The organism is Algoriphagus marinus (assembly GCF_001936475.1).
In the GTDB taxonomy this organism is placed as follows: domain Bacteria; phylum Bacteroidota; class Bacteroidia; order Cytophagales; family Cyclobacteriaceae; genus Algoriphagus; species Algoriphagus marinus.
On the sequence record NZ_MSPQ01000006.1, the window covers coordinates 57,672 to 173,014 of the forward strand.

The 115,343-nt window shown below is 38.5% G+C and carries 95 protein-coding genes, 1 tRNA gene and 1 riboswitch (2 of these 97 cut by a window edge); of the genes, 51 read left to right on the plus strand and 45 right to left on the minus strand.

The window, feature by feature from the left end; translation table 11 throughout:
- From metF to BVC88_RS10800, 5 genes are all read right to left on the minus strand, one after another.
- Positions 1-611 carry the 5' portion of a methylenetetrahydrofolate reductase [NAD(P)H] gene (metF, locus tag BVC88_RS10780; protein WP_075350703.1) on the minus strand. 343 nt of this gene lie to the left of the window's left edge, so 611 of the gene's 954 nt are visible here — the first part of the coding sequence; the start codon lies at positions 609-611; its stop codon lies off the left edge, out of view.
- Between the two features lie 86 nt (positions 612-697).
- Positions 698-3,400, minus strand: a complete 2,703-nt coding sequence (gene metH, locus BVC88_RS10785; RefSeq protein WP_075350704.1) for a methionine synthase — start codon at positions 3,398-3,400, stop codon at positions 698-700.
- Positions 3,401-3,404: 4 nt separating this feature from the next.
- Entirely contained in the window at positions 3,405-4,457 is a 1,053-nt protein-coding gene (locus BVC88_RS10790; protein ID WP_075350937.1) for a homocysteine S-methyltransferase family protein, read from the minus strand.
- A gap of 58 nt (positions 4,458-4,515) precedes the next feature.
- A riboswitch (SAM riboswitch) is annotated at positions 4,516-4,616 on the minus strand.
- Between the two features lie 88 nt (positions 4,617-4,704).
- A complete protein-coding gene (locus BVC88_RS10795; RefSeq protein ID WP_075350705.1) occupies positions 4,705-6,021 on the minus strand; it encodes a hypothetical protein in 1,317 nt (438 codons plus the stop codon).
- Positions 6,022-6,092: 71 nt separating this feature from the next.
- Complete coding sequence (locus tag BVC88_RS10800) at positions 6,093-10,364, minus strand: PAS domain S-box protein (protein WP_075350706.1); 4,272 nt, start codon at positions 10,362-10,364, stop codon at positions 6,093-6,095.
- Between the two features lie 202 nt (positions 10,365-10,566).
- Here BVC88_RS10800 and BVC88_RS10805 point away from each other — a divergent pair, with 202 nt between their 5' ends.
- Positions 10,567-10,887 (plus strand): YbjQ family protein, encoded by a 321-nt coding sequence (locus tag BVC88_RS10805; RefSeq protein WP_075350707.1) that lies wholly within the window; start codon positions 10,567-10,569, stop codon positions 10,885-10,887.
- A 21-nt stretch (positions 10,888-10,908) separates the two neighbouring features.
- Here BVC88_RS10805 and BVC88_RS10810 read toward each other — a convergent pair whose 3' ends face one another.
- The 4 genes from BVC88_RS10810 to BVC88_RS10825 are packed head-to-tail and all read right to left on the minus strand — an operon-like array spanning position 10,909 to position 13,738.
- Complete coding sequence (locus BVC88_RS10810; RefSeq protein ID WP_075350708.1) at positions 10,909-11,151, minus strand: (2Fe-2S) ferredoxin domain-containing protein; 243 nt, start codon at positions 11,149-11,151, stop codon at positions 10,909-10,911.
- Positions 11,151-12,401, minus strand: coding sequence for a DUF819 family protein (locus tag BVC88_RS10815; protein WP_075350709.1), 1,251 nt, complete (start codon positions 12,399-12,401; stop codon positions 11,151-11,153). Before BVC88_RS10815 ends, BVC88_RS10810 begins: the two co-directional genes overlap by 1 nt.
- Before the next feature lie 57 nt (positions 12,402-12,458).
- Positions 12,459-13,097: an NUDIX hydrolase gene (locus tag BVC88_RS10820; RefSeq protein WP_075350710.1), complete on the minus strand. Its 639-nt coding sequence runs from the start codon at positions 13,095-13,097 to the stop codon at positions 12,459-12,461.
- A 2-nt stretch (positions 13,098-13,099) separates the two neighbouring features.
- Complete coding sequence (locus tag BVC88_RS10825; RefSeq protein ID WP_075350711.1) at positions 13,100-13,738, minus strand: hypothetical protein; 639 nt, start codon at positions 13,736-13,738, stop codon at positions 13,100-13,102.
- 357 nt (positions 13,739-14,095) lie between these two features.
- On the opposite strand from BVC88_RS10825, the gene aceK reads away from it, so the two are divergent.
- From aceK to BVC88_RS10845, 4 genes are all read left to right on the plus strand, one after another.
- Positions 14,096-15,823, plus strand: coding sequence for a bifunctional isocitrate dehydrogenase kinase/phosphatase (aceK, locus tag BVC88_RS10830; RefSeq protein WP_075350712.1), 1,728 nt, complete (start codon positions 14,096-14,098; stop codon positions 15,821-15,823).
- 76 nt (positions 15,824-15,899) lie between these two features.
- Entirely contained in the window at positions 15,900-17,030 is a 1,131-nt protein-coding gene (locus BVC88_RS10835; RefSeq protein WP_075350713.1) for an alpha/beta hydrolase, read from the plus strand.
- Positions 17,031-17,038: 8 nt separating this feature from the next.
- Positions 17,039-18,463 carry a leucyl aminopeptidase family protein gene (locus BVC88_RS10840; protein WP_075350714.1) on the plus strand — a complete coding sequence of 475 codons (1,425 nt, stop codon included), beginning with the start codon at positions 17,039-17,041 and terminating at the stop codon, positions 18,461-18,463.
- A 2-nt stretch (positions 18,464-18,465) separates the two neighbouring features.
- Positions 18,466-19,683, plus strand: coding sequence for an ATP-grasp domain-containing protein (locus tag BVC88_RS10845; RefSeq protein WP_075350715.1), 1,218 nt, complete (start codon positions 18,466-18,468; stop codon positions 19,681-19,683).
- On the opposite strand, the gene BVC88_RS10850 is transcribed toward BVC88_RS10845, so the two are convergent.
- The 3 genes from BVC88_RS10850 to BVC88_RS10860 all read right to left on the minus strand — a co-directional run bounded on the left by BVC88_RS10850 (position 19,680) and on the right by BVC88_RS10860 (position 22,354).
- Positions 19,680-20,447 carry a TIGR02757 family protein gene (locus tag BVC88_RS10850; protein ID WP_075350938.1) on the minus strand — a complete coding sequence of 256 codons (768 nt, stop codon included), beginning with the start codon at positions 20,445-20,447 and terminating at the stop codon, positions 19,680-19,682. The two genes, BVC88_RS10845 and BVC88_RS10850, sit on opposite strands and share 4 nt — an antisense overlap.
- The gene (locus BVC88_RS10855; protein ID WP_075350716.1) at positions 20,447-21,001 is read right to left on the minus strand and encodes a hypothetical protein; all 555 of its coding nucleotides are present in this window, start codon (positions 20,999-21,001) and stop codon (positions 20,447-20,449) included. Before BVC88_RS10855 ends, BVC88_RS10850 begins: the two co-directional genes overlap by 1 nt.
- A 138-nt stretch (positions 21,002-21,139) precedes the next feature.
- Positions 21,140-22,354: a LysM peptidoglycan-binding domain-containing protein gene (locus tag BVC88_RS10860; RefSeq protein WP_245803632.1), complete on the minus strand. Its 1,215-nt coding sequence runs from the start codon at positions 22,352-22,354 to the stop codon at positions 21,140-21,142.
- A 157-nt stretch (positions 22,355-22,511) separates the two neighbouring features.
- Between BVC88_RS10860 and BVC88_RS10865 the strand changes: the two genes are divergently transcribed.
- The 8 genes from BVC88_RS10865 to BVC88_RS10900 all read left to right on the plus strand — a co-directional run bounded on the left by BVC88_RS10865 (position 22,512) and on the right by BVC88_RS10900 (position 30,572).
- A complete protein-coding gene (locus BVC88_RS10865; protein WP_075350940.1) occupies positions 22,512-23,867 on the plus strand; it encodes an NfeD family protein in 1,356 nt (451 codons plus the stop codon).
- Positions 23,868-23,889: 22 nt separating this feature from the next.
- On the plus strand, positions 23,890-24,264 hold the full coding sequence (locus BVC88_RS10870) for a globin domain-containing protein (RefSeq protein ID WP_075350717.1): 375 nt from the start codon (positions 23,890-23,892) through the stop codon (positions 24,262-24,264).
- The gene (locus BVC88_RS10875; protein WP_075350718.1) at positions 24,257-24,988 is read left to right on the plus strand and encodes a lysophospholipid acyltransferase family protein; all 732 of its coding nucleotides are present in this window, start codon (positions 24,257-24,259) and stop codon (positions 24,986-24,988) included. The genes BVC88_RS10870 and BVC88_RS10875 overlap by 8 nt, the downstream gene beginning before the upstream one ends.
- On the plus strand, positions 24,985-25,272 hold the full coding sequence (gene gatC, locus BVC88_RS10880) for an Asp-tRNA(Asn)/Glu-tRNA(Gln) amidotransferase subunit GatC (RefSeq protein WP_075350719.1): 288 nt from the start codon (positions 24,985-24,987) through the stop codon (positions 25,270-25,272). Before BVC88_RS10875 ends, gatC begins: the two co-directional genes overlap by 4 nt.
- The gene (locus BVC88_RS10885) at positions 25,272-28,061 is read left to right on the plus strand and encodes a tetratricopeptide repeat protein (protein WP_075350720.1); all 2,790 of its coding nucleotides are present in this window, start codon (positions 25,272-25,274) and stop codon (positions 28,059-28,061) included. The genes gatC and BVC88_RS10885 overlap by 1 nt, the downstream gene beginning before the upstream one ends.
- A gap of 79 nt (positions 28,062-28,140) precedes the next feature.
- A complete protein-coding gene (locus tag BVC88_RS10890) occupies positions 28,141-28,857 on the plus strand; it encodes an ABC transporter ATP-binding protein (protein ID WP_075350721.1) in 717 nt (238 codons plus the stop codon).
- Between the two features lie 58 nt (positions 28,858-28,915).
- On the plus strand, positions 28,916-29,464 hold the full coding sequence (locus tag BVC88_RS10895; protein WP_075350722.1) for a cob(I)yrinic acid a,c-diamide adenosyltransferase: 549 nt from the start codon (positions 28,916-28,918) through the stop codon (positions 29,462-29,464).
- Between the two features lie 40 nt (positions 29,465-29,504).
- Positions 29,505-30,572: a branched-chain amino acid aminotransferase gene (locus BVC88_RS10900; protein ID WP_075350723.1), complete on the plus strand. Its 1,068-nt coding sequence runs from the start codon at positions 29,505-29,507 to the stop codon at positions 30,570-30,572.
- Between the two features lie 33 nt (positions 30,573-30,605).
- Here BVC88_RS10900 and BVC88_RS10905 read toward each other — a convergent pair whose 3' ends face one another.
- Positions 30,606-31,184 (minus strand): hypothetical protein, encoded by a 579-nt coding sequence (locus tag BVC88_RS10905; RefSeq protein WP_139316557.1) that lies wholly within the window; start codon positions 31,182-31,184, stop codon positions 30,606-30,608.
- A gap of 62 nt (positions 31,185-31,246) precedes the next feature.
- On the opposite strand from BVC88_RS10905, the gene BVC88_RS10910 reads away from it, so the two are divergent.
- From BVC88_RS10910 to BVC88_RS10920, 3 genes are all read left to right on the plus strand, one after another.
- Positions 31,247-31,810 carry a hypothetical protein gene (locus tag BVC88_RS10910; protein ID WP_083639074.1) on the plus strand — a complete coding sequence of 188 codons (564 nt, stop codon included), beginning with the start codon at positions 31,247-31,249 and terminating at the stop codon, positions 31,808-31,810.
- Between the two features lie 61 nt (positions 31,811-31,871).
- Positions 31,872-32,973, plus strand: a protein-coding gene (gene prfB, locus BVC88_RS10915; protein WP_139316558.1) for a peptide chain release factor 2 whose coding sequence is annotated in 2 segments (ribosomal slippage) — positions 31,872-31,931 and positions 31,933-32,973 — 1,101 coding nt in all. Because the reading frame shifts where the segments join, the coding sequence is not laid out codon by codon here.
- A gap of 55 nt (positions 32,974-33,028) precedes the next feature.
- Positions 33,029-34,210, plus strand: coding sequence for an MFS transporter (locus BVC88_RS10920; protein WP_075350726.1), 1,182 nt, complete (start codon positions 33,029-33,031; stop codon positions 34,208-34,210).
- On the opposite strand, the gene BVC88_RS10925 is transcribed toward BVC88_RS10920, so the two are convergent.
- The 5 genes from BVC88_RS10925 to BVC88_RS10945 all read right to left on the minus strand — a co-directional run bounded on the left by BVC88_RS10925 (position 34,207) and on the right by BVC88_RS10945 (position 39,478).
- Entirely contained in the window at positions 34,207-35,556 is a 1,350-nt protein-coding gene (locus BVC88_RS10925; RefSeq protein WP_075350727.1) for a M24 family metallopeptidase, read from the minus strand. The genes BVC88_RS10920 and BVC88_RS10925 overlap by 4 nt on opposite strands.
- Positions 35,557-35,619: 63 nt before the next feature.
- The gene (locus BVC88_RS10930; RefSeq protein ID WP_075350728.1) at positions 35,620-36,987 is read right to left on the minus strand and encodes an MATE family efflux transporter; all 1,368 of its coding nucleotides are present in this window, start codon (positions 36,985-36,987) and stop codon (positions 35,620-35,622) included.
- A gap of 1 nt (position 36,988) precedes the next feature.
- Positions 36,989-37,531, minus strand: a complete 543-nt coding sequence (locus tag BVC88_RS10935) for an NUDIX domain-containing protein (RefSeq protein ID WP_075350729.1) — start codon at positions 37,529-37,531, stop codon at positions 36,989-36,991.
- A gap of 55 nt (positions 37,532-37,586) precedes the next feature.
- Positions 37,587-38,069 carry an Lrp/AsnC family transcriptional regulator gene (locus BVC88_RS10940; protein ID WP_075350942.1) on the minus strand — a complete coding sequence of 161 codons (483 nt, stop codon included), beginning with the start codon at positions 38,067-38,069 and terminating at the stop codon, positions 37,587-37,589.
- A gap of 209 nt (positions 38,070-38,278) precedes the next feature.
- Entirely contained in the window at positions 38,279-39,478 is a 1,200-nt protein-coding gene (locus tag BVC88_RS10945) for a tetratricopeptide repeat protein (RefSeq protein WP_075350730.1), read from the minus strand.
- Between the two features lie 78 nt (positions 39,479-39,556).
- On the opposite strand from BVC88_RS10945, the gene BVC88_RS10950 reads away from it, so the two are divergent.
- Positions 39,557-40,207, plus strand: a complete 651-nt coding sequence (locus BVC88_RS10950; protein ID WP_075350731.1) for a sulfate ABC transporter permease — start codon at positions 39,557-39,559, stop codon at positions 40,205-40,207.
- Positions 40,208-40,209: 2 nt separating this feature from the next.
- Here the strand turns inward: BVC88_RS10950 and BVC88_RS21755 are convergent, their stop codons facing one another.
- Positions 40,210-40,437: a DUF2256 domain-containing protein gene (locus BVC88_RS21755; protein WP_394332878.1), complete on the minus strand. Its 228-nt coding sequence runs from the start codon at positions 40,435-40,437 to the stop codon at positions 40,210-40,212.
- Positions 40,353-41,822, minus strand: a complete 1,470-nt coding sequence (locus BVC88_RS10960) for a cryptochrome/deoxyribodipyrimidine photo-lyase family protein (RefSeq protein ID WP_075350733.1) — start codon at positions 41,820-41,822, stop codon at positions 40,353-40,355. The genes BVC88_RS21755 and BVC88_RS10960 overlap by 85 nt, the downstream gene beginning before the upstream one ends.
- A 39-nt stretch (positions 41,823-41,861) precedes the next feature.
- Between BVC88_RS10960 and BVC88_RS10965 the strand changes: the two genes are divergently transcribed.
- Positions 41,862-42,146: a TIGR03643 family protein gene (locus tag BVC88_RS10965; protein WP_075350734.1), complete on the plus strand. Its 285-nt coding sequence runs from the start codon at positions 41,862-41,864 to the stop codon at positions 42,144-42,146.
- A 48-nt stretch (positions 42,147-42,194) separates the two neighbouring features.
- On the opposite strand, the gene BVC88_RS10970 is transcribed toward BVC88_RS10965, so the two are convergent.
- From BVC88_RS10970 to BVC88_RS10985, 4 genes are all read right to left on the minus strand, one after another.
- Positions 42,195-42,530, minus strand: coding sequence for a rhodanese-like domain-containing protein (locus BVC88_RS10970; protein WP_075350735.1), 336 nt, complete (start codon positions 42,528-42,530; stop codon positions 42,195-42,197).
- A 69-nt stretch (positions 42,531-42,599) separates the two neighbouring features.
- Entirely contained in the window at positions 42,600-42,854 is a 255-nt protein-coding gene (locus BVC88_RS10975; protein WP_075350736.1) for a hypothetical protein, read from the minus strand.
- Positions 42,830-43,708, minus strand: coding sequence for a sterol desaturase family protein (locus tag BVC88_RS10980; RefSeq protein WP_075350737.1), 879 nt, complete (start codon positions 43,706-43,708; stop codon positions 42,830-42,832). The genes BVC88_RS10975 and BVC88_RS10980 overlap by 25 nt, the downstream gene beginning before the upstream one ends.
- 12 nt (positions 43,709-43,720) lie before the next feature.
- A complete protein-coding gene (locus BVC88_RS10985) occupies positions 43,721-44,527 on the minus strand; it encodes a sulfite exporter TauE/SafE family protein (RefSeq protein ID WP_075350943.1) in 807 nt (268 codons plus the stop codon).
- Positions 44,528-44,748: 221 nt separating this feature from the next.
- Here BVC88_RS10985 and BVC88_RS10990 point away from each other — a divergent pair, with 221 nt between their 5' ends.
- Positions 44,749-45,552, plus strand: coding sequence for a universal stress protein (locus BVC88_RS10990; protein ID WP_075350738.1), 804 nt, complete (start codon positions 44,749-44,751; stop codon positions 45,550-45,552).
- On the opposite strand, the gene BVC88_RS10995 is transcribed toward BVC88_RS10990, so the two are convergent.
- Entirely contained in the window at positions 45,553-46,209 is a 657-nt protein-coding gene (locus BVC88_RS10995) for a Crp/Fnr family transcriptional regulator (protein ID WP_075350739.1), read from the minus strand.
- A gap of 192 nt (positions 46,210-46,401) precedes the next feature.
- Between BVC88_RS10995 and BVC88_RS11000 the strand changes: the two genes are divergently transcribed.
- Entirely contained in the window at positions 46,402-47,664 is a 1,263-nt protein-coding gene (locus BVC88_RS11000) for an NAD(P)/FAD-dependent oxidoreductase (RefSeq protein WP_075350740.1), read from the plus strand.
- 34 nt (positions 47,665-47,698) lie between these two features.
- Here the strand turns inward: BVC88_RS11000 and BVC88_RS11005 are convergent, their stop codons facing one another.
- Positions 47,699-51,823: a hypothetical protein gene (locus tag BVC88_RS11005; protein ID WP_075350741.1), complete on the minus strand. Its 4,125-nt coding sequence runs from the start codon at positions 51,821-51,823 to the stop codon at positions 47,699-47,701.
- Positions 51,824-51,852: 29 nt separating this feature from the next.
- Entirely contained in the window at positions 51,853-57,117 is a 5,265-nt protein-coding gene (locus BVC88_RS11010; protein WP_075350742.1) for a hypothetical protein, read from the minus strand.
- Between the two features lie 329 nt (positions 57,118-57,446).
- Between BVC88_RS11010 and BVC88_RS11015 the strand changes: the two genes are divergently transcribed.
- From BVC88_RS11015 to BVC88_RS11060, 10 genes are all read left to right on the plus strand, one after another.
- Positions 57,447-59,852, plus strand: a complete 2,406-nt coding sequence (locus BVC88_RS11015) for a TonB-dependent receptor plug domain-containing protein (RefSeq protein WP_075350743.1) — start codon at positions 57,447-57,449, stop codon at positions 59,850-59,852.
- A 46-nt stretch (positions 59,853-59,898) separates the two neighbouring features.
- The gene (locus BVC88_RS11020; protein ID WP_075350744.1) at positions 59,899-60,537 is read left to right on the plus strand and encodes a hypothetical protein; all 639 of its coding nucleotides are present in this window, start codon (positions 59,899-59,901) and stop codon (positions 60,535-60,537) included.
- A gap of 95 nt (positions 60,538-60,632) precedes the next feature.
- Positions 60,633-60,860, plus strand: a complete 228-nt coding sequence (locus BVC88_RS11025) for a FeoA family protein (protein ID WP_075350745.1) — start codon at positions 60,633-60,635, stop codon at positions 60,858-60,860.
- A 3-nt stretch (positions 60,861-60,863) separates the two neighbouring features.
- Positions 60,864-62,993 (plus strand): ferrous iron transport protein B, encoded by a 2,130-nt coding sequence (gene feoB, locus BVC88_RS11030; protein WP_075350746.1) that lies wholly within the window; start codon positions 60,864-60,866, stop codon positions 62,991-62,993.
- A gap of 3 nt (positions 62,994-62,996) precedes the next feature.
- Positions 62,997-63,113, plus strand: a complete 117-nt coding sequence (locus BVC88_RS21760) for a FeoB-associated Cys-rich membrane protein (RefSeq protein ID WP_075350747.1) — start codon at positions 62,997-62,999, stop codon at positions 63,111-63,113.
- A gap of 52 nt (positions 63,114-63,165) precedes the next feature.
- Positions 63,166-64,641 carry a lipopolysaccharide biosynthesis protein gene (locus BVC88_RS11040; protein WP_075350748.1) on the plus strand — a complete coding sequence of 492 codons (1,476 nt, stop codon included), beginning with the start codon at positions 63,166-63,168 and terminating at the stop codon, positions 64,639-64,641.
- A gap of 444 nt (positions 64,642-65,085) precedes the next feature.
- Positions 65,086-66,006 carry a universal stress protein gene (locus BVC88_RS11045; protein ID WP_075350749.1) on the plus strand — a complete coding sequence of 307 codons (921 nt, stop codon included), beginning with the start codon at positions 65,086-65,088 and terminating at the stop codon, positions 66,004-66,006.
- An 88-nt stretch (positions 66,007-66,094) separates the two neighbouring features.
- Positions 66,095-66,643 (plus strand): RNA polymerase sigma factor, encoded by a 549-nt coding sequence (locus BVC88_RS11050; RefSeq protein ID WP_075350750.1) that lies wholly within the window; start codon positions 66,095-66,097, stop codon positions 66,641-66,643.
- A 33-nt stretch (positions 66,644-66,676) separates the two neighbouring features.
- Complete coding sequence (locus BVC88_RS11055; protein ID WP_075350751.1) at positions 66,677-67,030, plus strand: hypothetical protein; 354 nt, start codon at positions 66,677-66,679, stop codon at positions 67,028-67,030.
- A gap of 2 nt (positions 67,031-67,032) precedes the next feature.
- The gene (locus BVC88_RS11060; RefSeq protein WP_075350752.1) at positions 67,033-67,467 is read left to right on the plus strand and encodes a Spy/CpxP family protein refolding chaperone; all 435 of its coding nucleotides are present in this window, start codon (positions 67,033-67,035) and stop codon (positions 67,465-67,467) included.
- A 53-nt stretch (positions 67,468-67,520) separates the two neighbouring features.
- Here BVC88_RS11060 and mscL read toward each other — a convergent pair whose 3' ends face one another.
- The gene (gene mscL, locus BVC88_RS11065; RefSeq protein ID WP_075350753.1) at positions 67,521-67,934 is read right to left on the minus strand and encodes a large-conductance mechanosensitive channel protein MscL; all 414 of its coding nucleotides are present in this window, start codon (positions 67,932-67,934) and stop codon (positions 67,521-67,523) included.
- Between the two features lie 328 nt (positions 67,935-68,262).
- Between mscL and BVC88_RS11070 the strand changes: the two genes are divergently transcribed.
- From BVC88_RS11070 to pfkA, 3 genes are all read left to right on the plus strand, one after another.
- On the plus strand, positions 68,263-70,308 hold the full coding sequence (locus BVC88_RS11070; protein ID WP_075350754.1) for a S9 family peptidase: 2,046 nt from the start codon (positions 68,263-68,265) through the stop codon (positions 70,306-70,308).
- 88 nt (positions 70,309-70,396) lie between these two features.
- Positions 70,397-70,768, plus strand: a complete 372-nt coding sequence (locus BVC88_RS11075) for a methylglyoxal synthase (RefSeq protein ID WP_075350755.1) — start codon at positions 70,397-70,399, stop codon at positions 70,766-70,768.
- A 3-nt stretch (positions 70,769-70,771) separates the two neighbouring features.
- Positions 70,772-71,758: a 6-phosphofructokinase gene (pfkA, locus tag BVC88_RS11080; protein WP_075350756.1), complete on the plus strand. Its 987-nt coding sequence runs from the start codon at positions 70,772-70,774 to the stop codon at positions 71,756-71,758.
- Between the two features lie 74 nt (positions 71,759-71,832).
- Here pfkA and BVC88_RS11085 read toward each other — a convergent pair whose 3' ends face one another.
- The 4 genes from BVC88_RS11085 to BVC88_RS11100 all read right to left on the minus strand — a co-directional run bounded on the left by BVC88_RS11085 (position 71,833) and on the right by BVC88_RS11100 (position 78,454).
- A complete protein-coding gene (locus BVC88_RS11085) occupies positions 71,833-73,380 on the minus strand; it encodes an alpha-amylase family glycosyl hydrolase (RefSeq protein WP_075350757.1) in 1,548 nt (515 codons plus the stop codon).
- A gap of 65 nt (positions 73,381-73,445) precedes the next feature.
- Positions 73,446-74,507 (minus strand): class II fructose-bisphosphate aldolase, encoded by a 1,062-nt coding sequence (fbaA, locus tag BVC88_RS11090; protein WP_075350758.1) that lies wholly within the window; start codon positions 74,505-74,507, stop codon positions 73,446-73,448.
- A 17-nt stretch (positions 74,508-74,524) separates the two neighbouring features.
- Positions 74,525-77,323: an alpha-amylase family glycosyl hydrolase gene (locus BVC88_RS11095; protein ID WP_075350759.1), complete on the minus strand. Its 2,799-nt coding sequence runs from the start codon at positions 77,321-77,323 to the stop codon at positions 74,525-74,527.
- A gap of 87 nt (positions 77,324-77,410) precedes the next feature.
- Positions 77,411-78,454 carry a SusE domain-containing protein gene (locus BVC88_RS11100; protein WP_075350760.1) on the minus strand — a complete coding sequence of 348 codons (1,044 nt, stop codon included), beginning with the start codon at positions 78,452-78,454 and terminating at the stop codon, positions 77,411-77,413.
- Positions 78,455-78,794: 340 nt separating this feature from the next.
- Here BVC88_RS11100 and BVC88_RS11105 point away from each other — a divergent pair, with 340 nt between their 5' ends.
- The 4 genes from BVC88_RS11105 to BVC88_RS11120 all read left to right on the plus strand — a co-directional run bounded on the left by BVC88_RS11105 (position 78,795) and on the right by BVC88_RS11120 (position 84,951).
- Entirely contained in the window at positions 78,795-79,823 is a 1,029-nt protein-coding gene (locus BVC88_RS11105; protein ID WP_075350761.1) for a LacI family DNA-binding transcriptional regulator, read from the plus strand.
- Positions 79,824-80,019: 196 nt separating this feature from the next.
- Complete coding sequence (locus BVC88_RS11110; RefSeq protein WP_075350762.1) at positions 80,020-82,458, plus strand: glycoside hydrolase family 31 protein; 2,439 nt, start codon at positions 80,020-80,022, stop codon at positions 82,456-82,458.
- A 25-nt stretch (positions 82,459-82,483) separates the two neighbouring features.
- Positions 82,484-83,806: an MFS transporter gene (locus BVC88_RS11115; RefSeq protein WP_075350763.1), complete on the plus strand. Its 1,323-nt coding sequence runs from the start codon at positions 82,484-82,486 to the stop codon at positions 83,804-83,806.
- Between the two features lie 272 nt (positions 83,807-84,078).
- Positions 84,079-84,951, plus strand: coding sequence for a type 2 periplasmic-binding domain-containing protein (locus BVC88_RS11120; RefSeq protein ID WP_075350764.1), 873 nt, complete (start codon positions 84,079-84,081; stop codon positions 84,949-84,951).
- Here BVC88_RS11120 and BVC88_RS11125 read toward each other — a convergent pair.
- From BVC88_RS11125 to dnaG, 5 genes are all read right to left on the minus strand, one after another.
- Complete coding sequence (locus tag BVC88_RS11125; RefSeq protein WP_075350765.1) at positions 84,948-86,834, minus strand: tetratricopeptide repeat-containing sensor histidine kinase; 1,887 nt, start codon at positions 86,832-86,834, stop codon at positions 84,948-84,950. The two genes, BVC88_RS11120 and BVC88_RS11125, sit on opposite strands and share 4 nt — an antisense overlap.
- Before the next feature lie 103 nt (positions 86,835-86,937).
- Complete coding sequence (gene surE / locus BVC88_RS11130) at positions 86,938-87,723, minus strand: 5'/3'-nucleotidase SurE (RefSeq protein WP_075350766.1); 786 nt, start codon at positions 87,721-87,723, stop codon at positions 86,938-86,940.
- Positions 87,723-88,328 carry a hypothetical protein gene (locus BVC88_RS11135; protein ID WP_089153079.1) on the minus strand — a complete coding sequence of 202 codons (606 nt, stop codon included), beginning with the start codon at positions 88,326-88,328 and terminating at the stop codon, positions 87,723-87,725. The genes surE and BVC88_RS11135 overlap by 1 nt, the downstream gene beginning before the upstream one ends.
- A 128-nt stretch (positions 88,329-88,456) precedes the next feature.
- Complete coding sequence (locus tag BVC88_RS11140; RefSeq protein WP_075350945.1) at positions 88,457-89,668, minus strand: bifunctional 3,4-dihydroxy-2-butanone-4-phosphate synthase/GTP cyclohydrolase II; 1,212 nt, start codon at positions 89,666-89,668, stop codon at positions 88,457-88,459.
- 86 nt (positions 89,669-89,754) lie between these two features.
- Positions 89,755-91,692 carry a DNA primase gene (gene dnaG / locus BVC88_RS11145; protein ID WP_075350767.1) on the minus strand — a complete coding sequence of 646 codons (1,938 nt, stop codon included), beginning with the start codon at positions 91,690-91,692 and terminating at the stop codon, positions 89,755-89,757.
- 161 nt (positions 91,693-91,853) lie between these two features.
- Between dnaG and BVC88_RS11150 the strand changes: the two genes are divergently transcribed.
- The 6 genes from BVC88_RS11150 (at position 91,854) to BVC88_RS11175 (ending at position 99,321) form a co-directional block, all read left to right on the plus strand.
- A complete protein-coding gene (locus tag BVC88_RS11150; RefSeq protein ID WP_075350946.1) occupies positions 91,854-92,948 on the plus strand; it encodes an Mrp/NBP35 family ATP-binding protein in 1,095 nt (364 codons plus the stop codon).
- 8 nt (positions 92,949-92,956) lie between these two features.
- The gene (locus tag BVC88_RS11155; RefSeq protein WP_075350768.1) at positions 92,957-93,205 is read left to right on the plus strand and encodes a NifU family protein; all 249 of its coding nucleotides are present in this window, start codon (positions 92,957-92,959) and stop codon (positions 93,203-93,205) included.
- A gap of 12 nt (positions 93,206-93,217) precedes the next feature.
- Positions 93,218-96,292, plus strand: coding sequence for a M43 family zinc metalloprotease (locus BVC88_RS11160; protein ID WP_075350769.1), 3,075 nt, complete (start codon positions 93,218-93,220; stop codon positions 96,290-96,292).
- 146 nt (positions 96,293-96,438) lie between these two features.
- Positions 96,439-97,179 carry a PASTA domain-containing protein gene (locus tag BVC88_RS11165; RefSeq protein WP_075350947.1) on the plus strand — a complete coding sequence of 247 codons (741 nt, stop codon included), beginning with the start codon at positions 96,439-96,441 and terminating at the stop codon, positions 97,177-97,179.
- Positions 97,180-97,183: 4 nt separating this feature from the next.
- A complete protein-coding gene (locus BVC88_RS11170) occupies positions 97,184-99,019 on the plus strand; it encodes a T9SS type A sorting domain-containing protein (protein ID WP_075350770.1) in 1,836 nt (611 codons plus the stop codon).
- A gap of 5 nt (positions 99,020-99,024) precedes the next feature.
- Positions 99,025-99,321, plus strand: a complete 297-nt coding sequence (locus BVC88_RS11175) for a rhodanese-like domain-containing protein (protein ID WP_075350771.1) — start codon at positions 99,025-99,027, stop codon at positions 99,319-99,321.
- A gap of 16 nt (positions 99,322-99,337) precedes the next feature.
- On the opposite strand, the gene BVC88_RS11180 is transcribed toward BVC88_RS11175, so the two are convergent.
- On the minus strand, positions 99,338-100,447 hold the full coding sequence (locus tag BVC88_RS11180; protein ID WP_075350772.1) for a site-2 protease family protein: 1,110 nt from the start codon (positions 100,445-100,447) through the stop codon (positions 99,338-99,340).
- Complete coding sequence (locus BVC88_RS11185) at positions 100,440-101,069, minus strand: HAD family hydrolase (protein ID WP_075350773.1); 630 nt, start codon at positions 101,067-101,069, stop codon at positions 100,440-100,442. Before BVC88_RS11185 ends, BVC88_RS11180 begins: the two co-directional genes overlap by 8 nt.
- A gap of 102 nt (positions 101,070-101,171) precedes the next feature.
- On the opposite strand from BVC88_RS11185, the gene BVC88_RS11190 reads away from it, so the two are divergent.
- The 4 genes from BVC88_RS11190 (at position 101,172) to BVC88_RS11205 (ending at position 102,417) form a co-directional block, all read left to right on the plus strand.
- Positions 101,172-101,245, plus strand: a tRNA-Ile gene (locus BVC88_RS11190).
- A gap of 42 nt (positions 101,246-101,287) precedes the next feature.
- Complete coding sequence (locus BVC88_RS11195) at positions 101,288-101,590, plus strand: GIY-YIG nuclease family protein (RefSeq protein WP_075350774.1); 303 nt, start codon at positions 101,288-101,290, stop codon at positions 101,588-101,590.
- Positions 101,591-101,701: 111 nt separating this feature from the next.
- Positions 101,702-102,004, plus strand: a complete 303-nt coding sequence (locus BVC88_RS11200; RefSeq protein ID WP_075350775.1) for a GIY-YIG nuclease family protein — start codon at positions 101,702-101,704, stop codon at positions 102,002-102,004.
- A gap of 110 nt (positions 102,005-102,114) precedes the next feature.
- Positions 102,115-102,417: a GIY-YIG nuclease family protein gene (locus BVC88_RS11205; protein ID WP_075350776.1), complete on the plus strand. Its 303-nt coding sequence runs from the start codon at positions 102,115-102,117 to the stop codon at positions 102,415-102,417.
- 73 nt (positions 102,418-102,490) lie between these two features.
- Here BVC88_RS11205 and BVC88_RS11210 read toward each other — a convergent pair whose 3' ends face one another.
- From BVC88_RS11210 to BVC88_RS11220, 3 genes are all read right to left on the minus strand, one after another.
- A complete protein-coding gene (locus BVC88_RS11210) occupies positions 102,491-105,097 on the minus strand; it encodes an FtsX-like permease family protein (RefSeq protein ID WP_075350777.1) in 2,607 nt (868 codons plus the stop codon).
- Positions 105,087-105,428 carry a PadR family transcriptional regulator gene (locus BVC88_RS11215; RefSeq protein ID WP_075350778.1) on the minus strand — a complete coding sequence of 114 codons (342 nt, stop codon included), beginning with the start codon at positions 105,426-105,428 and terminating at the stop codon, positions 105,087-105,089. The genes BVC88_RS11210 and BVC88_RS11215 overlap by 11 nt, the downstream gene beginning before the upstream one ends.
- A gap of 252 nt (positions 105,429-105,680) precedes the next feature.
- Positions 105,681-107,318 carry an FAD-dependent oxidoreductase gene (locus BVC88_RS11220; protein WP_075350779.1) on the minus strand — a complete coding sequence of 546 codons (1,638 nt, stop codon included), beginning with the start codon at positions 107,316-107,318 and terminating at the stop codon, positions 105,681-105,683.
- Between the two features lie 105 nt (positions 107,319-107,423).
- On the opposite strand from BVC88_RS11220, the gene BVC88_RS11225 reads away from it, so the two are divergent.
- The 4 genes from BVC88_RS11225 (at position 107,424) to BVC88_RS11240 (ending at position 111,166) form a co-directional block, all read left to right on the plus strand.
- Positions 107,424-108,341, plus strand: a complete 918-nt coding sequence (locus tag BVC88_RS11225; RefSeq protein ID WP_075350780.1) for an NAD-dependent epimerase/dehydratase family protein — start codon at positions 107,424-107,426, stop codon at positions 108,339-108,341.
- 80 nt (positions 108,342-108,421) lie between these two features.
- Complete coding sequence (locus tag BVC88_RS11230; RefSeq protein WP_075350781.1) at positions 108,422-109,300, plus strand: cation diffusion facilitator family transporter; 879 nt, start codon at positions 108,422-108,424, stop codon at positions 109,298-109,300.
- A 223-nt stretch (positions 109,301-109,523) separates the two neighbouring features.
- On the plus strand, positions 109,524-110,117 hold the full coding sequence (locus tag BVC88_RS11235; RefSeq protein ID WP_075350782.1) for a DUF4136 domain-containing protein: 594 nt from the start codon (positions 109,524-109,526) through the stop codon (positions 110,115-110,117).
- Between the two features lie 203 nt (positions 110,118-110,320).
- Positions 110,321-111,166, plus strand: coding sequence for an OmpA/MotB family protein (locus tag BVC88_RS11240; protein ID WP_075350948.1), 846 nt, complete (start codon positions 110,321-110,323; stop codon positions 111,164-111,166).
- A 192-nt stretch (positions 111,167-111,358) separates the two neighbouring features.
- On the opposite strand, the gene BVC88_RS11245 is transcribed toward BVC88_RS11240, so the two are convergent.
- The 3 genes from BVC88_RS11245 to BVC88_RS11255 form a co-directional block, all read right to left on the minus strand.
- Positions 111,359-112,708: a TolC family protein gene (locus tag BVC88_RS11245; RefSeq protein ID WP_075350949.1), complete on the minus strand. Its 1,350-nt coding sequence runs from the start codon at positions 112,706-112,708 to the stop codon at positions 111,359-111,361.
- Positions 112,695-113,369, minus strand: a complete 675-nt coding sequence (locus BVC88_RS11250; protein ID WP_075350783.1) for an ABC transporter ATP-binding protein — start codon at positions 113,367-113,369, stop codon at positions 112,695-112,697. The genes BVC88_RS11245 and BVC88_RS11250 overlap by 14 nt, the downstream gene beginning before the upstream one ends.
- Positions 113,370-113,502: 133 nt before the next feature.
- Positions 113,503-115,343, minus strand: the 3' portion of a protein-coding gene (locus tag BVC88_RS11255; RefSeq protein WP_075350784.1) for an ABC transporter permease. Its footprint extends 559 nt past the window's final position; 1,841 of the gene's 2,400 nt are visible here — the last part of the coding sequence; its start codon lies off the right edge, out of view; its stop codon occupies positions 113,503-113,505.

The window sequence follows — 115,343 nt, forward strand, 5'->3', positions numbered from 1 at the left end:
GCACCATTATCAACTTTTTCTTTCAAGTATTTGAGGTCAAACTTCATGGATGGAGCTTCAAAATGCTTCTCTGGATAGCCTGCTACTCCCACACAAAAATCAGTTTGGAAGCCAATCTCTGTTTCTTCGTGTAGATACTTTCCTGCATTCATCCCAATAATCTGCTGAACCAATTCGCTTGCAAAATGATGCCCATTTGGTTCTGGAATGAATCTACCCTCCGCCTTTGGAGCATCGCCACGAAGTGCCAACACATTTTCCACTCCAATAAAATTCAAATCAATCAATGCATTTTCAGTTTCCTCTTTGGTAAATCCACCACAAAGCAGATGAGGTACCGCATCAATATGAAAACGATTCATAATTGCAGCACATATTCCTACAGTACCAGGACGCTTTTTTGTACTGATTTTTTCCAACAAACCATTCGGATGCTTCTTATAAATAAATTCTTCCCGATGGTAAGTCACATCGACGAAAGGAGGCTTAAAATCCATCAATGGGGAAATTCCCTCCAAGAGTTCTTTTAGACTTTGACCTTTTAAAGGAGGAAGTATTTCGAAAGAGAAAAGCGTGCTTTTTGCTTCTTTCAGATGTTCGGTGATTTTCATCTGTTTATAATTTGTTTTTTAAAGGCCATATGGAATCTCGCAGAATATAATCATCCTAGTGTTTGACTTTTTAGCCATGCTCGATTTCATAAAACTGATTCTGAAATCGATAATGTTGGTGTATATGCAAGGTTTGGAGACAGTAATCGTTCAGCTTCTCGAATACTGATTCCCTTTCGCTCAGCATAACTTGCCACTTGGTCTGCTCCGATTTTACCTAATCCAAAGTATTTACTTTCTGGATTCCCAAAATAAAATCCGGAAACTGAAGAAGTGGGATACATGGCATAACTGGAAGTCAGTGAGATTCCAATAGAATTTTCAACCTCCAACAAATTGAAAATAGTTTCTTTTTCCGAATGCTCAGGACAGGCGGGATATCCTGGAGCAGGTCGAATTCCTAAGTATTCTTCTCTAACCAAACTTTCATTGTCTAAAGATTCATTTTTTGCATACCCCCAATATTCCTTACGTACTAATTCATGAACATATTCCGCAGCCGCCTCTGCCAATCGGTCAGCAAGGGCCTTGAATAAAATATCATTGTAATCATCTCCATCAGCCTGGAATTCAGCCAACTTCGTCTCCATACCTAAGCCTGATGTCACTGCAAAACATCCCAGGTAATCTTCCTGATTTGGATGAATGTAGTCTGCAAGTGATCGATTGGGAACTCCTTTCCCTTTCTTTCCTTGCTGGCGCAAAAAGTGAAACTTGCCAATCGAATTAGTTGAGTCATTAGATTCAAATACAAGGGCATCATCATTAATTCTTTTCACAGGAAAAATTCCAAACACTGCTTTGGCAGAAATCCACCTTTCCTCAATCAATTGATCCAACATTTCATTCGCATCCGAAAATAGCTTCTTCGCTTCCAAACCTATAATAGGATCTTCTAGGATTTTGGGATATTTCCCACTCAGCATCCAAGTACTAAAGAACGGAGTCCAATCTATGTATTTTCTTAAAACAGATAAGTCCAAATCTTCCAGAATGGTTTTTCCAAGTTGAGTTGGTTTTACAGGTGTATTTGTTGACCAGTCAATGTCCACAGGATTCGATTTTGCTTCCTCATAAGAAATCAATTGCTTCACCGATTGTTTGGCCTCATGCTCAATTCTAAGTTGGCGATACGTCTCTTTGAGTTTTACTTTGTATGGCTCCTTTGTTTCCTCAGAAATTGTTTCCCCTGCAATTGGAACAGATTTACTGGCATCAGTCACATGGATCACAATCCCAGAATAGACTGGATCAATTTTCACAGCAGTATGGATTCTTGACGTTGTAGCTCCACCAATCAAAAGCGGAATAGTCAATCCTTGTCGCTCCATCTCCGAAGCCACATTAACCATCTCATCCAGCGAAGGAGTAATTAATCCACTCAATCCAATGATATCCACTTTACTTTTAATCGCTTCATCTATAATCTTCTGCGCATCCACCATAACACCCAAATCGATGATTTGATAACTGTTGCAAGACAAAACTACTCCTACGATATTTTTACCGATATCATGCACATCACCTTTTACTGTTGCGAGTAAAATTTTCTTTAATGATGAAGCTTCCTGACCTTCTTCTGGTAAAGGCATAAAAGGCTCTAAATAGGCTACTGCCTTTTTCATCACCCTAGCAGATTTCACCACTTGAGGTAAAAACATTTTACCCTCCCCAAAAAGATCGCCAACAACATTCATCCCATCCATCAGGGGACCTTCGATCACATGAAGTGGGTTTTGCAATAGAAGCCTAGCCTCCTCAGTATCCTCGATGATGTAATCCAAAATCCCTTTTACCAAAGCATGCTCAATTCGTTTTGATACGGGATCAGATCTCCAAGCCTCATTCGCAATTTCCTTTTTTCCTGATGATTTTACCGTTTCTGCAAAATCCAAGAGTCGTTCTGTAGCATCCTCTTTTCTGTCAAAAAGCACATCTTCAACCCGCTCAAGCAAATCCTTAGGTATATCGTCATAGACTTCCAGCATAGTAGGATTGACGATTCCCATATCCATCCCATGATGAATCGCATGGTAAAGAAAGGCTGCATGCATTGCCTCTCTGACAGGATTATTGCCCCGAAAAGAAAAGCTCACATTACTAACCCCACCAGAAACTTTTGCTCCGGGCAGGTTTTCTTTGATCCATTTAGTTGCCAAGAAAAAATCTAAGGCATTCCTTTTATGCTCTTCCATACCAGTAGCTACTGGAAAGATATTTGGATCAAAAATGATGTCTTGTGGATTGAATTTTACAACGTCAACCAGAACCCTATAGCTTCGCTCACAGATTTGAATTCTTCGTTCATAGGTGTCAGCCTGACCTTTTTCATCAAAAGCCATCACTACTACGGCAGCTCCAAATTTCTTAATAGTCTTCGCTTGCTGTATAAACTCCTCCTCTCCATTCTTCAATGAAATAGAGTTTACTATTCCTTTTCCCTGAACGCATTTCAAGCCTGCTAAAATGATGCTCCACTTTGAGCTATCAATCATGATCGGAATACGGCTGATTTCAGGTTCTGAAGCGATAAGATTCAGAAATTTATTCATCGCAAATTCTCCATCCAGCATCCCCTCATCCATACAGACATCCAAAATCTGAGCTCCTCCCCTTACCTGGTCAAGTGCTACTTCAAGCGCTTCGTCATAATTCCCGTCAAGAATTAATCTCGCAAACTTCTTTGATCCGGTAATATTTGTTCGCTCTCCTATGTTGACAAAATTCAACTCCGGAGTAAAAATCAAGGGCTCTAAGCCAGAAAGTTTTAAATAATTATTGGTTTTCATACGCTCAATCCAACTGTTCTTCTACCTCATTTAATTCAAGTTTTCTAGGTTGAAAACCCGCTGCCATAGTTGAAAGTGCTGAAATATGTTCAGGAGTTGTGCCGCAACAGCCTCCCAAAATATTTAGCATTCCTTCTTTCAAAAACTCACGCACTTGATCTGCCATCTCATTGGCACCTTGATCATATTGTCCAAATTCATTAGGCAAACCTGCATTAGGATATGCACTTACAAAAAATGGTGCTTTTTGCGCTAAGACTTTTAAATATGGACGTAGTTCTTTGGCTCCAAGTGCACAATTCAAGCCCACTGAAAGCAAAGGGACATGCGAAACAGAAATCAGGAAGGCCTCTGTTGTCTGACCTGAAAGTGTTCGTCCAGATGCATCTGTGATAGTACCGGAAATCATAATTGGAATTCCTCCTTCCTTCGGATCCAATGGAATACCCCGCTTTTCAAAAACATCTTGAATAGCAAAAAGTGCTGCTTTAGCATTTAGCGTATCAAAAATAGTCTCAACCAAAATAATGTCGGCACCTCCATCCAATAGCCCATTTACTTGCTCAGCATAAGCTTCGGCGAGCTGGTCAAAAGTAATTGCCCGATATCCCGGATCATTCACATCCGGCGAAAGTGATGCTGTCCGATTGGTTGGTCCAACAGCTCCCGCTACAAACCTTGGTTGATTGGGATTTTTTAAAGTAAACTCATCGGCTACTTCCCGAGCTATTTTCGCAGATTCAAAATTGATAGCATAAGCCAAATGCCCTAATTTGTAATCCTCTTGGGCAATAGATGTTCCCGAAAAGGTATTCGTTTCGATTATATCGGCACCTGCTTTTAAGTATTCTCTATGGATGTCTTTAATAATATCCGGCCGGCTTAAAGAGAGAAGGTCATTATTACCTTTAAGAGGTTTGGGATGGTCCTTTAAATCCGGAGTTCTAAAATCATTTTCCTCCAACTTATACCGCTGAATCATGGTACCCATAGCACCATCCAGGATTAGGATTTTCTTAGAAAGTTGTTGAAGAAGAAGTTCCGTTCTGTTTTGCATAGTTCTTTTTTCAAAAAGCTTATCGAGCAAAACACGGATAAAAGTACAAGTACTTGTCCGCTCATCTGTTTCCGGTTAATTCCGGAATGGGAGTTAGCACCTTTAATTTAGGTTGCTAAGACGTCATAGGGCCCTTCCCTCGGTCTTTCTCGATAAGCAATGTAAAGGTAATATCATTTTACTAATAAATCCGTCTATTTAGTGGAAATGGATTAGAAAAAGCATTAAAAAATAACAAACTATGTATTTATGGCCTGATTCCTATTCCAAAAGTCAAATACGAACCTGCCATGAAATCGACCATATCCAACTCTCCCAAACGGTAATTTCCTATAGGAACTTCATACCCAAAAGATGCGGAAAGCATTAAATCAAAATATTTTCGTTTTGTCATTGGGATTCCATACTCGGCAAAGACCTCAGGCTTAAGCATCAAACCTGTATTCCTTAGATATCCATCAAATGTTCGCTCTTCAAAAAGTTCGGGGAAATCTGGTTTTTGGTTGGTCAAAAGTGAATAGCGGATATTGCCAAATCCCAAACCCGTCAATCCACCAATCCCTAGGTTTTTAAACTGGAAGAATTTATAACCCCCATTCGCATAAATTCTTAAACTATTTAGACTATGACTTTTTAGAGAGGAAGCATTTCCTGACAATGCAAGATTAAATACCTCTGCTCCGTAGAGCAATTTTTCTGTATTTCCGAGAATCCGAAGTCCCCAATTTGAAGGCATACCATCCAATGCAGAAAAACCCGCCTTCTCAAGTTCTTGGTTCAACCGACTTGCATTGGTAAAATGAACTCCTCTGATGAGGTAAACCCCAATCCCCGCATCTTTGTAGAAAAAATTACGGTCTGGAAGTGATATTCCTGCTCCAACTCTTAAAAAAGCGCCACTTTGAGTATTATCAAATGAGATCCCATTCAATTCCCATTTACCTTCAAAAGGACTAAAAGAATAACCAACTTTTGTTAGGATCTGAAGTGCCTCTGGTCTACCGGGTAGATCAAAATCATAACTTAACTGAAACCCGATTTCCGTGAGAAAATTCCCGTAATTCTGAGTTCCTTTTTGGATATCTTTTTCTCGAAGAATAAAGCCCTTCTCAGGATCACCTAGAAAAACCTCAAGGTTACTAGGTCTTTCAGTAGGCATCATCTGAAAATTCAAAAATCCTACACCAAGGGACATATAGTGGATTAATTGAAATCTAGATTCCTCGGTAAAAGAGTATCCAATATTCAGAAGTGCTCTCGAAGTTCGATAACTAAGCGTAAAATCATCAAATTGACTTCTTTTCCCTTGGTTGTGAAAGAGTTCAAGTCCTAAAACAAAATCATTAATTCGAGTCTGGGTTCCGAGTCCAATAGTTTGGTAACGGTTTAATAAACCTGACAATCCTCTTTCCTCCAAGAGTTTATCAAACTGATTCAGCTTGGCCCCGGATGTACCCGCAACAACATAGATTGAGGATCTTTTGGCAACAAGTCTTTGACCTGAGACAGGATGGAAACTCAAAAAGGTAAAAACGAGTAGAAATAGTCTAAAAATAAGCTGCATTAAGAAATTCGATTTTCTATGTGGGTCATTTTATAGATCCAACTAGGCAAAATTAGTGCTAAATCGAATTTTTAAGAATTTTTTGTCGGCAGATATTGACTTAATTTATCGTATAAATCCTCTGGCGTAAAAGGTTTAGGCACAAAATCGTTAATCCCTATTTCTTCCATTTCAGCTTTTATTTCCTGAAGTGTTGTCGCTGTTAAAACCAAAATCGGAATATTTCTTTTACTCGGGTCATTATGACTTCTTATAGCTCTAGCAACTGAGAATCCATCTAAAACGGGCATTTGCAAATCCAATAGCACTAAATTGAAATTGCCCTTTTCAAATTCTTCAAGCGCTTCTCCCCCGTCGGAAGTCAAAACTAGATTCCCCGCATTCCATTTTGTGAGAAACTTTTTAAGTAGAATTTGATTTACAGCATTGTCTTCAGCAACTAAGATAGATGCTTCTTGTAATGATTTTGGAGACATGGATTTTTCATTTTTAAGCAATTTTGTGTTATCCTCAGTAGTTTCAAATTCAAGAATAAACTCAAATGTACTCCCCTCGTTTGGTTTTGACTTCAATTTTATTTCTCCCCCATGAATTTCAACTAATCGTTTTACAATTGCCAATCCGAGTCCAGTTCCCCCATATTTTCTGGTAGTCGAGGACGAAGCCTGTGTAAAAGCTTCAAAAATACTTTCAGATTTATTCTCGGGGATTCCTATCCCAGAATCTACAAATCTAAACAAAATAGAAGCTTTGGCACCTTCTCTCTTTTCAAGTTGAAGCTGTATACTAACAAAACCTTTGTCGGTAAATTTGATCGCGTTAGAGATCAGATTGTTGACGATTTGCCCCACACGCACTGGATCACCAATTAGTTCTTGAGGAATCTGTCCATCAATCTCGGAAGTGATTTTTAAGGATTTTTCATTTGCTTGAAAACTGTGCGAATGTAAAATCCTATTAATGACGTTTCTCAGATCAAAAGAAACACGCTCTAATTCCAATTTTCCTGAATCAATTTTATTGAAATCCAATATATCATTGATCAAACCCATCAAATTCTCAGCTGAAAACTGGAGTGTTCGAAGATTTTCTAATTGATCTGGTCTTGGATCCTCCTCCATTAAAAAATGTGACAAACCAATGACAGCATTCATTGGTGTTCGAATTTCATGACTCATCACTGAAAGAAACTGTGACTTTACTAAAGAAGCCTGCTCAGCTCTTTCTTTCGCCATCAGAAGTTCTTTTTGAGCTTCTTTCAGTTTAGAAATATCTCTTGCAATACCGGTGTATGAGCGTTTAGAGCCATTTTTGGATTCAATCATCCTTCCATTAGAGCTAAACACTTTATACTCTCCATTCTTGTGTCTAAGTCTAAATTCCAAAAATTGGTATTCATCAAGAATATTCTTGTTATGACCAAGCATGTTCTGAAAAACATCTAAATCCTCGGAATTCAAATACTCAAAAATACTTTGACCCAATACTTCTTCAGAAACATAGCCTAAAAATTGAGAGACATTTGGGGATACATATTCTAATTGAAATGTATCTGATAGCGAAAAAATAATTTCAGTCGATTCCTCAACCAACGTTCTATACTTTTCTTCAGAGCGCAAGAGGTTTTCCTTAGCTTGAAACTCCTCATTAATATCCCTAACGATTGAAAGCGCAAATTCCACCTCCCCATTTTCAATGATTGGCCTAATTGTGCGATGAAAATATCTTCCTTTAAAGAAAAATTCAGTGTCAACAATTTCCCTGTGGTGATACACCCGATCCAATAGCTGATTTAATTCCTCCAAATTAGTGAGCGAAATCTCAGATAGGTATTTGCCTTCAAAATCCTCCCTCTTCATACCCCAATGATCAAAATTGGTTCCTTCCGCTAGAATGTATTTTCTGGTTTTATCCAAAAGAAAAATATTTGTCCCAGGGATATTGGAAGCTAAAACACGATATTGTTTATCACGCTCTTCTTTGAAAATTTCAAGATTTTTTCGATCCGTAATATCTTGAAATAACCCCTCGTGGTAAATTATTTTGCCATTTTCATCAAATACGTCTCTAGTTTTATCCTCTACCCAAGCATAAGACCCATCGGGTTTTTTCACTCTATATTCACCTGAAAAAGAAGAAATGCCATTTTCATTTGGATTCTCTGATATGAATTGATTAATTCTGCCCGAATCTTCAGGATGAAGTAAATCTAAAAACGAAACTTTTGATTTAATAAGATCAACAGCACTGTAGCCAAACTGATTTATATTATCAGAGATGTATAGAATCTGATATGCTTTTTCAGGATCCACTCTAAATATTACTGCAGGACTGTTTTCAACAATAAGCTGCACTCGTTTAGAAAGCTTTTCGCTTTCATATTTTTCGGTTAAATTTCTGTAGATAAAAGAAAACCCAACTTTTTCGTTAGATGCTGAAGTAAAGGCTTGGATTGTAATTTCAAATGGGGTCTGAGCAGTATGTCTTGTTCTAATTTTACCTTCTTGCTTCCATACCGTACCGATTTCTAAGTCCTGAACAATAGAGTTTAGATCAAGCTCGGAGTTGAATTTCAGGGTTACCAATTCACTGATTTGACCTCTATAACCATCTGCTGTTTCTGGACAACAAAGTTGAATAGCAGCTTCATTCAAATAAATAACATTTAGAAAAGTATCTGTAACTATAATTGGATCAGCAACTTGAGCTAAAATCTGAGATTGAAGTTTAAGATAATCTTCTGAGGCTCTCTTATGAGAAATGTCTGTACAAAAACCATAAACTTCCAATCCTTGTGTAAGAAAATCTCTTCGAGCTTCGATCTCATAGCTAATGAATACTTGTTTATCATCTTCACTTAATACAATAAACTCTCCAGAAGTTTTTCCTTCATCTTCAATCGCCTTCTTGAGATTTTGTACAAAAGCTGATCTTCCGGGTTTTTCTAACTTTTTTATTAAAGAAGTGAATTCACGTACCGAAGGTTTCTCACCGTATCCAAAAATACTGGATAATCCACCTGACATGAAAAACACCTTTTTTGCAGTACTATAGGTCCAAGATCCAGATTTTGAAAGCAACTCTGTATTTGCCAATAAACTTTCATTTCGCTCGATCTTCTTAGTCATTTGGCTGCCTCGATAGGCTCCCCCCAAAAGATCTCCCAACTGTCTGAAAACTTGAAATTCATCCTCATTCGAATGCACCGTTTTTAAATCCAAAACAATGAACCCCAAAAGCTTCGAACCAGAAATCATAGGAACGCAAAGAGAAGAGGAATCCTCATTTTTAATGAGCTTGACTCTCCCTTCCTTAAGTTCATCAAGGATTAATTTTACTTTTCCCAGGAGAAAAAAATCAGTCGATGCATTTGCATTTTCAGTAAGTGAATTCCAATTCGAGAGTAAATCAAAACTTTTGAAATCTTTATTGTAGATATAAACCTCGCATTTATTAGCACGCAAAAATTCTCCGAACCGAGCTATTGAATCTTTAAAAAGGATCTCAATATTTAAAATCGGCGCATTTATTAAAAGACTTGAAATTTGATTGATCAAATTCTCGATTTCAAATCTTCTTTGTAACGAAAGATCCGTGAGAACATATTCAGTGATATCCCTCGCGCTGAATATTACCCCCTGAATCTGTGGGTGGTTCAAAAGATTTTTGGCATAACTCTCCAAATAAATACGTGATCCATCCTGCTTATTAATCCAAAAATCAATATTCACTTCTTTATTATGAATAAGTATTTCCTTGAAATCTCCTTTGACAATTTCGATAACTCCTCTTTCTATAAAATCCTTGTAGTTCTTTCCGATAATAGCCTCGGCCGGAAACCCTAATTTTTCTGCAACCGCAGAACTAATGAAATTATAGTTACCATCCTTATCGAGAATTGCGATTAGGTCATGACTATTGTTGAGAATACTTTGAATGTACCGAAGCTCTTCACCGAGATTAAACCCAGAATCCTCAAAGTAATCTTCGTTTTGACCTTCCGTAAAAAATTTAACTTTCCTCCCTTTTACAATTAAAAATCTACTTTGAAAACTTGAAGGAAGATTTGTGAAATTCCACTCGTATTGATGGGAATCCCCACGATTGTCAATGAGTGATTTAATGGCGAAAATATTGGGACGATCTCCTTTTTCAAAAAAATCATTCAATACACCTTGAAGCTTTAAATTGGTAAACAATTCACGCCAAGAATCTGAAATGTCTTGAAAATTCGAGTGAAAATATTTGTTCTTATAGATGATTTCATCAGAATCAATGAGAAACACAGGATCCTGCAATTCATCAAAGAAGCTTGAAATATCAAATTGATTCAAATCAGCCATCAAGCAAATTAAAAATTATTCATCATTCAACTTTCCCGAAAAAGGAACTAAAAATGTAAATTTTTAGAAGTATTTCAAAGACAGCACAGATAAAAAAACTTAAAATGTGTCTTTTTTTACAGAAATCGAATGTAGGGGAAACAATCAAGGATCCTTTAGCGTGAAACAAGTAGAATTATTTTCCAACCTTTAACTAAATAAAATGATCGTTACAACCACAAACTCCCTTGATGGATATCGTGTTGACACCTACTTAGGAATAGTCTCAGGAGAAACTATCATCGGGGCAAATGTATTCAAGGACTTTTTTGCAAGCATCACAGATATCGTAGGAGGAAGATCATCCGCCTATGAGCGGGTACTTCGAGAAGCAAAGGCTACAGCGATGGCCGAAATGGAAATGCAAGCACGCACATTTGGGGCAAACGCAATTATTGGAATTGACCTTGATTATGAAACTATCAGAGATGGTATGTTGATGGTCACCGCAAGTGGTACTGCTGTCAAAACTACTAAGTTATAAAAACTAAAAAAGTCCTGAAATTCAGGACTTTTTTAGTTCCAAGATTATTTTTTGAGAATTTGTTTTTTTAAAGAAATGCTCGTTTACGATCACCACTGGAGCAGATTTACACATATCCATGCATTTTGTCTTTATGATTTTGCATGCCCCCTTCAAAGGCTCAGTTTTGGCCGCTTCTTTTACATCTTTCGAAATTGTTTTAGAACCAGACTTTTTACAATCTGACCCATTACAAATAAAAATTAATTGCCTTTTCAACTTCATTACATTCCCGAAACAAACTGCATCATCAATCCACACAAATAAGCACCATAAGTCCCGACGGCATATCCTAAAACTGCTAATAAAACTCCAACTGGAGCCAGTGAGGAATCAAAGGCTGACGCCACAATAGGAGCTGAAGCAGCACCTCCTACATTGGCCTGAGAACCAACAGCCACATAGAAAAATGGCGCCTTAATTACATAAGCCACAATAAGCATAATCAAAATATGAAAGACCATCCATACTATCCCCACTAGAAATAGCAGTGGATTATCAAAGATGGCTCCCAAATCCATTTGCATTCCGATCGTTGCCACCAATACATACAACAATACACTACCCAAACGCGAAGCTCCTGCCCCTTCCAACATTCGGGCCTTGGTGAAAGAAAGGCCTAGACCTACGGTAGTTGCAATCACTACAATCCAGAAAAAGGAGGAATCGAGTGAGTACTGGGCAAGCTCTGGATGATTAACTTCAATATAAGGAGCAATAAAATCAGCCATTAAAGTTGCAACTCCAGTCACCCCAAAACCAACTCCAAGAATAATCATCGTATCAGAAAGGCTTGGGATTTTCATAATACCTTTTCTAAAATCGGCAATTTTATCCCTTAACTCATAAATAGCTGTGGTATCGGCTTTGAAAAAACGATCTATTTTTTCAGGTTTGGCTGCCCAATAAAGTAATACAGCTGTCCAAAGATTAGCTACTAATACATCCACAGCAATCATTTGGCTAAACAAAGCATTGCTAGGTTCAAATACTTTAAGCATCGCTGTTTGATTTGCTCCACCGCCAATCCAAGATCCTGCAATAGTGGAAAGTCCACGCCAAACTTCATCGGGACCATTCCCTCCAAGTAATTCAGGAAAAACAAACCCCACCGTCAGCAAGGCCAACGGACCTCCGATCATGATCCCAAATGAACCAGCCAGAAACATCGTTAGCGCTTTTGGCCCAAGTTTTAAGATTCCTTTGATATCGATACTGATCGTGAATAAAACAAGCGAAGCGGGTAATAAGTATCGACTTGCCATTCTATAAAGCCCTGAAGCCTCTCCTGATATCCATCCGAAGGAATTGAATAATGCAGGAATAAAGTAGCACAATAAAACTGTCGGCACTACCGAATAAAACTTTCTCCAAAAAGTAGAATTGCTTGATGAGGTAGCAAAGATCAAGGCAAGTGTTGCCATTAATAATCCAAAGACTACCGCATCATTGGTAAATAAGGGAGTTTCTTCCATGCCGATAACTTTTTAGGTCTGCAACAATACCAACAAAAGATCAAATTCCCCAAAAATTCAACCTCTTCCGTTTTCCAAAACTTGAAGAAACTCACCTAAAATCATAGCAGTAGCTCCCCAGACTATCTCATCTTCGATGTCAAAGTATGGTGCATCTAGCTTAATTTTACCACCAACCTCTAAAGTTCTCTGCTTCCTTGTTTCCAAACGAAGCAAAAGTTCAAGAGGAGTTTCAATGATTCGATCCACCTCTTTAAGTTCGGGAATAAACAGCGGCTTCTTTTCAGAATACCCGATAATAGGACTTACCAAAAAATTGCTCGCAGGAACAAATAGATCTGAAATAGGACCAATAAGTTTTACTTCTTCTGGTAAAATCCCAACCTCTTCCCAAGCTTCACGCATGGCAGTGATACTTAAGCTTTCATCTTCTGGCTCCATTTTACCACCTGGAAATGCAATCTGTCCGCTATGCACACCCGCATAGGTAGGGCGTTTGATCAATGGAAAAAAAGCTCTTCCTTCCTCCGGGTAAATGAAAATCAAAACAGCGCCTTTTCTTGGGTTTTCAGAAAATTTAAAATCAAATCTTTTCGGATCAATAGGAAGAGGCGACATGGATTTTTGGGCAATCTGACCCGGAAGTGGCTTTTTCAAACCTTTTTGAAGTAATTCTATCGCAAGATCAAATTCCATTTTTAATTCAAGGAAACTTGTTTGATTTTTTGATCGATATACGAATCTGCTTCATATGTCTTAGACAATTTTGAAAGATTGAAATGAGCAATTCGATGCGTAGCAATATTTATTATCCAAGCCATTGGACGGAAACCTGTCTCCTCCTGAAAATATCCCAAAACGATGAATTCATCCTCATTCAGCCATTCACCTTCTTCAAACATACCAGAAGGACCCATAAATAAAAGACGCTCTTTCATACCATCGGCACGATACCAGATTACTTCGGAATCTGGATTCAAAAAAGGGGTTTCCAAAGATTCCTGAGCTTCTATTTTATAACTGTAAATATCCATGGTGCCATTTCCATTAGGATGAGAATATTGATATGGAAACAATGGATCATCAGACAGAATAGGATTACGTTCTGGCATTTCCATAGGATCTATAGAATCCGTCATGACAAGTTCAAAATCTGAAGAATCAAAAGGACCTAAAATGTTTTTCCAATGGGTATACCAAGATTCCTTTTGAGCTAAAGTTATATCTAGTTGATTCTTCATCTTAGATATTTTATCCTCTTCAAGTTGAATTTCATTTGTGTTAGCCTCTTCATCAGAAGAAGTGCCAGTACAACCAAGTTGTAAAACAACAACCATCAAAAAAAACCTTGAAAATTTAAAGGATGATTTAGGAACCCTCATAAATATATTTTTTGTAAACTCAAGCTAACTCCCAGCCTCTAAAAATCAAAAAAGGCCAGGATATAATCCCGACCTTTTCCTGCTCTCAAACCTATTAAACCTATTGTAGATATTCTGAATTGAATACTTTCGAAAAGTAGAAAATGTTTACTAATACTCCAAACAATCGATTGCGAAAGATTTTCGAAATTTTATTTTCCCTACCAAAATGTTGTTTAAAACGCATTTTTGGATCGAAATTTTATTTTTTAGAAGGCTAGAAAATTTTCACCAACTTTAAAGATTTCCTCAAGCATCTTACTTAAAAGGAAAATGCCACAAAAACTTGCCATCATCCTAGCCGAAAAAATCCTCAAGGGTTTTAAATCCTACATGGTTTTTTTTAACACCTACACCAGTCTTGCCCCCATTCATTTCCGAGAACGAAATTGGATCGAAACTCAAATCAATCATCGCCAAAGATTACGATTGTATAAAGACCTACTCATTCCACTAGCTAAGGAGTGCATGGAGATTTTAAAACAACATGCCACAGAACCTGCAAGCTGGGTCTATGTGAAAAGTCACTACTCCAAACTTATCGCAGAAATGTATAATGTGGAACTAGCCGAGACTTTTTTCAATTCGGTCGTACGCAAAATCCTTCCAAAAACAGTAGTCAATGAAGAATTCATGTTTGTCATGGAGGGATTCGATGCTTATGACATTCCCGACAACAGTGATTTAATAAGGACTTACCCTTCTTCTTGGGGATTAGAAAAAATAATTCGAAAAATCTTGGAAGATTATGACTTTGGAACCCCATACATGGACAAAGAGCAAGATGTCAAGTATCTGATCCAAAGTGTAAAAGAAGTCATTCTAAGCAGATACAATGTATCTCCTGACACCAAAACCCAAATTCTAAAATCAGTATTCTATCGTAATAAGGCAGCATACCTTGTCGGAAGAACCTATTTGGGACATAAATGGATGCCCTTTATTATTCCCATGATGAATGGTCCCAAAGGAATCTTTGTAGATACCTTGATTTTTGACCCGCACATGATGAGTAATATCTTCAGTTTCACTCGATCCTATTTCATGGTAGAGGCAAAAAAACCTTCCCAAATCATTGCCTTTTTAAGATCCGTGATTCCGCATAAAAAAACACACGAACTGTATAACGCCTTAGGTTTTAATAAACACGGAAAGACGCTCCTGTACCGAGATTTCTTAATTCATCTTGATCAAAGCAGTGATAATTTTGAAATCGCCCCAGGTATCAAAGGAATGGTCATGACGGTATTCACTCTCCCCTCTTTAAACCTTGTATTTAAACTGATCAAAGATCATTTTGAACCTCCAAAAAGTATGACCAGGCAAGAGGTCAGGGAGAAATATAAGTTGGTATCATTGCATGATCGTGTGGGAAGGATGGCAGATACACACGAGTTTGAATACTTTGCTATCCCCCTAAACAGAATCAGTAAAGAGCTACTGCAAGAACTTCGAAATACAGTAAATTCTTTAATTTCTATCGAAAATGATCAATTGATAATCAAGCATCTATATACTGAACGTAAGATGATTCCTTTAAACATATTTCTGGAGAATTGTACAAAAGAAGATGGAATAAGCGTGGCTAAAGATTATGGAAGATCAATCCTCCAATTAGCTCAGGCTAATATTTTCCCAGGGGATATGATGACCAAAAATTTTGGTCTTACGCGGCAGAAGCGAGTGATATTTTATGATTACGATGAAATCGAGTTTCTTTCAGATATGAATTTTAGGAAAAAGCCTAAAGCAGAAACCTATGAACAAATCTATGCTCCTGAGCCTTGGTACACCATTGCAAAAAATGATGTGTTTCCTGAAGATTTTAAACGCTGGATGATTGGTCGTAGGGATATCAAAGATGAATTCATTCAGTATCATGAAGAACTTTTTGATGCAGAACATTGGAAGCAAATCCAGAAAAGAATTGCTTCCGGAGAGTTGATCCATGCTTACCCTTATCCAGAGGAAATTAGGTTTCGCCCCGAACAAAAAATCTAACAGCTAATGTTTTTAGGGACTTTAAGCTGGGAAAGTTTATTTTTGCATCTCGGCTTAAGTCCGCAATCCCCCAAACATGAATACTGATTCCCCTGTACATATAGATTCCAAAAAATTAAAGAAAGTAAGGAAACTCATTCTCCATACCTCAGAAGATGATGATCGTCCTGTTTACATTTCCGGGAATTTCAATCAGTGGACTACTCAAGATTTCCGTTTTTTAATGAGAAAAGTTTCCAAAGGAAAGTATGAATTTACATTTCCTGAAGGAAAAGAATTTCAAAAGGAGCTCATTTACAAATTTACAAAAGGTGATTGGTCGGAAGTAGAAATCGATCGCTACGGCAATAAAACTCCAAATAGACATTGGAATGACGACAATCTAGAACGGATTGAAAAAGTAGCCAAGTGGAGGAAGAACTGGTTGCCCTATCGACCCAGTCAACTTCCTAAAATTCACCTGATTTCTGAAGAATTTGAAATCCCTCAACTCAATAAGACTCGAAAAATCTGGGCTTTGCTCCCTCATGATTACGAAACTTCTACCGAATCTTATCCAGTCCTTTATCTACAGGATGCTCAAAATTTATTTAATGAAAATGCAGATTTTGGCAACTGGCAAATTGACAAAAAGCTAGCAGTCATGTCTGATTATGGAATTGGAAAGGTCATCGTGGTAGCTGTCGAGCACGCTGAGTCAGAACGAATTCAGGAATACAATGTCGGCAGAACGCTGCTCGGAACAGGAAATGGAAAGCAATACATCAGATTTTTGACTGATACCTTAAAGCCTTTTGTAGATAAAACCTTTCGAACAAAACCAGAACGGGAGTTTACAGGAATAGGCGGGAGCTCAATGGGTGGTTTAGTAAGCATTTTCTCGGGTTTGATTTACCCCGAAGTTTTCGGGAAGTTGATGGTTTTTTCGCCTTCCCTTTGGGTAATTCCAAAGATCAAATTAGGTTTTATGGATTTCTTTGAGCCTTTGGAGACCAGGCTTTACTTATATGCCGGCGGAGATGAGAGTGACACAATGGTATCCCATGTCACCAAGCTGAGAAAAAGATTGCTGAAAAGAGAAAGTCTCCAAGGTAAAATGAAGGTCAGGCTAAGTATCAATATGGAAGGCAAACACAATGAAATTTATTGGAGCGATGAGTTTCCAAAAGCGATTGAATGGCTATTTTTCAGTAATAGCCCTGACTAAAACGAAATATGATATTTGAATTAAGCGGAAGTACTTCTTCCAAATCATCCCTTAGAATCATTCCCATTTTTGAAAACTCGGCTGCTGACATCTTACCATCCAAGTTTGGGTTGGATGTTCACCCTTCAGTATTCTCAGGAAAAAAAGACAGCACTTATCTACTTCAACATCATGATCAATTGGTTTTATTGGTTGGATTGGGAGAAGATCAAGAAATCAATGAAGTTGAAAAAAGCTTTAGAAGAATTCTTTCTAAAAATGCTGAAATTATTCAAGACAAAGTCACATTAGATTTTTCACAGGATTTAGATTCTAAGTTGATCGAATCTGCTCTAATCGGCTTTTCCCTAGGAGGCTATTCAATTGATTTTTTCAAACGGGAAAAAGACAAAAAGAAGGATTTCCGGGATTTAAAAGTGGAAGTAAAGTCCAGCATTGAATCAATTCACCTAATAGTAGACCGGGCTGAAAAAATCTCAAATGCCAAAATCGAAGCCTTCAAATTGGTGGATTTGCCTCCAAATGTACTTACACCGACTTTTCTAGCTGATTGGGCTAAAAAACTAGAGGGAAAAAATGGTTTAAAAGCAATAATTTTTGACCAGAAAAAAGCAAAGTCCGAACGTTTAGACGCATTTCTTGCGGTATCTAGAGGAAGTGCGAAAGCACCAAAATTCATCATCCTTGAACATCGACATCCAAAAGCAAAATTCCATCTTGGTCTAGTAGGCAAAGGGGTCACTTTTGATACAGGTGGGCTAAATATCAAGACCCAAGGCATGGTTCACATGAAGTCGGATATGGGTGGTGCAGCAGCAGTCCTAGCCACTACCCAATTAATTGTAGATCTCAATCTTCCAATTAATCTGACGAGTATAGTCCCTGCAGTAGAAAATGCGGTGGATAAAGATGCCTATCTGCCAAGTGAAGTGATTCAAAGTCATGCCGGACTAAGTATTGAAGTGATCGATACTGATGCGGAAGGCAGATTGATTTTAGCAGATGGACTCTCCTATCTAGTTCAAAATTATGCAATAGATCAAGTCATTGATTTGGCTACTTTAACTGGAAGCAGCGTAGCGACTTTTGGCTATGAGTGTGGGGCATTGTTTTCTAATTCCGAAGACCTTTCAAACAACCTCCAAAAAGCAGGCTTGGAGACTTTTGAGAAAGTATGGCCCCTTCCAATGTGGGAAAACTACCGAAAGGAAATGGATAGTGAAATTGCCGATATAAAGAATTACCACGGCAAACCAATAGCAGGGGCAATTACAGCTGCAAAGTTTTTAGAAGCATTCATTCACGAACACCCATCTTGGGCACATTTAGATATTGCTGGTGTAGCTTATGGTGATACAGAATTTTCAAAAACAAAATCAGGAACTGCATTTGGCGTTCATTTATTACTTAAATTCATCGAAAATCAATTGTAATCATGGATCAAAGTGGCAAAACCTTTCTCTGCATTTCAAATTTTTTTAAGGGAAATGCATTTCTAATAGCCTTGAAAAAACAAGGTAATCGGGTCTTTTTGATTACTTCAGAAAAATTGAAAGACCAACCTTGGGCTTTTGAATACATCGATGATGTGTTTTATATGCCTGGACAAGACCTTGATTGGGATTTGGATTTACTGATGAAGGGAGTTGGGGGTTTGATGAAAAATCACAAAATCGAAAGCATCATTGCTTTGGATGATTATGATGTAGAAAAAGCAACTTATCTACGAGAAAACCTTCGAATTCCGGGCATGGGTCAAACCACAGGTCGGTTCTTCAGGGATAAATTGGCTATGCGGATCAAAGCTCAGGATTCTGGAATCAAAGTCCCTCCTTTTTCCCCGCTTTTCAACGACGATGACATCAACCAATATGCAGATCATATTCCTGCCCCATGGGTGTTAAAACCCAGATCTGAGGCCTCAGCACATGGAATCATTAAGGTGGAGAATAAGGAATCACTTTGGGAAAACATCCATAAACTTGGCGACAATAGACTATACTATCTAGTAGAGCAATTTAAACCGGGCGATGTCTATCACGCAGATGGACTAATGCTTGATGGGAAAAACATTTTTTGTGCTGTATCAAAATACCTATCAACACCTATGGAAATCTCACAAGGAGGAGGAATCTTCAGGTCTGCTAATTTGAAATACGGATCAGATGATGAGAAAAAGATCAAAAAGGCAAACGCAGAAATCATGAAAGCATTCGGTATGAAATCCGGTGCTACGCATACTGAATTCATAAAATCCAAAGAAGATGGAGAGATCTATTTTTTAGAGACTTCATCCAGAGTTGGAGGTGCTCACCTTGCAGAAATGGTGGAAGCAGCAACAGGAGTTAATCTATGGGCAGAATGGGCTAAAATAGAAGATTCTCTTGCAAAGAACACTAAATACACGATGCCAAAAGTTTCAAAAAACTACGCTGGTATTCTTCTTACACTCTCTAAATATGAGCATCCCGATCTGAGTAGTTTTGATGATGAAGAAGTCTATTTCAGAGTTCCTTTGGAATACCATGCGGGATTGATCGTTAAATCCAAAAATCAAAATCGTGTCATGGAACTTCTTGATAGCTATGCTGTACGGATAGCAGATGAGTTCTCTACTGTTGCTAATGCACCAGAAGTGAAGAAATTTCATTAAAACTTCTCTTCTACTCCTAGCCCAAATAAGGCAAAATCGTATTTAACTGGATCTTCGGGATCAAAGTCCCGAAGTTTTTCGGTTAATTCTACTGCTGTCTGCCAATCAGTTTGTTTTCTGGTGATCAAACCAAGCTTTCTACCCACTCGGTCTACATGTAAATCACATGGGCAGATCAATTGGGATGGTTTTATTTTTTGCCAAATACCAAAATCCACTCCCTTATCATCAGAACGCACCATCCATCTTAAAAACATATTGATTCGCTTGCAGGCTGCCTTTCGCTTTGGCGTTGCGATGTGTTTTTTAGTACGATTAGGCGCGTCAGGTATCGAAAAAAAGAATTCATGGAATTGTTCCAAAATGGAAAACATTGAATCCTGAGCCCCTGTTTGACCGATCAAAAAAGCTTCTTCCAGTGAAGTGTGCTTTTTGTAAAACCAGTTAAAAAAATGGATGAAATACAGGGTATCGATATCATTAAATGTCCGATGCTTGAAACTTAAAAAAGGCCTAAGATCTGACTCCTTATGGTGAATAATGAACTGATGAGGGTCATTATCCATCAATTGAAACAACTCCTGACATTTATTTATGATTGTTTTTCGCTGACCCCAAGCCAAAATCGCCGCAATAAAACCGGTGATTTCAATATCCTCTTTTTTGGAAAATTGATGTGGAATCGAGATCGGATCAAGTGTGATGAATCCAGGACGATTATACTCTTCGACTTTTTCGTCTAAGAAACCCTTCAAGTCTTTCATCAAAGTGCTACTTTAACTTCACCTCCCTGGGTTCCGTCAAACCACTTGAAGGAAAGTTCATTTTCAACTTTTTCTGAAACATGCCAATCAAAGCACTTTATATTAGTCAGGGATTTTAATGAGTCTTCATCTGGATTATACAGACAAATATCAAAATCAGGAAGATCTTTTGATTCAATCGAATTCCATTTTTCAAGAATAAACCCTTCATCTATAACCCGGACTTTTTTTCCAAAAACAAAATCAGAGAGAACAGAAGGCACCCCGTCTTTCCTACGAAGTTTAAATCCTGATGGGCCAAACATAATCTGTTTGACGAGCTTCGCCTCAAACAAATCAGCCGAATGAGGCAGGCTTTCCCATTCAGACTCTTTTAGCACTACAGTCTTCCCCTCAGGTTTGATTCGAGCCAGAAAACCTGAAAGCAACGAAAACACATACGTGATCCCGATAAAAATCAATCCAAAGCTCGCCAAGACTGGATAAGATATGATAAATATCAGATTCCAGATAAATCTAAAAACATGGTGAAATATAAGTTGGAGTCGATTCATTGTGTTGTAACTAATGTCAAAATTAGAACTATTGATCGGAAAGTAAAAAAGGAAGTTATTTTGAAACCTGATTGATCTCCAAAAAAATAAAAAGGTCAGCCTAGAGCTGACCTTTTCACATAATATCATTTAATCTCTTCAATACATGACTTCAACAGGAAACCTTCCATTCACAGCTTTAAGTTGATCAAAAGCAGCTTGAGAGAGCTTGATGACTAATTTGGAATTATCACCAGTCTCAGGAAGCACTCCAACGACACGAGCAAAGATTGTCACATCGTTCTCTTCATTTTTTACTCGCATGATCGTACCAATTGGCGCTGTGCGATGTAACACTAAGTACTTCTTATGACCTCCCGTGCCTTCAATCAATTCAGCTTGGCCAGTTTCTTTTACATTTTTAAAGCCGCCAGATGTATTTTCAGCAGTTGGTTCTATATTCATTTCTTCAACACTGGAAACTACTTTTGGAGTACCGACTATAGGAACTTTGGACTCTTCCGGTGCACCTCTACCTACTTTAAGAACTTGGCCTGGAGCGAGATTATTTGATGTCAATGCATTCCAAGTAATCAAATCTTCCACCCGAGCACCATATTGACTTGCAATAGAAAACAAGGTTTCATCAGACTTTACAGTGTGAGACATCCAATCTCCTGGCACTATTGGAGTAGTGTTTGGTTTTGCAGACTCCGATGACGAACGAATTGCTTCAGATCTTGGAGCTGAAGGTTTTGATGTTTCTGGTTTTGGACTTACCTGCTTAGGTTCAGTCTTCACTTTTTCTTCTTTGACAGGTTTAGGAGTTTCAGCTTTTGGGGTAGCCACGGTAGTTACTGATGGTGTAGAAACCGGAACGGGTTTAGCCTCCGCTACTACTGGTTTTTGAATCACTAAAGGCTGACCAACACTGAGGTCGTTCCCTTTAAGTTCATTGGAAGCCATTATTTCATTTACAGAAACACCATACTTTTTAGAAATCGAAAAAAGAGTCTCCCCAGGAACAACTTTGTGCAATACCGCACCTGCCGGTAATTCAGACTTCGGGATAAAAGGAACTCGAATTGTCTGACCGATTTTCAATCCTTGCTTTAGGGCCGCATTTGCATTAACAATATCCCCAACAGGAGCTTGGTATCTTCTGGAAATTCCAAAAAGTGTTTCTTTCGGTTCTACTTCATGGAGGATATATGATTGATCTCCAACTTTCTCCACTCCTACCGAATCAATTGTGGAAGCTGAAGAACTCATTGAAAATGATAAAAACAATGTAATGGCTATGCAAAATGACCAGAGGTAAGTTGATCTGAATCTCATAAGAATTTGAAAATTTGGGGCTACTCTAAGTTTCATTTAAAATTATTTTCTAAAAGTTAAGGGTGCAAGAATTATGCTAGAAAACAAAGCTAGAATTTAGAATTGCTTAAAACTATGTAAACCTGAATTCATAAAAAAAGTCAGTTTAGCAGATGATTTTGTATCTTATCCGCCTAGAATGATAGCTCCAAAAATGAAAAAAAATCTAAGTGCATTACTTATTCTATTGCTTTCCCTTTCCTCAATCGGTCTTAGCCAGGTTAATTCACAGGAAATAAATAAAATCTTCACATTCAAGATCGATAAAGATATCGATCCTGGGATGAATAGAAGAGTGAAAATCGCTTTGGAAAAAGCAAAAGAGGAAGATGCTGATCTCATCATAATCGAAATGGATACCTACGGCGGCGCTGTAAATGATGCGGATGACATCCGAACCATGATTTTAGAAAGTCCAATTCCGATTTATGTCTTTATCAATAAGGACGCAGCTTCGGCTGGCGCTTTGATATCTATTGCAACAGACAGCATCTACATGGCCCCGGGTGCTAGCATTGGTGCCGCTACAGTTGTTAATGGAACAGATGGTGCCGCAGCGCCTGACAAATACCAATCTTACATGCGCTCAATGATGCGTAGCACTGCTGAAGCTCAAGGTAGAGACCCTAAAATAGCAGAAGCAATGGTGGATGAAAAAATCAAGATTGATGGAATATCGGAAGAAGGATCCGTAATCACATTTTCTGTCTCTGAAGCCATAAAATACGGCTTCTGTGATGGAGAATATTCAAGTATTTCGGAAATTCTGATAGCCCAAAACCTACAAAACGCGGAATTGATCACTTATGAGCCCGATCAAACAGAACAAATTATCTCATTTTTTCTTAGTCCTGCAGTTAGCGGATTTTTGATACTGATCATTATTGGGGGTCTTTATTTCGAGCTACAAACCCCTGGAATTGGTTTTCCCCTCGCGGCATCAATCATAGCGGTGATTCTATATTTCATTCCTTTTTATCTAAATGGATTAGCTGAAAACTGGGAGATCATCGTATTTTTTGTAGGAGTGATTTTACTGGCTGTAGAACTGTTTGTAATTCCAGGTTTTGGCATTTTTGGAGTACTTGGTATTGTATGTATTTTGGCTGGCTTAGTCCTTGGGATGCTTCCAAATCAAAACTTCGATTTTCAGTTTGTTCCTGCGGAAGATCTATTTGGAGCATTACTTACGGTAATTATCGCTTCAATTGCTTCTGTTGGTTTAGTGTTTTGGTTAACTCCAAAAGTCAATGAATGGGGAGCATTCAGAGGTGTCACACTGGCTAATACCCAACAACGATCTGAAGGATTTACCTCCAGTATTTATGCAAATGAATTGACTGGGAAAAGAGGAAAAGTACACTCAAGACTCCGACCAAGCGGAAGAGTAGAAATCGAAGGGGAAATCTATGATGCTTATTCACGTGGAGAATTCTTAGATCAAGGTGAAGAAGTTATTGTCATTTCCACAGAAGGCACATCCTTAAAAGTAAAAAAGTGGGAGGCTTGAGAGATTTTGGTAAGTTTACCGCATGAATCCTTTTCAGACAGTTTTTGAATTGATTGGAGCAGATCAAATCAAACAACTTACAAGCTATTTTTATGAAGAAGTAGCCTCCAACTCAGCCCTAAGGAAGCTTTATCCAGAAGATCTCTCTGGAGCTGAGGAGCGATTACACCTTTTTCTATTACAAGTGTTTGGAGGTCCTCAAACTTACTCTGAACAGCGCGGACATCCACGCCTAAGGATGAGGCATTTGGAATGGAGAATCGATGCGACGATGCGAAATCATTGGCTAAATGCAATGTTCACTGCACTTGATAAGCTTCAATTGGACCCAAATGTCAAGGAATTAATGATGGAGTATTTCATTAAGGTGGCTAACCATATGATTAATCATGAGTAAGGCCTTTCGCTACCTTTATACATTTTATGCAGGATTTCTGTTTATGATCTCCTTTCTAATCATTTTCCCATTTTTACTTGTGTGTATCTGGATTCCTGGCTGGAAAAGATTTGGCAGAAAAATCAACAGATATTGGGCTAGAGCTTATTTCTCAATAATTTTTCTTCCCGTAGAGATTCAAAATAATTCACATCTAGTCAAAGGGAAACCCTATATTTTCCTTGCAAATCACTTTAGCTATCTTGACATTCCCATGATGGGATTTATTCCGGGTGACGTGTTATTTGTTGGAAAGGCATCGATTCGAAAAGCCCCACTTTTCGGCTATTATTTCAAAAGTCTCCATATTGCGGTTGATCGGGAAAGATTGAAAAGCAGAGCTGAAACTTTAAAAAGGGCAAGTGAAGCTTTAGATACCGGAAGTGGAATCATTATTTTTCCAGAAGGAGGAATCTATACCAAAAATCCACCCAAAATGGTGCCCTTTAAAAATGGTGCATTCCGATTAGCAATCGATAAACAAATCCCAATTATCCCTGTCACTTTATCTTATAATCATCTAATTTTGCCTGATGATGGAAACCTTCTCTTGCGGAGAAGGAAAGCGAAAATGGTTATTCACAAACCAATTTTCGCCAAAGAAGGAGATACTGAGGAAGGAATGAAGGAACGATGTTTTCAGGTTATTCAAAATCAACTTGATAAAGACAACAGCACATTATGAAAATCGATAAAGATTCAATTAAGAGAATTGCTCATTTGGCCAGATTGGAGTTTGACGAAAGCAGCGCAGCAAAAATGTCTAAAGACATGAGCCAAATTCTTGATTGGGTGGAGCAATTGAATGAAATCGATACCGACAATATCGAGCCACTGACAACTATGTCTACTGAAGTAAATGTAATGCGTGAGGATAAAGTAGCCAATCAATTAAGCCATAGGGAAGGTTTGAAAAATGCTCCTAAAAGTGATTCCGACTACTTCCGTGTTCCGAAGGTATTAGAATAATGAATCCACAAAGTAAATTGAGTTCAGTTTCCTACTCGAAAACTCCCAGCTTCCTTTTTTTAATTCTAGGCGTTTTTCTTGCGCTCTACTACCTTATTTTTAATCCAGTTCCTTACGAAAATATTTCGACAGCATATTTTTCCGAGCGTATCTCCATTCCTTTTGATTGGGCACAGATAGGACCTATTTCATTTCCGATTGAGGTAGATAACTTTCTGGTCTTTCAGGAATTCAAGTCATTTCGACCAGACTTCCATATTTCAGAATCTTATCTTTTCGGGATTATAGTTTCGATAGTAAGTGTTTCATTTTTAACACTTTTGAGCGAATTCAAAAAGTTATACTTTATAATTGGTGGGGCTGCCTGGATCGTATTAATCACTTTTAGTAACCTAAATGGATTAAATATCGGCGGAGTAAGTTCCAATTTTACTTTGATCATCAGCTTGGTTGGAACACTGACTCCCGCTTTGATTTTTCATATTTGGGGTCAAAGTTGGAACCTAAAGATTAAATGGCTTGGCACATCAGTAGCTTTTATAGGGACTGTATTCATTTTGACATCTCTTAGTCCAATTAAAGAACCCATGCTTTATTTGGCTGAACATTCACTGATAATTGGTCTATGCCTCAGTTTAGCTTGGATCTTTTGGAATGGTCATGGCGTACTATCAGGAATATATCTTCTGATTGCAAGGGCAAACCGAACACTTCAGCTTCGTGTTTCCATTCAGATTGCGTTGATTGGATTTCTCTATTTAGCTTTAGTTTTCTTCATATTCCTTGAGCTTACAGGTGAGTCCGGTCTCCCATTCCCTACCTTCTCTCCCCTATTTCTTATTTTTCCAATGGGAATATTTGGCTGGATTTCGCTAAAAGCTAAGCTTCAACAAAGCACTGATCTTATAAGCGATTCAAAAAGTTTAAAAGCACTCTATGTCTTAGGTTTTGGTATTTCCTGCTGGTTAATCTGGAAATTAAAAATAGCTGGAAATCAGCCTGCCGAAGAGTTATTCAAGCATTTAATCACCTATAGTCAACTGGGGTTTTCTTTGTTTTTTCTGGTTTACCTTTTCTCGAATTTCCTTTCAGTAATGGACTCAGGAAAGTCAGTCGACTTAATTCTATACAAACCACACTCATTGCCTTATTACCATTTAAGAATTGGTGGTTTGATTACTATGCTGGTTTTGATCACCTATTCTGATGCAATAATAGGAGTTCAAGTCAATGCGATGACCACGAACACTTTGGCTGATTATTACTATCAGACTGATCAAAAGCTGGAAGCTAGCATCCTTTATGAAAATGCTTGGGTACGCTATCGCAAAAACCCCAAAGCAAAAAATGCTACAGCGCAATTGCTTTTGGAATTAAAACAACCTACCCTAGCCAAGCAACATCTTGAAGAAAGTTTTGCAGAAGCGCCTCAAGTAGACAATATTTTATTGTTAAGCGATCAGCTGCATAGTGAAAACGCACTTTTTGAAGCAGTTTATTATCTGGAAAGAGGATTGAATTATTTCCCTGACCATCCAAAATTGATTAATAACCTGGCTCTTTTCTATACTAAAATCAATAAGCGAGAGGAAGCTTTGGAACTATTGACGACTGTCAGCAACCCTGAAGAAATTTTACTTTCCAATTTTTCGGCACTGCAGACAATGGCCGGCAAACCTGAATCGACTGAAATTCTTCAAAAAGATCTCCCTTCAAACATCAATCTTCTTGCTGCTTCAAATGCTTTAGGAAATATCCCAAGCAAAGAATTGATTCAAAAAATAAAAACACAGATAGAAACATCATCCAGCCCAATGCTGGTTAATGCTGGCTATAGAAATCTTTTTGCCTCTCAAAAAAAGAACAACCCGGATCCCGAGCTTAAACTTTTAGATAGTTTAGCGAATTCGACTTCATATCAATCATTTCAGATGCAATTGCAGGAAACCGCTGTCATAAGAAGTCTGGCAGCTGGAAGAATTGTAGACGTTGTGAAAAATTTGAATGGACTAGCGTTTCGAAATCCGGGAGATGCTGGATATTACCTGCAATTATCAGCTTTGATTTTAGCTCAAAACCTTGATTTTAGAAAGGCAGCATTAGAATTGGAAGCAGCTCAAGAAAAGGGATTTCAGGCTTTCGACACCCACCATTGGAGTATTTATGGACTTGGCGGCTTACCTGAAAAAGCAATTGAATTACGTGAGAAATTCAGCGTAATCTTGCCAGTATATCTTACAGATGAAGGAATTACAACTCCAAAGTACTTGGAATTAATCAGCAAATTTCACCAGAGCCTCCCACAATCGCTTTTAGCTGAATGGATTGATTTTGAAGAAAGTGAGTATAAAACAGACCTTGCTATTCGATTAATTGCGCATAAGTCTCATGGTTTAAAAGCTCCTCAAATCCAAACACTGGGGGACTACATTTCCTCTAAAATTGGAAAACAGGAAAAACTTACGATGTATCTTAGTAATCCGGATTTGAAATCTATTGATTCCATAGAATCACTTTTGGCTTGGCTAGGATTGGAAGAAGAGTTGACCTCAAACCCTTATTATACTCCGCTGATACTAAGTGCAGCTATGATTAGTCAGGACCCTCTAACCAAATATGAAATCTTGAATTCAGCTTCGGAGTTTAATAGAGACCCCATGCTCTGGATAGCTAAAATCAATGCTGCTAAAGCAATCGGACTTGATAATTACGCCAATGATGCTTTAATTCAAATGCAAGAATGGCTTTCGAGAGAAGAAATTTTACAACTAGAAAGAGGGAACTATTAAAAAGCATTCACGTAATTTGAAGCAGGTTCTAAACCAGAATAAATACTAAACCACTACCTTAACTCAAAACCACCACCCCATGGCCAAGATTATAGAAACTCACGAAATCAATAAAACCTATAAAATGGGCTTTGAAATCATCGAAGCTTTGAAGTCAATTTCGATAACTGTGGATCGTGGGGAATATGTAGCTTTCATGGGCCCCTCGGGTTCCGGAAAATCGACCTTGATGAACATTATTGGCTGCTTAGATACTCCAACATCAGGGACCTATATCCTAAATAATAAAGATGTCTCACATATGAGCGAAAACGAGCTTGCTGAGATTCGTAATAAGGAAATTGGATTTGTATTTCAAACTTTTAACCTTTTACCAAGAGCGAGCTGTTTGGAGAATGTAGCCTTACCCCTAGTCTATGCAGGTTTTAGCAAGTCTGAGCGTGAAGAGCGAGCTTTTCAAGCGCTTTCCAATGTAGGACTTGGAGATCGGACAAAACATAGACCAAACGAGCTTTCTGGTGGACAAAGACAACGTGTAGCAATTGCCAGGGCCCTTGTAAATGATCCAAGTATCATTTTGGCAGATGAACCTACAGGAAATTTGGACTCTAAAACTTCCTACGACATCATGGAGCTTTTTCATGAGCTTCACTCAAAAGGCAATACTATTATTATGGTGACACACGAAGATGACATAGCACATTATGCACATCGTGTCGTACGATTAAGAGATGGATTGGTAGAAACTGACACAATCAATCCAAATCCTACAAGAGGTGTAGCGATGCATACCTGATAATCCCTTTTTATTAAAATAGATTCTTATTTTTGTTTTTTGAAATAAGAATTACAAAATGAAAATATATACCAAGACTGGAGACCAAGGAATCACCTCATTATTGGGAGGAACAAGGGTACCCAAGTCAGATCTAAGAATTGATGTCTATGGAACTGTGGATGAGTTAAATTCATACATAGGTTTGCTAAGGGATCAAGAAGTGAATAAGGACCGTTCAGAACTTTTGAAAGAAATTCAAGATCGATTATTTACAATAGGTGCCGATCTGGCTACGGTGCCAGGAAAAGATAAAGTAAAAAAGCCCGACCTACTTTCAGAAGATATTGAATTGCTAGAAAGGGAAATGGATCAAATGGAATTAAAACTTCCACCTCTAACTGCTTTTATACTACCTGGTGGGCATACAGCTGTTTCTTTCTGCCATCTAGCAAGAACTGTCTGTAGAAGAACAGAGCGAATCACTGTAGAATTAGCTTCTTTTGAGCCTGTTTCAGAACTCGTAATTCAATACCTCAATAGACTTTCCGATTTTCTTTTTGTCTTAGGCAGAATGATGGCACTCGAACTAGATGTAGAAGAAGTGACCTGGAAACCCAGAATTTAACAGTAATACCTTGACCGAAAGTCCATTAAATTTCAATTTCATGAAGACCACACTCGATTTCCCAGTTTCCAGAACGACAAACTCTAAATTAGCTTCAGTAGATTTTTCAAACTTGGTTTTTGGAAAAACAATTAGTGACCACATGTTTGTGGCGGATTACAAAAATGGGGAATGGACCGATTTGAGAATTGAGCCCTATGCACCATTACAATTGAGCCCGGCTAATGCTACACTTCACTATGGACAATCCATTTTTGAGGGAATGAAAGCCTATAAAAACTCAAAAGGTGAGGTAATTGTCTTCAGAGGTGATGCAAACTGGAAAAGACTGAATGAGTCCGCAGAGAGGATGTGTATGCCGCAACTTCCGGAAGAAATCTTTATGGATGGATTAACCCAACTTCTTGATTTGGATCGGGCTTGGGTACCTACAGCAAAAGGTGCTTCGCTTTATGTACGCCCGTTCATGTTTGCGACTGATGACTACATCGGAGTAAAACCTTCAGAGACTTATAAATTCATAATCTTCACTTGTCCTGTGGGGAATTACTACAGCAAGCCTGTAAGTGTCAAGGTAGAGACCAACTTCACAAGAGCTAATGAAGGTGGTACAGGAGCTGCAAAAACTGCTGGAAACTACGCTGCATCTTTATATCCTGCTCTTCAAGCGCAAAAATCTGGATACGATCAATTGCTTTGGACAGATGGAAAAAGTCATAGCAAAATAGAGGAAAGCGGAACTATGAACGTAATGTTTAAGATCGATGGAAAAATCATAACCGCTCCAACTAATACAGGCACTATTTTAAAAGGAATAACAAGAGACTCTGTTATCCAATTAGCAAAGGATTGGAACGAACCATTGGAAGAGCGATTTCTGACTGTAAAAGAATTAGAGTCTTCTCTGAAAGACGGAAGTCTGGAAGAGGCCTTTGGAACTGGAACTGCTGCCACAATCGCTCATATCGAGCGCATTAATATCAATGGTACAGATTATAATCTACCTGAGAAAAGTGTAGATGCTTTTTCATTAAGGGTACTATCTGAGTTGGATGGAATAAAATATGGAGAAATAGAAGATACTCATAATTGGGTAATTAAAATCTAAGATCAAGCGAGAGTTACCCTCTCGCTTTTTTTATCATAAAATTCGGATTTCTTCAGTTGTGGTTTCAAACTCTGTTCTATCCATCATTTTCAATTGAACCGTAAAGGTTTGCAGCTCACCAACCGCATCTGGAGGACTAACTAAAACCAGATTGAACTTATCAAAATTAAAACCTTCTCTAAAAATCAGATTGAATTCCTGAATTGAAAGCAATTCACCCAAAACTTCAACTCCAAAAATTCGATTGGCTAACCCCCCTGTCTGAATTAAACTGGAATAACTTGAATTACTAAAAATTGCTAACTCTTCAATTCCGATTCGCGACCCTAAATATCCAGGAGATGCGCAATCTAAAGCTAACAGAGTTCCATTTGGAGAATGAAAATGTCCTGCAACTCCTTTAAATTCAAAACTTATCCTATAGCTTATATTAGACCAGCTAGTTGGATTTGAAGTAGAAATAGGTTGTTGGTTTTGCTTATTAAGAGCAGAACTACCTAGTTCTATAATTTCAAAATATGGAAGAACTTGAGGACAATTTTCTTCGTAACATGAGAATATCACAGATGAGAAGAGTAATACCACCAAAAAAACTATTCCTTTTAAATTCATAGCCATAAAGTATTATTTTCACGATACGAAAACAAGATGGTTTGCTCAAGTACTCAATATAAATGAAATACACTTTTAATTTTTCCAAAGAAAGTAGTTGCGCTTTTTTCAAAAGTCTTACGATAGCCTGTTTTTCATTAACCATTCTATTTTCAGCAAATCTCTCTTTTTCACAATCAAAAGACTTTTTACTATTGAAAAGAGGTGCAAATCAAAAATCACAAATTCGATTTTATCCCGGAGAAGACATCACTTATAAAAGCGAAAAATTAGGATATTTCATTACTGATAGAATTGTCAGTTTGGATAAGGATTTTATTTATCTAACCGAAAATATCCTAAGAATAGACAATATTCAAGAAATTGATATTCGAAATAAAGATCCTCGAAATAGAACCTTGAGAAACTTAAATGCCTTGATATTGGGAGCTGGAGTGATTTTAATTAGCGTAGAATCAATCAACAGCATTTATCAGACTGAAAACTTTTCAATTGACAGAGGCGTTGGAGTTACCTCTGCGATTTTAATAGGGACGGGTTTAGCTTTGCTTCCAGTCCGATATAAAACATTCAAAAACGAAGGCCGAAATAAAATTCAAATCATTCAAATGCGAATGGATAATTGAATCAAAGTAGTAAAAACAGATTTTTTTTCGGACTTTTGCAGCTTAATTTTAACCTAGACAGATGACTTCAGAACAACTGAAAGACTTGAAAGCCCGCACATCGGCTTTGAGGAGGTATCTTTGACTACGATCGTAAGAAAGTAGAAATCGAAGACTTTGAGGCCATTTCGGCCCAGCCGGAATTTTGGAACGATCCAGAAGAGGCAGAAAAAACTATGAAACAGATTCAAGCCAGAAAGGCTTGGACAAGTTCTTATGAGAACTTGGATCAAATCATTCAGGATCTCGAAGTATTGTATGAATTCTACAGTGCAGATGAGGTTTCTGAGGAAGAGATCAAAGTGGAATTCAAAAAAGCACAAGCTGCTGTAGAAGAATTGGAACTCAAAAAAATGCTTTCATCTGAGGAAGATCAGTTGAATGCAGTTCTTGAGATTAATCCAGGTGCAGGCGGAACAGAAAGTAATGATTGGGCATCGATCCTCATGCGAATGTATATCATGTGGGGTGAGAAGAACGGTTATAAAGTCCGAGAAGTAGACGTGCAGCCAGGAGAAGTAGCAGGAATCAAATCCTGTACGCTAGAGTTCGAAGGTCCATTAGCTTATGGCTTCCTAAAGTCAGAAACTGGTGTACACAGACTGGTCAGAATTTCTCCTTTTGACTCTGGAGGAAGAAGGCATACTTCTTTTGCTTCTGTATATGCTTATCCTGAGGTTGATGATTCAATTGAAATTGAAATCAATCCAGCAGATGTTGAGCTTCATACTTCAAGATCTGGAGGTGCAGGTGGACAGAACGTAAACAAAGTAGAAACTAAGGTTCAGTTGACACACAAACCAACAGGAATAGTGGTAGTTTGTCAAATTGAGCGGTCTCAACTTGCCAACCGAGAAAAAGCGATGCAAATGTTGAAATCGCGTTTATATCAGATGGAGTTGGAAAAGCGAAATGCAGAAATAGCCAAAATCGAATCTTCCAAGCTGCGTGTGGACTTTGGTTCTCAGATCAGAAACTATGTCTTGCACCCTTATAAACTAGTCAAAGACAACCGGACTGGCTATGAGACATCTGATACCCAACATGTATTGGATGGCGGGCTTAATGAGTTTATGAAAGCGTATCTTCTCGCTCAAAGCGAAGAACAAGCAAATAAAGACTAACCAACGATTGAGGCCGGATATTTCTCCGGCCTTTTTTCTTACTTTCGAAGGCGATATGAGAATCCTCCCCTCCTTTTTTACGCTTAATTTTTTTTTACTCTGCTTGAGTTCATTTCTTTTTTTCTCATCCTTTAATATGATTATTCCTGAGCTGCCAAATTATCTCAGCAGCCTTGGGGGAGCGGAATATAAAGGGTTAATTATTGCGCTTTTCACCCTTTCAGCAGGATTATCAAGACCTTTCAGTGGTAAGCTTGCTGATAAAATAGGTCGAATTCCAGTAATGATTTTTGGAGCTTCAGTTTGTTTCGTTGTTAGTCTTCTCTATCCATTACTTACGTTTGTGAGCGGATTCTTATTTCTTCGCTTTGCCCATGGCTTTTCGGCAGGATTTACGCCGACGGGAGTATCCGCCTATGTTGCAGATATTGTCCCATTTCAAAAAAGAGGAGAAGCGATGGGGATACAATCTCTTTTTGGTTCTCTTGGAATGGCGGCTGGACCTGCTATTGGTGGCTGGATTGCTACCTATTGGCCAATTGATTTTCTTTTTTATGTGTCTGCCTTCACCGCTATATTTTCAATTCTGATACTGGTCCGACTTAAAGAAACTTTAGAAGAAAAGGAGCCTCTATCCTTAGGATTATTTCGATTAAAAAAAGATGAAATCATCGAAAAAAGAGTTCTTATTCCATCATTAATTCTGTTTCTGTCGGTCTTTTCTTTTGGAGTGGTACTGACTATTGTACCGGATTTTTCAGAGTTTTTGGGAATCAAAAACAAGGGACTTTTCTTCGCTGTATTTACACTCTCCTCTCTAGGCATTCGTCTTTTGGCAGGAAAAACTTCTGATCGCTATGGACGGGTTCCTGTGATGCGAGTAGCAAGTATCATCATGGTCTTGGCTATGGTTACTATCGCTTTTGCAGAGAGCAAACTTGCTCTAATGTTTTCGGGCGTATTATTTGGGTCTGCTGTAGGAATGTATAGCCCTACCACAGCCGCTTGGGTGATTGATTTATCTCTTGATAAATTCAGAGGAAGAGCCCTTGCTACGATGTATATATTTTTGGAAGCAGGTATCGGTGTAGGTGCGATAGTTTCTGGATTCCTTTATAATAACCAGTCAGAAAACTTTAGGCTTGTATTCCTTTTTAGTGGGGGAATGGCATTTCTAGCTTTCGTCGCTTTAATTTTTGTAAAGAGAGATCGAAAACAAGAAATGCCACTTGGTTAATAACCTAAGTAATTACTTACTCGCGGAATAGCTAAGATGGACTTCTGTCGACCATTGTAATAGGTTACCTTCTTCCCATCAAACAAAGCTCCTTCTTCGAGCATGATTCTCACATCCTTATTCCACTCTTTAACAAAAACTACTGCATTCAACTCAATGGCATATCCAGTCATTGCATGGAGAGAGAAATCTCCAGCTCCTTTAGTATCTCCTTGATTATCCCACATCCCTATAGTTGGCCCTGCAGAGTGCCCATAGAAGCCCAATGGATGTGTGTAAATACTACCTCTGATTCCTTCTGATTCCATCATCTTTCGAGTTTCCCGAAGTATCTCATTTCCAGTTCTTCCCGATACATAATTTTGAGTTAGCAAATCTTGCACCCGATTCCCTGCTTTGAAGGCTTCCTGAAGGTATTTAGGAACCTCTGTCTCTCCAGCTTTAAGTACATAAGCAAGTTCTTGAGTATCTGTATTTAACCTCAAGTAGGTAATCCCAAAATCGATATGAAGTAAATCTCCAGGTAGAATTACTGTCTCTGCAGCTTTTGTGGCAAAATTCCGATTTTGCTCATCATTTGCTGGATCAGCACGCTGAATATCTACCGAAGGATGAAACCAAGTATCTAATTTCATTTCTTTGATTTTTTCACGATACCACCAGACCACATCCTCAGTTGTCGTTACACCAGGGGTAATCACTCGTTCTGAAAGCCCCTCTTGAATGATGTAGTGCGCTATTTCTTGAATGTGCTTATAAGTCGCCATTTCTGACGTGGTCCTTGTTTCTAACCATCTCACCGCCAAGGTTTGGGCAGAAGTTACATTTCCTTTCAGATTAGCAGGAAGGTATTCCATAAATGTCTGGTATTCATTTTGAGTCAATCCATCTGCATGACCATAGTCCTTTGCATAGTTCAGAGCAATTTTCTTTGGGTTTTTCTCCGAAATCAGTTTCATCAATGCATCCCATTGATCAGGCTGTTCCTCTGGATTCCATGCCCTTTTAAAAGCTTTTCCTACATCATAGCGAGCTACTGCGTAGGTTTCAACTGCTGAATTTGGAGCAGGTTGGTACATCACAAGGATTGTTCTGCGACGGGCTGCCATCCATGTCGCTGGAAGCAATGTCCGAATCACAGGGTCTTCATTGTATTCTCTAGAGATTACAACCCACATATCAATTCCTGTTTCGGTCATTAATTGAGGAAGCAGATTTGTGATTCGTTCGTCCAACCAAGAATCAATCACTTCTGCTTGAGCTCGCTGACTCAAAACAGCTAAATCCTGGGCTTTAGCAGAAAGAAAAATAAATAGGAATAAGAAAGGGATTAGAGTTTGTTTCATTTTTTTAAAGGACTTATTTGATCTTGAATATAAAAGAAAACTGAGAAACTATGGGTCAGTATTTTACTTAAGGTTAGGAGCAAAAACAACCTTTGTTGATTCTCCAATCCTCTTTTTACTTAAGGCTTTAAATCTAAAGAAAAGAACCACCGCAGTAATACTGAGACCGATCAGTAGTCCATACCAAATCCCCTCTGCACCAAAACCCAGTTCAAAAGCTAAAAAATAACCAAGAGGGAGACCCAAAACCCAATATGCAATCAAGGTAATAATAGTTGGAAATTGCACATCCTCCATACCTCTCAAAACTCCAAGTCCCACTACTTGTACACCGTCGGAAAGCTGGAAAAATCCAGCGATAACCAACAATGAAGCAGAAATTGCTATTACCTCAGGATCATCGATATAAAAAGTAGGAAGGATATTTCGAAACCCTATAAAGATCACAGCTGCAGAAAACATAAAGACCAATACCATTCCGAAGACTACTAAGCCAGCCTCCTGCATTCCCTTAGGATTTCCTTTTCCGATCTGATTGCTCACGCGTATCATTCCTGCGGTACTCAAGCCCGCAGCCATCATGTAACTGATGGAGGCTAAGTTTAATGCGATCTGATGACCAGCCAATGCATTTACCCCTATCCATCCCATCATGATAGCTGCTGCGCTAAAAGCACTGACCTCAAAAATATATTGAAACCCTGTAGGTAACCCTATTTTCAAAATCCGATTGATCATGTAAAACCGAAGTTTCTTTATTCCCCATTGCAAGTTGAAAATCTTATATCTATTCGAACGATTTATGTACCAACCCATCATTAGTGGCATCAAAATCCTAGATATCAAAGTTGCAATTCCAGCTCCGTTTAATCCAAGTTCAGGAGCTCCAAGTTCACCATAAATCAAAACCCAATTCAAAAAGACATTTACTAGATTACAAAATATAGTGACATACATCGCTTGCTTGGTTTGGGAGAGACCTTCCGCAAATTGCTTAAAGGTCTGAAAAATCATAAAAGGAAATAGCGAAGCTGTGATGATGAATAAATACGGAATCGTCAGAGTGACGACTTCCTCTGGCTGATCCAGAAAATGGAGGCCTTGTGACAACATGAAAATTACTACTATCAAAATTATAGCTGTAACTATGTTAATCCACATTCCATGTTGAAATAGATGGGATATTCGTTTATTTTTCCCCTTCCCTTCGGCTATAGAAATCAAAGGGGTAATCCCCATTGAGACACCCAATCCAAACATTAACAAAACGAAAAAAATACTATTCCCCAATGAAGCTGCGGCCAAAGGAACTGCTCCAAGTCTTCCCACCATCATACTATCTGCCACGCCTACTGAAACTTGACCCAACTGGCTTAGTACAACTGGGAATGCAAGATTAAATGTGATTTTGAAATGTTCTTTTATAGTCATTTTAATATCCCAAAATCCTGGCGGCTTTAAATATACCCGCAAGGCTGATACCATCCGTAATCTCCCCTCTCATTGCCATGTCTAATACATCTTTGAATGGGAGTTTTTTGACTTGAAGAATCTCTGTATCCTCAAATTCTGTTTCTCCAAAGGTAAGTTCTTCCGCTAAGTAAACGATTCCCACCTCATCAGTTACAGAATTGGATGTATGTATTTTCAATAGCTCAGTCCACTTATTTGCGGTCAAGCCAGTCTCCTCTTTTAATTCCCGTTTTGCACTTTCTAAAAAATCTAACCCTATCAGACCTCCTCCCATAGGAATTTCCCATGAATATTCATTCAAAGAATATCGATATTGCCCTATTAGCCACGTATTCTCCTCCGAATCAATAGGAATTATCCCCATAGCTCGATTCTTAAAATGCACTGTTCCATAAATCCCATCATTACCTGCAGGATTTATTACCTCATGCTCTTCTACTTTGATCCACGGATTTTCATAGATCAACTTTGAAGTTTTCGTTTTCCAGGGGTTTTGTTCCATTTTTAATCAAAAAAAAAGGGCGACTTACGCCACCCTTTCTTTAATAATTTTCTAATTATGCGGGTATAGGCATTACTTTCGAATCCTTGAAAGTAGAAAGAATAACCATGGATTGCATGGAATCGACCTCTCTGATTTCAGAAACTTTTTCAAGCATCAATTTCTGATAGGCTGTAATATCCTTCGCTATGATTTTTAAAATAAAATCACCTGTACCTGTAATGTGATGACATTCAATTACCTCAGGAATTAAGTTGATTTCCTTCATAAAGGCATCAATATTCCCTTTGTTGTGTCCTATCAAGCTTACCAACACAAAAGTGCTCACACCTAGTCCGATTTTTTCAGGATCAAGTTTGGCATGATAGCTTTTTATTATTCCAGATTGCTCGAGTTTCTTGACACGCTCCAAGGTAGGAGCAGGAGACAAGCCAATGTCTTTTGACAATTGAGCATTTGTAATTTTCGCGTTCGCTTGCAGGATCTCTAGAATCCTCCGATCAATTTTATCGAATTTAATTCTTAAGCTATTATCCATGATCTCTTGCATTGACAAAATTTTATATTGTGCAAATTTAATATAATTGATGATTGTTTTAAACCATTCATCAGAATTTTAGAAACGAAATTCAAAATTTTCTAAACACTTATCGCGTTTTGGGCAAAGATTCCTTCTAATTTATCTTATAGTCTTAGAAAAATTCAAATATTCTCCTGTTGTAAGCTTTAAAAACGTCCAAAAAGGAATTAAAGTTTATTCTTTTTTAAATATTCCCGAGCAGCCACATGCGAAGGGTGTTTTCGCTTGGCATATTTCTTCACTTCTTTAAAGTAATTTTTTGCTTGTGATTTATTTCCTTCTTCCATAGCTATTATACCAAGCTGGACTAGTGAGTGAAGATAATATCCACTTTCCTGAGATTCTGATTCTTCTCCATAAGAGATCGTTTTCTGATAATACTTCTTTGCTTCTTTACTTTCCGCCGTTCGGTCATAATACTCTGCAATAAAAAAGGCTGCATATCGGCCGCTATTCGATTCATAGCCAGTTTGCTTAGCATCTATTCGGTCAAGGATCTCAAAAGACTGTTTGACAGACTCACTCCAGCGACCTACTGTATATAAATGTCTCGCATAGGACCGGTGGAAATATGGATTGTTGGGGAATTTGGTATGTAGGTATTCGGAGATTTGAAGTGCTTCGTAAGGTTTCTTTTCTTCAGAGGCATAAAGCCGAAATAGAAAATATTGTGCCTCAACCCTCGTATAAAAAGCATTTGTCGCTACTTCTTCCAATTGTTGAAGCCCTAATTGCTTATTTCCTTTTGGGAATAATGCCATGACTGGCTTCAATAGCGGATAATTCTCAGGAATCCAGACTGAGAAATAATTAAAAAGTGCATCCCCTAACAGCAACTCTGGATTAAATTCTGCCTCACCCCTACTTAATTCCATATACTTGAGTGCATTTCTTCCTGCCCAAGCAGCTTTTGTCCAACTTTTTCGCTCAGAATAAAGCCTTCCTTGAAACCCATACCCTGCTGCTAAAAAGAATGCTGCCTCCTTATTGGTTTTATCCTCATCATACATGAATTGGGCTTTTTCTATAGCCAAATCCAAATATTTCAAGAATGACTTATCATAAGTTTCTTTGGTAACATCAACTTCAATTCTCCACCAATAGCCCAAGGCAACCAAGAAATATGGAAGAGGATGCTCCGGATACTGATTTGCAATTACCGCAAAATCTCGCTCTGCAACCGGAAAATTGAAGTCATACATACTGTTAATAGACTTAGTAATCCGGTATTGCAGTCCCTTGTCAAGGAGTAAATACTTACTGGGTGGATTGATCATGGAATCCTGCAAGGCATTTTGTGCCTGGATTTCAGTTCTAATCCCCAACTGGGTAAATAAAATAATGACCAATACTACGATTGAACGCATTTTATAATCTTTAATTCAGGTTCAAAATTAGATTTAATCCCAAACAAAATTTTAGATTTGATTAAGATTCATCTTAAAATGGCAAAACCACTTTCTTCAGAAGGACAACGATTAAAAGAGTTAATTGATTTTGACAAAAGACTCTATTTTCTGATTTTAGTCCTTTTACTATTGGTTATCAGGTATCTTACCAACACTTTTATTCTCGAAGCCATTCCAAATTATCAGGAACTTGAAGCAAAAGGTGATTTTATGTTTTTCCATATTTTTTCTTTTGCGAACTACCTTTGGACGCCTTTTGGACTACTTTGGAAATTCACAGTCATTGCATTTCTCTTTTGGGTCGGGGGATTTATGGTAGGATTTAAAGTTCCTTATAAAGAACTCTGGCAATTTGCTCTAGTAGCCGAATTCGTTTTTGTATTTCCTGAACTTATTCGACTTCTGGTATACTTGGCACCAGATTCAGGAGTTTCATATTTAGAGATTCAAGAATATCGTCCGCTTTCACTTTTGCAATTATTAGGACCAGAAAACATTGATAAGCAATACAGGTATGCTTTGGCAAGCATCAATATATTCGAGGTGATTTACGGTATTGTCTGGGTGTATGGTTTTCATATGATTAGCCGAAGGTCCATAGGAGAATCGGCACTTGTCACACTAGTGAGTTATTTCTTTCCTCTTGCCATTTGGTTGACATGGTATGTGATGGTCTATAGAGGCTAAGTTCAGGCAGATTTAGATTTTGCACTGCATTTCTTAGAGCAATATTTGACGCTTTCCCAGTTCTTCTCCCATTTTTTTCTCCAGGAAAATGGACGATTACAAACCGTACAAATTTTACTTGGGAGGTTTTGCTTTTTTACATTTTTCATGACCAGCGTTTGGAGTTTGTGTGCTTTGCTAAAATTCGTTTTGCTTCCTTCAATACTTCCGGGTCTTTCTGGGCTGCCCATATTGATTCCCTGGCTAATGCTCCCTCCTGCTCTATAGAAACAATGGGTTTAGGATAATCTAAACCAATTTTTACTCCAAACAGCTCCTGTTCCATTTGCGATAGTTCCCATGGCTTGTGGATTAAATTTGAAGGAATTTCAGCAAGTTCAGGAAGCCATTTTTTTATAAAGACTCCATCTGGATCATGATCTTGAGATTGCTTGATAGGATTATAGATTCGAACGGTATTTATTCCTGTCACACCAGCCTGCATCTGAAGCTGCGGATAATGGATTCCAGGTTCGAAATCTAAAAACATCCGAGCTAAATGATTTGATCCATCTTTCCAATATTGCCTCAAATGATGCGTAAGAAACGAAACCAGCATAGCTCTCATTCTGAAATTTAGATACCCAGTCTGAATAAGACATCGCATACAAGCGTCCACGATCGGAATACCGGTATTTCCATTTTCCCAAGCTTCAATCAATATTGGATTGACTTTAGATTTGAATTTTTCAAATCCTCGATTAATAGAGCCAAATTCCATGCTGCATTCCATTTCGAATTTTTGGATGAAATGACAATGCCAATGAAGCCTAGATTGAAAATTGGCAATCGCTTGAAGGTTTTTTCCTTTTTTTGCTTCTGCTTCGGAGTGTTGAAAAACTTGTCTAATTGAAAGGCAACCCCATGCTAAATATGGAGAAAGACGACTACAACTTCTTCTGCTTAATTCTGGCTTGCTAATATGTCTACTGTAGTTTTTTACTCTTTCCTTAAAAAAACTTTCTAGGTATTTTCTTCCATTTGAAGTACCTCCAGGCTGCATTAGTTGATTAGGGTTTCCTAAAGACCCCATAAATGGGGCAGCATCAAATTCTGATTCAATAGATTTTTCTATTTGAATAAAAGAAGCCGAAGAAATATCTGGATTCTGAATTTTACTTTTGACATGAGCAAACCAGTGATTATTCCATCTCTCCCTATTGATTCTACCTCGCTCCACTCCCTGTTGGGCATATTCAAACCAGGGAATACATTTCTCTTTCAAAAAAGTGGAGACTAATTTGTCACGCTTGTAAGTGATTTTAATTCCGGTCTCTTGATGAGAATAAACAGCCCGAATGTCATACTTTTCAGTGAGACGCTCAATGATCTTGGGGACTTCTCCAAATAGAATAGTCACTTTTCCTCCAAAAAGAAAAAGTGTTTTATTCATGTCCTGAATACTTTGCAAAACAAATCGCCAATGCCTATTGTCACTTTGAGGCGCAGCGATCAGACTTGGTTCAAAAACAAAAAGCAAAAGAATAGGAAGGCCAGACTTAATTGCCTCCGAAAGAGGCTCGTGATCTTCCCACCTCAAGTCCCTTTTTAGCCAAACTAATGAGATTTTTTGCACGATCTATAAACTTTAGATCCCGATCAAAGTTTTGACTTTATGAAAATACTTAAAGAATTATCGATTGAAGAAATAGATCGGATCGTAGAAATGGCTTGGGAAGACAGAACGCCTTTCGACGCGATTGAGGTGCAATTTGGAATCAATGAGTCTCAAGTAATTCAACTCATGCGCAAAAACATGAAAGAGAGTTCATTCAAAATGTGGAGAGCACGAGTTCAGGGTAGGAAAACGAAACATAGACGAAAAAGTCCTGATGATATGGATACTTTTAAATCCCGAATGCAACGTGGCATTGCTCTGAATAAAATTTCTAAACGATAAAAAAAAGCGGACTAATTTGCCCGCTTTTGCTATAGATTTTACTAATTATTAGACTGTTTCAAAAGGCCAGCTCATTATTCCGCCTTTAAGATTTTTTACATTTTCAAAACCTAAGTCACCCATTATTTCACAGGCTTGTCCGCTTCTATTTCCACTTCGACAATAAACCAAATAAGTTTTATCCTTAGGTAAATTCTTCACTTGGTTGGAGAATGAGCTCGACATAATATCGATGTTTCTCGCACCTCTTATTTTTCCTCCAGCAAATTCTCCGGCAGATCTCACATCAATAATTACAGCATTGGGCTGAATCATCAAATCATGAAATTCACCTGAAGGAATATCTTGATAGTTCTTTGGGGTTGTTTTGAAGAAATTTAACATGGCTTTTGATTTTTATTTTTACAAAGTTAATTTGATAAAAGCCATTAAACAGTAATAAAAGTCACCAAATCAAGACTTTACCACTTTCGGTTTGAATTTAAGAAAGATAAGTCGACCTAATAAAATCCATGGAAAACCATGAAGAAGAAGGTCTCCCCAATCAATTAATTTCATCCCATTTGCACCACCTGCGACCCATTTGATTTTACCCCAAATGTGTGGTTCTGGAAAAAAGGGAGCTAAGCCTAACCATGCACACATGATCAAAACCAAGCCCCAATTATTCAGAGGGTTCTTGGTTATTTTTTTTTCTTCGTTGACCATGGATAAGTGATTTGTGACCAAAAGGTTTGTGGAAATTCTTCAATTTTATCAAAGCCAAGCGGCTCATTTTTTCCTGAATTAGGAATATAAGCAGTACCAAATAAATAATCCCAAAGACTGAGTGTAATACCATAATTCACTCCATAACTTCCTTTAGGAAGAGTTTTGGCATGATGCCATGTGTGCATTACAGGGTTATTCAGAATGTATTTTAGTGGCCCATAGGTCAGATTAATATTGGCATGATTAAGATGTCCGATCGCAATCGTGAAAATATGTAAAACGAAGAAATCATCTAGTCCAAATCCGATCATTGAAAGGGGAATATATTGAATAGACTTGTAGACAATCGTCTCCATCCAATGATACCTCAGATGTGCTGCAAACCCCATTTCCTCCACTGAGTGATGAACTTTGTGAAATTCCCATAGCCAAGGGCTACGATGAAGTAATCGATGAACATTCCACTGGATAAAATCAGCAATTACAAACATTAAGAGGAATTGCCCCCAGATCGGCCAGCTGTTCACCTCGATCGCAACAAGATTTCGAACTCCAAACCAACCCAGAAAATCATTAAACGCCTCTACAAAAACATTTGAAAGCGAGTTGTAAATAATAAGTGAAAAAAGGAAAAAGTTGAAAAACATATAGAATGCATCCAACCAGAAGTCTTTTCGAAAGGCTGACTTACGGTCTCGCCATGGAAATATCAACTCCAATCCCCAAACTAATACGGATAAACCTACCAGCCACCAGAAGTAGCTATGCCAAGAAGGATGGAGTATTTCGGTTTTCAGATAATCCCAATAACCATAATATCCATCCAGTGCTATTTTTATGTATTTATTCAAAACTCATGCTGTTTAAAGAGATAATAACTCTTTACTGATGATATAGATTCCCATTACTAGAACAAACCATCCAAAACCTTTCTTCAAAACCTTATCATTGATCTTTTTAGAGAGCGAACTTCCTATAAAAATTCCTACAATAGATAATCCTGTAAAGATTAGAAGCATCTTCCAATCAATAGTTTGACTACTCACATCACCGAGAAAGCCGATCAAAGATTTAGCGGCAATAATCAATAAGGAAGTTCCTACAGCCATTTTCATAGGAAGTCTTGCCAGAAGTACCAATGCTGGAATAATCAAAAAACCACCACCAGCTCCCACAATTCCTGTTATAACACCTACCACCATTCCTTCCAATGCAATGAGAGGTATATTAAACTTAACCTCGGAATCTTCTTCAGCATCTTTTTTCCCACCACCTTTTATCATGGAATAAGATGCTGCTAGCATGATTAATGCAAAGAAAATCATGATTCCGATATTCTTGGAAATCGCCCATTCACCTATTTCAAAAAGCTGATCAGGCAGAGCTGGAACAAGAAATTTTCTTGTAAGAAAAACGGCTATGAAAGATGGTATCGCAAATACTAAAGCAGTCTTATAATTTACCAGACCTTTTTTCATGTAAGTGAAAGAACCAACCAAAGACGTACTCCCTACTACAAATAAGGAATATGCAGTAGCCAAAACTGGCTCAATTCCAAGGATATATACTAAAACCGGAACAGTGAGGATTGAACCTCCACCACCTATCAGTCCAAGACTTACGCCAATTAAAACTGCAGATGCAAAACCTATTAGAACGATGTAATCCATTTTTTTAAATTTTTCAGATTTGACTCCACAAAAGTAGATCTGTAAAAGCTTCAAAGTGGTGACAATTGTTACAATAAGCAATTCTTAGTAGTCCAAAACACTTCACTTCAGAGAATATATGAGATGAATATTAAGTCAAAAATAAATTAATCCAGAGGTGACTTTTATCATTTTTATATACTAACAGATGCTGTACTTTACTTGAAGATAAACTGAAACCCATGAAAATTCTCGTTCCAATAGATTTCTCACAAGATTCTTTAAAAGCATTAGAATTTGCTTTAGGACTTGGAAGAGGAAAGAAAACCGAAATACTTCTAGTACATATCATTGAAGTTGTATATGACTTTGCTTCTCAAGCGGCAATAGCTTTAGACACCATGTACAAAGATGCCGAATCAATGATGAACAAGCTGGTCAAAGACTATTCTTCTGATGAGGTCCATCTAAAAAAAATAATCAAAGAAGGAACTGCATCTATTTCTTTAGCCAGAATAGCCGAAGAAAAAAGAGTAGACTTAATTGTCATGGGTACAAAAGGGGCAAGCGGAGTGAAAAAAATTCTGATTGGAAGTACTGCGGTTAATTTGATCAAAGAGTCGAATATCCCAATTTTAGTAGTACCAGAAAAATCCAGAATAGAACAGATATTAAACTTAACTCTTGCGCTTGAATTTTCTGATCATGAAATCCCATTAATTCAAAAATCTATTGGATTAAGTAAAGAATGGGATCTCCCCCTAAATTTTCTTCACATTCAAAAGTCTCCAAATTTCAAGGACAAACTAGCAGCGATAGGTCTCAAAAACTACGTTGAAAGTACCTATGATGAAAAAAACACTAAAGTCAATACTATTAATTCTGATACCCTAAGCGAGGGTATTGAAACATTTCTAAGGATAAATGAAGAGACTATCTTAATCATGTGTCATCAGCACAAAAACTTCTGGAAACAAATGATTGAGGGAAGCCAGTCTATCAACATGGCTTACCACATACATATTCCCCTTTTAGTAATGAATTGATTATTTTGAAATCAATTCTTCGAAATCATCACGAATATAAATCACATTTCTACCCAACTCAATCCATTTCTTTTTTTCAAGTTGTTTTAGAAGTCTGGAAACAACTTCCCTCGATGTCCCTAGTTCCGTTGCTATTTCCTGATGAGTTGTATGTAGTTCGTTTGCCTTAAATTGCTTCATCTTGGTCACAATGTAGCGCATCAACCGCTCATCCATTCTCTTGAAAGCAACTGCATCCAATGCCTCCAACATCTCCTGAAATCTTCGTTGATAAGTAGTTGACACAAAATCTTTCCACTGCTTGTATTCATCTGAAAACTCCTCATGAACTTTGACAGGCACTGCTAAAAGCAGCGTATTTTCCTCCACAACTGCCTTAATCTCACTTGGTTTTGAGGCGGAGCAGCATGTCAAAGAAAGCGCACATGTTTCGCCAGGATCTAGATAATACAAAAAGAGTTCTTTTCCCTCCTCATCCATCCGCATTATTTTGATTGCTCCCTCTAATACAAGGGGGACCATTTTCACAAACTGACCCGGCTCCATTAATACCTTTCCCGGTTCAAGCTTGATCAATTGACTTTTGTCCAATATTGCTTGAAGTAATCTTGGATCTGTAAAACTTGGTAAATAAGCCTTTAATTCTTCTATGGTCATTAATTCCTAATGGTTCATTTAAGTAAATTAATTTCTAAATTAAGGATAAATATCAAAACCCATTTGCCTTGTATTAATAGATTTTTCAAACAAATCTTTTTGAATAAAAAAATTTAGGTGATAAATGTCACTAAATCAATTTAATACTCGAATTAAATTAGAGCATTAAATTAAATCAAACCCGACCTAACTATGAAACATTACCAGATTTTGATTATTGGTGGCGGAACTGCCGGAATAACTGTAGCAGCTCAATTAAGACGCAAGGATTCGTCATTAAACATGGCGATAATAGAGCCTTCGGAAAAACACTATTATCAGCCAGCTTGGACACTTGTCGGCGCAGGAACTTTTGACTACAAGGATACCGAACGCGACGAAGCTGATTACATTCCTGAAGGAGTAGATTGGATTAAGGATAAAGCTACAGGAATAAATCCTGAAAAAAACGAAGTGACCACTGCCAGTTCGGGTGCCTTCACATACGATTATTTGATCCCAGTTCCTGGTTTGGTGATGGCTCCCGAGCTACTCCCTGGATTACCAGAGGCGTTGGATAAAGGTGTTGTTTGCTCTAACTACACGAATCCAGAACATACTTGGGAAGTATTACAAAATTTCAAAGGTGGTAACGCTGTATTTACACAACCTACTACCCCAATTAAATGTGGAGGTGCTCCTCAGAAAATCATGTATTTGGCAGAGGATTATTTCAGAAAGCAAGGGATTAGAGATAAAACCAATGTGCTTTTTGCCACTCCAGGTACTGTTATTTTCGGAGTGCCTGACTTTGCAAAGACATTGAACAAAATAATTCATGACAGAAATATAATTTTCAAACCATTCTATGCTCCAGTCAAAATTGATGGAGAAAAGCAGGAAATTACTTTTCAATACTCTAAACCTGGCGAAAGTAATTGTACGATAATGGAGGGGAATGTATTGGGTGAAGAGCTGGTTGGTGCAATGGAAATTAAAGTCCATTTCGATATGCTTCATTTGGCACCACCACAAGCGGCTCCCAAGTTTATCCAAGAATCGCTGATATCAATCCAAGACGGGCCTGGTAAAGGTTGGATTGATGTCGATATTCATACTATGCAGCACAAGCGCTTTCCAAATATTTTCTCCATTGGAGATGTGGCTTCTTTGCCCACTGCTAAAACAGGTGCAGCTATTCGTAAGCAAGCTCCAGTATTGGTTGACAATCTAATTCAATTAATAAAAACCGGAAAAGTAGGTCACGAATCCTATGAAGGTTATTCCTCTTGTCCAATCGTGACGGGTTATGGAAAGATGCTATTAGCTGAATTTAAATACGATAATGTAAGAGATAGCGATCCATTGATTTCAAAATTTGTGGACACTACCAAAGAACAATACAGCATGTGGCTTCTTAAAAAATATGGTTTACCATTTATGTATTGGAATCTAATGCTAAGAGGAAAAGCCTAAAAAAAAGACCGACTTAAGTCGGTCTTTTTAATTTTCATTCGCAAGTCGGACAACAAACGAATGGGACTTTGGTTAGTGGTGAAGTCCTTAGTATCCTAAAATGACCCAAACTTGTGCTTAGCGGTCTCATCTCCTCTGGAGAATTCGTTTCTGGCATCTCTTGCAAGTTTTGTTTCTTTAAAATAGTATGGAAAACCTGCGAATCATCCAGATCTTTATAAGCCTCCATGTGATCAAATAGGTTGGTAATGTTTCCAAAAACTTCAACAACCAAAACGCTCAAAGGGCTATCTTCTGGAAGTCCAAACATTGCCAAACGATTTGCAATCTCCTGAGATTCAAAAATAGCTGTACCCACAGGTTGATTTTCTTTAAGGGTCGCAATCAAATGTCCTATTTCCAGTTGAGCTACATTTTTTGTCAAAGCAGAAGGTAGTACTTTTGAGACAATATTATTTTTGTACCCTGCATCTACTATAGACTTAAATTTATCTTCCTCTTTTTTGGAAGGTTTTACTTTCATACCGATTTTCATAATCCGCTCCCCTAACAAAATATTTCTAAAATCCTTTCCATCAGCCTGAGTAACCTGGGCATATAAAACAGCCCAAAGACTGGTTCTAGGAGGTTTTGCAGTGACATTTTTACCATTAAATACCGCCTTGGCAAAAGGGGCAGAAATATACATTAGCTCTGAATCTCTATTAAGAGAACAAAGTAAAGTCGGCGCAGGATGTTGAATACCTGTGACTCTTAATGCTCTTCCAAAACGGCCTTGAGCTGTAGACCATAGGTTGTCATCCCTATCATCAAAGTAGGCATGACCTACCCTAAATTCATAAGTAAAAAACCCAAAAAGCTCTGGGCTCTCTGCATGCATTCCCGGAGGGATCGGGAGAATAAAATGACGATCACTATCTAATGAAGGCATCATCTGTTGCATCGCCCCTATTCCAGCTAAGTCATCACTTTGATCAGGAATTATAACACGGGTTTGCTCTGGATCCAAAGCCAAAGGACTCTCCTCTGGTGCAATAAATTGATCCTGTGAGTTGTTCGAAAGTAATTGGTCTGGAGCGTTAGCCAAGACCCGACAAAAATACAAGTCATCAGGATTTGATACGGGTTCTTCAAATTCAATCCAAAGATGCCTTCTCCGCACTTCAGAGGAACTGTAATCCTCAGTTCGCTCATATGGGGAAAAAGCCAGTCCCACACTTTTTAACTTTGGCATTTGAGATGGCGGCAATACGGTTGGCAATGATAATCGCTCCAATTCTAAGGAGGCAGTAGAAACATGATTTGGCTTGAAATTCGGAGTAACTCTATATTCCACCCAGACTTCATCAGGGAATCTAAGTTCTCCATTTGGTCTTTTAAGGTCATTCTTTGGCTCAATCGCATCCAAAAAAATAATTCGTGTATAGTCGCGATTAATCCGTCCAAAACGATCCGATTGCAGCGCTTCAAAAGATACGGTATGCTTTAATTCCACCTCGCCTGCATTTTGTAGGTTTCGCCATTCAGAATCCTTATCTCTTCTAAATTTATATCGCTTACTTATTATGAAAGCATCATTTACCAAACTATCCCAAGTCCAATCCCGCTGGATTTTGTAGTTAATCCCTCCTATCCAATGGTTTTGAAGCTCAGCTTTAGATGCAAAAGTGATACTACTTCCATCAGGTGCAAGTGAGTGCCTGATCCGAGAACTACAGCCAAAGGCAATTCTTTCACCCTTTGGAGCAATAAGCGTAAGTCCTTTAGAAAGACATCCTAATGCTTCTGCCAGCCTACTTACTACGTCTGGAGTTCCACTTTCTGTTTCCCTTTTCAAAAGAATGGAAAAAGGGTTTCTTTTGCGGGTAGGGACATCATCTGGTTTCAGAAAAACCCCCTGAACAACAGGTACATTTTGATAAGGGGCCAAGAGCTCAGTTTCATTTTGAGGTTCCTTATAGAATAGAAGCTGTGTCGTTTTGCCATAACGACTATCTAACTCGATATCTGAACTGATTGATCCAAAATATTCATCTGGATCCTCTTCAGTTGATGCAAATGCACGCATCGTCACGCGGACATGGCGACCAGTAGGAATAATCAGCTGATCCATAGCATCCAAATCAGAGTTTTTGAGATTTGCCATGAAAAAGGGGTTCGCTTCCTCACCGAGATTTAATACTGGCACATCAATAAACTCCACCGGAATTGTCAAACTAGAGTCAAATGATTCTCCGAAAGACCTTTTGGTTTGGTATAATGTGATGAAAGAATCCTTACCTGACTGACTGAGCGAAGTATCCATTCGCAAAGATTTAACCTCTACTCTAATGAATACTTCCCTGACATCTGGATCGGGCAAGGCGGGTTTTAGAGTATCATTCGTAAAACTCAAATTTTTCAATTCAGCGATAGGATCAATTCCTATCTTTTGATACTTCATTGTAAAAACAACGGCCGGATATTCCAACAACGGTCGCTCCACTACGATTTCCGGATTTGCTGAAAACTGGGTTTCATCCGAATCAGTAGAATTGAAATACTCTCCCGTCTGATTCAATAAATGTCCAGGTTTCGCAATTCGCAACATTCCAGGATTTACATACCTTTTAAAAGCAACCGAAGTGGCAGCACTTGGGGCAGGGTTTAATGGAAAATCTTCAATTTTAGGCCCTCCTCCACTAATGTCTGTTAGACGAATTCTAAAGTCATAACTTTGTCCATACCTTAAGATTGTTTTTAAGGGCTTTGGTTTCAGAGTTGAATTCATTTCGACTTTCCTGTTTTCAGGACCTCCAATCAATGCGCCATTGTCTTGATCATTTTTATAAATCTGAAGGGCATCTTGGTCTTCGGTAACGAGACTTTTACCAAGCCAATAAGCATAATACATGGGCAACCAATAATTTGCTCCAGCCGGACCATTGATTTTGGTGGGATAAACTTGATAAGGAATCTCGGTCGTTTTGCCTGGTAAAAAAGCTGCCATCGAATGGGTGTTTGCAATTTCCACCTCATTCAAACTTTCCCAAAAACTTCCTGAGCTAGACTCTTTGACATCAAGATGGTAACCTATGACACTAAGCGCAGAATCTACTCGCTCACCTGATCCCGATGCAGCTGGGTTTTCGGTAAGTTGGCGGATATACCAGATCAATATCTGCTCATCATCCCAACCACAGCGAATCCCAGTTTCTTTTTGAGGATGAAATCCGTCGGAGCTTTCCTTAAGCATATTCCCGCTGATGGGTTGATTAGCATGTACAATCTTGGCAAAACCATCATCATAAGTATTCGCTTCTTGAAATAATTCGTCCCATGGCCCCAATGGAATGGTAGGTGTTGTAGCAGGTGCCTTAATCACCAAAACTGGGAATACGACTGGTGCAAATACAACCCTCGGTTTTTTTGAATCCAATTCAGGAATTCGGGCTGCATATTGTTTTACCAGCTGACCATTTGGAGAAGCTATCTGCTTTAATTGTACGTCAGCATATGGATCATTGGTGATTTTAGCAAAAAGGTATCCCCCATTTTTAAACCAATCAGGCTTAACTTGAAGTGTTACCTTGTAAATCATTCCACATGCTTCTGCCAACAAAGGCTGCTTCAGAATTTGCGCGAAGACTTTTCCCCAACTCACTTTTTCCTTTGGAGTAACTGGTTGAAGTGGAAGCTTTTCTCTGATTGCACATTCGTAGCTATCATCAGTCACTCCATTGGGGTGCCGAGGCTGCGTGAAATTAAAACTATTTCTATAGGAACTTGGAAGATATTTTTTAACGCTTTTTTCAACTGGTATAGGAGCCTGAAGCTTATCTGAAGTATCAATGACAGGAACAGGAAAGCTTTCTGAAATTTGTTTTAAAAGAATCCCCTTCTTTTCAGCTTTTTTCACTTCGACTGGAACAAAAAGAGGTTTTCTAGCAGGATTCGTGGTATTCTCTACTGGAAAATCTTCAGTTCCTTTTACTATTGCCAAGGAGAATTCAGGCTGAAAATCAGCAAATCCCACTACTTTGGAAGGATTAGGGAGTCCAGTATTCCAATCTTGGAAAGGATTGGCATTTCTTGGAATAACGACTATATGAACCGTAAGATTTTCCCCATCAAAATGTTGGGGAAGCGTCATGAGCGTGATTAATCTATTTTTTTCCATGATAAAAATGGTGAAGTGAAAAGTAATATTTAAGCGATCTGTCTGGACTCTTCCCAAGTCTCCTCAAAATCAATATTGATTACAAAGCATATGCTGATCTCAATTCCAAACGTCACTGAAGCTGTGCACTCAGTTCGATCCTCAGCAATAAGTCTGGTGATCGTACCGCTGGCCTCAATATATATCGTCACCGAAACCAATCCTCCAACTAGGCTAGCCCGACCTTTGAACAGCATGTAAGCCGTGACACTTATTTGAGTGAGATCCGCATAGAGCTCACATCCTACGATATAGGTAACAGAAACATTGCCGACGACCGGTAGACCAACAGCTATCGAAGCTCCAAACCCAAACCTCATCAAAAGACTAGGGCCGATCTTCGTATCACAAGCGACTTTGAGTACGACTTCACCCACTGCAAAAACGGTTGCTCCACCCACCGTCACGCACATGACCTCCAATCCTCCGTTGAATTGAATATATGCGCCCGCCGTCGGAAGCAATTGCTTTGGATCGTCTGTCACCTTTAAAGCAGCATTGAAATAAACGCCCAACTCTAAGCCTGCTTCTAATTTTAGAGGAGTTGTAGGGTTATTATAGAGATTTTCTTCAGGTGGGAACCTGACAAGCGGGATTTCCTTGGAAGCTTCAAATTTGTATTCCCAGATTTCTCCTGCATTACTCATGGCAATCTGAAGCCCTTTTTTCATTACATCTGCATATTTCCCTTGACTTAAGGACATCAACATCTGCAAGAGGTCTATGACTGGTTGGAGCGCATCGCTAAACTCGATTTCGGGAGAAGGGTAGCCTATACTTGGGAAATTAGAATCCGGACCTCCTTTATAGCTTGATTCCGAACCTTTTTTAGAGTCAAAATTCCCTTTGATCGTCATTAATCTTTTGAAAGACCCCAAATCAACCACCATAGCAATATTATTGAGCCGGTTTTTCCAAGTCTCAGCGGCATCGTTTGCAAAAGAGTTGATATCAAAGTTCAACTTGCTGTCTACATATGTTCCTGAAGACTTACTCTTCTGGGTTTTATAATCAATGTAGATTTTCAGAGACTCCATCTCCACCAAGACCACTTCCCAAGGAGGCATATCAAATGCCAAAGCTTTTTCAGCAAGGCTATTTGTTTTGTCAGCTATCAATTTGAATCCGGAATCGACCAAAGAATCTCCTTGTTTTTCAGAAAGGATGGCTAGCAGTTCTAAAACCTTCACCCCTCCATCTACAAAAGTCGGATTCTCTTTAAAGATTGAACTTGATACATTTTGCCCTTCTTTCAGTCCATCTGTTAAAGCCACTGCCTTCCCAAAGTCGTCAATTGCATTTCCAATATTTGGGAAAATCCCATTTCCTGACATCAAACGATAAGCATCCGCATAAAGCAGTGGAGTTTTACTGAGCAGTTTGGTATTCCCCTTCGCAAAAGACGGTGTAAGAACAAGTGCTTTTTGAGTTGAAGTGGTCTGAAGCAATCCGTAGTTTATGGTATTTGTATTTGGAGTCCTTAATAACTCAGTTGGGTTTGCCAGTCGAAGCAATTGACTGTTTACATCCGAATCCTTAACCACTTTAGCTTGATCCCATTCTCCGATTCGAATGAGTGGTACAGGAATATGAGGAGGCAACGGTGAAACTTCTCCACTAGCAATTTGGTGTTGAACGGTGGTCCAGCTACCAGTTTTGGGTAGTAGTACACTTCCTCTTGCAGAAGCTACAAAAATGGGATCTGATCCATTTGTATCAACTGAATTGGAGAAATCAAACCTGGAAATTCGCATCAATTGTCCAGACTTATTTACATCCATTACGCAGTCAATATCTCCTCCAATCGAGCCACCCTGAAGATTTAAAAGTTCCTTGAATCGTTGAGGAGTAAGTGTGAATCCGGTTGGCGATAGCTGTACGTATCCGAGAATTTTCTTCGCAGGGGTTCGATTATTTTTATGACCCTGGACAAGGTTTTCAAGTTCTACATCTGCATCAAAAAATACCGGAGCACAAATAATCTTGATTTCTTTAGGAGTTGTATCATTCCAAGTCTGTTCTACACCCAATATGTCGATGTATTTTTCCCCCTTTTTTACCAAATCAGTTCGTTCAAACTCACCAATTGAAGCGTCTTCGGTAATGTTTCTGACATTATACAATCCTCTTAAAGTACCTGGGTGAATTTTGTAGGGTACAACCTCTACTGAATTTGCTCCTCTTACAAAACTATATGTAAAATCAAACCTACCATCGCTCTCGGGCTGCCAGCCACTATCAACTCGATAAACGTAGCCCGAACTGGTTCTAAATAAGGTGATTGTTCTGACCACCCGAATCCCCCAAGGATAAACCAAGCTTTTGACCTGAATTACCTCATGCCCTGTTCGGCCGAGCATAATATCAAACCTTGCTTGACTCGTACTTGCTATTGCTGCTGAAGGGCTCAACCAATTGCTGAAAGTACTAGCCCCATATCCTGAAAAATCAATACTTACAACAGGTACACCTTTTGGATCTCCATTGATAGTTGAAAACTCACCATTGAAAATTTTTGTCACATGATCTCCCAGTGTACTGGCACCAGTCGGTGCTCCTATAATGTTTAAAATGTTGTTGATTTGAAAAGTAAACCCATCAAACATTGGGAAATCATCCATCCCTACTTTATCAGGAATCTTTTTGCCTGCATCTCCTCCTGTTGCCCTCAGCTGGATTCCCCCTTTTAAATCATCAGGGAAATTTGGCCGTATATTTTCGAGTTTAGGTTTTAGCTGATTATAAGGTGCATTTTGACTAAGTTGAGCTACTGCTTTTAGTCCGAAAGGCAAAGTAAATTGTGCTATCACTTCAGTTTTAAGAAGTTTGTAATTCTCCAAAAGGAAGGATGTCAAGGGAATGGGAGCTAGTGTTACAGGATTTGAATTACTTATCAAAAGCCGAGAAGGACCTCCATCATTTGGGTAATAATTGAAATAAGCAGGTGGATCCATCGGACCGGCTTGTTCCGGAGGAGGCGGTGGGGTGAGATTTTGGACTGGTTCCCAAGCTACTTGTGGAAGCAAAAATATCCGAGCCATATAGCCAGGGACTTTTACCTCCATTCCTTCGACTAGCAAAGTCTCACTATTATTTCCCGAAACCACTGCTTCTGACTCTGAAACATGGGTAACGGTTGCAGTAATCTTTCTTGGGCTAGAAAAACCCGGGTTGCCCCCATAGCTTACTCCTAACTGGTTTGCATTAGAACTTACATCTAAAAGTGTAAAATAATCATTTCCAATTGGACTTACTGCTTGGTTATATGCTGCTTCATAATCAGGAACATCCTTCCTAAATGCTGACTTAGTGCTGCTTTTTATCCGATTGACTGGAGATTCTGCAGCGAGATTATTAGCAACAGCATTTTGATTTGATTGATTAAGATTCTGCGGTCCAAAATGAAAAGAAACTGAAACCTCATCGTCTTTATCTTCGATTGGCTTTTGGATGATTCGACAAATTAACCAGCTTTTGATGCTAGTAAGTTCACCTGTCTGCTTGCCTATAAATCTGTTTAAAATCCCAAGGTTAGCTAAATAAGGGTCAGGAAGAGTTGGCAAATAGGATATCATCCCAAATACCAAATACGTCTGACTTTGAGTGATCTTTTCCCAAGCATCGTCGCACTTTCCAAAAATCATCGCACCATTTACAGGAGAAACTGTAAAGAGTGCATTCTCTAGTGCAAGAGCTAGAGATTTAAACTTCGGAACTTTATCAAATGGTAATTTATTATCCCACAGGATATTATCATCAATCAAATAAATCAAATTCTGAAGCTCACCTCCTCCCAAGATGACCAGTGATTTCTTTGTTTTTACAGAAACCGCATGACCGTTTACCTGCTTTGGCCTATCCACAGACAAAACAGCATCAGCCTGAGAAATCACAAGTTCAGTTCCTGAAGAAACACAATTGTACAAGAAAAGATTTTGACCTGTATATTTTAGGTTCACTGTTGTCCCATATGGATTTTGGACGTCTTTCCAATGATCAAAATCCTGAGAGATCCCTGCATTCCCTGAATCAAGGGAGGTAATAGCTATCCTACCTTCTTCCACTAAAAACAAACTCTCATTTAGGGGAAGTGAACCTCCTTTTAACCCTTTCCAACTACAATTTATGCCCGGCTCCCAATTCTGAACCATTCCACCAACACCTGCAGCTTCGAGTGGTGCATTGGTATCAATTGCCCCAGCGGGAATTGCCCAAAAACTAGCCTTAATTGATGACTTCCCTTCCAAGGAAAAATATTTCCCGGAGAAACTCAGCGGTTCAAAATCTCCTTTTGAATAATTAAAAGGAATACAAAAACGATTTAATTGACTGTTGAAAATGGGTTGCTTGTTTGCAAATTGGAAAGCCCCTTTTTCTCCATATACTTTCCATTCAGCATTTCCAGCATCTTGAATTTGACCTACCCCATTCCCTCTGAAGCGAAACCTTAATTTGTCAGGCAATTGAAGCGAAAGTTCTGCTGCATCCGATCCATATTTCTTTTTGCCCTTAGAACCTTTTTTAGGGGGTGAATCCAATTCTAGATTCACGTTAACTTGGGTAGTTGCGCTAAGAGTCAAATTGGAACCTTGAGCTACTGGTTTAGCAGTCAAGTCAATCTGCCCACCTTTTACTTTCAATCCAAAATACCGATCATTTGGAGCAGATGAATCAAATAACTTTACTTGTACCCAAACAGTACCTGAAAGTATTTTGTAAGAATCTGACACCTCAATCGGTGGAGCATTTAAAGTCTGGAATCTGGGTTTGGTGAAGCTTGATTTAAATAGAATAAATGGCTCATTGGTATTCTGCTTCCGAAGCGCTATCAGTTTTTCAACTCGGTAAACATCCAAGAAAACTTGAAGTCCATCCACCCGTGTGATCGGGCCAATTGTCTTATCCACTTTTGCACCCACAGCCCATGAAGGAACACTGGATTTGATCTGACTAGTCCGAATAGGAATCTCCCTTACAAATACCTTAGTATTTGGCTCTTTCTCTTGAACTTTTACAGCTTCCTTGACTACTTTCTCAAGCTCAATTTGTCTCGGCTTACTCATTCTTTCCCTAAAAAAGAAATCTGCTGATTGGATGCTTAGCTTTTCGGATTGTGATTCTTCAGCAGATTGGAATTTCATTGCCTGGGCTACAAGAGGCATTCCTTCTTTAATCGCTGAAACTTCTTTTGGATTCGCTCCTTCTAACTGACCAAAAATCTCAGTTAATAAATCTTGTAATAAGTCTTTTTCCATGGTAAAAAAAATTTATGGTGGAGCTTTCTCCCAACAGAAAACCAGATTCTACCCGACACTAAAAATTCAACTGCACCAATTTTGGATTGAAAAAAAGCATTAGAAATCTATGGTTTTTTCTACATAAATCCGAATAATAATTCATTATAATTAATTGAAAATCTATTATTTAAGATTTATTTTGAAACCAAAAAGTTTAATGAAAAAAGTCTTTAATAATCTTAAAGTTCAAGAAAACTTGAAATGTTAAAAACCATTTATACAAATGTCCAACTCAAAATAAATTATATCCATTTAACTTCGATTCTGAATTAGCACTTTTACGATTTATGAAATCAATATTTCTTTCTGTAATAGCCTTCTTTTTCTATGCTTCTGCATTTTCTCAACAGGTGAAAATCGTAGAGTCTGGCAGCAATTTACCGCTTCCGGGGGTGATGATTTATTCGAATGCTCCAGGAAATTCCATTCTCACGAATAATGAAGGAATTGCAGATTTGGGGATTTTTGACAAAAGTAAAATTTTGAATTTTCAACTGTTTGGATTCAGTTCATTAAAATTGACGTTTGAAGAACTGGAAAAAAATGAATTTTTTCTAAAAATGAATCCTGATTTGATGAGTTTAGAACCTGCAGTGGTTTCTGCATCTAGATGGAGTCAAAGCAGTTCTGATGTACCAACCAAGATTTCTGTTTTTTCATCCAAAAACCTTCTAATTCGTAACCCGGCAAATACCGCAGATTGGCTTGGAAATAGTGGTGAAGTTTTCGTTCAGAAAAGTCAGCAAGGAGGTGGTAGTCCAATGATTCGTGGATTTTCTGCAAATCGGCTCTTATATGCTGTGGACGGAATCAGAATGAATACTGCAATTTTTCGAAGTGGAAATCTTCATAATGTTATTTCCTTGGATCCTTTTGCAATTTCGACCACTGAAGTTCTTTTTGGACCTGGTTCAGTCATGTATGGCAGCGATGCAATTGGAGGGGTAATGTCATTTGAAACGCTTGATCCCAGTTTTGCAAATGGAGATAAGAATTGGTCTGCCAATGTGATTTCTCGATTTGCTTCAGCAAATAAGGAAGCAACAATTCATGCTGATTTCAGGTACGCGACCAAGCGATGGGCATTTTTATCCAGTTTTTCAAAATTTGAATACGGAGATTTAAAAATGGGCAGAATTGGACCTTCTGATTATTTGCGCCCAAATTATGCAGGTTTAGAAAATGGAGTGGACGTGATAATCCAAAATTCAGATCCGAAGGTTCAAGTATCGAGCGGATATGAACAATATAATTTGATGCAGAAAATAAAATTTAAGGCAAATGAAAAAACTGTCTTAAGCTATGGTTTTCATTATAGTAAGTCCGGCGACATTCCCCGATACGACAGATTGATCGAGCAAAATGGAAATAAATTGAAATTTGCTGTTTGGTCTTATGGTCCTCAAGTTTGGCTTATGAATAATTTAGGAATCACGAGAGAAAGTGATTCAAAACTCTTCGACCAGATGAAAGTCAAAATCGCACAGCAATACTTCGAGGAGAGTAGGATTGACCGGCGATTTGGAAATCAAAATCAGAATACCCGAACTGAAAAAGTTAACGCATATTCCATTAATGCTGATTTCTTGAAAACCATTAAAAACGAAAGTTTCCTGAGTTACGGAGCTGAACTGGTCTTCAATCGTGTAAATTCTGAAGGAATTACCGAGAATATTGGTACTGGGACGACTCAACCTACAACAAGCAGGTATCCCAATTCAGATTGGTTTTCTGCAGGAATCTATTCGACCTACCATGCTACCCTGTCCGAAAAAGTGAAGATGCAGACTGGGCTTCGATATAATTTTACAAGCCTAAGTGCAGATTTTACGAATAACATCAAATTCTATCCTTTACCCTTTTCAACGAGTAAAAACAACTTCAGCGCCCTGACCGGAAGCTTTGGAATGGTGATACAGCCTGAAGAATCCTTTTCCATCTCCCCGACTCTATCAACAGGTTTCCGAGCGCCCAATGTGGATGATGTTGGAAAAATCTTCGATTCTGCACCTGGTGCTGTTTTGGTTCCCAATCCAGAGCTAAAACCAGAATATGCCTACAATGCAGAACTAAACTTGAATAAGCACTTTCAACGATTTAAATTTGATCTAAGTGGATACTACACTCTACTTAGAGATGCAATGGTGAGAAGACCTTTCACTCTTAATGGAGAATCGATAATTGATTATGACGGAGAAGCCAGCCAAGTTTTCGCAATTCAAAATGCTGCCTCCGCAAAGGTTTATGGAGTACAGGCAGGTTTTGAGCTTGCCATTTCTAAATATTTCTTAATCACATCACGATATAATTGGCAAAATGGTACTGAGGAATTGGATAATGGCAGTAAAAGTCCATCCAGACATGCTGCCCCAGCTTTCGGTCTGAGTAGATTGACTTTTTCTAAAAAGGATCTCAAAATAGAGCTTACTAGTCGATATAGTGCTGAAGTTTCCTTTTCAGAGCTACCGTTTGAAGAAAAAGAAAAGCCTCAGCTCTATGCCAAAGATGAAAATGGAAATCCTTATGCTCCAAGTTGGGCTGTTCTTAATTTGAATACCACATACCAACTGTTTCCTGCCCTTCAGCTTATGGCAGGAGTCGAAAATATCCAGGACAGAAGGTATCAATCTTATAGTTCAGGGTTAGCGGCTCCTGGGAGAAATTTTAGCTTTTCGATTAAAGCCTCCTTCTAGGTTAAACCAAAATTTCTTTAAACAGTTAATTTGAAGGAGTTAAAAAATGATGAAGAAAAGTATAAAAAAATCGATAGCAACAATTGGAGTATTAACCTTGATTGCTCTACTTCCTATCAGCTGTGGTGTAGTTTGCAGTGACCCATGTGGCTGCGGACCTCGGTTTGAAGTTAAAGACTTTACAATTCTTTCATTTGAAACTCTTTCGCTTACTAAAGCTGGACAACGAGTCAACCCTAGCACTCCCCTTCCCTACAGAGATATATTTAAAGCTTTCCGAATACTTGATACCCAAACACTTTCTTTAAATAATGAAAAAAATGGCCTTGGTTCGTTGGGGCTAGCTTATGCCTGCAGCCCTGAAAGCCCGAAATCAAAAGACTTGATGACAGGAATTCAGATTTTAAACTCCAAAGAAGTGATATTGGGCGATGGTAGAATACTTGAAGTAGGTGATGATATCACTGATTTTTTTGAGATTAATTATTTTTTTACCGAAAGCACAAGCCCTTTTGAAGTCTTTTTCAAGGCCCCACTAGAAGTGTACCGGGATGATCTTTTTAAGCTGGGATGGAAGGAAAACCCAGGAAAAGAGGTAGTTCTGGAATTTAGCCTTCGGATATTTTTCACTAATAACAAAGAGTTTAACCTCAATAATGAAGTTTTTGCAATAAGGGAATTCTAAATCACCTGAAAAGCTGATAAAAATCTTCTTTATTTTTCTTTAGATTCATTCCAAATAATGTTAATTTTGCATTCGCTATACGGCTTGATCTACTTATGTTGAAAACTGCGGACCAAATTCCTGTCACCCAAACGGCTGTAATTAAAGAAATAATTGATTCGCCATTAAAAATCAACTTAATGGAATTGGGATTTCTACCCGGAAAAGAGATCACCTTAAAATTTTCCGCCCCTATGGGAGGACCTATGGCTTTTAAATTGGATGAGACTATTTTGGCACTTCGCAAAAATGAGGCCTCGCTGATAGAAGTGCAATTGCTCTGATTAATGACTGTACCCACCATGATCTCCATTACAAAGACTCCAAAGATTGCTATAATTGGCAATCCAAACGTGGGTAAATCAACTATTTTCAATCAACTGACAGGACTCAATCAGAAAATAGGAAACTATCCCGGAGTCACTGTGGACAAAAAAGTAGGTACGATGAGTTATCAGGGAAGCACCTACGAAATCATCGATTTACCTGGAACCTACAGCTTATATCCCAATTCCGAGGACGAAGTCATCGCTCATAGGGTATTAAATCAATTGAGCGAAACAGAAAAGCCTGAGTATGTTCTAATGGTCATTGACTCCAGTCAATTATCCAGGGGGCTCTTTTTGGCAACTCAATTAATTGATCTTGGATTAAACCTTGCCATAGTCTTAAATATGGCTGATTTAGCTACTAAAAGGAATATTTCAATTCGGACTTTTGAGATTTTCAAGGCCCTTGGTGTTCCTATTCTGAGTACAGACGCCAGAGGAGAAAAGGGGCTTGACCAAATTCGAGAATTAATCCACACCCGGAATTTTAGCAAAAAAGGTAGTTTCTTGGCAATAGAGGAAGTGGTTCCTATTACCCTTTTAGAAGAAGTCAAGCGTAAATTCAATATGAGCAATAATTATCAAGCTTACCAAATGCTTCGTTTTGGAAGGATTGATAAAGTTATTGCACAGGCAGATAGAGATTGGATTAAGTCAAAGCTGGAAGAGATCAATTTCGATCTTGCTGCAGCTCAACTTGAGGAAACTAAAATCCGTTATCGAAAAATAACCAAAATCGTAGATCAAGCTGTGGTGAAAGAGTCTCACCCTAAGAAAGAGAAATCCGGTCTTGACAGTATTTTCCTTCATCCGGTTTTGGGCTATGTGATTTTTGCAGCTATCCTACTAATTATGTTCCAGGCCATTTTTGCTTGGGCATCGGTTCCAATGGATTTAATTGACGGATTTTTTGCGGAATTATCAGGTAAAGTCTCTGGTCTACTACCTTCAGGTCCGATCAGCAGTTTGATTTCTGAAGGGATTATCCCAGGGATTGGCGGAGTAGTTATTTTTATTCCGCAAATCGCCATGCTTTTTGGCTTTTTGGCAATTCTCGAGGATACAGGATACATGTCTCGAGTAGTCTTTCTGATGGATCGATGGATGAGACCTTTTGGTTTGCATGGGAAGAGTGTCGTACCCTTAGTTTCAGGTGTAGCTTGTGCGATACCAGGAGTAATGGCAGCTCGAAATATTGGAAACTGGAAAGAAAAAATAATTACCATTATGGTAACTCCATTAATGAGTTGCTCTGCAAGGTTACCTGTTTACGTGATTTTGATAGGTCTGGTCGTTCCAAATAAAACCATTGCCTTCGTCAATCTTCAGGCGCTCACTTTACTTGGCTTATATTTTCTAGGAATAATTGGAGTACTAGGTACAGCATTTCTATTAAAAAATATTTTAAAAACTACTGAGAAAAGTTTTCTAATGGTTGAACTTCCATCCTATCGAGCTCCAAGGTGGTGGGATGTGATTCTGACCATGTACAATAAGTCCAGAACTTTTGTGATGGAGGCTGGAAAAGTGATTTTAGCAATATCTGTGATTTTATGGGTTTTGGCTTCTTATGGACCCCCATCCAGAATGGATGAAATTCGATCAACCGGAGAACAAAAACTTGCCTTGGCAACAAGCTCTGAAATGGAAGAACAAATTCAGGCTGAGACATCTTCTCTCTTACTCGAAAACTCATTTATTGGAATCATGGGGAGAGGTATCGAGCCGGTAATCAGACCATTGGGATATGATTGGAAGATTGGAATTGCTCTTATTGCTTCCTTTGCAGCAAGGGAAGTTTTTGTGTCAACAATTGCTACAATTTATAGTATCGGAGGCGATCCAGAAGACGATTTGACTATTCGGCAAAAACTAAATCAGCAAATCAGACCCGATGGTGAAAAAGTGTATAACACAGCCACAGCTTTTTCTTTAATGATTTTCTATGCTTTTGCGATGCAATGCATGAGTACCCTGGCGGTAGTCTATCGGGAAACTAAAGGTTGGAAATGGCCGTTAATCCAAACAGTATATATGACGGCTTTAGCATATCTATCAGCGCTGTTGGTTTATCAAATTTTATCTTAAATAATGATACAGGAACTTATTATTGGGTTAGTAGTATTGGCAGCTTTGGCTTATTTGGTGAAAAAATTCTTTTTCAAATCCAAAACTGAAGCTGGTTGTGATAAATGCGCCAAGCCCTAATATTCCTGAAATTCACAATCCATATTCCTGATTTTTTAATACTTTTAAGCTCATGGGCAAAGTAGCCAATCAGAGCATCCAAACCACCATATTTTCCTACCTAGGCGTAGTTATAGGTTATTTCAATGTACTTTGGCTTTATCCCTATGCACTTGATGCGTCAGAACTAGGGACTTTTCGCACTATTCAAGATCTTGGGCTACTATTCGTGCCATTCGCCCAGCTCGGTGTCGGCCATGGAATCACTCGCTATTTTCCAAAACTAGATCAAAATAAGTCTGCATTTTTAAGTTACAGTTTACTCATTGCTCTTGGAGGCTTTGCCCTCGTCAGCATACTATTCCTGGGTTTCAAAAGTCAAATCATAGGCTTGTTTGCAGCGAATTCCCCCGAAGTAATTGATTTTCTTGGAGTAGTTTTATTGATTACACTTTTCGCATTATTAAATAGCATTCTTGACTCTTATAGTAGGTCTTACTTAAAAATTGCAATACCGACTTTCTTTAGAGAAGTCTTTCTACGCCTGCTTACAGGGATCCTAGTTGGAATGTATCTACTAAAGTGGATCAATTTCACACTAGTGATGCAAGGCCTGATTTTCGTCTACGGTTTCTCACTTCTGGGTGTAATGGCTTACTTAATGTGGCTGAAAGTACTCCGTTTTGATATTCGTTGGGGAGGTTTTCCGAAGGGCTTTAGAACTTCTTTTATCCAGTTTAGCCTTATCACATTCCTCGCTACTGCTGCATCTACACTGATAATGAAGATTGATAGCATCATGGTCAGTTCGATGATTAGCCTGGAAGCTAATGCTATTTATACAATCGCATTTAGTATGGCTCTGGTGATCGAACTCCCAAGAAGGGCAATTTCTCAAGTGGTGATGCCAGTGGTAGCTGATCATTTTGCAAAGGATAATCTATCAGAAATCAATGTTTTGTATAAACAGGTTTCGAATCGGCAACTCTACGTTTGTATACTCCTTTTCATCGGTATTTGGGCCAATATCGACGCCATTTATTCCTTCGTACCAAACAAAGAAATTTACCTTACGGGAAAATGGGTGGTATTTTTAATCGGGTTGGGAAAACTATTTGATGTCGCTTTCTCAATCAATAGTGAGATTTTGGTCTTCTCAAAATATTACCGATTCAACTTATTTCTGACTATCACAATGAGTGCATTAATCATTGCACTAAATTATTTAATGATTCCGATTTATGGCATAGAAGGAGCTGCGGGGGCCTCAGCCATTGTTATGTTACTTTTTAATCTGGTGAAATATTTGTTTTTGAAAGTAAAACTAGGATTGGAACCATTCTCAAAAGAGACCTTAAAAATTTTAGGTGTCGGAATAATGACTTTCAATGTAGCAAGGTTTACAAGTTTAGAAGGCTCGCCGTTTGCTCAGCTAATTTTTACTTCATTTTTTGTATTTGCTTACTTCTTGATGTGGTCCTTGATCTTTAGAGCGGGAAGAGAAGAATGGTTGTGGATCAAAGAAAGAATAAAAAAGTCCGGATCTTAGAGTGTTACAAACCTCCTATAAGACAAGATTTGAGCTGCCTTGGGACCGCAAACTTCCACTGTTATCCTGCTTTTTGAGCGAGGTCCTGATTCTGAAAGCTATCAGAACAGGATGAGGCCTGTTTTTGGAAAGGGCTTTACTCGGTAATTTTGATAATTGTGAAGTTTGAACATGTCGACGACCCGGACAATGCAAATATACGATTTATTGGAAATCAGGGTTGGTTTTTAGACAGAGGATTCCGAATATGGGGAAGTATTTCATGAATGATAACAATTAAAATATCCATCAAATCAGAATTAAATTTCTCTAAAGAATAAAAAAAGAAGAATAAATAAGGTTTGTAGATATAGATTAAAAAATTTCAGAATATTATTTCAAGTTTCTTAAAGAGGAATACTTGGATAAATATTAACTTTGCACTTCCTAAACTCATTGCAGAATATGTATTTGATTAAGAAATTGATTGTCTGTCTGGATCAAACTTCGTTGGATCAGACATTGATTCAGTACGCAGCCTTTATTGCGCAAGTCAATCAAACCAAGAAAATCTATTTTGTAAACGTCATTAGGAATCTAAGTATTCCTAAAGAAGTACTGGAAGAATTTCCAAATTTGGTTGAAAACATGATTACAGAGCGCCAAGATCAAATGGAAGCAGTAGTCAACCAAAACTTCCCTAAAATGAAGGGAGTTTCTTTGAATTACATCGTCAAAGAAGGATCTCTTTCGAAGAAAATCCTGAAACTTTCGGAAGAAAAATCGGCAGATATGATTCTAATAGGCCGAAAAGTACAGCTTCAAGGCAGTGGAATTGCCTCATTGAGACTTGCAAGAAGAGCAAGTTGTTCGTTGCTTATTGTACCTGAAGGAAGCGAACCGAAAATGAGAAAGCTTTTGGTTCCAAGTGATTTTTCAGATTATTCCAAGGATGCTTTAGAAGAAGCGATTATGATCTCTGAAAAACATGGTGATGTGGAGATTGTCTGCCAAAACGTTTTTTCTGTTCCTTCTGGATACCATTTTACCGGCAAAACCTACGAAGAATTTACTGCTATCATGAGAATGCATGCGGAAATCTCTTACAAGAAATTTATTCGGAAAATTGATACAAAAGGGAAGAAAATAACACCAATTTACACTCAAGATGATGATGATGATCCCGTTCAAGAGATTGTCGCAAAAGCACTAGAAACGGGTTCAGACGGAATTATTATCGGAGCAAAAGGAAGAACAGCTGCAACAGCCCTTTTTATCGGAAGCATGGCTGAGCGATTAATTCAATTTAATGATAGCCTTCCCTTACTAGTCACTAGACCTAAAGGAAAAAACGCAGGAATTCTGGATTACATCCTAGAGATTTGACACTATTGACAAGCTGGATAAAAAGGACTTTTCATTTTTTTTAGGAAGTAGGATAAACCTTTAACCTTGATAAAAGTCTAAATCCAGAATGCATCAAATCAGTGAACAAGAACTTATCCAGTTAATTCATGATCCCAAGACCAGGGAAATAGGATACCGGCAGTTGATTCTTGCTTACCAAAAAAGGGTTTACCATTTGATCCGGAGAATGGTGTTAATTCACGAAGATGCAGATGATCTCACTCAAAATACCTTTATCAAAGCTTTTCGGAATATTGATAAGTTTCAGGGAAACTCAAGTCTTTTTACCTGGTTATATCGCATAGGAACCAATGAAGCATTGAGTTTCCTGGAAAAAAAGAAAAAGCGTTTCTTTTTTTCAATTGATGACCATCAAGAAAAATTAGAATCTTATGTGGATCAACCTGGAAACATTTCAGGAGATGAGATACAAAGAGCACTTCAAAAGGCCCTTTTGACTTTGCCAGAAAAACAAAGACTTGTCTTTCATCTGAAATATCAAGAAGAATTGACTTACGAAGAAATGTCAGAAATAACCGGAACCAGCATTGGTGCGCTAAAGGCCAGTTACCATCATGCAGTGAAAAAAATTGAATTATCCTTAAAAGCAGAATAAACTATTGATACTGAATCCAGTCTAACTTATATCATGGAAAAACTCCCAAAAATAGATGAATTCAAAACTCCAGAAGGATATTTTGAACAGCTTCCGGATCAGATCCTAGATTCACTTCAACCAAAGCAGAATCTTTCTTGGATGAAATACGCTGCGGCCGTAGTGATATTTCTTTCTGCAGGGATTTGGGCACTTGCTCCTTTTGAACAAGAAAACGTAGAATTGACTCTAGATCAAGAGGTTAATCTCTATATCGATAGTCAATATTGGACAGCTGAGGACATCTTAAGTATGGCGGAAAATCCTGACGAACTACTCGAACAAATCATTGAAGAAGAATATCCTGAAAGCGAATTGCTTTGGGAAGAAGATCAAAATTGGTTTTAATTATGAAAAAATACGCATTAACACTTTCAATCCTGCTAATCAGTTTTGGTTTCGGCTTAGCCCAGCGACCTACTGAACGATATGATCCTGAAAAATTGCAGGCAGCTCGAATCGCATTTATAACCACTAGACTGGATTTGACTCCAGATCAGGCGGAGAAATTTTGGCCGGTATTCAATCAATACAGCGATACGAGAGATGCACTCTTGAAAGAAATGTCTTCCTTGAATGATAGAAGAGATGGTCCGATAACTGAATCAGAAGCGAAAAAAAGAGTAGAAAAGCGATTTGAAATTCAGAAGAAATTACTTTCAACCGAAGAGAAATTTGTAACAGATATCAGTAAAGCGGTCAGTTACAATCAAATTTTAATGTTGAATGGATTGACAAGAGATTTCACGAGGCAATTATATCAGAGACAACGTAAAGAAAATTAAAAAAAGGCAACCATTTAGGTTGCCTTTTTTTAATTCTCAAATGAAGCATATTTTTACTTCTTGAGTAGATCTCTAATCTCCTCAAGTAATACTTCAGACTTAGGTGGGGCTGCAGGAGCAGCCGGTGCTTCTTCTTCCTTACGTTTCATAGAATTGATTCCTTTGATAGCAAGGAAAATGACGAATGCTACAATTGCAAAATCCACAACATTTTGGATGAATGCACCATAGTTCAAGGTCACCGCAGCGATAGTTTCCCCTGCTGCGTCAAGTTCCTCCGGCTTTAAAACCAAATTCAATTTCTTGAAATCCATTCCACCCACCAGTAATCCAATTGGAGGCATTACAATATCATTCACAAATGAAGCCACGATTTTACCGAAGGCTCCACCTATTATCACACCGACAGCAAGATCGATGACATTGCCTTTGACAGCAAATTCTTTAAACTCTTTTAGCATTCCCATAAGGTGGTTGATAAGGTTAATGATGTATATAGGAAGTGAATATTTTAAAAAATCTGATTTAAAACAAATCCAACATTCTTTTAAGAAGATTTAAAACACATTTTTTCAATAAAAAAACGCTGAAACTATTTATCAAAATCTATCCTTTACCCTAAATCAAGCTAAATTTGAATCCAGTCAAATATTTTACACTTCCCTTTATTTATTCTTAAAAAGATAAGAAAATTAAGAGATTATAAGATTTAGGGTTTATATAAATTGAAATTCGTAACCATATAGATTTAACCACATAGATTATGTTGTTAGAAAATCACCAAGCAAAAAAAAAATGAAGCCACCTATTGCTAAAAAAATCCCAGAAAAACTTGAAATCCACAATCACGAGCGAATCGATAATTATTATTGGATGCGAGATCGGGATAATCCAGAAGTAATAGAATACCTAAATCAAGAAAATGAGTATTTAAAAGAGACTTTAAAATCCACTGAAGAATTTCAAAACTCCCTTTTTGAGGAGATGAAAGGTAGAATCAAAGAAGATGATCAGAGTGTACCTTATTTAAAATCAGGTTATTTCTGGTATGCACGCTATGAAAAAGGCGCTGAATACCCAATCTATTGTAGAAAGAGGGAAAGTCTTGATGCAACAGAGGAAATCATTTTAAATGTAAATCTACTCGCCGAAGGAAAAGCTTACTATAATGTCGGAGGAACTGCCACTTCTACCAATCAAAAAATCCTTGCTTTTGCAGCAGATGAGGTAGGCAGGAGAATTTATACCATCTATTTCAAAGACCTTGAAACAGGGGAATTACTGGAAGATAAAATCCCCAATATCACCGGAAATTTCACCTGGGCAGCTGATCAAAAGACACTGTTTTATTCCAAGCAAGATCCGGAAACATTAAGGTCATATCAAATTTATGCTCATCTATTGGGTTCTGAAGTAGAAAACGATCGATTGATTTTCGAAGAAAAAGACCCTGAGTTCAACTGCGTAGTTCAAAAAACTAAATCTGAAAAGTATTTACTTATCCACTCTGAAAGCACTATCTCTTCTGAGATCAGGTTTCTCGAAGCGTCTAACCCTGAAGGAGATTTTCAGCTTCTCCAAGAACGTATTCCACATTTAGAATATGCCGCAGATCATTATGAAGATCATTTTTGGATCCGAACCAATCATGAGGCCCAAAACTTTAAAATAATCAAAGCCCCGATAAAAAGTCCTGGATTAGAAAATTGGGAAGATGTGATCCCACACCGAGAAACAAGTCTTTTAGAGGATTTTGATCTTTTCGCTGACTTTCTGGTAATCCAAGAGCGAACAAACGGTTTGACAAATATCTATATCAAACCTTGGGATAATTCCCAAGGACATCAGCTGGAATTTGACGATGAGACGTATACGGCTTGGATCAGTGCCAATCCTGAATTCAATACCTCTATTCTTAGATTTGGTTATAATTCCTTAGTGACGCCTGCAAGTACGTTTGATTATCATATGATCACCAAATCAAAAACATTACTGAAGCAGCAGGAAATAGTGGGGGACTATGATGCAACCGCTTACCAATCTGCTCGAGTTTGGGCAAAGGCTGTGGATGGAAAAATGGTTCCAATCTCCCTAGTCTATAAGATTGACCAGTTCAAAGCAGATGGTACAAATCCTCTGCTACTCTATTCTTACGGTTCATATGGATATAGTTCAGAAGCCTATTTTTCAAGTACCCGATTGAGCCTGTTGGACCGAGGTTTTGTTTTTGCCATTGCTCATATCAGAGGTGGCGAGGATCTTGGTAGACACTGGTATGAGGACGGAAAAATGCTTCGCAAACGAAATACATTCACTGATTTTATTGCTTGTGCTGAACATTTGATTTCTGAAAACTACACCTGCACTTCTCATCTTTATGGAATGGGTGGCTCAGCAGGAGGGCTTCTGATGGGAGCAGTGATGAATCTCCGACCAGATTTATTCAATGGATTAATAGCCGCAGTTCCTTTTGTCGATGTGGTAACTACAATGCTTGATGAAAGTATTCCTCTGACAACCGGTGAATTTCAGGAGTGGGGAAATCCCAAAAACCATGAATATTACGAATACATGCTTTCATACTCTCCTTATGATAATGTGCAGGCTACCTCCTACCCCAATCTCTTGGTCACTTCAGGACTGCATGATAGTCAAGTTCAATATTGGGAACCGACTAAATGGGTAGCGAAGCTAAGGGAGTATAAAACTGATCAAAACTTACTTCTGCTTCATACCAATATGGATGCTGGTCATGGAGGAGCTTCAGGGAGATTCAACGCACTGAAAGAATTGGCGTTGGAATATACTTTCCTTTTCTATCTGGAAAACATGATTTCATAACCTAGAGTATGTATTTAAAATAAACTGTCCTAAAGTGAGAAAAGTATTTTTTTTCTAACTTTGACCTCAACCTATTAAAACCTTACTAATGAAAATTGCGCTAATCGCCCATGACGGCAAAAAAGCTGACATGGTTCATTTTTTAAGTGGATTCAAGGATCGACTGCAACAAGTCGATATTGATCTTGTAGCTACAGGAACAACTGGTTCCCATATTGAAAAAGCGGGATTTGAGGTCCAAAAATTACTTTCTGGACCAATAGGTGGAGATGCTCAGATTGCAGCAATGGCAGCTCAAAAAGAATTAGCTATGGTTATTTTCTTTCGAGATCCATTAGACAAGCATCCTCATGAACCAGATGTGCAAATGCTGATGCGGATCTGTGATGTGCATAATATCCCATTGGCAACTAACCCGGCTTCTGCCGAACTGATGTTTAAAGCCTTAACTCAAACCTAATAAATGGAACCTAAAATCATAAAAAAAATCGGTGTCTTAACTTCAGGTGGTGATTCACCCGGGATGAACGCCGCTATTCGCGCCGTAGTTCGTGCGGGATTCTATTACAATCTTGATATGTATGGAATATACCGAGGCTACGAAGGAATGATTCAAAACGATATCAAAAAACTTGAATCTCGCCATATTACCCATGTCTTGGAAAGAGGTGGAACATTCTTGAAATCTGCTCGAAGTGATGAGTTCAGAACTCCGGAAGGTCGGAAAAAAGCTTACGAAAACCTTAAAAGCCATGGAATCGACGCACTTGTTGTCATCGGTGGGGATGGTTCATTGACAGGTGCCCATTTATTCTACCAGGAATTTGGTATTCCTTCCATAGGACTTCCTGGTACAATAGACAATGATCTTTCAGGAACTGATTCTACGATTGGATTTGATACTGCTTGTAATACTGCGATCGAAGCAATTGACAAAATCAGAGATACCGCTACTTCTCATGACCGCCTTTTCTTTGTGGAAGTGATGGGAAGAGATGCAGGTTTTATTGCGATCAATGCAGGAATAGGAAGTGCTGCTGCAGCAATCCTGATCCCTGAGAAAAAAATGCCTGTTGAGGAATTGGTTGAAAAATTGAAAGTAAGAACAAAAGCAAAAAAATCTTCTAACATCGTTATTGTTGCAGAAGGGGGAAAAAGTGGAGGAGCTGGTGATATTGCCGCTTTAGTCAAAAAACATCTGCCCTATTATGATATAAAAGTCACTATACTTGGGCACTTGCAGCGAGGCGGAGCGCCGTCTTCATACGATAGACTTCTAGCTTCAAAACTAGGAGTGTCGGCAGTAGAAGGTCTTTTGGCTGGAAAGTATGATGTAATGGCAGGGTTGATCAATCATAAGGTTGTTTTCACACCGATCAAAAAAGCCATCGTTGATGATAAAACAGTAGATGAAGACGACTTCAGAATCGCAAAGATTCTCAGTACTTAATAAAAAAAAAATTAAAGTTTGACTATAACAAGAAAGCTTGATCAATGATCAAGCTTTCTTGTTAATAGGTTCCTTTACTTGGTCAATAGAATACTTGAATTCTTCCCAAGTTTGACTTTTCCTTCCGCATACACAGCCTGTCCAAGTTGGTAGATTTTATTTGAAAAACCCTTAGGAACATCCACCGTAACTTCTTCCTTCCCAAGATTATGGAGGACAAAAATCTCCTCATTTTGGGTCTTCCTAAAGTAGGCCATGATGCTTTTTGGATAATCCTCAGGAGCTAATTCCAAAGTCCCTATTGCCAATGCTGGATTGCTATTCCTCATGAAAATAAGTCCCTTATAATGATTGAAATAACTGTTGGGATCCTCCTTTTGAACAGATAGTGGGGTCACCGTAGCATCAGTACTGTAAACTGGCTCGATCCACTTGGTTCGACCTTGATCTTTCTCTATCACATCCCAAAGAAAAGGTTCTCGAATATTTTCATCAGGTTTTAAACCTAGCATGCCGATTTCTTCTCCATAATACAAATAAGGAGCACCTGGCATAGTCAGCAAGATTGCACTTGCTTGTTTGTACTTCTCTGGATCGCTTCCCAATTCATTAAGCAATCTGGGCTGATCATGATTTGAAGAGATAGTAGCATCAATAAAATTAGGAGTGATTCCTTGATAAAAATCCAGAATTTCTTTTTGTTTTTTGGCAAGCACCATCCCATTCTCAGTATTCAATGCTTCAAGCAAGGTATAATGGAAATCAAAATTGAATAAGGCAGGCAGCCCCGGAAGATAAGGTGCTACAATTTCCTTTTTGTCATAGACCTCTCCTACCAAATATACATCCGGCTTGATAGCTTCCATTTTAGCTCGAAACTCTTTCCAAAAGGCATGATTATCCAAAGGTCTATCATCTGGAAAAATATGTTTTGCAGCGTCTAATCGGAACCCATCGACTCCTACTTCCTCCAGCCAAAACTTCCCAATATCGTAGATTTCTTCCCGGACTTTAGGGTTATCAAAATTCAGATCAGGCATTCCTCCAATAAAAAACCCATAATAAAAATCATCACCATTGCCTGGATCATGCCACTGCCTGATATTGTCACTGTCCAGAGTGATTACTTTCTTTTCTATCGATTCAGCAATCGTGTCTTTTTGTGCCCATACATAGTAGTCCCGAAACTCATTATCCCTTCCTTTTCTCGACTCCACAAACCACGGATGTTCACTGCTGCTATGATTGATAATCATGTCAATGACGATCTTAATATCTCGCTTATGAGCTTCCTCCAATAGATTCTTAAAGTCCTCCATTGTTCCATAGTCAGGATGGATTGCTCTGTAATCTGTAACATCATATTTATGATAACTCGGAGAAGGCATAATCGGCATAAACCAAATCGCATTAGCTCCTAACTCCTTGACATAGTCCAGTTTTTCGGTTACTCCATTTAGGTCTCCTATTCCATCTCCATCAGAATCATTGAACGATTGGACGAAAATCTCATACGTTACTCCAGCTTCTGGCCAATAATTTACCGGTTCTGCTACCTCTTTCGGAGCGCAAGCGGCTGCAAACGCAAATCCAGCCATAAGGATCAATTTGGAATTTTTCATTGGGATACTTTTTAAATAGAAAAAGTCACCGATCAAAGTGACTTTTTCCAGAAAATCAAAGTTTATTAATTTCTATTTACTGCATTGAGCATATCAAATGCCAACTCAAGACGCTTCACGAAGTTCTCCTCTCCCTTACGTAACCAGTTTCTTGGATCATAATATTTTTTATTAGGACTATCTGCTCCTTCTGGATTACCTAGTTGGGACTGAAGATAGGCTTCATTCTTTTTATAGTTCATCAGAATCCCCTCCCAGAATGCCCATTGCATATCGGTATCTATATTCATTTTGATTGAACCGTAGCTATTTGCTTCACGGATTTCCTCAACCGTAGAACCTGAACCTCCATGGAAAACAAAATTCAAAGGTTTTCCACTTGTACCATATTTCTGATTGATGTAATCCTGAGAATTTTTCAAAATGATCGGCTTCAAAGAAACGTTCCCAGGCTTGTAAACCCCGTGTACATTTCCGAAAGCAGCAGCAATGGTAAATAAATCTCCAATTTGCTTTAAATGCTCATAAGCATAAGCCACTTCTTCAGGCTGAGTATATAATTTTGAAGAATCTATATCAGAATTATCCACTCCATCTTCTTCACCACCAGTGACACCAAGTTCAATTTCGATTGCCATATCAAGCTTGGCGAATTCTTTGAAGTAATTACAAGAGATTTCTACGTTCTCTTCAAGCGGCTCTTCAGAAAGGTCCAACATGTGCGAACTATACAAGGGTCTCTTATGAGTAGCGTAATAAGCTTTTCCTGCATCAAGTAAGCCATCTATCCACGGCAGTAACTTTTTAGCGGCGTGGTCAGTATGCAACACAACTGGGACTCCATAAGCTTCAGCCATCAAATGGACGTGATGAGCTCCAGAAATACCTCCTGCGATACTTGCTTGCTGCTTATCATTTGCCAGGGATTTTCCTGCGAAAAATTGTGCTCCTCCATTGGAGAATTGGATGATCACGGGCGAATTAACCTTCTTAGCAGTTTCCAAAACAGCGTTTACCGAGTTGGTATTGATCACATTGACTGCGGGCATAGCAAACTCATTTTCTTTTGCATATGCATAAAGATCTTTAAGCTCCTCACCGTACTTTACTCCTGGTTTGAATTTCATAGTGGAATTAGGTTTGATTATCTTTTAATAAAGCGCTTCAAAAGCACATTTTTAGAATCATAAGCTTCAAAGATATAAATCCCTGCCTTAATATTCCTCACATCCAATTCTAATTTCTGGCTATTTGCTCCACTTTTCCCTTCGATCAAGACTCTACCAGTCAAGTCTATGATCCGAAAATTAGATCCCGCCATTTCATTTGGCAACTCTATAAATAACTCTCCAGAAGTTGGTACAGGATAAACTTTAAAGGATCCATTCAGATTAATTTCTTCTGGAATTGAAGTCACAAAATCTTCTTGAAGAATCCCCTGAGGAGGAGTTGGTAGTTTTTTATCAGTAAAAAGATAAAACTCACTAGATCTCAAACTAAAATTAACTGTCGTGCTCGCCACGTTAAATTCCTCACCTGTAAAATAATTATACCATTTTCCTGCCTTTGGAAAGGTTAGCGAAATGTTTCCTACACTTGAAAGACCAAAATTGCCATGAAGTACTACGTCCATATCTGAACTTTCAAGAATAATAGATTTCACTGTACCGCTTAGAGTCAGAGTTGTTTTTTCAGGTCTATTGAATACTTGATACTCATCTTTCAGAGAAATCATTTCCTGATAAAGTTGAAATAATCGCTGCCGATCTGGATTATCAAGGTAATTCCACTTGGTTGGTTTGATTCCAAGACGATCATTATTCAATTCTTGGTCGTACCCAAATTCCCCAAACTGCCAGATCATTTTTGGTCCCGGAATTGTAAAATAGAAGGCAGTCATCAACTGATTCCGATTCACTGCATTTTCTAACTGTTTCAAGTTAACCGGAGATGTTGCTCCAAAATTTAAACTTTCCCACATCACGCGCTCTTCGTCATGAGATTCTTGATATGCAATTAGATTAGGCTCTTTCCAACCTCGATTCCCATAATAAGCCCAGCCTAGATCTTTGTTTTGTCCTTTGGCAATTTCTCTAAAATCGAAATTCATATTTCCCCAAAACATCAATCCATAATCCGCCAATTCTTTTTCCTCATCATTGGCTGATAAATGTTCCAAAATCACATAAGCATCAGGATGGTTCGACTTGATTCGATCGTATATGTGTTTCCAAATTTTAATACGTGATGGATCATATTGTGACCAGATACCCACATTATCGCCTGATTCCACCTGCGTAAATCCTTTAGAAAGGTCAAAACGAAACCCATCCACTTTGTACTCTGTAAGCCAATAATTATTTACAGAATCGACAAAGGCCTGCGTGTATTTACTCTCATGATTGAAATCATACCCAACATTGAATGGATGCTTAGCTACACGGTTAAACCATGGATTATCGGGAGTTGGAGCACCGTAGTCACCGTCATTGTAAAGTCTAACCATTGGATTTTGACCAAAAGCATGATTTAGGACCATGTCCAAAATCACCGCTATACCTTTCCCATGAGCTTCGTCTATAAGTCTTTTGAGATCATTTTTTGTCCCATAGTATTTATCTGGTGCAAAGAAGAAGGAAGGATTATATCCCCAAGATAAATTCCCCTCAAATTCACCCACTGGCATCAACTCAATCGCATTTACACCAAGTTCTTTCAAATAATCCAATCGATCAATGACTGCATTGTAGGTTCGTTTATCATCGAAATCCCGAACCAATAATTCATATACAACAAGTTCTTCAGGTTTTGGCTTTTCGAAACTCAAATTTTTCCAAGAATAAGTATCTTGGGCAGTTTGAAGATAGGTGGCCTGAAACTCTGTTTTAGAGGATGGATAAGAAAGTAAGCCTGGATATCTTCCCTGCGAAATGATTTCTTGGTCTCCGTTTGGGTCAGAGGTTTTATCAGCATAGGGATCCCCAATCCGAATTAGTCCGTCTACTAAGTATTGAAAAATATATTCTTTCTTAGGGATAAGATTTGAAATCTTTAGCCAAAAAATCTCGCCATCTGGAGTTCTATTCATTTGGTATTCGGCCGATTTCTCCCAATTGTTAAAATCTCCAATTACTTGAACAAGTTTCTTTCCAGGTGCATTAAGCGCTAAAATCACCTCGGTATCTGAGATATAATTAATTCCTAATCTTACTCCGGAAGGCAGAGGAGCTACAGTAGAAGGAGCAAAAACTTCTATATCTACGGTTTCTGAATCTTGGTTATTGCCACTTATGGCTTTTGCTGTAAGCTTATAATTTCCAGCTTGAGTAGCTGTGTAGGAATAAGTTAAAGAAGAGGCATCCGATATACTTTTAACCTCTACTCCATCCAATTCGAAAGAAATCGAAGCTACTGAAGAAGTCTCTGCTTTAAATTCAAAAGACTCGCCTAGCTCTAAAGAAACTTCAGGAGAATTTGGATTTGTGAATGCCACTTGAAAACCTTGTGCGAGATTTACAAAAAAATCACCATTCGCAGTGGTTTTCCCCTCTTTGGAACCATCTCCATTACGGAAGACCATCCCCAGTCTATAGATGGTTAATCCATTGGGGTTGGTAAAAAAACTATTTGGAGTGAGTTCGTAATAATATTGATTTGTCTGACCATCCACCTTGGTCATTTTAGCTTTGGGGTCCGTGGTCGCCCAGGTAAAAGGGACAATTGACCATGTAGTAGAAGAAGCACTTTCTGTGACTGCTCCGATATGGATATAAACATCACAATTGCAATCTTTTAACCCAGAAGAACCCTGACTAGCATCATATATAATTCTTACTTTTTCACCTGCATTTGGCACTGATGGATCAGTAGTTACTTGAGAAAAAGCAACTTGTGCCAATAACACTAGTAAAAATAAAGGGAGAAATTTCTTGACGATTTTCATGGGTTTATTTATAAATGATGACCGACAATGGACTTTGAAAATCCATTGTCGGTCTTTAATACGAATAGCTTAAAAGAACTCTTGCTATTAGTTTTTGGTCATCGTATAAGATACTTCACCAGGATTTTTAAAATCCAAAGTGATCGTGTAATTACCAGCAGCTTCTATCTTAATGTTATCTCCACCATTTACAAGAACTCCATCTTTAGGCCCCAAATTAAAGTCCCAAGACTGGTTAGCACGAAACTTCATTTCGCCTACTTTAAGGTCGGTAGTGATAGTAAGTACATTCAGATCTTTATTGAAATTCATCGCAGTTTCAGAATCCCATCCTTTTTCTGTGGCATCACCAATAATCCCCCAAAGTTTTGGATCAGACATGGTATATGTTTTTGATTCCAGATCTACTGTCACCTCGTAAGTACCAAATTTTGTCACTTTGATGTTGCTAGCATCTGATTGGTTATCGAGTTTACCGTCTGCACCAGTATCGCCATAATTTTTGCCGTCTACCCAATCAGGCTCTTCGGTAAATTTAAATTCTCCGCTTCCACCCAACACGTGGACGAATCCAGTAAATGTTTTATTGAAATTTACTGATTTCAAAGTTGTATTCAAGTTACCTGGATTCCAGCCTTGGTAATCTCCTGGAACATAAAGCAAAGGAAATTCAACAAAAGAATCATAAGGAGTCACTGAAAGCGTTGTTGTTTCACCATAAATTGGGGAAAGTGGCTGTGTGATGGTTGCTTTAACTCTAAACTCCACATCAGAAGCTACTTCAAGTGGTAGACCTTTTGCAACTAATTCATCGTTCAGTTTTTCAGTACTTACTTCAATGATATTTGATTTGGAGAAGCCAAGTTCTTTTGCATTTGCAAAGTTTGCTCCAGCAATATCCATCTCCAGGTAATAAGTTACCTCTCCTTGCATTCCAAAATCTGCCGCAGTAACAGAAAATGAAATCAAGGCTTCAGGGTCATCTCCGTTCAAAACTAAAGAAGATCCTGCTGCAGGGTCAAGTAGTGCTGCCCCAGTTTGATCAATGATCGGAGGCATTTCATAATTATCGCAAGCAAATAGTACTGGTACTAAAGCTGCGAACCAAGCGATTTTTTGGATGGTTTTCATAATGGAAGATTGGTTATTGATTATTTGGTGTTAGAATAATTCAATTCATTGTTGAAATGATGAAATTTTCAAAAGGCTTTTAATAAATTATTTGACAACCTTTTTAATTCCATTTCCAAATTTTAGAGCTGAAAAATCAATAAAGCAATAGCGACCGCATGCCTAACTACTAAATTTTTATTGCAATCGTTTGCGTTGACGATTGCATAGGAAAAGTTTTTTTCAAAAGACAAAGAATCAAAACTACTTTTTTGGAAAATTGACCTTAAATTAGATAGATTGCTCACGCACAATCCATAAATTGATTCATTGAAATATATTCTAGGAATAATCTAATTGTATGAAAATTGGTCAAGCCACTATAAAAGACATTGCACGGGAACTTAATGTATCTTCTTCAACCGTCTCTCGAGCATTAAAAGATTACCCTGGAATCAGCGATGAGACTAAGCGCAAAGTCAAAGAAGTAGCCGAAAAACTAAATTATAGGCCAAATGCTATCGCACTTTCACTTCGTAAAAGTAGGTCTTTCACCATTGGTGTGATTATCCCTGAAGTAGTCCATTTCTTTTTTTCTACAGTCATCAGTGGCATAGAAGAAGTTGCTTCATCAAGAGGTTATAATGTCATCCTTTCCCAGACCAATGAGAGTTTAACTCGGGAAAAGTCAAGTATTGACACAATGCTTTCGAATCAAATTGACGGTTTCTTGGTGAGTTTTTCCAAAGAAACAACTGACTTCGAGCACTTTTCCCGACTTTTAGACCATGGCTACCCTATTATATTTTTCGATCGAGTACCCAATATCCCACATTCCATTAATGTAATGGTGGATGATTATCAAGGCGCCTACAATGCCACTTCCCATCTAATTTCCCAAGGGTATAATCGAATAGTGCATCTAGCAGGACCAAAAAACCTAAGCATCAGCAAAGAAAGAGAAAGAGGATATAGAGATGCCCTTTCCAATCATGGAATCCCTATCGATCCAACCCTTATCGTTGAGTGCGCTTATGGGACTTCAGACGAAGGATTTAAGATCACAGAAAACCTTTTTAAACAACTCGATAAAAAGCCAGATGGAGTTTTTGCAAATAATGATATCGCTGCTGCCGGTGCTATTCTTGCCTGCAAATCATTGGGTTATTCAGTTCCAAATGATGTTGGGGTTGTAGGCTTTAGCAACTGGCAGTTCTGCTCCATGATTGAACCTACGCTTTCTTCTGTTTCTCAGCCTGGATTTAAAATGGGATTAAAAGCCACAGAGCTATTGCTTGACCTAATTGAAAAAAAGCTAGATCCGGATACCATAACTGAGCCCATCGTGCTTGAAACTGAGCTTTTGATTCGAAATTCATCCGTAAAATGAAAAATCTGGAAATATTTTTTTCCATTTTTCATTTTTTGATGCAAACGATTGAATACGCCTAAAATTCCAAAATCGGTGTATCACCGATATTTATTTCAGAAAAACAGCCCACATTGATTCCCTAGGTGGGTTTTTAGTATCCACAATCGTTTCTAAATTAGCCCAATCACTTGCTTTAACACGAATTATATTCGCTATGAAATCCCCCGAATTTCCCTTAAAAAAAACCAAATCTTCAGCACGACACATAGGAATGGGGGCCGTTAGTTTCTGGAAAGAAACTGAAACAGGTATTGAAGGCATTTCAATTGCAGGTAAATTCAAATTTACAGTTTATGATTCTGGGATGATTCGGATCCAAATGAGTAGATATCCTGATTTTGAATCCAATCCATATTCGGTGACTGCAACTCCTAAACGTGTAAAATTCACTGTTTCCGAAAAAGAAAACCAACTCTTTCTTAAAACTGACAAACTCCTCCTTCAAGTAAATTTCGAGACCTTCAGTTTGAGTTTTTTTGATCATGAAGGAAATTTATTAAATGCCGATGATTCACTGGGAACTGCTTGGATAGGAACGGAGGTAACAACCTATAAACAAGTTCAAAAAGATGAGAAATTCATTGGACTAGGAGAAAAAACAGGAAATCTAAACAGGTTCGGAAAGGCATATACAAACTGGAATACAGATTACTTTGCATATGGTGTAGGAGATGATCCGCTCTATATGAGCATTCCATTTTACATTGGGATTCATGATCAGGGGGCTTATGGCATTTTTCTGGATAATACCCATAAAACAGTTTTCAACTTCGGAGCCTCTACCAATCGCTTCATGTATTTCAATGCTGAGGATGGCGATATGGATTATTATTTCATTCACGAGCCTACCGTATCTGGGATCATTAGCAGCTATACTGCCCTGACCGGAAGAATGGCTATGCCACCCAAATGGTCATTGGGATTTCAGCAATGTCGATATTCCTACTATCCTGACAAGGAAGTCCTTACCCTTGCCAGTACTTTCCGAGATAAAAAGATGCCTGCTGATGTCATTTACCTTGATATTCATCACATGGAGGCGTACAAGGTTTTTACTTTTGATGGAGAAAAATTCCCTGATCCAAAGGCTATGGTTTCTGCTTTGAAAGCAAAGGGCTTTCGTGTAATCGTAATAATGGATCCCGGTATCAAAACTGAAAAAGGATACCTACCCTATGAAGAAGGAAAAGAAAAGGATCTATTTGTAAAATTCCCAGATGGCCAGCAATATGAAGGTCAGGTATGGCCAGGATGGTGTGCATTTCCAGATTTCACCAAAGCGGAGACTAGAACTTGGTGGGCCAAAAAAATGAAATTTTACACAGATGCAGGTGTCGATGGCTTCTGGACTGATATGAATGAACCTGCTTCTTGGGGGCAATTCACTCCTAATTTGATAGAATTTGATTACGAAGGAAGTCCCGCTTCTCATCGCCAAGCCAGAAACATCTACGGGATGCAAATGGCTCGTAGCGCTCAGGAAGGCTCTTTATTACAAAATAATACAGAACGACCTTTTGTGCTGACACGATCTGGATTTTCAGGAATACAGCGATATGCTGCAGCTTGGACAGGAGATAATGTAGCCTCAGAAGAACATATGCTGGCAGGGATTCGGTTGATCAATAGTCTAGGCTTAAGTGGTGTAGCTTTTTCAGGATATGACGTGGGTGGATTTGCCGGAGAAGCGAGCAAATCGCTATTCGCTCGATGGATGAGTATTGCAGCTTTTTCACCACTATATCGGGCGCATTCCATGATCAATACAAACGATGCTGAGCCATGGGCATTTGGAGAAGAAGTAGAAGAAATATCACGTAACTACATGAAACTCCGATATAGACTTCTACCTACAATTTATAGTGCATTTTATGAAGCGACTCAATCAGGATTACCTTTGGTAAGAAGCCTTGCAATAGATTATCCAAATGATGAGCTGATTTACAGCTCAGCTTTTCAAAATCAATATTTATTCTGCAATCGATTCTTGGTAGCGCCTGTTGAAAGTTTTAAAGAAATCACCAAGGTCTATTTACCTGAAGGACAATGGTATTATATGTATTCTGATCAACTATCTGAAGGTAATAATATTATTTATCAAGATTCACCTATCAACTATCTACCTGTATACGTGAAAGGCGGCAGTATTTTTAGTATGCAATCGGATGTTTTCTCAACAAGTGAATCTCATGATGGGACTTTAAGAATTCATGTGTACTATGGTGAAAATGGAAGTTCGTACCTGCATTATGAAGATGACGGGATCTCTCACGATTATCAATCAGGAAACTTTTTGAAACGAGAAATCATCTATTCTCCAGCTGAGAAGCAATTAATTTTTGGTAAAACTGAGGGAACTTATAAAAGTGACTTCAATAAAATCAGGATTTTTCTTCATGGATTTAAACCTCATCACTTTGAGGTAAATGGAGCGAAAAAACAGTCCAGCAAATCAGATTTCGCTTTCTTATCCAAGCTTACTGAGTTTGATCCACTTCCCGAAAACGATCATCCATATTATCAAATTAAAGATTTGACTTTCTTGGAAATTGAAAATTCAACCGGAAAAATTGTGATTGATCTACTTTCCTAACCCAATAAAACTAAGCTAACCCAAAATGACCCAAAAGAAGAATTTAAGTTTCTGGCAAATCTGGAATATGAGTTTTGGATTTCTAGGAATTCAGTTCGGATTTGCACTACAGGGAGGATTCATGTCTCGAATCTTTCAGACACTTGGTGCAGATAAAGACGCCATTCCCTTTCTTTGGATTGCCGCTCCACTCACAGGCTTATTAGTCCAGCCAATCGTCGGTTATTTAAGTGATCGAACTTGGCATCCTAAGTTTGGGAGGAGGAAACCATTCTTTTTTATCGGAGCAGTACTAAGCACAGTTGCCTTATTTTTTGCTCCATATTCCTCTGCGCTTTGGATGGCGGCTGGTTCACTTTGGATTTTGGATGCATCGATCAACATCAGTATGGAGCCTTTCCGAGCTCTGGTAGCAGATAAGCTTCCGGATTCTCAACGGTCTTATGGATTCGTAGTTCAGACTCTTGTCATTGGAATAGGGACTTGGATTGCTTCAAATCTACCTTGGATGATGACCCAATTGGGCGTTCCAAATACGGCACCCGAAGGAGTTGTCCCCGATTCAGTGAAATATGCTTTTGCGATAGGAGCTTTTGTACTTTTCACCTCTATACTTTATACCATTTTCACAACGGAAGAATATCCTCCCGAGGACATGGATGAATTTGAAAGGGAGAAAGCTGCAAATAAAGGTGCTTTCTCCGGCTTCAAGGAGATCACTCAAAATATTGCTTCCATGCCTAAGGTTATGAAGCAATTAGGGCTTGTTCAGTTTTTCTCCTGGTTTGCTTTCTTTACGATGTGGAGTTTCGCTACTCCTGCAATTACTGAGCATATTTTTGGAGCAACAGATACAAGTTCTGCAGCATATAATGACGCCGCAGATAGCGTGGGAAATTACTTGGGTACTTATGGACTAATTTCTATGTTTTATGCCTTGATTTTGGCTTATGTAGCCAGTAAAATCAAGATAAACAGAAGACTTGTTCATTTGGTAAGTTTAATGGCAGGAGGCTGTGGTTTTATTTTAATCTATTTTATTTCCGAGCCATGGATGCTCCATATTTGCTTTTCGCTTGTTGGAATAGCTTGGGCCAGTATTCTTTCTATGCCATATGCTATGCTTTCCAGCTCCGTAGAACCAAAGAAAATGGGCGTTTATATGGGTATTTTCAACATGTTTATAGTGATACCGCAAATAGTTGCTGCACTTGGGGGAGTTAATTTCCTTTATAAGTTGATTTTCGGAGAGGCTGTGATCAATACCATGCTATTAGCTGGATTACTTCTCATTTTAGCCGGATTAAGCAACCTGATGATCACTGATCGCAAAGTCACTCACGACTAGCCAGCCCTGTAAAATATTGGAAAGCCGGTTCTATTTGGGATCGGCTTTCTTATTTTTAGGAAAATAAACTCACAAGAAATCGAGCATGAGAAAAGTTCTCATTCAGGAGGATGATTATCCAGAGCATTCCACCTGCCTTTCGGCAGGTAGGTGTGACCTTTGAATATCAAATTGTAAACATATGAAATCGAGCATGATGCAAGAGCCACACACGGGTCTGATTGGCAACTTTGCGAGATTCAATGTGGCCATAAAAGACAAATTATAAACACATGAAATCACTTCGAATCACTGGAGTACCAGAACATTTCAATTACCCTTGGAAAAAAGTAATTGCCCGCCAACCTTTTCTCTCTAAGGGAATTAAACTGGAATGGATTGATGAATCCCGGGGATCCGGTCAGATGAATCTAGCCTTACGGGAAAATCAAACCGAATTAGCGCTAATTTTAACTGAAAGTTTTCTCAAAGATTTTGAAGCTGGAAACCCTTCAAAAATGATTGGTTTTCATGTAAACTCACCCCTGATTTGGGGAATTCATATTCCTGGAGGATCAATCGAAAATTCTTTAGATGAGTTAAAAAAAAATGATTTTTTAATCTCCAGAATGGGTTCAGGTTCTCAATTGATGGCCTTTGTTTTAGCAGAAAGAGAAAACTGGGATACGCAGGATATAAATTTCAAAATAGTAGACAATCTACCTGGTGCGTTGGAACATATGAATCCAGCACATCCCGAGATGTTTCTATGGGAGAAATTCACGACCAAACCTTGGGTCGATTCTGGAGAAATGAAACGTATCGGAGAAGTTCCAAGCCCCTGGCCTTGCTTCGTAGTAATCGCCTCAAATGCTGCATTGAAAGAATTTGGTGATATAATCTTTCAACTCAGAGATTTGGTGTATTTAGAAGCTTTAAAATTAAAAAGTTCAAAGAGTACAATTTCGGAGATTTCTCAAGCCTATGAATTAAACGAGGAGGATGTTGAATTATGGTTTTCAGAAACCGATTGGGCTACAAAGCCAGTTGTTTCAAAAAAAGAATTGATCCGCTTCATGGTGAAAATGGTCGAACTTGGGATTCTAAAATCCATTCAAAAGCCTGAAGATTTTCTTACAATGGAAAGAATAACTATAGAGGATTAGGCCTTCGATAACAGTACGCAAACAGTGGTGCCTTGATTTGGAACACTTTCTATGCTTAGTTCTCCCCCATTCATTTTAATGAATTCTTTACAGATCTGAAGTCCCAGTCCCGATCCTTCTTCAGACAAAGTGCCTGGTTTAGAATCAGAAATACTGATACTCTCAGAAAGAATATGATTGATTTGGGCCTTAGTCATCCCCACTCCATGATCAGTGATACACAGCTTTACCTGACTGTCTAACGCCATAGATTTAATAATCAAATTATCTCCCGGCTTGGAAAACTTGACAGCATTGGTAATTATATTACGAACTGCCACTTCTATCAAATCAGCATCTGCCATGACTGGTAATTCATTTTGAAAGTCACTTTGAATTTGAATAAACTTTTCTTCCAATTGAGGCTTGATCAATGCCAGTATAGAACTTACAGTATCTGAATATTTAATCTCTCTTTTATTCAATTTGAACCCTTCCATTTGAGTCAAGGACCACTTTAGTGTATTATTCAAAGTGAGGTAAACTGCATCCACATCCTTCTTAATATTACCAATCAATTCCTCAAATTCTTCCTTTTCAAGTTCTCCGGCTAGAAGCAAATCAACACAGTTTTTCACCTGACCTATTGGACTTCTTAGGTCATGTCCAAGAATTGAAAAGAGTTTGTTTTTTGCTTGATTGATCTTCTCGAGCTCTTTTGATTTTTGTTCCAGATCAATATTTTGTTCTCTTTTCTTTTTATTCAACCGAACTAACCAAATACTCAACATTAATATCAGAATCCCTGCAATACTAATCACCCAAACAATCCTATTAATAAATTGGAGTCGATTTGCTTGATTTTCATTTTGAGCCTGAAGTAATTCTAATTCTGATTTTTTTAGATTATCCTGAAACATCCCTTGAAGTAAAGCCAATCGATCTTTGTTAGTTTGACTTAACAGTGAATCATTCAAACTCAAATATTTCGACTGCTCCTCAAAAGCGGCTGTAATTTTACCTTCTGCCTCATAAACTTTTGCGAGATATTTATGGGACTTAGTTAATTCGTCTAAAAAGGAGTTTTCTGAAGATAATTTGATTCCCCGTTTTAAAAACTCTTCAGCTTCAACAAGATTTCCTTTCTGTAATAAAGTGTTACCCAACCGATGTAACAGGCTAGCCTCTAAGGTTAAAATGCCTTGGATTTCTGAAAAACCCAAAGATTTCCTAAAAGCAGCTTCCGCCAAATCAAGTTCATTCTTAGCCAAATTAACATCCCCAATAATCCTAAATGTAAAAGCTGTTAAATAAGGTGACCCGGCATTTCTATTCGTTTCAATGGCCGTGTTGGCATAGTAAAGAGCAGAATCTAACTCTCCCAATTGGATGAAATTATATCCCACATTATTTAAACTTCGAATTTGAGTGTACAAGTCATCCATGGATTTGGCGATGCGATAAGCTTCTTTGAACTGAACGATGGCCATGGAAAAGTTTTGCTGCTCATAATAAAGCGCTCCCAAATTATTTAATATCCTTGCAGCCTCTCCGTAGTCTGATGCCTGAAGAGCTAACTCATAGGCTTTTTCCGAATAGCTAAAACTCTTCTGCCATTGCCCTTGACGATAGTAAATCCATGCAATGTTTTCTTTTGCTTTAGCTTCACCAGATTTATTCTTCAATTTTATGGACAGTTGCTCAGCCTCCATAGAATAAGACATAGCCTCTTCCTGAGAAATCTCCCTGAGATTAGTCCCAAGTTCATTAAGAACATTTATTCTTGTTTGACCTTTAGATTCTGAAAGAACTGCCCTGAGGCTATCAGTATCGAGATCTTGAGAATAATTCGGAGTCGAATAAATAAAAAAAAGGAAGACCGAAAAACAGATTAATCTAAACAAGGGCCGTAGATTTCAATTGGATCGCAAAATAGTAATATTCGACACCTATCTCTACTTTTAGGTACAGAAAATTCTAAGGAAGTAAATTAGATTACGATAAAAATTAAGCTTTTAATTCATCCCAATCCCAGTCTTTATTCATTTGGGAAATTGCGTGGTGCGCTGTGAGATCATATTGACAAGGCACGATAGAGATGAAATTATTTGCAATCGCCCACTCATCATTATCCTCTCCTTTGTCGAAGTTGACAAAATTCCCAGCCATCCAAAAATACTTTCGCCCTGTCGGATCAAAACGTTCGGAAAACTCCTCTTGCCATTTGGCGTCTGCCTGCCGTACGACTTTAATTCCCTGAATAGGTTGATTTTGTTTCGGGGGAAAGTTGACATTCAGAGCTATTCCTTTCGGGATTCCATATTCAAGGACCTGTTTTGCTATTTTTTCCACCCATTCTTCCACATGTGAAAAATCGGCTTTGGATGAATAATCGCAAAGACTAAACCCAATAGAAGGATACCCCTCCAAAGCACCCTCGATAGCTGCCGACATAGTGCCGGAGTATAAGACCGAAATTGAAGTATTTGACCCATGGTTGATGCCACTTACTACTAGGTCAGGAGTCCTGTTCTTTAAAACATGATGTTTGGCCAATTTCACACAGTCAGCAGGAGTTCCACTGGATTTATAAGCTTGTACGTCTTCAAAAATATCTTCCTCCACAAGCCTTAGAGTCTCTCCAATAGTGATTGCATGCCCCATTCCAGACTGAGGGCTATCAGGTGCTACTACCACCACTTCACCAAGTTTTTTCATTACAGATACTAAAACTCTTATTCCTTTTGAAGTGATCCCATCGTCATTAGAGACGAGAATTAGTGGCTTTGACATTAGTTTTTATTGAGTTCATTGTAATAAGCTGTTATACGGAGTAAATCTCCACGCTTATCGTGTTCCAATCGGTTTTTTCGCATAAAAAGACTGATCTCTTCATCATGTCCGGTGAGCATATCGAAAAGGTCTTTTTTCTTTAGGCTATATCGATCTATAGATCCATTTTTGAAAAAGTAATAATTGAACGCCAATCGATATCCAATCATAGTAGACGGACCCCAAAATGGATTCATACCCATTGTATTCATAGCACCCATATTTCGAGAATCGGTAGCTATATATTCTCTACAAAGGAGTGCCACATTATCTCCTTCGGTAAGGACCTCAAAGAAAATAGGGGTCTCATAATCTCCATTAAGTGCATATGGCAAAGAGTAAAATTTTCGAAGACCTCCAAAAACCTCATCAAAAATCTCAAAATATGAGACATTCGACGCGGTGAACGTAGTAATGGTTTCGTTCTGAAGCTGGACAAGGTTATTTACCAAATCGTACTTTACCAAGCCCGAATATACTTGTCCATCAGTGCCATATATATTCCCCTTATGGAAAATTTGCGAAGGAAATTGATTTTGCGCAGACACCTCTGCTGCTCCGAACATTAAGAGGAAGGCTAATATCCAAATTTTGACTATCGTACTTTTCATCATTCCCTGTTCTACGTAATTATATTAAAGCAGTTTATTGAATGCATTTAGAAATCTTTGACTTTGGTCAATAAAACAGCATTCTACTTTAAAATATTATGCCCCATTTTATCTCTTTTAGTTTGAAGATATCGCTCATTATGAGGATTTGGTACTATTTCGATTGGAAGCTGCTCTACGATCTCCAAACCGTATCCAAGAAGTCCAACTCTTTTCTTTGGATTATTTGAGATCAAACGAATCTTAGAAACTCCCAAGTCTCTTAATATCTGAGCTCCTACTCCATAATCTCTACTATCCATCGGAAGACCTAAGGCCAAGTTGGCCTGTACGGTATCCATTCCCTGCTCCTGAAGTTTATAAGCTTTCAGTTTATTGATCAATCCAATGCCTCTACCCTCCTGATTCATATATAGAATCACTCCTTTTCCTTCCTCTTCTACCATCTTCATGGCATTGTGAAGTTGAGGACCACAGTCACAACGGCAAGACCCAAAAATATCTCCTGTAGCACAAGACGAATGAACACGAACCATGATCAGCTCTTCTTCTGTCCAAGTACCTTTGATCAAGGCCATGTGAATCTCTTCGGTATTGGTCTGACGAAACGCAATCAAATCAAAATCACCATATGTTGTAGGCAACTCCACTCCTATCTCTCGTTTGATCAATGATTCGTTTTTTAATCGATACGCGATCAAATCTTTAATAGAGATAAGTTTCAGGTTAAACTTCTTTGCAACATGCACTAAGTCTGGAAGACGAGCCATAGTCCCATCCTCATTCATGATTTCTACCAAGACTCCTGCTGGAGAAAATCCTGCTAACCTTGCCAAATCTATTGCCGCTTCTGTGTGACCTGCTCTTCTGAGCACACCTCCTCTTTTTGCCTTCAGTGGAAAAATATGCCCTGGTTTCCCTAATTCAGAAGGATGAATAGAATCATCAACCAAAGCTCTGATTGTTTTGGCACGATCAGATGCTGAAATCCCAGTAGTACAGCCATGTCCTACAAGATCAACAGAAACTGTAAATGGCGTCTCAAAAGCAGCGGTATTGCTACCAACCATCAGTTCTAAACCAAGCTGTTCACAACGGTCTTCTATCAGTGGCGCACAAATCAATCCCCTTCCATGCGTCGCCATAAAATTGACTATCTCAGGAGTGATAGATTCTGCAGCACATACAAAATCACCCTCATTTTCACGATCCTCATCATCTACTACAATGATTACTTCACCTTTTTTGATTGCTTCGATTGCATCTTCAATCGGATCAAGAATTATATTTTCCACAAAACTTGGGTTTACATTTTCTAATTGGAGGTGCAAATTTACACGCTTTCAGTTTAAAACAGGATTACACCAAATAAAGTTTGGTATCAACCAATCACTATTCCCAGCTCTCTATCAATCTCCAATTGGACTTTTTTCAATTCAAAATAAAGTTCCTGAAAACCAATTATTTGTTGGTCAGGTAATTTTTCCAATTCCGCGTTTTTCAGTTTCAGTTTTGCTTCCTCCATCATCTTCTGAACCATTTTCCGCTTGAGCCTCAATATGGTTTTGTAACCTGTCAATGATAAATCATCCGACTCCTTATTAATAATGATTTGATGCTTGTCGGCCCAATGAACTGATACTTCGTGGCGCATAGTAACCAAATCAATCACTTCTTTTTGGATCTCTTGATCTCCTAAGCCAATAAAATACTCCACTGTTGGAATTAGTCCTTTCACTAATGCGTATCTATAAAGTTTCAACAAACGAGCATAAACCGGAGTACTGAATTCTAAATCCTCTGTCTCAGACAAAAGGTAACTGGATAAGGAAATTTCTTGCTCAGACAGCTTTTGGGTCCCATAATTCACCAATATCCGAACCATTTCTCTTTCTTGAATTCGAAGAATCTCTTCAAAAGAGGTTTCAATTTCTGTAGGAAGGATTTCTTGAATTGCCTCCTCTGCTTCAATTTCCTGCTTCTGCTTATTGTAAAAATCTTTCTGTGTTTTTAGAATAGATTTATTCAATTCTGCATGAATAATCTCCTCTTCAATTTCCAATAAATTTGAAGCTTCTTTAGCATAGACCGATCGAATAATTGGATCGGGTATTTTGCCTATACTCAATACCACTTCTCGGATTACCTCTGCCTTGCGAATGGGGTCTTTTGCATATTCTTCCTGATAGAGTCCAATTTTAAAACCTATAAAATCACGACTATTTGCAGCCAAATAAGCCTGAAATGCTTCAGAACCAACCTTCCTAGAGTAACTGTCGGGATCTTCTCCGTCTGGAAAAACCACCGCTTTGACATTAAGCCCACCTTCCAAAAGCAAATCAATCCCTCTCAGCGATGCTTTAATCCCTGCTGAGTCTCCATCATAAAGAACTGTGACTTGATTGGTAAATCGCTTGATCAATTTAATCTGCCCGTCGGTGAGAGAGGTTCCAGAAGAAGCCACCACATTCTCTATGCCGGATAGGTGCATGGAAACCACGTCCGTATAGCCTTCTACCAAAAAGCAGTTATCCTTGTCCCGAATTGCTTTTTTAGCCTGAAACATCCCGTACAGCACATCACTTTTGTGGTAAACTGGTGTTTCAGGGGAGTTGATATATTTTGGTTGGTTTTTGTCTTTCGTAAGAATCCTCGCGCCAAAGCCTATTGGCTTTCCACTGATATTGTGAATGGTAAAAATTACCCGGTTTCGAAATCGATCATAAATCCTCGAAGGATCTCCTTCCTTTTGCAGGACCAAGCCGGCCTTTAAAAGGATATCTTCTTGAAAACCTGCTGACTTTGCAGCTTTCAACATATTATCCCATCCATCAAGAGCATATCCTAAGTCGAATTTCTCGATGATAGAAGGTGTAAAGCCCCGCTCTTTGAAATAACTCAGACCGATGGATCTTCCTTCATCAGATTGCAGATTCTTGACAAAAAAATCTCTAGCAAAACCTAGAGCAATAAAAAGACTCTCCCGCTCATTTTGGGCCTGATCTTGTTCTGGAGTACGATCTTGATCTTCTTCAACCTCGATCCCGTACTTTCCGGCAAGGTGTCGGATCGCTTCCTGAAACCCGACTCCCTCGATATCCATTATAAATTGGATCGGGTCACCGGCCTTACCACAACCGAAACATTTATAAATCTGCTTGGCCGGGGAAAGCGAGAAGGAAGGTGTTTTTTCACCATGAAATGGACAACAAGCCCAAAGGTTTTGACCTTTCTTTTTCAAAGGGACATAATCACCCACCACCTCTGCGATGTCCATGCGTTCTTTAACCTTATCCGTGGTAAGCTTACTGATTCCCATAAATTATTTGTTAGAACAAAGTTAATCGCTAGGCGATTTAATCTTAGAGAAATCTCGCAGAACTATTTCCTCTATCCCTAAGTTTAATTCTCATACATTTTAAATGTCGCTTCATAAAGAGCATGAGATGCTCTAAATTGCGAAAAATTTCCACATTACCCATGCAATTAACACAGGACTCAATCCTAAAATCCCTTTCAAGAGTACAAGATCCAGATTTGAAAAAAGATCTAGTCACCCTTGGTATGATTCAAAAAATCGAAATAGAGGGAAATACTGTTCGATTCAATGTCGTACTCACCACTCCAGCTTGTCCTCTTAAAGAGGTGATCAAAAATAATTGCCTTGAAGAATTGGAAAAAGACTTTGGGAAAGGCATCAACTGGGAGCTGAATATGACCTCTGAAGTGACTACGATCAGAAATGCAACACCGATCCTTCCGCAGGTAAAAAATATTATCGCGATTGCCTCTGGTAAAGGCGGTGTAGGAAAGTCTACAACGGCCGTAAACTTGGCTGTTGCCCTTGCACAATCTGGAGCAAAAGTGGGACTAATAGATGCAGATATTTCTGGACCTTCCATTCCCACTATGTTTAATGTTGAAGGAGAGCAGCCTGCTGTTAAAAAAATTGGAGAAAAGAATACGATTATTCCTATTTCACAATATGGAGTAAAACTGATGTCCATAGGGTTTTTAACTCCAACAGATAGTGCTGTGGTTTGGAGGGGACCAATGGCGAGTTCCGCATTGCGACAATTCATTTCGGATGTCGAATGGGGTGAACTTGATTACCTGCTTATCGATTTACCTCCCGGAACTTCCGACATCCACTTGACCATGGTTCAGACACTACCTGTGACCGGCGCTGTAATCGTGACTACTCCTCAAAAGGTCGCTCTTGCAGATGCTAATAAGGGATTATCAATGTTCCGACAGCCACAAATTAATGTTCCCGTTTTAGGTGTTATTGAAAATATGGCTTATTTTACACCCGAAGAGCTGCCTGACAATAAATACTACCTGTTTGGCAAAGAAGGAGGTAGAAGATTAGCAGAGAAGTACAGTGTGCCTTTTCTGGGAGAAGTTCCAATTATTCAAAGCATCCGCGAGAGCGGAGACACCGGGTTTCCGGCTGTGATAAAAAAAGGATTAACCCAAGATGCATACATGACTTTGGCACAAGCAGTAGCAAGCCAAGTTGCCATAAGAAATGCCTCACAAGGCAAAACCGAGGTAGTAGAGATAAAAGGATAATTGAAAAAATGACAACAGAACTAAGAGAACAAATAGAATTCGCACTTGACACCATAAGACCTTATCTGGAGGCCGATGGAGGGAATGTTCGGATAGTAGAGTTGACTGAAGATCGGGTTCTTAGAATAGAAATGCTTGGGAATTGCGGTTCATGCCCAATGTCTACCATGACATTAAAAGCTGGTGTAGAAGAAGCAATAAAAAGAGCTATTCCCGAAATTGTCAGAGTAGAAGCAGTTAATCTCACAGAAGCTTAATCTCTCCTCTTGATGAACAAACGGTTTGGGTTTTTAAAAAAAACCATTTTCCTATTTTTAGGACTAGTTATATTTTTTAGTGAAGCTGATGCGCAGCAATTCCAAACTGTTAACGTCACAGGAAATCTTAGCAACACTACCACCCATGATCACAATGAAAAATGTGGTCATGGAATTCTCGAAGCAAAACTTGAGAAGGAAATGGGGTATTTTGGCTCAAAGACATTTTTTGAGTCTTGGATTGAGGGAAAAATTGATATCGTTAAAAGTCAACCACAGATTTTAGCTAAAATCAATGAAGAAGTAAGATTAATCCCAGTGGTAGTCCACGTTATTCATAATGGCCAAGATATTGGCAATGGAACAAATATTCCACTAAGCCAGATTGAAGAACAAATCAGAATCCTTAATGAGGACTTTAGAAGATTAAACGCCGATGCAAGCCTAACCCCAGCAGAATTCCTTCCTGCAGCAGGTGATTCAAATATTGAGTTTGTCCTAGCAAAACAAGATCCTTCAGGATTGCCTACAGACGGAATAGTTCGTGTCCAAGGTACTAAAACCAGCTATTCCCCAGACGATGCCACAATTTTAGGTCAATTATCCCAATGGGATCCTGCAACTTATATGAATATATGGGTTGTACCTCTTGTTCAGCCGTTTATTGGCTACGCCTCTTTTCCGGTGTCAGATTTACCAGGATTAAATTTCCCGCCTTTCTCTAGCATTACTGACGGAGTAACGATTGATTACAGATTTTTTGGTGTGGGAGGAAGTGCAATTTCAGCCTCTTTAGGTAGAACTGCAACTCATGAAGTAGGCCATTATTTTGGTCTGAGGCATATTTGGGGAGATGGTGGATGTGGGGTAGATGATTTTGTGACAGATACACCACTTCAGGATAATTCCAACAATTCATGCACTGCAAATCCTTCCCGGTTCAGTTGTGATTCCAATGATATGATTCAGAACTACATGGATTACACTCCTGATGCTTGTATGAATCTTTTCACCAAAGGTCAAATCGAAAGATTCAATGTGGTATTGGCTAACAGCCCAAGAAGAGTAACCTTAGTAAATAATCGGGCAACAATTTCTCCAGACTTAGTTGATCTTGATCTAGCTATTTCAAGAGTAATTGAACCTTCAGACTTTGCTTGTGGAACTGTAATCAATCCACAAATTGAGCTTTTGAATGCAGGTAATAATCTACTTACTTCAGGAAGAGTGGAACTTCGTCAGAATGGAAATTTGATTGAAAGTAAAAGATTCACTTTTTCACTGACAACCGGAGAAAGTGCTTTATTTTCATTTAACTCCTTCAATTTAGTTGCTGATCAAAATGCAATTGAATTTAGAATCACGCAAGTGAATGACCAAGCTGATCAGAATGCTGATAACAATGTAAAAACTGCAAATCCGATTTTACAGAGCTCAATAGATCTACCTTATACATTTTCTTTTTCCGACTTTCCAACTCCATGGACAATCAAAAACCCTGACAACAACTTTGGATGGGAAAGAACATCCTTGCAGATATCCGGTGAGACAGAGGAGATGATTTATATTCGAAACTATGAATATGAAGGCCCTGGGCAGCTTGATTATTTTATTTCTCCGATCATTAATTTAAGTGAATTCCCCAATGCCCAATTGGTTTTTGAAATGGCCCATGCCCCTTACAATCAGCAAGGTTTTCAAGACAAATTAATCGTGGCAGTTTCTCAGGATTGCGGCAATACATTCGATATCGCAAATTCCACATATTCGAAGAGTGGTCAGCGCCTAGAAACCTCCGCTGCATTATTGGATGAATTTATCCCTACGGAGTCCAGTCAGTTTAGAACTGAAATTGTAAATCTTGCACCCTATGCAGACCTCGGTTCAGTACGAATAGCAATCATTAATGAGAATGCCTACGGAAATAATATTTATCTAAAAAATATTAGAATCTCTCCGACAGAAGAATTGAAGTACGAATTGAAAATTGAGGAGTTACTAGTCCCTGCTCCTATCTCTGACGGGACACATGAAAATGAAATTATCCAGCTGAGAAACACAGGGAATCTTCCAGTTTCTAAATTCCTGTTTTCCAGAAGTACAAATGGAGCTACTACTCAAACCTTTATTGCAAGCGGAAATGCTGTAAGTGGCGGCGACACCTTTAATCTTACGGGAGATAATACCACGACAGAAGGTGTAAACAGATTAGACTTCACTGTATTTGAGCCTAATTTCGATCAAAACGCTGGGAACGCAGATAGCTATAGATCTTATGCGCTCGAAGATCGATCAACTACAATTGTCCCTTGGAGACAGAATTTCAACAATAGCTCTCAAATCAATCCTTGGCTAGCGATAAATCCACAAGAAAATTCTACTTCTTGGACAGTATCTGCGGTCACAAATGGGAATGGTCCTAGCAATGTCGCGAGAGTCCAAACTTTAAAGGATAAGAATTCCTATTGGTTAGGAACACAGATTTTTGATTTGACAGTCAGTCGTCAAGCAAGTGTTTTCTTCGACTATGCCGTAGGGCAGGTAAGTCCACAAACAAAATTAAAACTCCTCGCCAGTGACAATGCAGGAGAGAATTATATTGAAGTGTGGTCTGCCACAGGAGCCGAACTTTCTACTGTAGCGGTAGGCGAGGCAAACCCAAACAATGTCAACGACTACATACGGAAATATGTAAACCTCACAGAATTTGCAGGGGTAGGTAAAAATCAAGTTCGTCTGGCTTTCGTTCTTGAAGGAGGTTCAGAAACAGATTCTCCACTCTTCCTAGACAATATCGAACTTTTCCTAAGCGCTAATCCGAATCCGGTAATTCCTTCTGAGGGCATGACGATATTATATCCAAACCCCGCAACAGAAATCTTTAATATCGCATTTAACCTACCTAGACTGGAAACAGTAACCATACAAATCATTTCCAGTACTGGAGCTGTGGTTCAGGAAATTGAGTATCCAAATACTTTAAACCAAACCTATTCCTTCAGCACCTCACTATTTTCCCCCGGAGTATTTATCATTAAAATTACTAGTGATACCGTCCGGGATACCAGGAGATTAATTATTAATTAAAGTCAAAATAAGCCGAAGAAAACCACTTCGGCTTATTTTTTGAAAGGTGAAATTATCGGTTTTTGAAAACTCCTTCGTTGGTAGGATTCAAAATTCCCAATATCTTTAGCTTACTTAATTTCAAACGAGTACCACTCCATAAGGCTTTGAAAAAAATAATCATCACACTATCCATCATTTTTGGATTGACCATTTTATTAGGTTTCCTTTTTTTAAAAGTGTATCTCCCCATGTACACTAATCATGGCGAAACAGTATCTGTTCCGGATTTATCAGGATATACCTTTGACGAAGGGGTCGAAATACTCTCCAATTCAGGCTTACAATATCAGGTTTCTGTAGACTCAAGTTTCAGTACGGATGAAAAGCCTTTGGCAATTTTGAAGCAAATCCCTGAGGCTAATAGTCAGGTAAAAAGTGGGCGAAGGATTTACCTTACGCTTAACGCTCGAAATGCACCGATGCTCAAAATGCCAAATCTGATTAATAATCCACTTAAAAACGCTCAGGAAATATTAGCAAATATGGGACTGGAACGTGGTGAGATCATCTATGTGCCGGATATTGGGATCAATGTGGTACTAGGACAAAAATACCAAGGTGTGGATATCAAGGAGGGAGCAGAAATTCCAAAAGGGGCCAGAATAGACCTAACTGTAGGTGATGGCCTTGGAAATCAAATTTTGACTGTCCCTAACCTGATCGGAATGGATGAAATTGATGCAGAGTTTTTGATTTTGGGATCAAGCCTTCGAATTGGCGAAAAATACTTTGTTGAAAATGACACCGTTCCTTCAGGAAAAGTATTTAAACAGTCTCCTACTTCAGATATGCAAGTCAAAACTGGCGAGTTGATTGAAATCTGGATTTCGAAAGAAAAATTTTAATTAAATGGAATTTAGACTTCACATAGTTCGATTACTTGGACTCATCATGAGTTTGGGAATCGTAAATCTGGCTCAAGCCCAGTTTGTGGAGTTTGCTCCAATTCCAAATACCAAAATAAAGTCTTATGCACCAAATGAATTCGGGAGTAGAATTCTAAATGGAAATAGACTCCCTTTTTGGGATGATTTTTCCGGAGGTTTGGATACATTAAAATGGACTTTTTCAGGCACTTCCTATACGGAAACTATTGGCTTAAATGCTCCTTCCATAGGCATGGTTCTTTTTGATGGAGTAGATGAAAATGGAAGCCCCTACTCTTTGCAACAGACCGAACAAGGAAATGCAGACCAAGTGACCTCCAAACCATTTGACCTTAGTTCCACCAACCAAATAGATAGAAACAGCATTTTCCTTAGTTTCTTTTGGCAAGCTGGTGGAAGAGGAGAATTACCGGATGAAAGTGATCAGTTAATCCTTCAATTCTTAAATACAGAAGGAAATTGGGTAACAGTATGGAGACAGTTCGGAGGAGTATCCTTAGACCGGGAAAGTTTCACTCAGGAGTCGATTCAAGTAACCCCTGACTTCCAGCACGGAAATTTCCAGTTTCGATTTTTCACGCAAGGCAGACTTTCCGGACCTTTCGACAGCTGGTTAGTGGATTATGTTTTTTTTAATTCTGGGAGGTCTGAAAATGAAATCAATTTCCCCGACCGAAGTTTAACCCGAAGAAATGAGCTTAGATTAGCAGATTTTGGTGCTTACCCTCTGGCATTATTGGAAAGAAATCAGACTGGAGAATGGTCCGCTGTTGAAAATGAATTCTTAAACCTTGAGAATAGATTTCGAGCAATGGAATACACCATTTTAGCTATTGATTCTACAGACAATACCAGCTTTACAATTAACGCAAATACCCCTTTCAACCCTGTGCCAAACTCAAATGAGCGACGTGTTTTTGAAAGCAGAACTTTTGATGGACTTCCTGTTCCCAGCGAAGAAACTGAACTGGAAATTATTACTGAATTAACTTCGGGAGACGATTTTTTATTCAAAATAATAGCCGGAGATACCACGAGATTTGAGGACGTCGATTTTAGAGCAAACGATACAGTTAGCTCCTATTTTCCGGTCCGTGATTTCTTTGCTTATGATAATGGCTCTGCAGATTATGCGGCAGGAATCAACCAGAAATCAGGATTTTTGGCAGTAGAATATCAAACACCCGAAGAAGTTTTCATTAAAGGTATTTCTATAAATTTCACCAATCCTCGACAGGCTAATCAAGCCATTGATATTTATATCTGGAAGGAACTGGATGAAGACCCGATATTCAGAAGAGAAGATTTGATACCGGTAAAGGAGGCAAACGAACAATTCATCTACTATTCTTTGGATACCAATATCAGGGTCACTGGGACATATTATATTGGATTTGCTCAGTTTACCAATGATTTCATTTTTGTCGGCTTAAACAAAACAAATGACTTTGGTGACAGAATTTATTACAATGTGGCAGGAGCTTGGGCACAAAATGAAGAAGTGAAGGGTTCGCTGATGATCCGCCCACATATTAGCTTATCTGCACCCTTTGAGGAAAGTGAGATTCCTGATGAAAATTTGAGAATTTTTCCAAATCCAGTTGGGAATTTCTTAAATGTAGAAGGAGCTTTTGGCCAGATCAGGATCTTCGATTCTTTCGGTAGAGAGATATTTTTGGAGCGAGAACTCACAACCAAAGGAGAAATTGTTAATTTTAAAGGACAGCGACCTGGGATTTATATTATTAATGTCGCTCGAGAAAATGGAATTGAATCATTCAGAATATTAGTTAAATAAAACTTATGGAAGATATCACTGTACAGGACCTGAAAAAAAGATTAGACAATAAAGACAAATTCTTGTTTCTCGATGTAAGAGAAGAATGGGAATATGAAGAGGATAATCTAGGCGCAAAAAACATCCCCTTGGGTGAATTACCCAACCGGCTGGATGAATTGGAAGATTATAAAAACTCCGAAATTATCATCCATTGTCGATCAGGAGCACGAAGTGGAAACGCTAAAAATTTCTTAACCTCTAAGGGTTTTACTCAGGTAAGAAATACACTTGGTGGCCTAATGGCTTATCGAAATATGTAAATACTCTTCTCCCTCCCTACTCGAAAATAAAGGGTCGTGGAGAAAAGCAAAGAATGAAAATTATAATGGCGAGCCAACCTATGGCTTGCCTTTTTTTATCCAATGGCTGGTGGCCCGACACTTCCGGATGTGCCACTCCCATCACTCTTCCAAGTAAGAAGCTATAAAATAACCATCCTTGATAGCCTTCCCAGTCAGGTTTAAAAAAGGCAATCGCATATTGAAACGCTGCCAAAGATAAAACTAAAGCAATTCGAGACTGTAGTTGTAACCCGGATTTGGAATAACAGATATATAGAAATCCCAAGTAAAGGGGAATTCGAAAAATCAGTTCTTCAGCGGGTAAATACGGGCTAATAATTCCTATACCGGCATACCCTATAAATAGTGTGAAAGTCGTCAATGATATTTCACGATGCTTTCCCGGGAATAGTCCAAAAATCACATGGCCTCCATCTAACTGGCCTATAGGAAGCAGGTTCAGTGCAGTGAAAAACAAGGCCAAATAACCAGCAAAAAGATAGGGATAATGAATCATTTCAGACATCTCAGGAAGTCTATTGGGATCAGCCAAAAGTCTCCCCATCCCATTGAATAATAAATTATCACCCAATTCAAATTCTAACACTTCCTCTCCATAACCTTGAAAGTCAGGGTCTGCATATTCAGGATGAATGGAATAAATATATTCTGACTCAGGCAAGGTCATGAATCCATAGGCCAACACTCCGACTGCGATCACAAATCCCGCCAAAGGGCCTGCAACTCCTATATCAAAGAATTTTTTACGGCTATTCACAAAGCCTTTCATCTGGATTATCGCTCCAAAAGTACCTATTGAAGGAGCTCCAATAAACCCAAGCCAGCCTGGAATAAAGAAAGGCAGGGTACACTTTACCTTATGGTAAATGGAGGTAAAGAAATGCCCCAGTTCGTGAATCAACAAGATTCCTATAAATGGAATGGAATAAGCCATCGACTTCCAGAAATATTCCAAAGTAAGAAAATCATCACCTGAAGCAATGATGGATTTGCCATAGACCCATTCCCCTCCGGCAAAAGTGGTGAAGATTAAAGTGACTATAAATAACAGACCGTGTTTTAGGTATTCTTTGCCGCTATACATCTTTGAAGTAGTCAAAAATAACCTGAGGTCCAGTCACATGAACTGCCTGAATACCTACTTCTCGAGCACCGTTTACATTTGCTACCAAGTCATCGAAGAAGATCACCCGATCAGCAGTAGTATGTAATTCATTAACCATTTTTTCGTAGATCTCTTGACTTGGCTTGGACAATCCCATTTCATGACTCAAAAACACCCAGTCAAATATCGGATCAAAATTATCCAATCCATGATCTGCCTTCAAGATTTCATTTACCCCGAGAATATGAATGAGATTTGTGTTGCTAAGAACTCCTACCTGAAAATTTTCTCTAAGTTTTTTAACCAATTTTAATCTTTCTTCAGGAATTTTTCCGAGTAAACTATTCCATAAAAAGTCAACTTTTTGATCTTCCCAATCCACTCCAAAATAACTGCGAACCTCATCTCTGAACTGCGAAGAATTTATCCTTCCTTTTTCGTATTCTTTATGAAAATCAGTGAGATAAAAGGTGTCGACTTTAGAGTGAATTGACTCTGGAAGCTCCTGTTTTATTCGGTTGATCGAGCCTCGGTAATCTATGTCAATGATGACATTACCTAGATCAAAAATTAAAAAGTCCGCGTCTAGCGTTTTTTTCATTCGAATTTGGGGTTGTGAATATCCCTTCAAATATGTAACATTGCACTCCCAAAACCAAGGTTTAAAGCCAAATCAGGCTAAAAATTGAGTTTTAAGGGAAAAGGGCCTATAGCTCATTCGGTTAGAGCAACTGACTCATAATCAGTAGGTGCTTGGTTCGATTCCAAGTGGGCCCACAAGCCATTCGTTAATTCGAATGGCTTTTTTTATATTCAATCATGATTAACTTTTTTGTATATATCCTTTATTCAGAATCACTTAACCGATTCTATATAGGACTGACTTCCCTCAGTGTTGAAGAAAGACTAGAAAACCATATCGCTAAAAAATATAGTAAGTTCAACTTTACCCAAAAAGCAAGTGATTGGACGCTATTTCATTTTATTGAATGTGATTTTTTATCCCAAGCACGAAATATTGAACTTCATATTAAGCGAATGAAATCTGCTGTCTATATCCAAAACCTGAAAAAATATCCCGAAATCGCTGCCAAACTTCAGGTGAAATATAAAGGCAACTGACTCCTCCGATAGCTATCGGAGCAGTAGGTGCTTGTACCGATAGCCATCGGCAGATTCCAAGTGGGCCCACAAGCCATTCGTTAATTCGAATGGCTTTTTTTATATTCAATCATGAATAACTTTTTTGTGTATGTCCTTTATTCAGAATCATTTAACCGATTCTATATTGGACTGAATTCCCTCAGTGTTAAAGAAAGACTAGAAAACCATATCGCTAAAAAATATAGTAAGTTCAACTTTACCCAAAAAGCAAGTGATTGGACGCTATTTCATTTTATTGAATGTGATTCTTTATCTCAAGCACGAAATATTGAACTTCATATTAAGCGAATGAAATCTGCTTTCTATATCCAAAACCTAAAAAAATATCCCGAAATCGCTGCCAAACTTCAGGTGAAATATAAAGGCAACTGACTCCTCCGATAGCTATCGGAGCAGTAGGTACTTGTACCGATAGCTATCGGCAGATTCCATTGGGCCCACAAGCCATTCGTTAATTCGAATGGCTTTTTTTATATTCAATCATGAATAACTTTTTTGTATATATCCTTTATTCAGAATCACTTAACCGATTCTATATAGGACTGACTTCCCTCAGTGTTGAAGAAAGACTAGAAAACCATATCGCTAAAAAATATAGTAAGTTCAACTTTACCCAAAAAGCAGGTGATTGGACGCTATTTCATTTTATTGAATGTGATTCTTTATCCCAAGCACGAAATATTGAACTTCATATTAAGCGAATGAAATCTGCTGTCTATATCCAAAACCTGAAAAAATATCCCGAAATCGCTGCCAAACTTCAGGTGAAATATAAAGGCAACTGACTCCTCCGATAGCTATCAGCAGATTCCATTGGGCCCACAAGCAATCCGTTAATTCGAATGGCTTTTTTTTAATCTACTCCGCTTTCAAAATATTTGCCGGATTGGCTTTTACTACCTTCCAGATTTGAGAACTAACAGTCAACCCAATCACTAATAGCAAAACCATCAAGCCGGTAGCAATCGGAATAAAACCAACACCGGCATGGAAGGCAAAGAAACTATCCAAGAATTGAGTTACAATCACAAAGGCTAAACCTCCTCCTAGAATTGAAGCAATTCCCCAACTAATCAGGTAGCGCTTAAAAAGCTTTTTTGTAAGATCGCTGGTCCCAGCGCCGAATACTTTTCGTACACAGAAATCTTTGATCCTAGAATTCATATTCAAAGAAACTAGTCCAAACAAACCCATTGCAGCCAGAATCACTGCCAAAACAGCCGCAAAAATGATAATGTGTTGGATACCGCGCACATCGGAATACTCACGCTCAAAAACATCTGCCTGAAGCTTGCCTTCAAATAGTCCTGCGGGAATTGCCTCACGCCAGGTTTTCTTCACCAAATCCATAGCTGAAAGTGCAGTCCCAGGGCTCATTTGGAGGGTCAGGTAGTTATAAATAGAATCAGAACCAGAACGAATGACCATCGGCACGATCGGCCGCTGGAAGAAAGTCATATGAAAATCTTTAACCACACCCACAATCTGATAATTTACAGAATCCAAAACAATCGATTCTTCAACTGGAAAACTCAATCCCAAATCTGTCATAAATCGCTCATTGACTAGAATGGATTGCGTCTGATCAGAGATTAGATTTGAATCCAAAAATCTTCCCGAAATCAATCTTAGCTCAAGAACTTCCGCATAATTAGCCTCCGCTTCTAGGTAATCCACCTCATACTTCTGGTCTTGATAAGTCACTTCTTTTTCCTCAGCCCCATTTCCTATAAAATTTTCACTTCCACTCACTTCTTTTACTGAAGCAATGGCTGAAATTTGATCCTTCAGAGTGAAATATGCTTTCGTATCAGGTACATTCACAATAATTTTATCCGAATTATCATATCCCCAGTCTCGATTCTCATTAAGGTAATTGGTTTGGAGAAAAGCAATTCCTGCTACAATACTGATAATGGCGAGAGTAAACTGAAAAGTAAGTAAAACACTTGTCATAAAGCTCTTAGACCCCAATTTCTGATTACCATTTAAGATAGTCACTGGCTTAAAACCTGATACAAAAACAGCGGGATACAGACCGGATACCAAAGTGATGAACCCCATCAATCCTATCAAAAACATCCAGATGTAGGGGTCATGAAGCAAGTCGAGCTTCAGACTTTTCGAAGCAACTTGATTGAAACCCGGGAGCAATATAAATACTGCCAAAAGGCAACCGATGAATAAGGCGAAAAAACAAACGATCAGGTTCTCACTTAAAAACTGTGCGATTAATTGTCCTCTCCGACTTCCTATAACTTTTCGAACACCGATTTCCTTTAGCCGCTTAGAAGCCATCAAAATAGAAATATTGATGTAATTGAAAACTGCCAAAATCAGAATAAATAGTCCTATTGCTCCTAACAAAATCTGAGGACCCAATCCTAAAAAATTTCGTACGCCATTTTCAATTTTCCCAATTTGATACACCAAATCGGTATAGGCAATTAAATCCAAACTGAGGTAAGGATTTTCTGAATTGATTTCGTTTTGTCGTTTTTTTATTGAGGCTAACCCTGCTTGAAGTTCTGCAGGGTTTACACCTTTCTCCAATTGTACAAAAGTCCATTGTTCAGCATCCCAAGATTGTTTTAAAGAGACTTGTGGCTTTTCTAATTCGATAGATTCCAAATTTACCAAGAGATCAAAATTGAATATTTCCATATCATTCAACTTTTTCATAACCCCTCCTACTTTATATCGTTTCTCTTCTCCATCAGTCACAAGGCTGATCTCTTGCCCGACAGGATGCGTATCACCAAATAGCTTCTCTGAAAGCTCAAAAGTCAAAATCACCTGATCCGGCTCAGTCAATGCTTGCGGATAGCCATACTCCATGCGATACACAAACATATCCATAAAGCCAGGGTCAACATAATTAACGCGCTGGTAGAAGCTTTCAGTTTGATAGATCAAAATTGGCAATCCCTGTTTTACCCTACTTTGGGATTTTATTTGAGTAAATTCATTTGAGAGTAGTTCAGCGATTGGTTCTGCTACAGTACCGTAGGTAACCTTTCCTTCTTCCTCATCAATCGTATAGGTCAACTGATAGATTTCATTCTTATTGGGTTGTAGCATCCCTTTAAACCAAATGTTGGCTATAAAGAGATATGCTACTAGGCAGCAACCCACTGCAGAGGCGAGACCAAAAACCGAAATGAAAGTGGTCGCTTTCTGCTTGAGGAGATTTCTCCAGCCGATTTTGAGGTAGTTCTTAAACATGGCAGTTGAATTTGAATGATAGTATTTGGTCTTAGTTCGCTTGATATTACTCCATCTGAAAAAGCTGAATACATGAATCCAAAATCGAAATCGAGCGTAAGCCAAACCTCTTTCTTCCAAATTCAGGTAAAAAATTTCATAAGCATCTCCTTGAATCTGTTCTAGTTTGGATTCAGCGCAGTAAAACTCCAGAAAACGATCTGCCCATTTTGGAGGAAAATGCTTCAGCTTAGTATCCATGAGAAAAATCTAAAGCGAGAGGCGGAATCTGGTCATATAGCTTATTTCGTAAAGTTCTGATTTCGGTAATGGCCGACCTTCCACTTGCAGAGATTCGAAAGAGTCGCTTGCGTCTACCTCCTCTTTCCTCGGTGGCTCCACCCATTTGAGAATCTAAAAACCCCTTTTCCTCCAAGCGATTCAAAACAGTATGAATAGCACTGATATTAACCTTTCGCCCGGTTTGGTTTTTTATTTCTTCCAAAACAGAGACTCCGTAAGCTTCCTGATCAAGAATGCCTACTGTCAGCAAAACCAACTCTTCCAGCTCTCCTAAATGATATCCTTTCATTTCTTGACTTTATTACTTTTACAAATATGAATCTAATATATTTGATACCTATTTGTAAAACAAATAAACGTGATGAAATAGAGTTGATCAGGGATGAGTTTTTTTTTAAAAAGTGAATAATGAGAATCGAGCTAGAAAAGTCTAATAGACTATTCTTAATTACTCAAGTGAATTTTAAAAGTTTTGTAATTCTGGATAGACCTAGAACCAAAGCTTTTAATGGTTTGCGGTCTTGGAGCTTGAATAGGCTTTTCAATACTTCAAAGATAAAATCTGATTTTCTTGAAGTAAAATCGATTCAAGCTTTGAGTATGAAATATCCTGAACAGAAAGTCCACTTTCAATCGCTAAGACTGCAGCTGCTGCAGCTGACTGCCCTAGAATCATAAATACAGGCTCCATTCGGATCGACCCAAAAGCTGTATGAGAACTCGAAACACAAACCGGCACCAGCAAATTTTCGCATTCAGATTTTTTTGGAATTAGCGTACCATAGGAAATGGAATAAGGATTTTTAGGGTGAACACCTATATCTCCTTCATTTTGAACCATACCGTCTTCAGTCACAAAACGCTGGACATTATGAGAATCAAGCGAATAAGAACCCATTCCTATAGGCTGAGGCACTTCTTTATCACCCAAAACATCATATTCCGTCATCACATAATCCCCTATCATCCTTCTTGCTTCACGGACATAGATCTGATGCGGCCAATTCCCATTATCCTTAAATTCGTCCTTTGCCAATCCCCATTGAGCCATTTTATCTCTGACTTTTTGGGGAACCTGTGGATCATGGGAAAGAAAATAAAGTAAACCCTTTTGATAGATCTCATGATCCTTTATGATTGCCTCTCTTTCTGAATACCTTGCCTCAGGGTATTCGTAGTTTTTACCAATATAATCCGTACTAAAAGGCCCATGATTGTTAGTATCGGTCTTTAGATTTGGAATGGGATCGAATTTATCGAAAGTCTCATCCCATCCAGTCTCATACACACGTGCTAAGAGCTCATATCGCGCAGGGTCATAGTTCTCTGGCTTTTCAAATGGAACTCGATTGGCTGGGTTTCTACTCATGGCCAGTCGAAAAGTGTACGCTTGAATTCTAGTGTCTCCTTGTCCATTTACACCGGGAGGTTCTGAGGAAATTTCTGGCAAAAGGCCACTCGTAGGATCTCCTGGGATTTGATAAGCGCTTACCGGGTTTTTGAAATAATGTCTATGCTGATAAACCCCAATTTGAACACCATTCCAAGTTTCTCCATAGGTAGCATTGGATTCGCGACCGACATGGTAGCTCACTTCTGCAGCAGCCATCAAATCGCCTTCATAGGTTGCGTCAATAAATACTTTCCCTTCAAATACTTTCCCTGAAAGGGTTTTAATTGATTTGATTCTGCCATCCTCCTTTCGTACACCTGTGGTTCGGTCTAACCATTCATCACGCATGACTAAAATGGAGTTTTCTGCCACAAAATCTTCAAAAATCCTCTCCGCAACATGCGGTTCAAAAATCCACATCGTGCGGTTTTCTCCATCCATAGCAGGAGTTCCCTGACCTTTATTCCCATATTCTTCTCGCTTTTGCCATTTCCAGGCAGAATCGGTTTGATAATGAAGATAAACCCGATGGTAAAACTCACGAGCAAGTCCGCCTATCACAGATTTATTTCCCGTATCGGTAAAACCTAAGCCTCCTGAAGATAGGCCCCCCAAATGCTGGTCAGGAGATACGACAATAACCGATTTCCCAAGCTTTTTAGCTTGGACTGCAGCAGTAATGGCCGCAGAAGTGCCCCCATAAATAATAATATCTGATTGATAGTAATCTTGAGAAAATGAAACCGTACAGTACAAAAGGAGAAAAAGCGATAAAATAAATTTCATAGAATGATGGATAGAAATTAGAAAATCAGAACTTTAAAAAAACTGAAGTACCCAAAAGCTACATAAGAATCACTTTTCTTCCAACCTATATACCGACTATTCATCATGACTACTTACACGATTTTAGGTGCCAATGGTAATATTGCTCAAGAAGTATCCAAAGCTTTGGCACAGCCCAAGACTATCATTCGGCAATTCAGCAGAAATCCAAAAAAAGTGAACGATTCAAATGAGCTTTTCCCAGGAAATCTTTTAAATGCAGCAGAGGTTTCTAAGGCTGTGAAAGGATCAGAAGTAGTTTTCCTTTTGGCTGGAATCCAATACAATAAAAAAATATGGAAGAGAGACTGGCCGATAATTATGCGAAATGCACTGGATGCTTGCATTACACATGGGGCAAAGTTGGTTTTTTTTGACAACATGTATGCCTTCGATCCCAACGAAGTTAGTCACCTGACTGAAGAAAGTACTATGGCTCCGCAAAGTGAAAAAGGGAAAGTAAGAAAGGAAATTTTGGATATGCTTTGGAAAGATGTCAAAGCAGGCAAACTCACTGCTTTGGTGGCAAGAGCAGCTGACTTTTATGGGCCAGGTGCATCTAATAGCTTTTTGAATGAGTTGGTTATCGATAAAATAAAAGCTGGAAAAAGCCCACAATGGCTTTACGCAGGAGACAAAAAACACTCCTTTACTTATATCCCAGATGCTGGCAAGGCTACTGCATTTTTGGCTCAACAGGAAGATTCCTGGAATCAAAGTTGGCATCTCCCAACTGATCCAGCCTATCCATCAGGTCAGGAAGTCACTGCGATCTTAAATAAGAAACTTGGAAAAAATCTAAAACTTCAAGTTTTACCGGCCTTTGCTGTGAGTTTGTTAGGATTATTTATTGCTCCGCTTCGCGAAATCAAAGAGCTACGCTACCAGACAGATTCGGATTATTGTTTTGACTCCTCAAAAATCGAGAAAGTATATGGCTTGAAACCAACTCCAATTGAAGTTGGGCTGGCCTCTTGCCTTTAGGGAGATTTATTTTAAACTTTCAATTGAAGTTTCCTTTCATGGCTCGTTTTCTATATTAAGGAATAATTAGAGTATTAAATATGTCCCACGATCATTCACACCATCATACACATTCGAACCTTAAGCTTGCTTTTTTCCTCAATTTAGCTTTTACCATTTTAGAGATTGTCGGAGGAATCTACACCAATTCAGTTGCAATTCTTTCAGATGCGGTTCATGATCTCGGAGACAGTTTTTCCTTAGGCTTGGCTTGGTATCTGGATAAGAAGTCCAAGAAATCCGCTTCCAGCCAGTTTTCCTTTGGGTTTCAACGCTTTTCTTTAGCTGGAGCCTTTGTCAATGCCCTGATCCTCCTACTGGGATCGATCTATCTAATCAGTGAAGCAATCCAACGTTTTCAAAATCCGGAGGTATCAGATGCTCAGGGGATGATACTATTTGCACTTCTTGGCATTCTTGTCAATGGATACGCCGCCTTTAAAGTATCTAAAGGATCATCTCAAAACGAAAAAGTAATCAGTTGGCATTTGATTGAAGACGTCCTAGGTTGGGCAGCTGTATTGATAGCCGGAGTAGTACTTTATTTTAAAGAAATCCCTTGGCTTGACCCTGCCCTATCATTGGGCATTTCCATCTTTATCCTTTGGAATGTTTTTAAAAATCTAAAAGGAACGATTATGATTTTTCTCCAAGCCGTACCGGAAGACGTGTCGCTGGATGAAATCAAATCAAAAATATGTGAACTGGAAAAAGTCGATTCGGTTCATCACATGCACATTTGGTCACTCGAAGGTGAGCACCATGTTTTTACAGTTCATGTAAAGCTCAAACCAATCGAAACTTTAATTGAATTGAATGAAATTAAAACCGAAATAAAAAAACTGCTAAAGGCCTATCCCTTTTCACATTATACCATAGAGATAGAAGATGATCAGGAAGAATGCCTCATGAGGTCCTGAATTGATTAGCAAATCGAAGTACTTCCTAGGCTTGGATTGATTATTTTTTGTTAAGCAGAAGACAAAATCAAAATCATTATAGTTGAAATGATTTTTTTTAAAAGATTTTGAATAAATTAAAGTGGGTATTCGGTTGAACAACAAGTAATTGATTAAACATCATTCCCCATTACTTGTTACTTAACTGTTGTTCTTTTAGCCCTCAACCAAATATAATTTAAGTATGAAAAAGATCTACTTTCTCTTCGCATTAATTGCAGTAATCACATGTGGATGTTTTTCCCAGAAAGATTACGTCACTGAGTACGATTATAACTATCAAGGATCTTTCAAAAAATATAAAACCTTTGCTTTTGTAGAGACAAATGAAGGTGATTCTTCTATGATTTCGCCAGTATTGAATGCGACTATTGGTGCAAGACTCGGGTCACAGGGATTCAAAGAAAAACCAGTTCAACCTGACATGTTGGTAAGCTATAAGATTTTCACAGATTCAATAAGCTATCGTGGCTATGTACAGCCTGAGTTTGACTACTGGCTAAAGCGTAGAGGAACCACTTATCGAGACGAGGAAGGTGAGTTAGCTCGAGAGCAGGAAAAAGATGAAACTTACAATATGGTAAGATATAGTAAAAATGAAGGTATGCTTGTGATTTATGTAATTGATAGCAAGCTTGGCAATACCATTTGGCAGGGCTATACTCCTACCCGATTTGATTTCAATTCTCCGGATTTTCAGGCTGACATCACAAGAGCTGCTTATCGGGTTATGAATGAATTTAAAATTGTCAACCGATTTGGAGAATCTCCCCGTTAGTCGGGCAATTTTACGGGCAACCTGTTGCTTTCCTCTACAACTTTCATAGAATTTATAAATCTATTCTAATACCTATTAACCCTTTATTTTTAGTATAAATAGCCTCCTATATCATATAGAGAGGCTTTTTACTTTTTGATATGCTTCAGCATTTTTCTGGCAATCGTTTTGGATTTGATGATACCAAACAACACAAACCAACAATGAAAAAAACGATCATTTTGACGGGAATTCTTAGCGCTGCATTGACAGTATCATGTGTTTCAAAAAAGAAATACACAGCTCTTGAAAGCAATCTCTTCCAGACTCAGACTGAACTAGCTATGACCAATCAAGAAAAGGCAGAGCTTGAAGAAAAAATGTCAATCATAGAAGCAAGAGTCGCTGAATACAATGCGAGAATCAATTCACTAAAAGACACCAACGATCACCTATCACTTCAAAACGATGGAATGCTTACCCTAGAGGGTGCCACTTTGATGTCAAAGAATAATAAAGAAAAAATGAAAGCTACTTTGGCAAAAGTAGATCCTGCCAAACTAGCCGAGGCTCGTACTATGGAAGACTCTGTCAATCTGGCTGTAGAATATAACCTCACTCAAAATATCTCAGATACTACAGGAGAAGATAGTGACGATATCAAAATCAGTATTGAAAATACCGTTGTGATGATCTCAGTATCTGACAAATTACTTTTCAATACGGGTAGCTATAGAATCAATTCTAAAGCAGATCCATTATTGAAGAAGCTTGCCGAACTGATCAATGCAGAACCTAGTCTGGAAATCATGGTCGAAGGTCATACAGATCCTAGAACTATCTCTACAGGGGTAATTCAGGACAATTGGGATCTATCTGTAAAGCGAGCAACAAGCATCATCAGAAAGCTTCAAAATGACTACAATGTAGCACCCGAGAAAATGATCGCTGCAGGAAGATCAAGCTATATGCCTTTGGTAGAAAATGACTCACCTGAAAATATGGCAATCAACAGAAGAACTAGAATCGTTCTGATCCCAGATCTGGATATGTTCTTTGCAATGCTCTAAAAAGAAAAACCAACTATTAGTAATAAAAAGAGCAAGCCAAATTGGCTTGCTCTTTTTTTCTGTTTTTCTGATTCATAAAGTTTTAAAAAACTATTATTTCAAATTTCTTAAGACTAATACTTCCAATTCGCCTTAAATATTCTTCATACTTTTTCATGACCCCTGGAAAAATGGTTGAAGACTTTAGCCAAACTAATCCAACACTTCCAAGGTACCCAAAGCGTGTTTCATCAAAACCTCCTGGAAAAACAAGGTATAAACCGATTGAGCTTGATCTGCCTGGGCAGCGACGAGCTGTTGATTTGCGGTAGCCAAATCCACAAAATTGGAAAGCCCTAGTCTAAAACGCTCCGAAATAGCTAATTGAGCCTCCTTGGCAGCAAATACTTGCACATCCGTATTTGCTGTTTTTCGGATGGCGGCTTGGTAATTTTGATAAGCTAATCTCACATCCTGATAGACTTTCCGATCTATAGCTGCCTTTTGAATTTCTTGGTTTTTATATGCAACTCTACTCCTGCTTACATCCAGTCGGTTTTGGAAATTATTGAAAATCGGAATTGTGAGATTCAATCCTAAATTATTTTGTGGGTAGATTTTCAATAACTGTTCTTGAATAGACCTATTATCCAATGAAGTAAAGAATGTTGAATAATTGTAAAAAGCCGAAAGACGTGGATAGTACATTGCCTTTATAGCTTTCAAGTCCTTTTTGGTAGAATTCACAAGAAGTTCTTGCTGTGCTTTGTCGGCACGATTAGTAGCTGCGATTTCATAAAGTTCATCCATTGGGAGATCTTGCAGACTATTCTCCCTTGCTGAAGCATCTACAGGAGTCAATTCTGGGGTTACACCTGGCTGTAATTGCAAATATTCAGAAAGATCCCAAAGGTCATTTTCCAATTGTACCTGAGCGTCCACCAATACAGATTCTAATCGAGCTACTTCAGATTGTTGATTGTATTGATCAGAAAGGGTCCGTAGACCTGCATCTACAAATCCTTGAATCTGTCTCAATTGCTCCTTTTGATTAGCAAGATTTTCAGTGGCAATTCGAAGTAATTCCTGATCCAATAAAACTTGTAAATACCTCCTTGCGACATCAAAAACTACTTGTTGACTCGCACGATCCAGCCCTTTTTCGCCCGCATCATAAGCCAATTTTGCAGATTGGGAATCGAGAATTCTTCTTCCGGAATTGAATATTGGCATATTTAAATTCAATCCTGAGGAGATAATCTCATTAGTCACATTTGTTACCACGATTTCTCCCTCAATCTGTTGAAACTGCTGACCTGACTGCTGCGCAAAAGTAGTATTGAACCCGACAGAAGGAAAATGAGAAAACATTGCCACTTGCTTTTCTTTTTGTAAGACCTCCATCGCATTGAGTTGAGTTTGGTAGTTTACATTAGCTTGCAACGCTAATTCCACTGCCTCTCGGAAATCAATTTTCAACGTGTCTTGAGCAAAAATTTCCCCTGAAAAAAGAAAAGAAATCCCAACACTCAAATAAATATTTATCCAATTAAATAGCTTCATCACTTTCAATTTTACCATCTAGCATATTAATTAACCGGGTACCAAAATCTGCGTTTTCCCGTGCATGTGTAGCCTGAATAATAGTCGTTCCTTCACGGTGAAGTTCCTGGAAAATCTCCATGATTTCTTTAGCCTGACCCGAATGAAGATTCCCTGTTGGCTCATCTGCAAGCAGAACCCTAGGCCTTCCTGCAACTGCCCTAGCAATCCCAACAAGCTGCTGCTGACCTCCGGAAAGCTGCGCCGGAAACAGATCCTTTTTCGCCACCATATTGAATCGATCCATTAAGTTGGCTATGATACTTTTTCGCTCAGAAGAAGAGACATTTCTATAAAGTAGCGGTGTCTCTATATTTTCATAGACAGTCAACTCATCAATCAAATGATAGGCTTGAAAAATGTATCCAAACTCACTTTTATGCAGGGCAGAGCGCTCTCGTTCTTTCATGGATTTGATACTTCGATCTCCAAAAGAATAATCGCCCTCATAATCCTCATCCAGCAAACCTAAAATATTTAACAGGGTTGATTTCCCCGCACCACTTGGTCCCATAAGTGTGAGAAATTCTCCCTCATTGATGGTAAGGTCAATCCCTTTCAGAATAAAGACCCGTTGGAAACGGGACTCGATGAATTTATCTAAGTTTTTGAGTTGTATCATTAGAATTTGAAAATTGTAAAATTGAAAGATTGTAAAATTTGTGGCGGATGAATTGGAGAAGATGGAGGTTGATGGTCTCGAAATGACGATACTTTAGAAATCATAAATCCTAAATCTTATATCAAAAATCCCATTATTCACTTTTCAGTGTCTTGGATGGATTTAATCGGAATACTTTCCAACTTCTGTAGCCAATTGTCAAGACTGCCAAGATCAAGACTGCCAAAATAGCAATCACAAATGGCCATATCGTTAAAGCCGTTCGGTTAGCAAAAGCCGCTAGCCAAGAATCCGAAAACCAAATTCCAAATCCAATCGCCAAAACTGCTGAGACCCCAAGAAGCTTTAAGAAATCTAAAGACAATACTTTGAGTACATCTCCTTGGGTAGCGCCCAGAACTTTTCGAATACTAATCTCTCGGGTCCTTCTCAAAGCCACATAAGAAACCAATCCAAAAAGCCCCATGCATGCAATGAAGATTGCTATTCCTGAAAATAAGCCGAAAATCAAACCCACTTTTTGCTCTGATTGGTAGAGATTAGCATACTCCTGATCCAAAAACTTAGGATTGAAAGGGCGACCTGGAACCAGTTTCTTCCAGACAGCCTCAATTGAGGCGAGATTCGCAGTCGGATTTCCAGCAGCCAATTTTATCAAAAGCACATTCGCTTCTTCAGGATCATTAAAGATCACCATTGGACCTACTTTTTGGTGAAGGGAACTGAAATAGAAATCCTTCACAATTCCTTTTACTATTGCGTTATTGGTGAATCCTACGTTTATTTTTTTTCCAATCGCATCCTGAGAAGTCCAACCCATTTCCGCTATGGCGGATTCATTTAATAGGATTGGCATCTCTCCATTTTCTTCAAGACCTCTCCTTACAGGATCGGATTCAGTATAATTTTCTCCTGCCAGCAGCTCCAAATTGATGGTCTCAATCAAGTCTGGATCTACCGCGTATCCAGTAATCATAAACTCACGGCTATTGTCTCCTCCCGGGAAAATCTTGTACCCCGCCTTCACATCATGAGGCATATCAGCTGCTCTGGCAATAGAAACCGCCGCTCCCGATCGAATCATCTCCTCTCGAAGTGTTGGGATAGACTCTCTCATGTTATAATGATAATTCAAGGCGACGACTTGTTCTTTATCATAACCCAAATTCACTTCCCGCATAAAGTCCAACTGACTCTTTACCACAAAAGTGGAAATAAGGAGTCCCATCGAAACAAAGAACTGAAAGACAACCAGTGACTTCCTCACCCAAGCTCCACCTCCTATTTTCAATTTGTTTCCTAAAGCTTTCATCGGCTCCATTCCTGATAAAATCAGCGAGGGATAAAAACCAGCCAATAGTCCTACAGCAAGAAATAACCCCAAAAGACTAGTAATCCCAATAGGTGAAAACAATAAATTCAAGTCTAAAGGAACACCTCCGAAATTCTCAAAAGGAATAGCAACCAAATAGATAACCAGAATACTAAACAAAATCGCACCCATAGAAAGGATCATGGATTCAGAAACGAATTGTCCAAAAAGTTGAACTCGATCGGCTCCCATCACTTTACGAAGGCCGACTTCTTTGTTTCTTTCGGTAGCTTCGGCAGTAGCCAGATTCACATAATTAATGATTCCAATGGCAATCAATAAGATCGCAACCACCCCAAAAATATAAATGTATTTAATATCTGTTCCTGGCTTGATCGTACTCAAGGTAGGATCTCCTAAGTGGATATTTGTAACGGGCTGAGTAAAAAAAGCTGTTTCATAGCCGTATTCTGCTAAGTCCGCACCTAAGTATTTCTCCACCATTTCTGCCATGTTGGCTTCGAAAGCAGCTACATCAGTTCCTGGCTTCAGCTTCACATAATTGTAATAATTACTTGGAGACCATTCTGGCTCGCGACTATGTCTATGTGATTTGAAGGAAGCCAAAAATTCAAAAGCTAGATGGCTATTACTTGGAAAAT

Excerpts from the sequence above, each read along its gene's own strand:
- metH (WP_075350704.1), bottom strand. The coding sequence starts at position 3,400 with ATGAAAACCAATAATTATTTAAAACTTTCTGGCTTAGAGCCCTTGATT.
- BVC88_RS10790 (WP_075350937.1), bottom strand. The coding sequence starts at position 4,457 with ATGCAAAACAGAACGGAACTTCTTCTTCAACAACTTTCTAAGAAAATC.
- BVC88_RS10795 (WP_075350705.1), bottom strand. The coding sequence starts at position 6,021 with ATGCAGCTTATTTTTAGACTATTTCTACTCGTTTTTACCTTTTTGAGT.
- BVC88_RS10800 (WP_075350706.1), bottom strand. The coding sequence starts at position 10,364 with ATGGCTGATTTGAATCAATTTGATATTTCAAGCTTCTTTGATGAATTG.
- BVC88_RS10805 (WP_075350707.1), top strand. The coding sequence starts at position 10,567 with ATGATCGTTACAACCACAAACTCCCTTGATGGATATCGTGTTGACACC.
- BVC88_RS10810 (WP_075350708.1), bottom strand. The coding sequence starts at position 11,151 with ATGAAGTTGAAAAGGCAATTAATTTTTATTTGTAATGGGTCAGATTGT.
- BVC88_RS10815 (WP_075350709.1), bottom strand. The coding sequence starts at position 12,401 with ATGGAAGAAACTCCCTTATTTACCAATGATGCGGTAGTCTTTGGATTA.
- BVC88_RS10820 (WP_075350710.1), bottom strand. The coding sequence starts at position 13,097 with ATGGAATTTGATCTTGCGATAGAATTACTTCAAAAAGGTTTGAAAAAG.
- BVC88_RS10825 (WP_075350711.1), bottom strand. The coding sequence starts at position 13,738 with ATGGTTGTTGTTTTACAACTTGGTTGTACTGGCACTTCTTCTGATGAA.
- aceK (WP_075350712.1), top strand. The coding sequence starts at position 14,096 with ATGCCACAAAAACTTGCCATCATCCTAGCCGAAAAAATCCTCAAGGGT.
- BVC88_RS10835 (WP_075350713.1), top strand. The coding sequence starts at position 15,900 with ATGAATACTGATTCCCCTGTACATATAGATTCCAAAAAATTAAAGAAA.
- BVC88_RS10840 (WP_075350714.1), top strand. The coding sequence starts at position 17,039 with ATGATATTTGAATTAAGCGGAAGTACTTCTTCCAAATCATCCCTTAGA.
- BVC88_RS10845 (WP_075350715.1), top strand. The coding sequence starts at position 18,466 with ATGGATCAAAGTGGCAAAACCTTTCTCTGCATTTCAAATTTTTTTAAG.
- BVC88_RS10850 (WP_075350938.1), bottom strand. The coding sequence starts at position 20,447 with ATGAAAGACTTGAAGGGTTTCTTAGACGAAAAAGTCGAAGAGTATAAT.
- BVC88_RS10855 (WP_075350716.1), bottom strand. The coding sequence starts at position 21,001 with ATGAATCGACTCCAACTTATATTTCACCATGTTTTTAGATTTATCTGG.
- BVC88_RS10860 (WP_245803632.1), bottom strand. The coding sequence starts at position 22,354 with ATGAAACTTAGAGTAGCCCCAAATTTTCAAATTCTTATGAGATTCAGA.
- BVC88_RS10865 (WP_075350940.1), top strand. The coding sequence starts at position 22,512 with ATGAAAAAAAATCTAAGTGCATTACTTATTCTATTGCTTTCCCTTTCC.
- BVC88_RS10870 (WP_075350717.1), top strand. The coding sequence starts at position 23,890 with ATGAATCCTTTTCAGACAGTTTTTGAATTGATTGGAGCAGATCAAATC.
- BVC88_RS10875 (WP_075350718.1), top strand. The coding sequence starts at position 24,257 with ATGAGTAAGGCCTTTCGCTACCTTTATACATTTTATGCAGGATTTCTG.
- gatC (WP_075350719.1), top strand. The coding sequence starts at position 24,985 with ATGAAAATCGATAAAGATTCAATTAAGAGAATTGCTCATTTGGCCAGA.
- BVC88_RS10885 (WP_075350720.1), top strand. The coding sequence starts at position 25,272 with ATGAATCCACAAAGTAAATTGAGTTCAGTTTCCTACTCGAAAACTCCC.
- BVC88_RS10890 (WP_075350721.1), top strand. The coding sequence starts at position 28,141 with ATGGCCAAGATTATAGAAACTCACGAAATCAATAAAACCTATAAAATG.
- BVC88_RS10895 (WP_075350722.1), top strand. The coding sequence starts at position 28,916 with ATGAAAATATATACCAAGACTGGAGACCAAGGAATCACCTCATTATTG.
- BVC88_RS10900 (WP_075350723.1), top strand. The coding sequence starts at position 29,505 with ATGAAGACCACACTCGATTTCCCAGTTTCCAGAACGACAAACTCTAAA.
- BVC88_RS10905 (WP_139316557.1), bottom strand. The coding sequence starts at position 31,184 with ATGAATTTAAAAGGAATAGTTTTTTTGGTGGTATTACTCTTCTCATCT.
- BVC88_RS10910 (WP_083639074.1), top strand. The coding sequence starts at position 31,247 with ATGAAATACACTTTTAATTTTTCCAAAGAAAGTAGTTGCGCTTTTTTC.
- BVC88_RS10920 (WP_075350726.1), top strand. The coding sequence starts at position 33,029 with ATGAGAATCCTCCCCTCCTTTTTTACGCTTAATTTTTTTTTACTCTGC.
- BVC88_RS10925 (WP_075350727.1), bottom strand. The coding sequence starts at position 35,556 with ATGAAACAAACTCTAATCCCTTTCTTATTCCTATTTATTTTTCTTTCT.
- BVC88_RS10930 (WP_075350728.1), bottom strand. The coding sequence starts at position 36,987 with ATGACTATAAAAGAACATTTCAAAATCACATTTAATCTTGCATTCCCA.
- BVC88_RS10935 (WP_075350729.1), bottom strand. The coding sequence starts at position 37,531 with ATGGAACAAAACCCCTGGAAAACGAAAACTTCAAAGTTGATCTATGAA.
- BVC88_RS10940 (WP_075350942.1), bottom strand. The coding sequence starts at position 38,069 with ATGGATAATAGCTTAAGAATTAAATTCGATAAAATTGATCGGAGGATT.
- BVC88_RS10945 (WP_075350730.1), bottom strand. The coding sequence starts at position 39,478 with ATGCGTTCAATCGTAGTATTGGTCATTATTTTATTTACCCAGTTGGGG.
- BVC88_RS10950 (WP_075350731.1), top strand. The coding sequence starts at position 39,557 with ATGGCAAAACCACTTTCTTCAGAAGGACAACGATTAAAAGAGTTAATT.
- BVC88_RS21755 (WP_394332878.1), bottom strand. The coding sequence starts at position 40,437 with ATGGGCAGCCCAGAAAGACCCGGAAGTATTGAAGGAAGCAAAACGAAT.
- BVC88_RS10965 (WP_075350734.1), top strand. The coding sequence starts at position 41,862 with ATGAAAATACTTAAAGAATTATCGATTGAAGAAATAGATCGGATCGTA.
- BVC88_RS10970 (WP_075350735.1), bottom strand. The coding sequence starts at position 42,530 with ATGTTAAATTTCTTCAAAACAACCCCAAAGAACTATCAAGATATTCCT.
- BVC88_RS10975 (WP_075350736.1), bottom strand. The coding sequence starts at position 42,854 with ATGGTCAACGAAGAAAAAAAAATAACCAAGAACCCTCTGAATAATTGG.
- BVC88_RS10985 (WP_075350943.1), bottom strand. The coding sequence starts at position 44,527 with ATGGATTACATCGTTCTAATAGGTTTTGCATCTGCAGTTTTAATTGGC.
- BVC88_RS10990 (WP_075350738.1), top strand. The coding sequence starts at position 44,749 with ATGAAAATTCTCGTTCCAATAGATTTCTCACAAGATTCTTTAAAAGCA.
- BVC88_RS10995 (WP_075350739.1), bottom strand. The coding sequence starts at position 46,209 with ATGACCATAGAAGAATTAAAGGCTTATTTACCAAGTTTTACAGATCCA.
- BVC88_RS11000 (WP_075350740.1), top strand. The coding sequence starts at position 46,402 with ATGAAACATTACCAGATTTTGATTATTGGTGGCGGAACTGCCGGAATA.
- BVC88_RS11005 (WP_075350741.1), bottom strand. The coding sequence starts at position 51,823 with ATGGAAAAAAATAGATTAATCACGCTCATGACGCTTCCCCAACATTTT.
- BVC88_RS11010 (WP_075350742.1), bottom strand. The coding sequence starts at position 57,117 with ATGGAAAAAGACTTATTACAAGATTTATTAACTGAGATTTTTGGTCAG.
- BVC88_RS11015 (WP_075350743.1), top strand. The coding sequence starts at position 57,447 with ATGAAATCAATATTTCTTTCTGTAATAGCCTTCTTTTTCTATGCTTCT.
- BVC88_RS11020 (WP_075350744.1), top strand. The coding sequence starts at position 59,899 with ATGATGAAGAAAAGTATAAAAAAATCGATAGCAACAATTGGAGTATTA.
- BVC88_RS11025 (WP_075350745.1), top strand. The coding sequence starts at position 60,633 with ATGTTGAAAACTGCGGACCAAATTCCTGTCACCCAAACGGCTGTAATT.
- feoB (WP_075350746.1), top strand. The coding sequence starts at position 60,864 with ATGACTGTACCCACCATGATCTCCATTACAAAGACTCCAAAGATTGCT.
- BVC88_RS21760 (WP_075350747.1), top strand. The coding sequence starts at position 62,997 with ATGATACAGGAACTTATTATTGGGTTAGTAGTATTGGCAGCTTTGGCT.
- BVC88_RS11040 (WP_075350748.1), top strand. The coding sequence starts at position 63,166 with ATGGGCAAAGTAGCCAATCAGAGCATCCAAACCACCATATTTTCCTAC.
- BVC88_RS11045 (WP_075350749.1), top strand. The coding sequence starts at position 65,086 with ATGTATTTGATTAAGAAATTGATTGTCTGTCTGGATCAAACTTCGTTG.
- BVC88_RS11050 (WP_075350750.1), top strand. The coding sequence starts at position 66,095 with ATGCATCAAATCAGTGAACAAGAACTTATCCAGTTAATTCATGATCCC.
- BVC88_RS11055 (WP_075350751.1), top strand. The coding sequence starts at position 66,677 with ATGGAAAAACTCCCAAAAATAGATGAATTCAAAACTCCAGAAGGATAT.
- BVC88_RS11060 (WP_075350752.1), top strand. The coding sequence starts at position 67,033 with ATGAAAAAATACGCATTAACACTTTCAATCCTGCTAATCAGTTTTGGT.
- mscL (WP_075350753.1), bottom strand. The coding sequence starts at position 67,934 with ATGGGAATGCTAAAAGAGTTTAAAGAATTTGCTGTCAAAGGCAATGTC.
- BVC88_RS11070 (WP_075350754.1), top strand. The coding sequence starts at position 68,263 with ATGAAGCCACCTATTGCTAAAAAAATCCCAGAAAAACTTGAAATCCAC.
- BVC88_RS11075 (WP_075350755.1), top strand. The coding sequence starts at position 70,397 with ATGAAAATTGCGCTAATCGCCCATGACGGCAAAAAAGCTGACATGGTT.
- pfkA (WP_075350756.1), top strand. The coding sequence starts at position 70,772 with ATGGAACCTAAAATCATAAAAAAAATCGGTGTCTTAACTTCAGGTGGT.
- BVC88_RS11085 (WP_075350757.1), bottom strand. The coding sequence starts at position 73,380 with ATGAAAAATTCCAAATTGATCCTTATGGCTGGATTTGCGTTTGCAGCC.
- fbaA (WP_075350758.1), bottom strand. The coding sequence starts at position 74,507 with ATGAAATTCAAACCAGGAGTAAAGTACGGTGAGGAGCTTAAAGATCTT.
- BVC88_RS11095 (WP_075350759.1), bottom strand. The coding sequence starts at position 77,323 with ATGAAAATCGTCAAGAAATTTCTCCCTTTATTTTTACTAGTGTTATTG.
- BVC88_RS11100 (WP_075350760.1), bottom strand. The coding sequence starts at position 78,454 with ATGAAAACCATCCAAAAAATCGCTTGGTTCGCAGCTTTAGTACCAGTA.
- BVC88_RS11105 (WP_075350761.1), top strand. The coding sequence starts at position 78,795 with ATGAAAATTGGTCAAGCCACTATAAAAGACATTGCACGGGAACTTAAT.
- BVC88_RS11110 (WP_075350762.1), top strand. The coding sequence starts at position 80,020 with ATGAAATCCCCCGAATTTCCCTTAAAAAAAACCAAATCTTCAGCACGA.
- BVC88_RS11115 (WP_075350763.1), top strand. The coding sequence starts at position 82,484 with ATGACCCAAAAGAAGAATTTAAGTTTCTGGCAAATCTGGAATATGAGT.
- BVC88_RS11120 (WP_075350764.1), top strand. The coding sequence starts at position 84,079 with ATGAAATCACTTCGAATCACTGGAGTACCAGAACATTTCAATTACCCT.
- surE (WP_075350766.1), bottom strand. The coding sequence starts at position 87,723 with ATGTCAAAGCCACTAATTCTCGTCTCTAATGACGATGGGATCACTTCA.
- BVC88_RS11135 (WP_089153079.1), bottom strand. The coding sequence starts at position 88,328 with ATGTTCGGAGCAGCAGAGGTGTCTGCGCAAAATCAATTTCCTTCGCAA.
- dnaG (WP_075350767.1), bottom strand. The coding sequence starts at position 91,692 with ATGGGAATCAGTAAGCTTACCACGGATAAGGTTAAAGAACGCATGGAC.
- BVC88_RS11150 (WP_075350946.1), top strand. The coding sequence starts at position 91,854 with ATGCAATTAACACAGGACTCAATCCTAAAATCCCTTTCAAGAGTACAA.
- BVC88_RS11155 (WP_075350768.1), top strand. The coding sequence starts at position 92,957 with ATGACAACAGAACTAAGAGAACAAATAGAATTCGCACTTGACACCATA.
- BVC88_RS11160 (WP_075350769.1), top strand. The coding sequence starts at position 93,218 with ATGAACAAACGGTTTGGGTTTTTAAAAAAAACCATTTTCCTATTTTTA.
- BVC88_RS11170 (WP_075350770.1), top strand. The coding sequence starts at position 97,184 with ATGGAATTTAGACTTCACATAGTTCGATTACTTGGACTCATCATGAGT.
- BVC88_RS11175 (WP_075350771.1), top strand. The coding sequence starts at position 99,025 with ATGGAAGATATCACTGTACAGGACCTGAAAAAAAGATTAGACAATAAA.
- BVC88_RS11180 (WP_075350772.1), bottom strand. The coding sequence starts at position 100,447 with ATGTATAGCGGCAAAGAATACCTAAAACACGGTCTGTTATTTATAGTC.
- BVC88_RS11185 (WP_075350773.1), bottom strand. The coding sequence starts at position 101,069 with ATGAAAAAAACGCTAGACGCGGACTTTTTAATTTTTGATCTAGGTAAT.
- BVC88_RS11195 (WP_075350774.1), top strand. The coding sequence starts at position 101,288 with ATGATTAACTTTTTTGTATATATCCTTTATTCAGAATCACTTAACCGA.
- BVC88_RS11200 (WP_075350775.1), top strand. The coding sequence starts at position 101,702 with ATGAATAACTTTTTTGTGTATGTCCTTTATTCAGAATCATTTAACCGA.
- BVC88_RS11205 (WP_075350776.1), top strand. The coding sequence starts at position 102,115 with ATGAATAACTTTTTTGTATATATCCTTTATTCAGAATCACTTAACCGA.
- BVC88_RS11210 (WP_075350777.1), bottom strand. The coding sequence starts at position 105,097 with ATGGATACTAAGCTGAAGCATTTTCCTCCAAAATGGGCAGATCGTTTT.
- BVC88_RS11215 (WP_075350778.1), bottom strand. The coding sequence starts at position 105,428 with ATGAAAGGATATCATTTAGGAGAGCTGGAAGAGTTGGTTTTGCTGACA.
- BVC88_RS11220 (WP_075350779.1), bottom strand. The coding sequence starts at position 107,318 with ATGAAATTTATTTTATCGCTTTTTCTCCTTTTGTACTGTACGGTTTCA.
- BVC88_RS11225 (WP_075350780.1), top strand. The coding sequence starts at position 107,424 with ATGACTACTTACACGATTTTAGGTGCCAATGGTAATATTGCTCAAGAA.
- BVC88_RS11230 (WP_075350781.1), top strand. The coding sequence starts at position 108,422 with ATGTCCCACGATCATTCACACCATCATACACATTCGAACCTTAAGCTT.
- BVC88_RS11235 (WP_075350782.1), top strand. The coding sequence starts at position 109,524 with ATGAAAAAGATCTACTTTCTCTTCGCATTAATTGCAGTAATCACATGT.
- BVC88_RS11240 (WP_075350948.1), top strand. The coding sequence starts at position 110,321 with ATGAAAAAAACGATCATTTTGACGGGAATTCTTAGCGCTGCATTGACA.
- BVC88_RS11245 (WP_075350949.1), bottom strand. The coding sequence starts at position 112,708 with ATGAAGCTATTTAATTGGATAAATATTTATTTGAGTGTTGGGATTTCT.
- BVC88_RS11250 (WP_075350783.1), bottom strand. The coding sequence starts at position 113,369 with ATGATACAACTCAAAAACTTAGATAAATTCATCGAGTCCCGTTTCCAA.